The 86,994-nt window shown below is 36.2% G+C and carries 81 protein-coding genes, 2 tRNA genes and 1 pseudogene; 70 read left to right on the top strand and 14 right to left on the bottom strand.

Annotation, left to right across the window (positions count from 1 at the left end):
- Window positions 1-133: 133 nt before the first annotated feature.
- From HU235_RS04255 to HU235_RS04310, 12 genes are all read left to right on the top strand, one after another.
- Window positions 134-742 carry a succinate dehydrogenase cytochrome b558 subunit gene (locus HU235_RS04255; RefSeq protein ID WP_095300604.1) on the top strand — a complete coding sequence of 203 codons (609 nt, stop codon included), beginning with the start codon at window positions 134-136 and terminating at the stop codon, window positions 740-742.
- A gap of 42 nt (window positions 743-784) precedes the next feature.
- Entirely contained in the window at window positions 785-2,548 is a 1,764-nt protein-coding gene (gene sdhA, locus HU235_RS04260; RefSeq protein WP_095300603.1) for a succinate dehydrogenase flavoprotein subunit, read from the top strand.
- The gene (sdhB, locus tag HU235_RS04265; protein WP_174879426.1) at window positions 2,548-3,309 is read left to right on the top strand and encodes a succinate dehydrogenase iron-sulfur subunit; all 762 of its coding nucleotides are present in this window, start codon (window positions 2,548-2,550) and stop codon (window positions 3,307-3,309) included. Before sdhA ends, sdhB begins: the two co-directional genes overlap by 1 nt.
- Before the next feature lie 412 nt (window positions 3,310-3,721).
- Window positions 3,722-3,946 carry a spore germination transcription factor GerE gene (gene gerE / locus HU235_RS04270; protein WP_003184172.1) on the top strand — a complete coding sequence of 75 codons (225 nt, stop codon included), beginning with the start codon at window positions 3,722-3,724 and terminating at the stop codon, window positions 3,944-3,946.
- Between the two features lie 328 nt (window positions 3,947-4,274).
- A complete protein-coding gene (locus HU235_RS04275) occupies window positions 4,275-4,412 on the top strand; it encodes a hypothetical protein (protein ID WP_174879427.1) in 138 nt (45 codons plus the stop codon).
- A 45-nt stretch (window positions 4,413-4,457) separates the two neighbouring features.
- Entirely contained in the window at window positions 4,458-4,910 is a 453-nt protein-coding gene (locus HU235_RS04280) for a MarR family winged helix-turn-helix transcriptional regulator (protein WP_233452127.1), read from the top strand.
- Window positions 4,911-4,919: 9 nt separating this feature from the next.
- Entirely contained in the window at window positions 4,920-5,744 is an 825-nt protein-coding gene (gene racE / locus HU235_RS04285) for a glutamate racemase (protein WP_095300601.1), read from the top strand.
- A 228-nt stretch (window positions 5,745-5,972) separates the two neighbouring features.
- Window positions 5,973-7,040 carry a GerMN domain-containing protein gene (locus HU235_RS04290; protein ID WP_095300600.1) on the top strand — a complete coding sequence of 356 codons (1,068 nt, stop codon included), beginning with the start codon at window positions 5,973-5,975 and terminating at the stop codon, window positions 7,038-7,040.
- Between the two features lie 161 nt (window positions 7,041-7,201).
- Window positions 7,202-7,954: a ribonuclease PH gene (rph, locus tag HU235_RS04295; protein ID WP_145582188.1), complete on the top strand. Its 753-nt coding sequence runs from the start codon at window positions 7,202-7,204 to the stop codon at window positions 7,952-7,954.
- A gap of 9 nt (window positions 7,955-7,963) precedes the next feature.
- Window positions 7,964-8,551, top strand: a complete 588-nt coding sequence (locus HU235_RS04300; RefSeq protein ID WP_145582187.1) for an XTP/dITP diphosphatase — start codon at window positions 7,964-7,966, stop codon at window positions 8,549-8,551.
- Window positions 8,552-8,571: 20 nt separating this feature from the next.
- Window positions 8,572-9,081: a metallophosphoesterase family protein gene (locus tag HU235_RS04305; RefSeq protein WP_095300597.1), complete on the top strand. Its 510-nt coding sequence runs from the start codon at window positions 8,572-8,574 to the stop codon at window positions 9,079-9,081.
- 160 nt (window positions 9,082-9,241) lie between these two features.
- A tRNA-Arg gene (locus HU235_RS04310) sits at window positions 9,242-9,318 on the top strand.
- 473 nt (window positions 9,319-9,791) lie between these two features.
- Here the strand turns inward: HU235_RS04310 and HU235_RS04315 are convergent.
- Both HU235_RS04315 and HU235_RS04320 read right to left on the bottom strand, forming a co-directional pair.
- Window positions 9,792-10,769, bottom strand: a complete 978-nt coding sequence (locus tag HU235_RS04315; RefSeq protein ID WP_174879428.1) for an alpha/beta hydrolase — start codon at window positions 10,767-10,769, stop codon at window positions 9,792-9,794.
- 275 nt (window positions 10,770-11,044) lie between these two features.
- Window positions 11,045-11,626 carry an NAD(P)H-dependent oxidoreductase gene (locus HU235_RS04320; protein ID WP_174879429.1) on the bottom strand — a complete coding sequence of 194 codons (582 nt, stop codon included), beginning with the start codon at window positions 11,624-11,626 and terminating at the stop codon, window positions 11,045-11,047.
- Window positions 11,627-11,748: 122 nt separating this feature from the next.
- Here HU235_RS04320 and HU235_RS04325 point away from each other — a divergent pair, with 122 nt between their 5' ends.
- Window positions 11,749-12,123, top strand: coding sequence for a winged helix-turn-helix transcriptional regulator (locus tag HU235_RS04325; protein WP_174879430.1), 375 nt, complete (start codon window positions 11,749-11,751; stop codon window positions 12,121-12,123).
- Between the two features lie 122 nt (window positions 12,124-12,245).
- On the opposite strand, the pseudogene HU235_RS04330 reads toward HU235_RS04325, so the two are convergent.
- Both HU235_RS04330 and bacA read right to left on the bottom strand, forming a co-directional pair.
- Window positions 12,246-12,370 (bottom strand): annotated as a pseudogene (locus tag HU235_RS04330) (GNAT family N-acetyltransferase); the annotation flags it as partial.
- Window positions 12,371-12,708: 338 nt separating this feature from the next.
- Entirely contained in the window at window positions 12,709-13,506 is a 798-nt protein-coding gene (gene bacA / locus HU235_RS04335; RefSeq protein ID WP_174879432.1) for an undecaprenyl-diphosphate phosphatase, read from the bottom strand.
- Between the two features lie 641 nt (window positions 13,507-14,147).
- Here bacA and HU235_RS04340 point away from each other — a divergent pair.
- From HU235_RS04340 to HU235_RS04410, 15 genes are all read left to right on the top strand, one after another.
- Entirely contained in the window at window positions 14,148-15,107 is a 960-nt protein-coding gene (locus HU235_RS04340) for a LacI family DNA-binding transcriptional regulator (protein WP_174879433.1), read from the top strand.
- 96 nt (window positions 15,108-15,203) lie between these two features.
- The gene (locus HU235_RS04345) at window positions 15,204-15,983 is read left to right on the top strand and encodes a Cof-type HAD-IIB family hydrolase (protein ID WP_174879434.1); all 780 of its coding nucleotides are present in this window, start codon (window positions 15,204-15,206) and stop codon (window positions 15,981-15,983) included.
- 36 nt (window positions 15,984-16,019) lie between these two features.
- On the top strand, window positions 16,020-16,778 hold the full coding sequence (hisA, locus tag HU235_RS04350; protein WP_174879435.1) for a phosphoribosylformimino-5-aminoimidazole carboxamide ribotide isomerase: 759 nt from the start codon (window positions 16,020-16,022) through the stop codon (window positions 16,776-16,778).
- A 129-nt stretch (window positions 16,779-16,907) separates the two neighbouring features.
- Window positions 16,908-17,432, top strand: a complete 525-nt coding sequence (locus tag HU235_RS04355; RefSeq protein WP_174879468.1) for a DinB family protein — start codon at window positions 16,908-16,910, stop codon at window positions 17,430-17,432.
- Window positions 17,433-17,775: 343 nt separating this feature from the next.
- The gene (locus HU235_RS04360; protein ID WP_174879436.1) at window positions 17,776-18,192 is read left to right on the top strand and encodes a MarR family winged helix-turn-helix transcriptional regulator; all 417 of its coding nucleotides are present in this window, start codon (window positions 17,776-17,778) and stop codon (window positions 18,190-18,192) included.
- Window positions 18,179-19,360, top strand: coding sequence for an MFS transporter (locus HU235_RS04365; protein WP_174879469.1), 1,182 nt, complete (start codon window positions 18,179-18,181; stop codon window positions 19,358-19,360). Before HU235_RS04360 ends, HU235_RS04365 begins: the two co-directional genes overlap by 14 nt.
- Window positions 19,361-19,373: 13 nt before the next feature.
- Window positions 19,374-20,282, top strand: coding sequence for a 3-hydroxyacyl-CoA dehydrogenase (locus HU235_RS04370; RefSeq protein WP_174879437.1), 909 nt, complete (start codon window positions 19,374-19,376; stop codon window positions 20,280-20,282).
- Window positions 20,283-20,569: 287 nt separating this feature from the next.
- A complete protein-coding gene (locus HU235_RS04375) occupies window positions 20,570-21,139 on the top strand; it encodes a pyridoxamine 5'-phosphate oxidase family protein (protein WP_174879438.1) in 570 nt (189 codons plus the stop codon).
- Window positions 21,140-21,171: 32 nt separating this feature from the next.
- Window positions 21,172-21,576 (top strand): GyrI-like domain-containing protein, encoded by a 405-nt coding sequence (locus tag HU235_RS04380; RefSeq protein ID WP_174879439.1) that lies wholly within the window; start codon window positions 21,172-21,174, stop codon window positions 21,574-21,576.
- 511 nt (window positions 21,577-22,087) lie between these two features.
- Window positions 22,088-22,954, top strand: a complete 867-nt coding sequence (locus HU235_RS04385; RefSeq protein WP_174879470.1) for a carbohydrate ABC transporter permease — start codon at window positions 22,088-22,090, stop codon at window positions 22,952-22,954.
- The gene (locus tag HU235_RS04390; RefSeq protein ID WP_095301417.1) at window positions 22,954-23,781 is read left to right on the top strand and encodes a carbohydrate ABC transporter permease; all 828 of its coding nucleotides are present in this window, start codon (window positions 22,954-22,956) and stop codon (window positions 23,779-23,781) included. The genes HU235_RS04385 and HU235_RS04390 overlap by 1 nt, the downstream gene beginning before the upstream one ends.
- A 324-nt stretch (window positions 23,782-24,105) precedes the next feature.
- A complete protein-coding gene (locus HU235_RS04395; RefSeq protein ID WP_174879440.1) occupies window positions 24,106-25,410 on the top strand; it encodes an ABC transporter substrate-binding protein in 1,305 nt (434 codons plus the stop codon).
- 110 nt (window positions 25,411-25,520) lie between these two features.
- Window positions 25,521-27,338 (top strand): sensor histidine kinase, encoded by a 1,818-nt coding sequence (locus HU235_RS04400; RefSeq protein WP_174879441.1) that lies wholly within the window; start codon window positions 25,521-25,523, stop codon window positions 27,336-27,338.
- Entirely contained in the window at window positions 27,319-28,893 is a 1,575-nt protein-coding gene (locus tag HU235_RS04405) for a response regulator transcription factor (RefSeq protein ID WP_174879442.1), read from the top strand. The genes HU235_RS04400 and HU235_RS04405 overlap by 20 nt, the downstream gene beginning before the upstream one ends.
- 86 nt (window positions 28,894-28,979) lie before the next feature.
- Window positions 28,980-29,252, top strand: a complete 273-nt coding sequence (locus HU235_RS04410; RefSeq protein WP_174879443.1) for a hypothetical protein — start codon at window positions 28,980-28,982, stop codon at window positions 29,250-29,252.
- Window positions 29,253-29,298: 46 nt separating this feature from the next.
- Here HU235_RS04410 and manA read toward each other — a convergent pair whose 3' ends face one another.
- Entirely contained in the window at window positions 29,299-30,246 is a 948-nt protein-coding gene (gene manA, locus HU235_RS04415; protein ID WP_174879444.1) for a mannose-6-phosphate isomerase, class I, read from the bottom strand.
- Window positions 30,247-30,530: 284 nt separating this feature from the next.
- Between manA and HU235_RS04420 the strand changes: the two genes are divergently transcribed.
- Window positions 30,531-30,604: transfer RNA gene (locus HU235_RS04420), tRNA-Gly, on the top strand.
- Window positions 30,605-30,710: 106 nt separating this feature from the next.
- Here HU235_RS04420 and HU235_RS04425 read toward each other — a convergent pair.
- On the bottom strand, window positions 30,711-31,373 hold the full coding sequence (locus tag HU235_RS04425; RefSeq protein ID WP_174879445.1) for a B3/B4 domain-containing protein: 663 nt from the start codon (window positions 31,371-31,373) through the stop codon (window positions 30,711-30,713).
- 79 nt (window positions 31,374-31,452) lie between these two features.
- On the opposite strand from HU235_RS04425, the gene queG reads away from it, so the two are divergent.
- The 13 genes from queG to HU235_RS04490 all read left to right on the top strand — a co-directional run bounded on the left by queG (window position 31,453) and on the right by HU235_RS04490 (window position 49,753).
- Entirely contained in the window at window positions 31,453-32,589 is a 1,137-nt protein-coding gene (gene queG, locus HU235_RS04430) for a tRNA epoxyqueuosine(34) reductase QueG (RefSeq protein ID WP_174879446.1), read from the top strand.
- Between the two features lie 256 nt (window positions 32,590-32,845).
- Complete coding sequence (locus tag HU235_RS04435; protein ID WP_174879447.1) at window positions 32,846-33,739, top strand: amidase domain-containing protein; 894 nt, start codon at window positions 32,846-32,848, stop codon at window positions 33,737-33,739.
- Window positions 33,740-33,818: 79 nt separating this feature from the next.
- Entirely contained in the window at window positions 33,819-34,301 is a 483-nt protein-coding gene (gene trmL, locus HU235_RS04440) for a tRNA (uridine(34)/cytosine(34)/5-carboxymethylaminomethyluridine(34)-2'-O)-methyltransferase TrmL (protein WP_174879448.1), read from the top strand.
- Window positions 34,302-34,859: 558 nt separating this feature from the next.
- Window positions 34,860-36,755: a PrkA family serine protein kinase gene (locus tag HU235_RS04445; RefSeq protein WP_095301407.1), complete on the top strand. Its 1,896-nt coding sequence runs from the start codon at window positions 34,860-34,862 to the stop codon at window positions 36,753-36,755.
- 299 nt (window positions 36,756-37,054) lie between these two features.
- The gene (gene yhbH, locus HU235_RS04450; RefSeq protein WP_174879449.1) at window positions 37,055-38,224 is read left to right on the top strand and encodes a sporulation protein YhbH; all 1,170 of its coding nucleotides are present in this window, start codon (window positions 37,055-37,057) and stop codon (window positions 38,222-38,224) included.
- A 666-nt stretch (window positions 38,225-38,890) separates the two neighbouring features.
- Window positions 38,891-41,068 (top strand): NAD-dependent epimerase/dehydratase family protein, encoded by a 2,178-nt coding sequence (locus HU235_RS04455; protein WP_174879450.1) that lies wholly within the window; start codon window positions 38,891-38,893, stop codon window positions 41,066-41,068.
- Window positions 41,058-41,948 carry a hypothetical protein gene (locus tag HU235_RS04460; RefSeq protein WP_174879451.1) on the top strand — a complete coding sequence of 297 codons (891 nt, stop codon included), beginning with the start codon at window positions 41,058-41,060 and terminating at the stop codon, window positions 41,946-41,948. The genes HU235_RS04455 and HU235_RS04460 overlap by 11 nt, the downstream gene beginning before the upstream one ends.
- Window positions 41,938-43,650: a DUF2194 domain-containing protein gene (locus HU235_RS04465; protein WP_174879452.1), complete on the top strand. Its 1,713-nt coding sequence runs from the start codon at window positions 41,938-41,940 to the stop codon at window positions 43,648-43,650. The genes HU235_RS04460 and HU235_RS04465 overlap by 11 nt, the downstream gene beginning before the upstream one ends.
- Window position 43,651: 1 nt before the next feature.
- Complete coding sequence (gene pelF, locus HU235_RS04470; protein ID WP_174879453.1) at window positions 43,652-45,070, top strand: GT4 family glycosyltransferase PelF; 1,419 nt, start codon at window positions 43,652-43,654, stop codon at window positions 45,068-45,070.
- Entirely contained in the window at window positions 45,058-46,479 is a 1,422-nt protein-coding gene (gene pelG / locus HU235_RS04475) for an exopolysaccharide Pel transporter PelG (RefSeq protein ID WP_145582304.1), read from the top strand. The genes pelF and pelG overlap by 13 nt, the downstream gene beginning before the upstream one ends.
- A gap of 149 nt (window positions 46,480-46,628) precedes the next feature.
- Window positions 46,629-48,356 (top strand): CotH kinase family protein, encoded by a 1,728-nt coding sequence (locus tag HU235_RS04480; RefSeq protein WP_174879454.1) that lies wholly within the window; start codon window positions 46,629-46,631, stop codon window positions 48,354-48,356.
- Window positions 48,357-49,055, top strand: coding sequence for a polyphosphate polymerase domain-containing protein (locus HU235_RS04485; RefSeq protein ID WP_174879455.1), 699 nt, complete (start codon window positions 48,357-48,359; stop codon window positions 49,053-49,055).
- Window positions 49,056-49,069: 14 nt separating this feature from the next.
- Window positions 49,070-49,753 (top strand): DUF4956 domain-containing protein, encoded by a 684-nt coding sequence (locus HU235_RS04490; protein WP_095302972.1) that lies wholly within the window; start codon window positions 49,070-49,072, stop codon window positions 49,751-49,753.
- Between the two features lie 66 nt (window positions 49,754-49,819).
- Here the strand turns inward: HU235_RS04490 and HU235_RS04495 are convergent, their stop codons facing one another.
- Both HU235_RS04495 and HU235_RS04500 read right to left on the bottom strand, forming a co-directional pair.
- Window positions 49,820-50,644: an endo alpha-1,4 polygalactosaminidase gene (locus HU235_RS04495; RefSeq protein ID WP_145582301.1), complete on the bottom strand. Its 825-nt coding sequence runs from the start codon at window positions 50,642-50,644 to the stop codon at window positions 49,820-49,822.
- Window positions 50,645-50,707: 63 nt separating this feature from the next.
- On the bottom strand, window positions 50,708-51,838 hold the full coding sequence (locus tag HU235_RS04500) for a response regulator (RefSeq protein WP_174879456.1): 1,131 nt from the start codon (window positions 51,836-51,838) through the stop codon (window positions 50,708-50,710).
- 434 nt (window positions 51,839-52,272) lie between these two features.
- On the opposite strand from HU235_RS04500, the gene HU235_RS04505 reads away from it, so the two are divergent.
- The 25 genes from HU235_RS04505 (at window position 52,273) to ltrA (ending at window position 77,210) form a co-directional block, all read left to right on the top strand.
- On the top strand, window positions 52,273-53,604 hold the full coding sequence (locus tag HU235_RS04505; RefSeq protein WP_145582299.1) for a hemolysin family protein: 1,332 nt from the start codon (window positions 52,273-52,275) through the stop codon (window positions 53,602-53,604).
- A 101-nt stretch (window positions 53,605-53,705) separates the two neighbouring features.
- Complete coding sequence (gene mgrA, locus HU235_RS04510) at window positions 53,706-54,698, top strand: L-glyceraldehyde 3-phosphate reductase (protein WP_174879457.1); 993 nt, start codon at window positions 53,706-53,708, stop codon at window positions 54,696-54,698.
- A 158-nt stretch (window positions 54,699-54,856) separates the two neighbouring features.
- Window positions 54,857-55,246 (top strand): hypothetical protein, encoded by a 390-nt coding sequence (locus HU235_RS04515; protein ID WP_174879458.1) that lies wholly within the window; start codon window positions 54,857-54,859, stop codon window positions 55,244-55,246.
- 450 nt (window positions 55,247-55,696) lie between these two features.
- Window positions 55,697-56,650, top strand: coding sequence for an ABC transporter permease (locus HU235_RS04520; protein WP_174879459.1), 954 nt, complete (start codon window positions 55,697-55,699; stop codon window positions 56,648-56,650).
- Complete coding sequence (locus HU235_RS04525; RefSeq protein ID WP_174879460.1) at window positions 56,640-57,593, top strand: iron chelate uptake ABC transporter family permease subunit; 954 nt, start codon at window positions 56,640-56,642, stop codon at window positions 57,591-57,593. The genes HU235_RS04520 and HU235_RS04525 overlap by 11 nt, the downstream gene beginning before the upstream one ends.
- Window positions 57,590-58,357: an iron ABC transporter ATP-binding protein gene (locus tag HU235_RS04530; RefSeq protein ID WP_174879461.1), complete on the top strand. Its 768-nt coding sequence runs from the start codon at window positions 57,590-57,592 to the stop codon at window positions 58,355-58,357. Before HU235_RS04525 ends, HU235_RS04530 begins: the two co-directional genes overlap by 4 nt.
- A 140-nt stretch (window positions 58,358-58,497) precedes the next feature.
- Complete coding sequence (gene trpE / locus HU235_RS04535) at window positions 58,498-59,709, top strand: anthranilate synthase component I (RefSeq protein ID WP_267905705.1); 1,212 nt, start codon at window positions 58,498-58,500, stop codon at window positions 59,707-59,709.
- Window positions 59,681-60,697, top strand: coding sequence for an anthranilate phosphoribosyltransferase (gene trpD / locus HU235_RS04540; protein WP_095301134.1), 1,017 nt, complete (start codon window positions 59,681-59,683; stop codon window positions 60,695-60,697). The genes trpE and trpD overlap by 29 nt, the downstream gene beginning before the upstream one ends.
- Entirely contained in the window at window positions 60,690-61,454 is a 765-nt protein-coding gene (gene trpC / locus HU235_RS04545; RefSeq protein WP_095301135.1) for an indole-3-glycerol phosphate synthase TrpC, read from the top strand. The genes trpD and trpC overlap by 8 nt, the downstream gene beginning before the upstream one ends.
- Window positions 61,447-62,100 (top strand): phosphoribosylanthranilate isomerase, encoded by a 654-nt coding sequence (locus HU235_RS04550; protein WP_095301136.1) that lies wholly within the window; start codon window positions 61,447-61,449, stop codon window positions 62,098-62,100. Before trpC ends, HU235_RS04550 begins: the two co-directional genes overlap by 8 nt.
- Window positions 62,084-63,310: a tryptophan synthase subunit beta gene (trpB, locus tag HU235_RS04555; RefSeq protein WP_174879462.1), complete on the top strand. Its 1,227-nt coding sequence runs from the start codon at window positions 62,084-62,086 to the stop codon at window positions 63,308-63,310. The genes HU235_RS04550 and trpB overlap by 17 nt, the downstream gene beginning before the upstream one ends.
- Entirely contained in the window at window positions 63,276-64,067 is a 792-nt protein-coding gene (trpA, locus tag HU235_RS04560; protein WP_095301138.1) for a tryptophan synthase subunit alpha, read from the top strand. The genes trpB and trpA overlap by 35 nt, the downstream gene beginning before the upstream one ends.
- A 102-nt stretch (window positions 64,068-64,169) precedes the next feature.
- Window positions 64,170-65,255 carry a histidinol-phosphate transaminase gene (gene hisC, locus HU235_RS04565; protein ID WP_095301139.1) on the top strand — a complete coding sequence of 362 codons (1,086 nt, stop codon included), beginning with the start codon at window positions 64,170-64,172 and terminating at the stop codon, window positions 65,253-65,255.
- Window positions 65,256-65,365: 110 nt separating this feature from the next.
- Entirely contained in the window at window positions 65,366-66,469 is a 1,104-nt protein-coding gene (locus HU235_RS04570) for a prephenate dehydrogenase (protein WP_095301140.1), read from the top strand.
- A 37-nt stretch (window positions 66,470-66,506) separates the two neighbouring features.
- The gene (aroA, locus tag HU235_RS04575) at window positions 66,507-67,802 is read left to right on the top strand and encodes a 3-phosphoshikimate 1-carboxyvinyltransferase (RefSeq protein ID WP_095301141.1); all 1,296 of its coding nucleotides are present in this window, start codon (window positions 66,507-66,509) and stop codon (window positions 67,800-67,802) included.
- Window positions 67,803-67,954: 152 nt separating this feature from the next.
- Window positions 67,955-68,875, top strand: a complete 921-nt coding sequence (locus HU235_RS04580) for a hypothetical protein (protein ID WP_174879463.1) — start codon at window positions 67,955-67,957, stop codon at window positions 68,873-68,875.
- Window positions 68,876-69,067: 192 nt separating this feature from the next.
- On the top strand, window positions 69,068-70,357 hold the full coding sequence (locus HU235_RS04585) for a tetratricopeptide repeat protein (RefSeq protein WP_442407632.1): 1,290 nt from the start codon (window positions 69,068-69,070) through the stop codon (window positions 70,355-70,357).
- A gap of 78 nt (window positions 70,358-70,435) precedes the next feature.
- Window positions 70,436-70,993: a ReoY family proteolytic degradation factor gene (locus HU235_RS04590; RefSeq protein WP_095301144.1), complete on the top strand. Its 558-nt coding sequence runs from the start codon at window positions 70,436-70,438 to the stop codon at window positions 70,991-70,993.
- A 153-nt stretch (window positions 70,994-71,146) separates the two neighbouring features.
- Window positions 71,147-71,608: a YpiF family protein gene (locus HU235_RS04595; RefSeq protein WP_233452128.1), complete on the top strand. Its 462-nt coding sequence runs from the start codon at window positions 71,147-71,149 to the stop codon at window positions 71,606-71,608.
- A 145-nt stretch (window positions 71,609-71,753) separates the two neighbouring features.
- Window positions 71,754-72,260, top strand: coding sequence for a QcrA and Rieske domain-containing protein (locus tag HU235_RS04600; RefSeq protein ID WP_095301146.1), 507 nt, complete (start codon window positions 71,754-71,756; stop codon window positions 72,258-72,260).
- Window positions 72,261-72,264: 4 nt separating this feature from the next.
- Window positions 72,265-72,939, top strand: coding sequence for a menaquinol-cytochrome c reductase cytochrome b subunit (qcrB, locus tag HU235_RS04605; protein WP_095301147.1), 675 nt, complete (start codon window positions 72,265-72,267; stop codon window positions 72,937-72,939).
- A gap of 49 nt (window positions 72,940-72,988) precedes the next feature.
- A complete protein-coding gene (locus HU235_RS04610) occupies window positions 72,989-73,756 on the top strand; it encodes a menaquinol-cytochrome c reductase cytochrome b/c subunit (RefSeq protein ID WP_095301148.1) in 768 nt (255 codons plus the stop codon).
- Window positions 73,757-73,866: 110 nt separating this feature from the next.
- A complete protein-coding gene (lhaT, locus tag HU235_RS04615) occupies window positions 73,867-74,463 on the top strand; it encodes a lipoprotein heptaprenylglyceryl N-acetyltransferase LhaT (RefSeq protein ID WP_095301149.1) in 597 nt (198 codons plus the stop codon).
- A 110-nt stretch (window positions 74,464-74,573) separates the two neighbouring features.
- Window positions 74,574-75,365, top strand: a complete 792-nt coding sequence (gene ypjB, locus HU235_RS04620) for a sporulation protein YpjB (RefSeq protein WP_095301150.1) — start codon at window positions 74,574-74,576, stop codon at window positions 75,363-75,365.
- A gap of 585 nt (window positions 75,366-75,950) precedes the next feature.
- Window positions 75,951-77,210, top strand: a complete 1,260-nt coding sequence (gene ltrA, locus HU235_RS04625) for a group II intron reverse transcriptase/maturase (RefSeq protein ID WP_174879464.1) — start codon at window positions 75,951-75,953, stop codon at window positions 77,208-77,210.
- An 88-nt stretch (window positions 77,211-77,298) separates the two neighbouring features.
- Here the strand turns inward: ltrA and HU235_RS04630 are convergent, their stop codons facing one another.
- Window positions 77,299-78,171, bottom strand: a complete 873-nt coding sequence (locus HU235_RS04630; RefSeq protein ID WP_095302208.1) for a YitT family protein — start codon at window positions 78,169-78,171, stop codon at window positions 77,299-77,301.
- A gap of 144 nt (window positions 78,172-78,315) precedes the next feature.
- Between HU235_RS04630 and HU235_RS04635 the strand changes: the two genes are divergently transcribed.
- From HU235_RS04635 to mgsA, 3 genes are read left to right on the top strand one after another with little or no spacing between them, the layout of a single operon-like run.
- Window positions 78,316-78,645 carry a nucleotide pyrophosphohydrolase gene (locus tag HU235_RS04635; protein WP_095302207.1) on the top strand — a complete coding sequence of 110 codons (330 nt, stop codon included), beginning with the start codon at window positions 78,316-78,318 and terminating at the stop codon, window positions 78,643-78,645.
- Window positions 78,646-78,660: 15 nt separating this feature from the next.
- A complete protein-coding gene (gene dapB / locus HU235_RS04640) occupies window positions 78,661-79,458 on the top strand; it encodes a 4-hydroxy-tetrahydrodipicolinate reductase (RefSeq protein ID WP_095302206.1) in 798 nt (265 codons plus the stop codon).
- A gap of 15 nt (window positions 79,459-79,473) precedes the next feature.
- Window positions 79,474-79,878, top strand: a complete 405-nt coding sequence (mgsA, locus tag HU235_RS04645; RefSeq protein WP_095302205.1) for a methylglyoxal synthase — start codon at window positions 79,474-79,476, stop codon at window positions 79,876-79,878.
- Window positions 79,879-80,241: 363 nt separating this feature from the next.
- Here the strand turns inward: mgsA and HU235_RS04650 are convergent, their stop codons facing one another.
- The 5 genes from HU235_RS04650 to HU235_RS04670 form a co-directional block, all read right to left on the bottom strand.
- Entirely contained in the window at window positions 80,242-80,676 is a 435-nt protein-coding gene (locus HU235_RS04650) for a regulatory iron-sulfur-containing complex subunit RicA (RefSeq protein WP_095297653.1), read from the bottom strand.
- Window position 80,677: 1 nt separating this feature from the next.
- Window positions 80,678-82,225, bottom strand: coding sequence for a tRNA (N6-isopentenyl adenosine(37)-C2)-methylthiotransferase MiaB (gene miaB / locus HU235_RS04655; protein WP_095297655.1), 1,548 nt, complete (start codon window positions 82,223-82,225; stop codon window positions 80,678-80,680).
- A 239-nt stretch (window positions 82,226-82,464) separates the two neighbouring features.
- Complete coding sequence (locus tag HU235_RS04660; RefSeq protein ID WP_174879465.1) at window positions 82,465-83,736, bottom strand: type II restriction enzyme; 1,272 nt, start codon at window positions 83,734-83,736, stop codon at window positions 82,465-82,467.
- On the bottom strand, window positions 83,723-84,565 hold the full coding sequence (locus HU235_RS04665; protein WP_174879466.1) for a DNA adenine methylase: 843 nt from the start codon (window positions 84,563-84,565) through the stop codon (window positions 83,723-83,725). The genes HU235_RS04660 and HU235_RS04665 overlap by 14 nt, the downstream gene beginning before the upstream one ends.
- Before the next feature lie 183 nt (window positions 84,566-84,748).
- A complete protein-coding gene (locus HU235_RS04670) occupies window positions 84,749-86,917 on the bottom strand; it encodes a DNA topoisomerase III (protein WP_174879467.1) in 2,169 nt (722 codons plus the stop codon).
- Window positions 86,918-86,994: the final 77 nt, after the last annotated feature.

An 86,994-nucleotide genomic window follows, 5' to 3' on the forward strand; every position in this document is an offset into this window, starting at 1 on the left:
CTGTAAAACCCATTTATATTTCCATATATTCATAGAATAAAGTTTTAATTTTTATTTGGAAAAAATTTGGGCTAATAAAAGAAATTAGTGAATCAAAAAGCGGGTGTATTATTGAAACTAGGGGGTATGTTTAATGGCTGGAAACAAAGAGTTTGTAAATCGAAGACTGCACTCTTTATTAGGCGTCATTCCTGTAGGGCTGTTTTTAGTTCAGCATCTTGTTGTCAATCACTTTGCTACAAGAGGTGCTGAAGCATTTAACAAGGCAGCACATTTTATGGAAATGCTACCATTCAGGTATGCGTTGGAAATTTTCATTATTTTCCTTCCACTTTTATACCATGCAATTTATGGTGTTTATATTGCATTTACTGCAAAAAACAATGTAACGAACTATGGCTACTTAAGAAATTGGCTATTTTTGCTTCAACGTGTTACAGGAATTATCACTTTTATTTTTATTGCTTGGCACGTTTGGGAAACGAGAATAGCTGCAGCATTTGGACAAGAAGTGAACTATGATATGATGGCTTCAATTTTAAGTAGTCCTATTATGCTAGTATTCTATTTAGTTGGTGTTATATCTACAATTTTCCATTTTTCTAATGGATTATGGTCATTTGCAGTAAGCTGGGGAATTACAGTTACTCCTCGCTCACAACAGATTTCCACATATGTAACGCTTGCAATATTTTTAGCGCTTTCAATTGTAGGTGTTCGAGCAATCTTTGCATTCGTCTAATCGAGATCTTATCAATAGAAGCGATTAAAAGGAGTGGGGTTAATGAGTAAAAATAAAATTATTGTTGTCGGTGGCGGACTAGCTGGTTTAATGGCGACAATGAAAGCAGCAGAAGCTGGCGTTCAAGTAGATTTGTTTTCATTAGTACCAGTGAAACGTTCTCACTCTGTATGTGCACAGGGTGGAATAAATGGTGCTGTTAATACAAAAGGGGAAGGAGACTCTCCTTGGGAACATTTTGATGACACTGTTTATGGAGGAGACTTCCTAGCAAATCAGCCTCCTGTAAAGGCTTTAGCAGAGGCGGCACCATCTATCATACACTTATTTGACCGAATGGGTGTAATGTTTAACAGGACGCCTGAAGGATTATTAGACTTTAGACGTTTTGGAGGTACGCAATACCACAGAACAGCATTTGCAGGAGCTACGACTGGACAGCAGTTATTATATGCATTAGATGAACAAGTTCGTCGACATGAAGTTGCAGGACTTGTTACGAAATATGAAGGTTGGGAATTTTTAGGTGTAGTCCTAGATGACGATGGTGTCTGCCGCGGTATTACAGCACAAAACCTAACAACAATGCAGATTGAATCTTTCCGCTCAGATGCTGTTATTATGGCAACTGGTGGTCCTGGTATTATTTTTGGTAAATCAACAAACTCGATTATTAATACAGGTTCTGCTGCATCGATTGTCTATCAACAAGGTGTTACATATGCGAATGGTGAATTTATTCAAATTCATCCAACGGCAATCCCAGGTGATGATAAACTTCGTCTTATGAGTGAGTCTGCTCGTGGAGAAGGTGGACGAGTTTGGACATATAAGGACGGGAAACCATGGTATTTCCTTGAAGAAAAATATCCTGCTTACGGTAACCTTGTACCTCGTGACATTGCTACACGTGAAATCTTCGATGTTTGTGTCGAGCAAAAGCTAGGGATTAATGGGGAAAACATGGTATACCTTGATTTGTCACATAAGGATCCGAAAGAGCTTGATATAAAACTAGGTGGAATAATCGAAATCTATGAAAAATTCATGGGTGAGGATCCGCGTAAAGTACCTATGAAAATTTTCCCTGCTGTTCATTATTCAATGGGAGGACTTTGGATTGATTACGATCAAATGACAAATATCCCTGGATTGTTTGCTGCTGGTGAATGTGATTACTCAATGCACGGTGCGAATCGATTAGGAGCTAATTCGTTGTTATCAGCTGTTTACGGTGGTATGGTTGCAGGACCTAATGCTGTGAAATATATTAGTGGACTTGAAAAAAGTGCAGAGGATTTATCATCTACCTTATATGATGGATATGTGAAGAAAGAAGAAGAGAAATGGAATCATATTATGGGACTAGATGGTAATGAAAATGCTTATGTCCTTCACAAGGAATTAGGAGAATGGATGACTGACAATGTAACAGTTGTTCGATACAATGATAAGCTATTAAAAACAGATGATAAAATTCAAGAGCTGTTAGAAAGATATGAAAATATTAATATTAATGATACAGCTAAGTGGAGTAACCAAGGTGCTACATTTACACGTCAATTAAAAAATATGTTGCATTTAGCTCGGGTTATTACATTAGGAGCTTACAATCGTAATGAAAGCCGTGGAGCTCATTATAAACCTGAATTCCCAGAACGTAATGATGAGGACTTCTTAAAAACAACAATGGCTTCATTTACTGGTGAGGATTCTGCACCTAAGTTTGACTACGAAGATGTAGATGTATCATTAATTAAGCCACGTAAACGTGATTATTCAAAAAGCAAAAAGGGGGATAACTAATGAGCGAGAGAAAAGTAGTTCAATTTATTATTACCCGCCAAGATTCACCGGACGCTGCCCCTTACGAGGAAAAATTTGAAGTGCCGTATCGTCCTAATATGAATGTTATTTCTGCACTTATGGAAATTCGCCGAAATCCTGTAAATGCAGATGGCAAAAAAACGACACCTGTAAACTGGGATATGAATTGTTTAGAGGAAGTATGTGGCGCTTGTTCAATGGTCATCAATGGGAAGCCTCGTCAATCATGTTCAGCACTTGTTGATAAGCTTGAACAACCAATTAGACTTGAGCCAATGAGAACATTTCCAGTTGTACGTGATTTACAAGTAGACCGGAAGCGGATGTTCGATTCATTGAAAAAGGTTAAAGCATGGATTCCTGTAGATGGTACGTATGATTTAGGCCCTGGACCAAGAATGCCTGAGAAAAAACGTCAATGGGCATATGAATTATCAAAATGTATGACATGTGGTGTATGCTTAGAGGCTTGTCCGAATGTGAATAGTAAATCTAACTTTATTGGTCCAGCTCCATTATCACAGGTTCGTTTATTTAATGCCCATCCAACTGGAGCAATGAATAAATCAGAGCGTCTTGAAGCGATTATGGGTGATGGTGGATTAGCAAACTGTGGTAATTCCCAAAACTGCGTACAATCTTGTCCTAAAGGAATACCATTAACAATTTCGATTGCAGCATTAAATCGTGATACTGCGATTCAATCATTCCGGAATTTTTTTGGTAGTGACCAAGTCTAAAGGATTTTAAACCGACAAAATAATTGGTTCCTTATTAAGGTGAATTTTATTGCTTCAACTCTTTAACCACTCAATTATGGGTGGTTTTTTTTCGTTATTAAATGAACAATCTAAAAGGTTTTACATATTTTAAAAATAGGTTCAAAAGGTGAAAATATAGTTTTTTATCCATTGCTTAGTTTTCGTCTTTTGGTCAATATAACGTTTAAAATGAGAGAGTTTTAATTATTTGGGGATTAGCAAATATAGAATTATACATTCGTATTTTTAAACGATAAAAATGGACGTAGTAAATACACCTTTTCCAAAGCATTTCAGTCACAGTAAGCAATTGCAGCACATAATATATGTTGACTAAATATATACCCATCCGTTAGATCAGCTCTCACCTTAGCAAGGAGGGTTACAATACTTGAAAGAGAAAGAGTTTCAATCAAAGCCATTACTCACGAAAAGAGAGAGAGAAGTTTTCGAATTGTTAGTTCAAGATAAGACAACAAAGGAAATAGCTAGCGAGCTCTTCATTAGTGAAAAAACAGTTCGGAATCACATCTCGAATGCGATGCAAAAGCTTGGTGTAAAGGGACGTTCTCAAGCGGTTGTCGAGCTCCTTCGAATGGGTGAACTAGAGCTCTAACCTATACCGGCTAACCTTTTATAGGTTTGCCGGTTATTATTTTATTTGTAATCGATATTATTTATTTCTACTGAAATTTAAAGATGGTTGTCGTATAATTGTTGCTTGAGAATTTCTTATAAATAATCAGGTTGATTTTGTTGAGGGGGTTGTTCATACGATAGGGCCAGTTTACTTTCTACATGTTGCACTGAATACAAGCTTGAACTTCCACTTGATTTCAAAAGACGATGTTAATGTCTATCGTTCATAATTGTGTATTTGTTGTTTGGAAGATATGAGACTCCTGTTTAGAGAAGCGTGACAAAGGGAGACCCCACAGGCGTTTGTGCTTAAGCAGCACGGATCGCTTGAGGAAAGCAAATGGCTGCAAGAGGAAATTAACAACGGTTTTTATGGTCTTTCAATTAAAACAATCTTGCATTTTTTAATTAAAACATGGAAAATTGAAGTGATATGTACATAACCATTATGAGGATGCATATCAGTACTAAATTAGTGAGGGTAAAAAGTGAAAAGTAGACAAGAATTAATAAATGATAAGACAGTTGCGGATCTCGAAAAGGCACTCCGACATATTTCCAGTATACTAAGACAAAAGGGTCGTTGTATACTGAGTGATTATGGTATTACTCCTCCTCAATTTGTTGCGTTGCAATGGTTATGGGAATATGGTGACTTAACAATTGGTGAACTTTCGAATAAAATATATTTGGCATGCAGCACAACAACAGATTTAGTTGACAGAATGGAAAAAAATCAGTTAGTGATGCGAGTGAAAGACCCAAAAGATCGAAGAGTTGTACGAATTCATTTATTAAAAGAAGGCGAACGTATTATTGAAGAAGTTATCGAAAAACGCCAAAAATACTTACGAGATATGCTTGTTAATTTTGAAAAGGATGAATTAGAAGTCCTTGAAAAATCGTTAATCAAGTTACAACATGAAATGAGAGAAGAATGAGGCGATTATTTGAAAAGTCCAATCGGAGTTATTGATTCTGGTGTCGGCGGTTTAACTGTCGCAAAAGAGATCATGAGACAATTACCAAAAGAAGAAATTATATATTTAGGGGATACAGCACGTTGTCCATATGGCCCAAGACCTGCTGAAGAGGTTCGACGTTTTACATGGGAAATGACTAATTATTTGCTTGATAACCATCATATTAAAATGCTAGTCATTGCTTGTAATACTGCAACAGCTATCGCATTGCAGGAAATACAAGAAACAATAAATATCCCTGTAATCGGGGTGATTTTCCCTGGTGCTCGAACTGCTGTAAAAGTCACTAAAAATGACCAAATAGGTGTAATCGGGACAATCAATACAATAAAAAGTGCTGCATATGAAACGGCGCTTAAAACATTAAATAACACGCTGAAAATTGAAAGTTTAGCATGTCCAAAATTTGTCCCTCTAGTTGAAAGTGGAGATTACGAAGGTGAGCATGCAAGGCTAATTGTTGAGGATTCTTTGGCTCCATTTAAGAATTCCAATATTGACACGTTAATCTTAGGTTGTACACATTATCCTATTTTACAGCCGCAAATTGAGGAGTATATGGGACAAGCTGTTCAAATTATTTGTTCTGGTGATGAAACGGCAAGAGAGGTCAGCACGATTCTGTCCTTTAAAAAAGCGCTAAACCAAACACCTGGTGAAAAAAATCATTTATTTTTAACAACCGGTTCCAAACAGTTGTTTGAAAAAATTGCTTCAAAATGGTTTGAACACCCTATCGAAAACGTGAAGTCTATTTCACTTGAAAATGTTGAAAATATTCATTTATCATAAGGAACCATCTATGAAGGAGTCTATCTTCTTTATGCGATTTATAGAAAAATTCACTTTGATCTATAACGCGTATAAAGTAAGATAGACTTTTTTGTTCCTATCAGTTAGTTTCATTGTGTAAAAAAACATCCCTTTAAAGCTTTAGCAGAGAATTTGTACAAAAAAGCGGTCTAAAACAAATTATAGCTCGTATACATTATAGTACAAACTGCCTTTGGAGGGATTTGAATGTCAAAATACAACAAACAGATTGCAATCACTGTCATTGCATCATCTATGCTACTCTCAGGCTGTAGTTTATTTGATGCAGAAAAAGCTACAAAGGAAATCGATCCACCACAGGATGTAACAATTACAGAGGATGTAAATCAAAAAGGTGAAGGAAAGGTTGAAGACGTTGCTGGAGAAGAAGCAGAAAAAAATGTAACAAATCAATTATATTTAATTGATAAAAATGGATTTGTTGTTCCTTACACAATGAACCTGCCTGAAACAAAAAGTGTTGCAAAACAAGCTTTAGAATATTTAGTTGACGGTGGTCCAATTTCAAGCATGCTGCCGAATGGGTTTAGAGCCGTTCTTCCTGAAGGTACAGAAGTATTGGGTGTTGATATTAAAGACGGAGTAGCTGTTGCAGACTTCTCAAAAGAATTTAGTACGTATAATAAAGAAGATGAAGAGAAGATTTTACAGGCTATTACTTGGACATTAACACAGTTTGACTCTGTTGAAAAAGTGAAAATTTGGGTAAATGGACATGAACAGAAGGAAATGCCTGTAAATGGGACTCCAATCCAAGATGGAATTGGAAGGGAGTATGGAATTAACCATGATTCCTCTGATGTTGTCGATTTGACTAATACGCATCCTGTTACCGTTTATTACAGTGCTGAAACAGATGGACAAGAATATTTTGTTCCGGTTACAAAAAGGGTAAGTAACACAGAAACGGACAAAATTGTTTCAGCCGTTGAAGAGTTAGTAGAGGGTCCAGCGTTAGAGACAGGATTATTAAGTGAGTTTCAAAATGGTGTGGAGCTTATAAGCGCTCCTAAATATGAGGATGGAAAAGTTACCTTGGATTTCAATGAGGCAATTTACGGAAGCTTTGACGAAGAACAGAAAATCATTTCATCTCAAGTGTTACAATCACTTGTCTTAACCTTAACAGAGCAAGAAGGTATTGAAAGTGTAGCTATTACTGTAAATGGTAAAGCTGAGTTAATGGATGAAAATGGTGAAAAGCTAACAGAGGCTGTCACTAGACCTACAAATGTAAACACAGGTAGTTTTTAATATTTAATTTTTGTTATACTATATGATAGTTAGAGGTAAGCTTTTAAAGCTGCCTCTTTCTTCATTTAGTGTGGATTCGAAAATAATGTGGAAACCATACTAGCTGAAAAACTTTTTTGTTTACATATAGAGATGATGATAAATGGAGGACTGTAGAAATAATGAGACATGATGGGCGAAAAGCAAATGAATTAAGAAAAGTTGAGATTGTAACAGATTTTATCATACACCCTGAAGGCTCCGTATTTATCACAGTAGGAAATACGAAGGTTATTTGTAATGCAACGATTGAAGACAGAGTTCCACCTTTTATGCGTGGTGAAGGAAAAGGTTGGATTACAGCCGAATATTCGATGCTACCAAGAGCAACTGAACAGAGAACAATTAGAGAGTCTTCTAAAGGGAAAATAAGTGGTCGAACAATGGAAATTCAACGATTAATCGGCAGAGCGTTACGAGCAGTTGTTGATTTAAAGGCATTAGGAGAACGAACAATATGGATTGATTGTGATGTTATTCAAGCTGATGGCGGAACAAGAACGGCTTCGATAACAGGAGCGTTTGTAGCAATGACTTTGGCACTTGGAAAGTTATTGGAACAAGGAAAACTTAAAACTCTGCCGATAACAGATTTTCTTGCTGCGGTATCTGTTGGGGTTGACACAGAGCATAAAGAGATACTAGATTTAAATTATATAGAGGATTCTTCTGCACAAGTCGATATGAATGTCATAATGACATCAAAAGGTCAGCTTGTTGAACTTCAAGGAACAGGGGAAGAAGCAACGTTTTCAAGAACGCAATTAAATCAGCTTATTGATTTAGCGGAACAGGGAATATACTCCTTGATTGAATATCAAAGAGAAGCGCTTGGGGATTTATCTTTAATCGTAGATGAAAATTTAAAAAAGTAGGTTGATTTTGTGAAGGAAATTATTATAGCAACGAAGAATAAAGGGAAGGTTAAAGAATTTGAAGCATTGCTTACTCCTCTAGGGTATATCGTTCGTTCTTTATTGGATTATCCAAATGCGATCGATGTTGAGGAAACAGGTACTACATTTGAGGAAAATGCAATACTTAAAGCCGATGCGATTGCAAATACATATCAGAAATTAACGATTGCTGATGATTCAGGGCTAGCTGTTGATTATTTAGATGGAAAACCTGGAGTTTATTCTGCGAGATACGCAGGTCCAGAAAAGGATGATATTGCGAATATTAATAAAGTATTGAAGCAGTTAGAAAATGTTGAAAAATTAGAAGAACGTTCGGCAAGATTTGTATGTGCCCTTGCGCTATCTATACCAGGTGAAAAAACAAAAACTGTTGTTGGAACCTGTGAGGGATATATCTCAATGATGCCAATAGGTGAAAACGGCTTCGGCTATGATCCGATTTTTATTGTCAAAGGAAAAGAAAAAACAATGGCATGTTTAACAAGTGAAGAAAAAAATGAAATTAGTCATCGAGCGAAGGCTTTGGAGAAACTGAAAGAGCTTATTTATTAATTTATAGGGCGGCGCATAAGATGAAAGTACTTATCATGAGTGATAGTCATGGACTAACAAAAGAAATTGAAGAAATTAAAAATCGTCACAAAGATGAAGTTTCATTGATGCTACATTGTGGAGATTCTGAATTATCACATGAAAGTCTTGAGTTAGCATCATTAACAGTGGTAAAAGGGAACTGTGATTTCGGTGCAGATTTTCCGAATGATGTGATTTGTGATATTAATGGTTCAACATTATATTTAACACACGGTCATTTATATCAGGTGAAATCAACTTTATTAAATTTGAAGTATCGAGCATTAGAAGTTGGTGCACGATTCGTTTGCTATGGTCATTCACATATTGCGAATGCTGAAATGATCGATGGAATGATATTTATTAACCCTGGAAGTATTCGTTTACCAGTACTGCGCAGACAGAAAACTTATGCTATACTAGAAGTGGAAAATTCAATTGCAAATGTAACATTTTTTGAAGTGAATGGAACTATTGTTGAGGATTTATCACAACAATTTTCACTGTAAAGTTAATATGGAGGGGAGATTTCCCCTTTTTAAAAAAATGAAAAAAAGTTTTAAAAATAATGTTGACTTTTATTCTATAAGCAAATATAATAATAAATGTCGCTGGTGATACACAGTACATAAGGGAAAACACCTTAAGAACATTATTCATTATAAACATGTCCCAGTAGCTCAGCTGGATAGAGCAACGGCCTTCTAAGCCGTCGGTCGGGAGTTCGAATCTCTCCTGGGACGCCATAATAATACATATTCAAAACCTATCATATTAAATGTGATAGGTTTTTTTATTTTTAAGATATGTCAAAGCCTATCATTGATTTCTTAGCACTATGTTATTGAAGAATACGTGGGATTCTTGTTTAGAGAAGTTTGTTAGAGGATTTAACGCCATGGAGGAGCGTTCCAGACCTTCTACAGAAAAAGAACGCTACAAGAGGAAATAAACAACCAAGATTAACATCGCCACCTCTTCAAGAAATTTAAGGAAACTTTTGTAATGATAGTTGTTATGGTAAGAAACAATTAATTTTTAAGAATCTAAGTCGTCTAATGGAAATATTCCCTCTAAGAAATCTAAGTCTCTATGCAATTCTCCTTTCGTGACACCTGTACCGAGTATAATAAACTCTCAAATCGATTTTAGTTGAGTATAATGTGTCTATCCAAGCCTTCTATATAACTACTATAAAAATGCGTCTACAGTGTATAAATTAGTCTTCTTTGGACTTAAATTTATTTTCTATCTCATTTAAAAAATTTAATACAGCTATTTTCATTTGCTCGACACCTGGTTGTTCTATCGGGAAATGTCCAGCTCCTTCTAAAATTACACATCTTTTCTTACATTGTAATCGCTTATAAAAGGATTCACTTAAATTAAACGGTGTCATTGGATCTACTTCAGGATGGATAAGTAATATAGGACAAATGTCAAAATATTCAGGTTCAATCATTAATTTCATATTTAAGAAGGTTCTCAGAAATCGCAAAGGTATTCTTGTCCCTGCCGAGCGTGGATCGTTCATAATTAGATTGGTCAAATCAAAGTTATTTGTAATTAACTTCATTCTCGATACTTTAGAAACAGGAATCCGAAACGAATCCAATACAAAGGGGAAACTATCCATCGTGAATTTACCCAAGCGACTAATTACCTTATTTGGAGCAATTTGATCACGAACTTTTTGATTACTTGTATCCACGAAGGTCGTTACAATCAACCCTTTAACTTGTTTGCTCATACTTGCCGCATGATATGCAAGCATGCCTCCAATGCTGGCTCTTAATAAAATAATTGGTTTACCGTCTCGCTTGAATTCCTGTTCGATGAACTCCGTAATTATTTTTATCCAATCACGGTAATCTATAGATTTTAATGACTCAGTATAACTGAGACCATAAGGAGGGAGGTCTGGAGATACAACATCATATCCATGTATTTGTAACATCCTTGCATAGGGTGCCAATAGTCTACCGTTTCCACCTGCACCATGTATTAAAATAACTTTAATTTTCGATCCCGAAACAGACATTCGATCCAGATGGATATGATAATCGTTCCAACCCCACCATTCCTCAGATGGTAGGTTATTGTCATTTATTCGCAATTCTTCAGGGAAAAATCTCTGATATTTCTTCCAATAAACTTCGGTTTCATTGTATGTAAAATTTTTAGTGTTAGGATTCACTCACTCTTCCCCCAAACCGTATTGTAATGGCATTTGCTAACCTTACTAAAACGTAATAGTGGGAACACACACTAGTAAGGTACCGATCTAATAAGCCTTTGCCGTTGTTATTACATATATTAACTTATTCTAGATGGTTTCAAAAAAGCCTTCTTATTGAGCTTAACCTGCCCCTTTAGTGCAATAAGTAAATGCGATACCTCTTTATTGAAGTACCGCACCCATTTGTTTAAGTACATTTCTTCACAAACATCGTCTTTTCAGTTCATTCTACTTTAAATTTCTTGGGTTATTTCTCTTAAAAATTGTTTCCTCTTCTCATCTGTTGTTAAGTTAACTCCAGAAAAATGAATCCATTTAGTGTATTCGTTTTTAATTCCCAGGTCAGCTAAAGTTCGGTTAATGAAGACTCCTTGAATAGCATTTCCTCCTTCAGATTCAATATAATCTTTATCCGTTGTAGAAGTTGAAATCACAGTTGTTTTTTCTATATTTGTCAATAACCCTTTCAGAGAACCTGTTGTTTTATCCTCTAGGAAAGCGAAGCCACTCAACATCACTTTATCAATAAATCCTTTTAAAATAGCAGGTAAGTCCCACCACCAGACAGGAAATATAAAAATCAACTCAGTTGCCTGGCTTAATTTTTTTTGATATTCCTTAACTAATTCGTAAGGTGTTTCTCCTCTATTAAATTGCTCCAATTCTTCTGCTGTAAATACGGGATTAAACCCATCTTTATAAAGATCGATCACTTGAAATGTTTCTTCCTTAGCTTCTAAGTCTTTCGTGATAGAAGTTAAGATTGCATGATTATAGCTTCCTTCCCATGGATGTGCATAGACAATTGTTTTCATTACTAGTTCACCCTTCTCCCTAATTTGCATCATATTTTGATGTACATTCATCTTATTGTATGCTATAACATTCTACAAGTACGGTAATTTAAGTATGATACTAACCTAAAGGAGAGTGTTGAATGGAAAATGAATCTTATGTATTTAAAGATAATTTGAAGGATACTGGTTTTGGCTATACTTTGTCATTAATTGGTGGAAAATACAAAATGACAGTTTTATATGCTTTATATTTAAACAATAACCCTATTCGCTATAACCAGCTGAAACGGATGCTTGGCAATATTTCTTTTAAAACATTAACCAATACACTAAAGGAACTTGAGGGTGATCAACTAATTAATCGAAAAGAATATCCTCAAGTGCCTCCAAAAGTAGAATATAGTTTATCGGAAAAGGGTTTATCATTGATTCCTGTATTAGATGCAATTTGCTATTGGGGAGAAGAACAATTGGATAAAAGAAAGGAAGTGACGAATAAAGTGAACAATAACTAAAGAAGGCTGCCTGGTCAGCAGCTGTAGATTCCTTTTCATAGTATTAATCAATAAACCTGCACCGTTAGTCAAAAAGCGAATGCACTTAATGAACACTCGCACCAGTTACTTGAAGAACAATATTAATCAAAAGGAAAATAATACCTACAATGTTAAATACATTAGAAAAGCCTATATTTTCCGCTATTGCAATAGAAGGCTTGTTGTCTTCCATACAATCCCAATAAGGAATTTTATTCTTTTCCAAACTTTGTAATTCACACTAAACATCCTAATTTCACCATATTCATTTTGCTATTAGCATTTTTTTATTCAACTAACCAGCCCCCATTGTTGAAGAAGAAAAACTAAAACTCTAGAGAGGACGATACAATCCTTTCTTGTTTTTGGAAAACTTCTATAACCTGAGTATATCAATGGTTTCCATAATTGGGATTAAATTTCCTTATACTGTAGTAGCTGTTTATCCTCTAATTACAAAAAATGGTGTGTCAATACTGTTGTCAGTTTACACACCATTTACTTTGTCTATTTAAAATTTGTACTCCAAAACGAAAGCCTTTGAGACGATCCCCATGCCTCTTTTTATAAAATAAAAATCCAAAACACAATCGCTAGTAAAAAGCGATAAATAGCAAAAGGAATGAGCTTAATTTTATTAATTAGGCTAAGGAAGAATTTAATTGCGATTAAAGCAACTACAAAAGCTGTGACAAAGCCTGTAATAAACAATGGCAAATCACTGCTGTTTAAATGACTCCAGCTTTCGAGTAAATCCTTTCCAGAGGCGGCAAACATAATCGGAATCGCCATAATAAACGTAAATTCTGAAGCGGTCCGGTGATTCATGCCGACGAGAAGACCGCCTGATAACGTTGCTCCTGACCTTGAGAAGCCAGGCATTAAGGCTAAGCATTGAAAGAGCCCGACAGCAAATGCTTGCTTATAGGAAATTTGGTCAAGTGTATTTGCAACAGGTGCGGGTTTAAATTTTTCAGCAATAATCATTAGCACACCACCAGCAACTAATGTCATAACAACCGTTTGTGGTGAAAACAACACATCCTTGATCGTATCATAAAATAGGACGCCACCAATTCCGAACGGAAGCATACCAATCGCAATATGGAACACGTTTAGCTTGCCTATACTATTCTTCTCTTCACTTTTATGTAAGCCGAAAATCGTAAGAATTCTCCTCCAAAATAGAACAACAACTGCTAGAATCGAGCCTAACTGAATGACAATTTCAAAGGTTGAGGCACGTTCCCCATGAAAATTTAGAAGATGGCCAGTAAGGATTAAGTGACCAGTTGAAGACACTGGTGCAAATTCTGTTAACCCTTCGACAATCCCCATGATGATGCCAATAATAATATCCATTCGATTTCTCCTTTATCAAATACTCTTTTAAACAATATCAAAAAACCAGTAAATGTAAATAGGGTGGTTTTAAGTAGATTTTAAATTTTCGTTACGATATTTTCCTGTTATTCTCCGAACAAATCGGAAGTAGAGGTGACATTTTTGTCACTTTGAAGTGAAGGATGGCAGACAATTTCAACAGCTGCTTTTACTCGTCGTTATTGAATGATTTTTCGAGTTTAAATAGAGCATTTTTAGTTTGTATGAACAATTTGAAAAAACATTAAAATAACTGTTTGACATGGAACGCGTTTCATCAATTAGACTTAAGCCAAATAATAGGAAATGAGGAGAGTCTATGATTTCAATAATCATCCTTTGCTTTGTGATATATTTGGCATCATACTTCTGTTTAAAGTCATCAGGACAATCAATGGATGTTAAGTCAATGAAGGACTTTGACGATTATTTTATTTAAAAGTAACGCTTCATTTAGGTTTTTAGATATTAGCATTGTTTTGCACTTCTCTCTTTAGGAAATGGTATGATGAACGGGGATAGGCTTTTATCCTTTGAGTATGGGCTTATAAATTGAAACCTATCAGGCTTTACTGAAGATTAAACGTGATAAGATGACATGTTTGAAAAAAGGTGAGCATATGACAAATATTAAAGATTTAGCGAAGTTGGCTGGAGTTTCTGTGACGACTGTATCTCGTGTGTTAAATGATCATCCATATGTAAGCAAGGAAAAACGGGATGCGGTTTTAAAGGCGATCGAGGCAACGAATTATTATAAAAATATTAATGCTGTGCATTTAAGTAAAGGGAAAACAAATATGATGGGGGTTGTCGTTCCCTTTATTGATCATACGTATTTTGCCTTTTTAATAAAGGGAATTGCAAAACAGGCTTTGAAAAATAATTACAAATTAGTGTTGTTTCAAACGGAGTACCAGAAGGAGCGGGAACTTGAAGCATTGGAAATGTTAAAGCTAAAGCAAATTGATTCGTTAATTTTTTGCTCGAGAGCCTGTGATTTTGCCATTATTGAAGAGCATATGTCATTTGGTCCGATCGTTCTTTGTGAGCATATTGAAGGGAAGCGGATTTCTTCAAGCTATGTCAATCAATACAACGTTTTTTTTGAAGCGTTAGAATATTTGTTTGAGAAGGGACACCACCGGATTGGCTATAGTATTGGGAGAAGGACAGGGACAAATAGCTATGAGCGGGAAATGGCCTATCGTGATTTTCTCACTAAATATCAGCTTCCGTTACATCAAGAGTATATTATTGATGGCTGTCTCTATTTTGAGGATAGTGAGAAAGTAATGAAGCGAATCAAACAGATGGCAAAGCCTCCCACTGCATTGCTCATTACAAGTGATCAAGTTGCGGCAGGGATTGTTACCTATTGTCAAGCAAATGGGATAGCGATACCAGAGGAGCTTTCGATTATCGGCTTTGATAACCAGCCGATTGCGAAAATGATGAATATTACAACGATTGATATCCCGCTGTTTGAAATGGGTGAAAATCTTTTTCTGCAAGCAGTTGCCGAGGAGATTTCAAATAAGGAAATGTCCGTGAAACTCATTGAAAGAGGTACGGCTTAACGCTGTTTTCTGATAGAATATTTATAGAGAGAAAAAATAAAATGTAACATTCTTTGTATGGGGACAAAACACTAACGAAAGAAAGTTGGAATGCACATGACAAATCAGAGCGTAATCTTCTTTGATATTGATGGGACGTTATTGACTCATGAGAAGGAGTTACCAGCATCGACAAAGGAAGCGATTTTCAAGCTAAAAGAGCTAGGACATGAGGTAGCCATTGCGACAGGGCGAGCTCCGTTTATGTTTGAGGACATCCGTGAGGAATTAGATATTCGCACATTTGTTAGCTATAACGGTCAATATGTCGTTTTAAACGGTGAGGTCATTTATGCGAATCCATTAAATATTCCAGCTCTTGAACGATTAACTGAAAAAGCATTATTAAATCGACATCCGGTTGTGTTTATGGACCATGAGGATATGAAGGCAAATGTTCCAGAGCATGCTTATATTCGGGAAAGCATTGAAACGTTAAAAATTAACCATTTCCCAACACATGATCCGAATTATTATAAAGGTCGCGACCTCTATCAATCATTGCTTTTCTGTCCAGAAGGTGAAGAAAAACAATATGAGCAGGAATTTGCTGAATTTGATTTTGTTAGATGGCATCCTGTTTCTGTTGATATCCTGCCAAAGGGTGGTTCAAAAGCGATCGGAATTGAAAAAATTGTGGAAAGATTAGGATTCCCGAAAGAAAGACAATACGCCTTTGGTGATGGGCTTAACGATTTGGAGATGCTGTCTGCGATTGAAAATAGTGTTGCGATGGGGAATGCAGAGGATAGAGTGAAAAAAGCTGCCAAGCATGTAACGAAATCTGTTGAAGACAATGGAATTCTCCATGGCCTTCAAATGGTTGGTCTTCTGTAAGTAGGAGAAAAAGAAACAGAGAGGTTCGTGAATGAGATGAAGTTTAGACCATGCATCGATATTCATCAAGGTAAGGTGAAGCAAATTGTTGGGGATACACTTACTTTGGATAATCGTAAGGTTGTAGAAAATTTTGTATCAGAGCATGATTCTGATTATTATGCAGCGATGTTTAAGGAAGACAATCTAACTGGTGGACATGTTATCATGCTCGGAGATGGGAATCATGATACAGCTATCCGTGCATTAAAGGAATATCCAAATGGGCTGCAAATTGGCGGTGGGATCACTGCTGAAAATGCAGGCGAATATTTGGAAAATGGCGCTTCACATGTGATTGTTACCTCCTACATATTCAATAACGGGGAGCTCAATAAGGAGCGATTAGAAGCGCTAGTCAAGGAAGTTGGCAAGGAACGACTCGTCATTGATTTAAGCTGTAAGGAGAAGGATGGGAAATGGTTTGTCGTAACGAATAAATGGACGACATTTACCAATTTTGAAATCAATGCAGCGTCCATAAAGGAAATTGAAGGCTACTGTGATGAATTGCTCATCCATGCGGTTGATGTTGAAGGAAAGCGGACGGGAATCCAAGAAACACTTGCTAAGCAATTAGCTAGCTGGGTCTCAATTCCGACAACCTATGCAGGCGGTGTCCGCTCAATCTCTGATTTAGAAGCATTTCGTCAGTTAACAGATGGTAAGCTTGATCTTACAATTGGCAGTGCATTAGATATATTCGGCGGGAATCTTCCTTACAAGCAAGTTGTTGACTATTGCCGTAAGCTTTAATGAGAATTTTACATCATCGAGGGTGACTCAAAAGGGTCAGAACCTTTCATTTGTTTGAGGGGTCTGAACCATTCGTTTTGAGCCACCCTTATTTTTATTAATAAAGTTTTTCATAGGGGGCTGTTAATGGTGAATTTTCGCTTAGATGAGGCGATTGAAGTTTTGGAGCGTACACCAATTTTATTAAAAAGCTTTTTGACTGGATTATCAAATGGATGGCTGCAAGGCAATGAAGGTGAGGGCACATGGAATGCTACGGAAGTGGTTGACCACCTTATTGAAGCTGAAAAAACTAATTGGCTACCAAGATTACAATTTATTCTTAATGAAGGAACGGCAAAGCCATTTCCCGCATTTGATCGGAACGCGCATTTACTTCCAGGACGTGAGCAATCGATGGAAGAAAAGCTAGATGAGTTTGCGAGGATTCGAAACGAAAATATCACGAAGCTAAAGGAGCTAGTGACAAATGAAGAGCTTCTTGAGCTATCTGGCATCCATCCTGAGTTTGGCGAGGCAAAGATAAGAGAACTGATTTCGACGTGGGCAGTTCATGATTTCACACATATTGCACAAATCGTCCGCGTCATGGCGAAAAGATACAGTGCAGATGTTGGACCGTGGAAGGAATATTTAGGGATACTGAGGAAGTAGGTTTGCTTTTGTGTAGAAAACATAGACTCATTGTGGCGTTGATTCCTTAAGGAGTGAACGTTTTTTTATTTGGCTGTTGATTTTTAAGCACTTTGTTGATTGGAGTGGAGGGCATGAGACTCCTGCGGGAGAAGCGTGTCAAAGGGAGACTCCACAGGAGCTTGCTCCGAGGAGGCTCCCGGACCGCCCGCGGAAAGCGAATGCCCAGTAGCGGAAATCAACAACAAAGTTTAACAAAGCCTTTTATTTAAGAGTGGAGTTTATAGCTGTACAAATAAAAACAACTATTATATAATTAGTTAGTAAGGAATACTAACTAATTTATTTAAAAAAGGGGGCTTCTATGGATCTGTTTACAATGATTTACCGGTTTAATAAATTGTATGTTTTACGGCTTCAGGAAATTTGTTCGTCCTATGGAGTCACAGCTGTTCAATGGCTTGTTCTGCACCATGTCTACAATCATGAGGGATGTACGAGCATCGATATTGTCAAGGAATGGTCTGTTGAAAAGCCGACCGTATCTTCTTTAGTACGGAAGCTAAATGAACAAGGCTTATTGCAGTTTACAAGTGGTCAAGATAAACGGCAGAAGAATTTGTCTTTGACAGATGAAGGGAAAACCCTTTGCGAAAAGATAACAAAGCAAGTGATCGAACTCCAATTATTTGTCGCAGATCCGCTATCAGAGGATAAAGTGAAGGAATGGATGGAAGAGCTAAAAATATTGGAGGAACGTATGAAGGATTATGAAAGATAAAATCTGGTCAAAAAATTTTATAGTCATCTCATTAATTAATTTTTTATCCATTTTAATGTTCTACTTATTAATTGTGACGATTGCAAGCTATGCGATTGAGACCTATCATGTTTCAACGAGTATTGCCGGCTTAGTTTCAAGTATTTATGTAATCGGTGCGTTGATCGGGAGGCTTTTAACGGGCCGATTAATCGGGAAATTGGGTCCGGCAAAAATATTGCGAATAGGTGTTATTTTATTTTTTATTAGCGCGTGTTTTTATTTTATTGAAATTCATATCGGCTTTTTGTTAGTGAATCGGTTTATTCAAGGCGTATTTGTTGGAATTATTGGAACAGCTGCTGGTACGATTGTCGCGCATATTCTTCCTGCTACTCGTAAAGGGGAAGGGATTGGCTATTATAGCTTAAGCGTTATTCTAGCAACAGCAATTGGGCCGTTTATTGGGATTTTCTTAATGAAGTTTGAAAATGGCAATGACTATATTTTTGGATTAAATGTCTTGCTTTCGCTTATCATGATCGGTGCTTTAGCTTTTATTCGTTTAGAGAGAGAGCAGTTTCATGCAAATCAGCAGGAACAAAAGGAAGAGTCGTTTCTTGCAAAGTTTATGGAGCCTAAATCGATCCCGATTTCGTTTATTGCGTTATTAATGGGGTTTGCTTACTCAGGCGTCATGTCGTTTTTATCTTTTTATGCTGAAGAGGTCAACTTGGTTGAAGCAGCAAGTGTGTTTTTCATCGTTTATGCACTTGCAACGATTTTTACCCGGCCATTTTGTGGTCGATTAATGGATGCGAAGGGGCCTAATTTAATCGTTTATCCTTGTTTAGTCATTTTTGCAGCTGGGATGTATTTATTTAGTCAGGCAAGCAGCGGCTGGATGTTATTACTTTCAGCAGCTTTGATCGGGCTTGGCTTTGGGAACTTTAATTCGATTGCCCAAACGATTGCTGTGAAGGTAACTGAACCACATCGCTTTGGTTTTGCGACATCGACGTATTATATTTTTTATGATCTTGGACTTGGCTTTGGTCCGTACTTATTAGGGTTATTTGTCCCATTTGCAGGATATCGTTCCATCTTTTTATGGATGGTTCCAATCATCATTATAAGTATTCCGCTTTATTCCGTTTTACATGGACGAAAAGCGAAATTATATATCTAAGGAGGAAGAAATGATGAATTTTAAACATATTACAATTGCCGGAAGCGGAGTATTAGGAAGTCAAATTGCTTTTCAAACAGCATTTAAAGGATTTAACGTAACGATTTATGATATTAATGATGCAGCGATTGAGAAGGCGAAAGAACGAATTGCCAATTTAGAAGCTACATATTTTGATTATTTTAAAGAAGAGCAGGACGCGGTTAAAACAGCGCAATCTCGAATTCAATATGCAACAAATTTAGCAGAAGCTGTTGCTGAAGCAGATCTTGTCATTGAAGCAATTCCTGAATTAAAGGAAATTAAAGAAAGCTTTTATACAGAGCTTGGAAAAGTTGCACCAGCTCATACGATTTTTGCATCAAATTCTTCTACATTGCTACCAAGTCAATTTGCAGAATTTACTGGTCGTCCTGAGAAATTTTTAGCTCTTCATTTTGCGAACCGCATTTGGATGAATAATACAGGAGAAGTGATGGAGCATCCGGGAACAAGCCAAGAGGTTGTTAAGGATGTATTACAATTTGCAGCGGCGATTGGAATGGTCCCACTTCATATTAAAAAAGAGCAGCCAGGCTATATCTTAAATAGTTTATTAGTTCCATTACTTGATGCAGCACAGCTTTTATGGGGAAATGAGGTTGCGGATCCATATACAATCGATAAAACATGGATGATTGCAACAGGTGCACCAATGGGTCCGTTCGCGATTATGGACGTCGTTGGATTAGAAACAGTATACAATATCGTCAGCACAAAGGCAGCGAAACATCCAAACCCTGAACAAAATGAATTCAAGCAAATTGCTGATCTCGTAAAAAATGAATATATTGATAAAGGGAAAATGGGAATGCAATCAGGTGAGGGATTCTATCAATATCCTAATCCAGCTTATAATGAGAAGGGATTTTTACAGCCTTAAGCTTTATTGTAAGGAAACTAGTGAAATAAATAATGGGAGCCTTTCGTTTATTTGGAAGGCTCTTTGTTTTGCTCCTTTAACATATTAACGCAATGGGGGACTGTCCCCAAAAAATTGTCCCCTAAAAAATAGATTGACGGAACATCTATTTCCATAATAGAATAAAGGAAATTTTAACAAAATTTACCTTCGCGAAAACGTTTGTTTATCTGCCTCTTAGATTACTGCCTATTGTCTTAAAGTGACAATAGGCATTTATTTTCTGAAATTTGTAAGGGGGAAGGGTTATGGGAAAGGTTTTTACGTCTATCCAAGCAAACCATGAGGAGTTTATTCGTAAGCAGCGGATTTTTTTCGTTGGTTCTGCACCGTTATTAGAGGATGGTCATGTTAATATTTCGCCTAAAGGTCATGATGTTCTTAGGATTTTGTCGGCAAATGAGGTTGCTTATTTAGATTTAACAGGGAGCGGCAATGAAACAAGTGCACATCTCATTGATAATGGGAGAATTACTTTTATGTTTCTTGCATTTGAGGGTCCACCATTGATTTTACGCTTATATGGTAAAGGCGAGGTTATCTTACCAGATACACCAAGGTGGGAGGAGCTCATCCCCCATTTCAACCTTCTTCCTGGGGCACGGCAAATTATTTATGCAAAAATCGATACTGTCAAAACGTCCTGTGGATTTAGCGTCCCATTTTATACCTACAATGGTGAACGCGATACGCTGCAGCAATGGGCTTTAAATAAAAGCGACGAACAATTAGAAGAGTATCATAAAAAGAAAAATTCAATCAGCATGGATGGAATTGTCACACCTATTGGCGAACAGTTTGTAAACGCAAAAAGTTAAGTACACAAATTAGTAGATAAGGAAGTATACCTATGAAACTACATTTACTTACTAGCATTCGAACGAATAATTTTACTGATGATGAAATGATGGCGAAAATCAAGACGATGTGGGAGGAAGCTTCTAGCAAACTAGAAAATAATGAAGAGTGTGTTTATGGAGTTTATTATGATTATGAAAATAATTATAAAGGAGATTACTCATTAAGTGTTGCCGTTGAAAGAGATGGCAATCATGGAGCAGCCTCCATTGAAATACCGGATAACAAGAAATATGAGGTCTTTAAAGTCGATATGAATGATGAACAAGGCATCTTAAAAGCATGGAGTACTATCTGGAAGCAAGAAGAGACAGGTGTATTAAAGAGAGATTACTCTTATGACTTTGAAAAGTATTATCCTAATGGTGAAATTGAGATTTATATTGCAGTAAAGTGAGAAGAAATGAACTATATATAAGAGGTAAAAGGGAAATAAGAATAAGACCAGCTCTTTTAGGGGTGGTTTTCTTTGTGTTTAGCAAAAAAAGGAAACTGCTTTGAAATCTAATAGAGAAAATGAATTTTGTATAAATAAGGAGAAAAGCTAATTGCATTTATAAAGGAATAGCGGAAAAGAAATACGAATAAGACCAGCTCTTTTGGGGTGGTTTTCTTTATGTTTGAAAAAGAAAGTAAACTACACGTAAAAACCTGATATGTCACAAAAAGCTCCCACTTGTTGAAGTCCATTTTCATCATCCTGAAAAAAGGAGGTCAACATTGTGCACCTTTTTAGTCAATATCGTTTATCGTCTTGAAGCTAGATGCCCTTTATAATTGAATTCAAGTAAGCGTTTACAAAATATTCGTCAGGTGGTGGGAATAAGGTGAATACAAGGATAAATTCGAACCAACTGGAAACAAGCTCAGATGTAAATCTTAAACTGAAAACAAAACGTAAGCTATCGATGAAAAAGTTTCTATCGTATATGGCCTTTGTTGGTCCAGCACTACTATTTTTTATCTTGATTCAAATTATTCCTTTCTTTATGGGAATTTACTATTCCTTTACATCATGGAATGGGGTAAGCTCAACGATTGAATGGGTTGGCTTGGACAATTATGTGAAAATATTTACGGGAGACGAGAAATTTTTCAATTCCTTTTTATTTACAACAAAGTTTATGTTTGCGGCTGTCATTATAAGTAATTTAATTGGTTTTACATTAGCTCTGCTATTAAATGCCGCATTAAAAACGAAAAATATTTTAAGAACCGTCTTTTTTATTCCAAATGTTATTGGTGGACTATTACTAGGGTTTATATGGCAGTTTATCTTTGTTAAAGGCTTTGCATCAATTGGTAACTTGACGGATATCGGTTTCTTCAAGCTTCCGTGGCTTGGTGATGAAGCAACTGCATTTTGGGGAATTGTTATCGTTTTTGCATGGCAAATTAGTGGATATATGATGGTCATTTATATTGCTGCCTTACAAGGGGTGGATACGTCTTTATTAGAAGCAGCAAAAATTGATGGAGCTTCTAACTGGTCCGTTTTAACGAAAATCATCGTCCCGCTCATTATACCTGCATTTACGATTTGCTTTTTCTTAACGATTTCAATGGCATTTAAAATTTTCGATTTGAATCTTTCGCTGACAGGAGGCGGACCGTTTAATTCAACGGAATCGGTTGCGATTAATATTTACCAAGAGGCGTTTATGAATAATCGATATGGCTTAGGTACGGCAAAGTCGATTTTATTCTTTTTAATCGTCGCAGTCTTTACGACCTTCCAAGTGTTGTATACGAAGAAAAAGGAGGTTGAGGCATAATGTTAAGAAGGTATACATTTCAAACATTTATATTAGAGATTGTTGCCATTATCCTCGCTCTGATTTTTCTCGTACCATTTTATTTTGTCTTTATTAATTCAGTAAAAAGCTTTTCAGAGATCTTATTAGATGCAGCTGCGTGGCCAAAGGAAATTTTATTTAGCAATTACGCGAAGGTATGGGAAATTATTAGCTTTGAGCATGCTTTCTTTAATTCCCTTATTATTACGGTAATAAGCATTGCTGGAATTGTCGTCATTAGCTCAATGGCTGCGTGGAAAATGGTGCGAACACCAGGAAAGGTAAGCAAATTTCTCTTTGTATTCTTTGTTTCTGCGATGGTCATTCCCTTTCAAACCGTGATGATCCCGCTTATGAAGCTTGGGGGCATGATGGGGATTATGAACAGCATTCCGGGAATTGTCATTATGTATTTTGGCTTTGGGGTTTCTTTATCGCTTTTCCTGTTTCACGGTTTTGTTAAAACAATTCCACAGGAAATTGAAGAATCTGCTAGAGTAGATGGGTGTAGCCAATTCGGAGTTTTTTGGAGAATTGTCTTCCCGCTATTAAAGCCGATTACCGTAACGGTTATCATTTTAAATACGCTGTGGATTTGGAATGATTACCTGCTTCCATTACTCGTGCTCCAGGATGCTGAACTGCGGACAATTCCATTAGCGACAAGCTCGTTCTTCGCTCAATATACGAAGCAATGGGATATGGGTCTAGCGGCATTAGTACTAGGGATTGCACCAATTATCGTTTTCTTTCTGTTCTTGCAAAAGCATATTATTAAAGGTATTGCTGCTGGTTCGATTAAGTGAGAGGGAGAGGAGGGGGACAGTCCCCACAATTGTTGTGGGGACTGTCCCCAAAAAGACGAATTTCTAGCGCGACAACCTCACTTTTCGCTTAAGAATAGGATGCAATTTGGCAGTTTAGTATTAGTAAAAGCACGAATTATCATTGGTTACTCCACTAGCAGTTTATGAAAGGGAAGCAGCCTGTTTAAATGAAGTCATGGCCGTATGTAAAGTGGCTGTTTTAATTAATGGGGGACAGTCCCCACTACCATCGTGGGGACTGTCCCCCAAAAAAGGGTCACTTTTATATAAAAGATAGATAACATAACAAGGAGGTCAATGGGGATGAAGAAGCTCTTGCTCGTATGTTTATCGATGTTATTTTTGGTAGGGATGATTGTTGGGTGTAGTTCAGGGGGGAAGCTAGAAACAGGTGGGCAGTCTAATTCTAATTCTGATACGAATACAGATTCTGGTGATAATGGGGATGTTGTGACACTTAATTTATTTCAATTTAAAGTAGAGATTGCTGACCAACTACAAGAAATGATTAATGAGTTTGAAAAGGAGCATCCGAATATAAAGGTAAAGCTTGAAAGTGTTGGTGGTGGCGCAGATTACGGTGCAGCGTTAAAGGCGAAATTTGCATCAGGTGAAGAGCCAGATATCTTTAACAATGGTGGCTTTAAAGAGCTTGAATTGTGGAAGGAGCATTTAGCGGATTTATCAAATGAGCCATGGGTTGAGCATGTTCTTCCAATTGGGAAGGTTCCGATGACGGGTGAGGATGGAAAGCTATACGGGATGCCTGTAAACCTTGAAGGATATGGCTTCGCCTATAACAAGGACTTATTCAAAAAGGCAGGAATTACAGAAACGCCGAAAACACTTAGTGAATTAAAAGAGGCAGCTCAAAAGCTTGAGGATGCAGGAATAAAAGCATTTTCTGCAGGATATGGGGAATGGTGGGTTATTGGACAGCATTTATTAAACATTCCATTTGCCCAACAGGAAGACCCTTCAGCATTTATTGATGGATTATATGATGGTTCAGTGAAATTTGCCGATAATGAGAAGTTTAAGCAATTCAAGGAAGTCATTGATACAGAAATAAAATATGCAACAGGAAATCCGCTCACAACCGATTATAATACACAAGTAACACTGTTTGCTTCAGGTGAAACAGCAATGCTTCAACAAGGTAACTGGACAGAAAATATGATTTATGAAGTGAACCCTGAGATGAATATGGGCTTTATTCCAATCCCGCTTAACGATGATGCAAATCAAGATGTCTTACCAGTCGGTGTACCGAACAACTGGGTATTAAACAAAAACTCAGAGCATTTAGAGGAAGCGAAAACATTCCTAAACTGGATGGTATCCTCTGAAACAGGAAAACGCTATATTACTGAGGAGTTTGCCTTTATCCCAGCGTTTGATAATATTGAAGCATCTGGTTTAGGTGACTTAGGTAAAGAGGTATTAGAATATTCAAAAGCTGAAAAGACGATTCCATGGACTTGGTTTACATGGCCAGATGGAGCAAACAAGGAATTTGCCGCTGCGATTCAGGAATATGCAGCAGGAAAAATCGATTATGATACATTGCTAGAAAAATTCCAAGCGACTTGGGACAATTTAAAGTAAAATAGAGAAAAAAGCATGCCATGACAGTCGGCATGCTTTTTATCTATACGAATGTTTTAAAGACAGCATGAATAATCATGATAAATGTCGGTAAGGAGGTTCTTTTAGGAATGTTCCGAACGAGTATACGAAATAAACTAATTGTTTTACTGCTCCTTATCACGATCGTTCCATTTGGGACCTCGATAGTGACAACTTATTTATATACGAAAGAGTCTTTAAAGGATAAATTTGTTGACGAAAACGTAAACCTGCTATATCAAGGGAAGTTGAATGTTGAAGGATATATTGATGAGTTAAAAAATCTATCGCTATCGTTTTATACAAATATCGATTTTATGGCGTATTTACGAAATCCTGAGCTAGATGATGATTATCTTGCAAAGGAAACAGTGAAAAATGTCATTTTAACGATTCTTCACGCTGAGGAAAATATTAATCGCGTCAATATTGTATTTATAAAAGATGATCTAAATGTTTCCGTATCCAAACGCTCAAGTGTTGTATTTTCACCATTCATTCAAGAGCTTGAAGCGGAAAATTACGAAAAAGCATTAAAAAATAAGTACTATGTGTACCTTGAGCCGATGCATGTTGTTCAAGGTGAAAAAGCAGCAAATGATAAACGGAACAAACGCGATATCTTTACGTTACACAGAGTGTTGCTTGATATTCCGTCAAACGATTTATTAGGTTATATTTCATTAGATATTGCCCCGTCTCAAATTATTAATATAAGTGAGAAGCTTTATGTGAAGGACAAGGAAGAGTTTTATATTATTAGCTCAGAAGGAGAAATGATTTTTCAATCAAATAATAAGGTTTCTGAGGATGAGGCTTGGATTAAGAAATTAACCGCGTCGAAAAAACAAAGTGGGACGATGGAGCTTGAGACAGATTCCTTTCAAGGGTTAATGATTTATGACAGAACGTCTGAAGCTTCTGGAGGCTGGATATTAGCTAAACGTATTCCGTATACATCTGTTTTTGAAAGTGCCTTAAGTGTGGCGAAAATCAATATTCTTTTTGGGATTATTGGCTTATGTCTTGTTATTTTAGGTTCCTTTTTTGTTTCGTTTAAAATCACTTCCCCAATTCGAATATTGCTGCAGCATATTAACAAGGTTGAAAAAGGCGATATGAATGTCGAATTTGTTCCGCTAGGAAAGGATGAAATCGGTGTATTAGGTAATCGTTTTCAGGAAATGATCGGAAAAATTAATCAATTAATTAATCGTGAATACAAGCTTGAGCTTGAAAACAAAACGAATCAATTAAAGGTTTTGCAATCACAATTAAATCCTCATTTTTTATATAATGCTTTGCAGTCAATTGGAACGGTTGCCCTTAAAAATAAAGTGCCACAAATCTATACGCTTGTGACCCATCTTTCGAAAATCATGAGGTATGGCATGAATATTGATGAGGATTTAGTTCCATTGGCAAAGGAGATTGATTACACAAAGGCCTATTTATTATTGCAAAGAGAACGATTTGGGGAGCAATTTACGTATTCGTTAAATTTTAAGGAAACGGATTTATCGATAACCGTTCCAAAAATGATTCTTCAGCCAATTATCGAAAATTATTTTAAACATGGCTTTGACAGTCGAGCTGATTCAATTGGACAGCTGGCAGTTGAAGGAAAACGACAGGATGACATGTTCGTCATTACCATTCGGGATAATGGAATTGGGATGAGTGAGAGTCGACTCGTTCAAATCAAACAAACATTAACAGATACACAGCAAGAAAGACCAACTAAAGGAACGAATATTGGATTGAAGAACGTCTATCTTCGGTTAAAGCTCTATTATGGTCAAAAAGGGACGCTTCATCTTGATAATCAAAAAGGTGGGGGAATTTACGTCTCAATTACATTTCCAATCGAAGCAAGGGGGATTTTGGATGAAGGCAATCATTATTGATGATGAACAGCATGTGAGAGAGGGATTGCTCTTATTAGCGGATTGGGAACAATTTGGCATTACCGAAGTTTATGAGGCAAAGGATGGTGCAGAAGCGAAGGAGGAAATTACAAAGCATCGACCGGAAATTATTTTTACAGATATGAATATGCCGAAAGTAGATGGAATTGATTTATTAAAATGGCTCCATGAAAAGAACCTGCAAAGCAAGATTATCGTTGTCAGCGGGTATGATGATTACCACTATATGCGGAATGCCCTTTGCTACGGAAGCTTTGACTATATATTAAAACCGATTGACCCAGTTATTTTACATGATACGTTAGCACGTGCAACAAGTGAATGGAAAAAACAACAGGTTGCACGTGCCTCAACCTTGGAGGCGACAAGAGTCATAAATGAGGTGAAGCCGTTATATTGGGATCATCTTTTGACAAATTTACTTACTCATTCAGTCATTTCTCAAGAAACGGTCAACAAAATCCAAGCTGAATTTGCAATTAATCTAAAGCAGGTCAAATGCACAGTAGCTGTTTTAACCCTTGTTCCGATCATTCAAAAGGCATTTGGTGAGGATAAAAATTTAGCGTTTTTTACAATTTTAAATATTTGCAATGAAATCATTCAAGGGAAAAACAAACATGGAATTTGTTTTCGCAACGAGACAAAGGATAACGAAATTGTTATGTTCATGTGGGAAAAAAGTGACTATTTCATCTCGCAAATTCATGAATGTATTTATAGATGCTATCAAATGAAGCTACCAATTGCCGTTGGTAAAGAATCACATTCATTGCAAGAATCATATCAATCTGCGCTTCTAGCATTGAAAAAGCATAACCTATTAGGGAAGAGCAATAATATCGCCTATTATCATGATATGGCAAAAAGCTCTCTCCTCCATTTATTTGATTATTCACAGGAGCTTATGTGGGCATTGCGCAGCGGAAGCATGGAAAAGGTAGATGAGATTTTACAAGGGTTATTTAACCGCTTGCAAATGAATAATGAGCTTTCGATGGAGCAAATTCAAGCTTGGGAAACACAATTTGAACAAATGCGTACGAACTGGCTAAAGGAATATAGCATTGATGAAGCAACCGTCTTATACAATGGTGTGAACTATTGGGAGGAGGATGGATTGTTTTCCTTTCAAAAATTTAAAGAGGAGAAACGAAAGGAATTTCATCAATTGCTAGAATTATTATCAAAAGTAAAATACCAAAAGGATAAAAATAGTATCCAAGAAATTGAAGCATATCTTCGAAATCATTATGATAAGGAAATTACTTTACAAGAGATCGCGGATCGCTTCTACTTAAGCAGAGAATATATCTCACGGAGATTTAGGCAGGAATATGCTGATACCATTACAAATTACTTAACAAATATTCGGGTGATGAAAGCAAAGGAATTACTAGAAAACCCGCATCTGAAAATCTACGAGATTGCATTTATGGTAGGTTATCAAAACGAAAAATATTTTAGTAAGGTGTTTAAAAAATCGACAGGATTCACACCAAATGAATACCGTGCTCAGGTTGTTTCGAAATAGAAGGAACACACAATTAAGAGAAAAGCCAACATCTTTCCTCAGAAAATGAATAATATATAGAAACTTTATTTTCGAGGAGGGATTATGTGAAGGATGTGAATGTGCAAATAAAGGAGCTTGAATTAAAAATAAAAGACCTAGAACATCAAATAGACCGCCTTGAGGATAGATATTCTAACCAGCTTGATGAAAATGATATACGTGCTGTCATTGACAAAGTGCTATCAGAAAAAGAATTTGCAACACCAAAGCAAGTAGAATCCTCAGTGAATGAAAGTCATCTTCAGCTAGTGAAATGGATTATTGGAACAGGCATTAGTGTCGCAGCAGTTGTTGTGAGTATTTATCAATTCATATAAAGAAAAGAAGAGGCTGCTTTTACCTTGAGCAGCCTCTTTCCTATTATTATAGATAAGAAGCAATTAAATCAGCATGTCCATTAAGTGTATATTGTCCAAACTCATATGGAAGCAGGAAGTGATCACCTTTTCTAAAGCTGTAGGTTGTCCCATTATGTGTAAGCTCACCATCACCATCTATTACACTGACTAATGTGAACGGCTTTTCCTGTGTTAATGTTGTCGTGCCTGAAAGCGTCCATTTTTGTACAGTAAAATATGGACACTCTACATATGTAGTAATTTCAGCACCATCGATTTGTTCTGTTGTTGGTGTTACCTCTGTATGAGAAGACGGTGTTTGCGTTACTTCAATGCTTTTTTCGATATGTAGTTCACGTAAATTTCCTTCTGCATCCTTGCGGTTAAAGTCAAATACACGGTAAGTTGTATCAGAATTTTGCTGTGTTTCAAGGATGATTGTCCCAGCACCAATGGCATGAATTGTACCACTTGGAACAAAGAAGAAATCGCCAGGCTTAATTTTTACTCTGCGTAATAATTTGTCCCATTCCCCATCTTCAATCATGCTCACTAATTCTTCCTTCGTTTTTGCATGATGGCCATAGATGATTTCAGCGCCCTCTTCACAATCAATGATATACCAGCATTCGGTTTTTCCTAGCTCACCGTTTTCGTGCTCGTTTGCATATTCATCATTAGGATGAACCTGAACAGATAGATCTTGATTTGCATCAAGAATTTTCGTTAATAATGGGAAGCGATCACCTTCGATATGACCAAATAGCTCACGATGCTTTTCCCATAGCTCACCAAGGGTTACACCTTCATACTCACCATTTTTTACAACGCTTTGACCATTTGGATGTGCGGAAAATGCCCAGCACTCACCTGTTGTTTCAGTAGGGATCGTATAATGGAAGGAAGTTAATTTCGTTCCACCCCAGATTCTATCTTTAAATATTGGATTAAAAAATAATGGCTCTTTACTCATTCTCCAATACCTCCTTTATCATTTTACTTTATCTATTAGTTTATTTGTTACTTTATCTATTTTAGTAAATAATGTGGATTTGGACAATTTATTTTCGAAACATAAGAGTTATTTTAGTCGAATTTTAAGATGTTCGCAAAAAAACCTTGCGAAGCAGCATTTCTAGTTATATACTATTAAAGTATCTTTTTTGACGATTATCGACAAAAATCATTGGGATTTTTAAAAAATATGTTGATTCTAGTAAAGATAACTGCTATAATATTATACATGTCACATCACATGCGGGTGTAGTTTAGTGGTAAAACCTCAGCCTTCCAAGCTGATGATGAGGGTTCGATTCCCTTCACCCGCTCCATACATAATACTGGTTGCAACGCAGTGTTTCGTTTCTTAGATAAACGAGGCATTGCGTTTTTTAATGTGAAAAAGAGGTGAAGGCTTAATGCCAATCACCTTAAAGCTTAATAAATATCGAATGTAGCCTCGCCGCCATGTATTTGGGTAAACATTTTCGCCAATGCTTGTAACAACTGAGCAGCATCCTCTTTTGCTTGGGAAGGCTGCAAATAGACGAGATGTAACGCATCGGTCGTGCTTGTTGAGACGGCTGTTCGCTTTGAATCAACATAAGGGCTGCCAAATGGTCCGTCTTCATCAACAGATACAAGCTTTTTTGCCATTGAAACGTCACGACCATTGATGGCAAGATATGTCGCTTGATCTGTTCCAATTTCAATGCTAACATTACCTTTTATTTGCTTAACATCATATATTCCTAGAGGAATTTGATATTGAAGTGATAGAAAATTATTTAAATCAACTGCAGAGTTCACATAGTCTAAATATTGCTGCTTTTGGACACGGCGATATAACGCTTCACTTGATGGACGATATCTCGACGGATCTGTTCCGATCGTTTTAAATAATTTTCGCCATTCATTAATTGCAGGTACTTCAGTGATCTTTTTGTCAGCATAATCAAAGTATAATGATTCTTGAAATAAACGTAATCGTCCCTTTAGCATTTGCGGTGATTCGGAGACTTGAATATTTTGATAATGAACGACACCTAGCTGAAAATCATTGACTAGCTGTTTAATCTTTTGGCTAATTTGAATTTCCATTTATTATTACCTCCACAATGTTCGTACCTTTATTTTATCATAGATGAAGCAAAGTCTTTAAAAGGAAGGGGGAGAAGTGATGAATATTGAGCAGTTTAAAGAAGAGGTCATTGCCTATAGTAAGGAGATTGGTATTGATAAAATTGGCTTTACGAGTGCCAATACATTTGAAGAGCTCAGACAGCGTTTGATCAAACAGCAGGAATTAGGCTATCAATCCGGCTTTGAAGAGCCTGATATTGAAAAGCGAGTAACACCTGTTGCGTTACTGCCGAAAGCGAGCTCGATCATTTCCATTGCTCTTGCCTATCCTTCGAAAATGAAAAACGCACCGAGAAGTACGAAGGAAGAACGACGCGGGATTTTCTGTCGTGCTTCATGGGGACAAGACTACCATACGATCTTACGTGACAGGCTTGGGAAGCTTGAGACGTTTTTAAAGGAAAAGGTACCAGACATTCAAGTGAAGTCAATGGTAGATACAGGTGAGCTTTCCGATCGGGCAGTTGCTGAACGTGCTGGCATTGGCTGGAGCGGAAAAAACTGTGCCATTATTACACCTGAATTTGGCTCCTACGTATATTTAGGTGAAATGATTACGAATTTCCCGTTTCCTCCTGATACGCCAATGGAGGACCAATGCGGCAGCTGTACAAAGTGCTTGGATGTTTGTCCGACAGGAGCACTCGTCCAGGGAGGACAGCTTGATTCAACAAAATGTATTGCCTTTTTAACGCAAACAAAGGGCTTTTTACCTGATGAATATCGAACAAAAATCGGCAATCGGATCTATGGCTGTGATACGTGTCAAACGATATGTCCAGTAAACAAAGGGAAGGATTTTCATTTTCATGAAGAGATGGAGCCAGACCCGGAAATTGCGAAGCCAAAGCTAAAGCCGCTGCTTACGATAAGCAATAAAGAGTTTAAAGAAAAGTATGGCCATATTTCAGGCTCTTGGAGAGGGAAAAAACCGATCCAGCGAAACGCCATTTTAGCACTTGCTCATTTTAAGGATACAACCGCACTACCGGATTTAATCCAATTGATGCATAAGGACCCAAGACCAGTTATCCGCGGAACAGCTGCATGGGCAATCGGAAAAATTGGTGGCGAGCACGTTGCAGAAGAGCTTCATAAAGCATACGAAAAAGAAAACGATGAAGAAGTAAAAGCAGAAATAAAAAAAGGATTGGCTTTTTTAGAAAAAAATTAGGTGGTTGCTTACAAACTATCATGTAAGCAGCCACTTTTTTCTTTTATATTAAGTAACTCGGTAGGAAATCAACCAACTTTAACGGGAATTCTGTCAACTTTGGCGAAAAATTTGTCAACTTTCTGAAGAAATCAACCAACTTTCCGAAAAAATCTGTCATTCGACAAAAAACGTCATAGCTTCCCGCCTGATAAAAGACATTTCTTCCTAACTATGACCATACCTTTTAATATAATACAGGTGGTGGTGAGGAGAAATGAAGCAACTACTATTAGACTTCAATAAAAAGAAGCTCGACATGCTTATAAATAAGAAGCTATTCACGCAATATCGCGATGACGACCGAGAGTTTCAAGCGTTGGAACGGAGAGTACGCTTATGTGAACAGCGTGGAATTGAAATCATCAAAGGGATAACGGAAATTAAAATAACAAATGTTGCTGAACGGTCGCAAAAAATAAATGATGTCCAGTATACATGCCATCATAAATGGTTAACAAAACAAGATGACTCGATGTATTTAGAGGAACGATTTGAAGAGCGAAGTGCAAGAATTTTTCAGGATGAGCTTGTTGAGGATATGCTTATAGAAAAGCACGAGCCAGCGGTTGAACATCATGTAAGCAATGTCGAGCAGTTAATGAGAGAGCCATTTATTTATGACCGACTTGCAGCTGTCCAGTATGCGGAGCTGTGGTGGAATAGTACAAATCCAGCTTATAAAAATTTTGAGGTCAATTGTACGAACTTTATTTCGCAATGCATGCATGCAGGCGGTGCAAAAATGAGGGGCTACCCGAATCGCTCCAGCGGTTGGTGGATGCAAAACAATAATTGGAGCTATAGTTGGTCTGTAGCCAATTCAATGCGGATTTTTTTAGCGAATTCTAAAACCGGTCTAAGAGCTAAAATCGTAGGTGAGCCTGAACAATTAATGCCAGGGGATGTCATTTGCTATGATTTTCAAGGTGACGGCAGATTTGATCATACGACATTTGTTGTGGCGAAGGATAAAAAGAATATGCCGCTAGTGAATGCGCAAACTTATAATAGTCGGATGCGCTATTGGTCATATGAAGATTCTACAGCCTATACCCCTAACATTAAATATACATTTTTTCGAATTATCGATGATACGAGTTCAAAGTAAAAAGTGGTATAATGTCCTTTTGAAGGGTAATGAGGGGCTCGAATGTCTAAAGGCTATCCTTCTTTAGTAAATAGTTGGGGTGGAAACAATGGCATTACACGTCGTATTATATCAACCAGAAATTCCTGCAAACACAGGAAATATTGCTCGTTCATGTGCGGCTACGAATACAACGCTACATTTAATTCGTCCACTTGGATTTTCGACAGATGATAAAATGTTAAAACGTGCGGGACTTGATTATTGGGAATTTGTGAATGTTGCTTTTCATGATTCATTAGATGAGCTTTCTGAAAAATACCCAGATGGTGAATTCTTTTATTTAACAAAATTCGGTGAGCAGCCACATACGGCATTTGATTACAGTGACGCTGAAAAGGATTATTTCTTTATTTTTGGCCGTGAAACAACAGGCTTACCAAAGGATGTCATTAAGGCAAACATGGACCGCTGCTTACGAATTCCAATGACAGATGATGTACGTTCATTAAATCTATCAAATACTGCAGCCATTCTCATTTATGAAGTATTAAGACAGCAAAATTATCCGAGCTTAGGCTAGGTAAATCCTTGCTAAGACGAGAAAATGACTGATTCGATAATGAATCAGTCATTTTTCGTGTACCCTTATTTTTTTACGCCTGGCTTGCTATCATATCCAGCAGTAAAGATAGCTGTTAGAAATGCTAAGCTAACACCAAGTATTAATAAAAATCCCATCGTGTTTGTCCCTCCCAAAATTCTTTACGAAATTAGAGCAAATCCACAGGGTATGTAATAAAGCATACTTTGAATCTTCCATTAAATCAACATGTACTAAAACGAAAAGATAACGATTACATCTTTTCCTATTAGGTTCCCCATGTATCGCGTGTTTTATCCTTTTTCCTAGTGAGCAAATTCTCATTTCCACGAAAATTTGGACACCTGCAGGTAAACCCCTAAGTCTTCCTAATTATAACGTAATCAGCACTTGATGTGAATGTAAAAGAAGATTTTTACATTAAAATTTATCAGAATTAATCAAAAGCTTTTTAGAATGTTAAAGGACATCCTCGCATAAAGTGTATTAATCCGCACAAGGTTTTTACATCTACGACCAATGATGAAGGAGGTCCTTATGGATATCTTAAAAAAAATTGAAAAGTACAGAGAAGATGAGCAGCGTTTAAAATGGGAAGGAACCTTCGTAGAGTATTTGGATATTGTCAAGGAAAAACCGTGGGTTGCTCAATCGGCTCATTCGCGAGTATACAATATGATTAAAGATGCAGGTATTGAAGAGGTAGATGGAAAACGGAGATATAAGTTTTTTGACCACCAGCTATATGGCTTAGAGGATGCGCTGGAACGCCTTGTCGAAGAGTATTTCCATCCTGCCGCAAAACGGTTAGATGTCCGAAAGCGGATTTTGCTTTTAATGGGACCAGTCAGTGGTGGGAAATCGACACTTGTCACAATGCTTAAACGTGGATTAGAGGCTTATTCTTTAACAGATCGCGGTGCAGTTTATGCAATTAAGGGCTGCCCGATGCATGAGGATCCTTTACATTTAATTCCGCATCATCTTCGTGATGATTTTTATCAGGAGTATGGCATTCGTATCGAAGGAAATTTATCACCGCTTAATGTGATGAGATTAGAGGAAGAATATGGTGGACGTATTGAGGATGTAAGGGTAGAAAGAGTGTTTTTATCTGAGGATAAGCGGACAGGGATTGGAACGTTTAGTCCATCGGATCCGAAATCACAGGATATTGCCGATTTAACGGGAAGCATTGACTTTTCAACGATTGCTGAATATGGTTCAGAGTCAGACCCGCGTGCATACCGCTTTGATGGTGAGTTGAACAAAGCCAACCGCGGGATGATGGAGTTCCAGGAAATGCTGAAATGTGATGAAAAATTCCTCTGGCATTTGCTCTCATTAACACAGGAAGGAAATTTCAAGGCAGGTCGCTTTGCCTTAATTTCCGCGGATGAATTAATTGTTGCACATACAAATGAAACAGAGTATCGTTCATTTATTTCAAACAAAAAGAACGAAGCGCTCCATTCGCGAATTATCGTCATGCCTGTTCCTTACAATTTAAAGGTGAGTGAAGAGGAAAGAATTTATGAAAAAATGATTCAAGAAAGTGATGTTTCAGATGTTCATATTGCGCCACATACATTAAAGGTTGCGGCGATGTTTACAATTCTCACGCGCTTAAAGGAACCAAAGCGCGGTGACATTGACTTAGTGAAGAAAATGAGATTGTATGATGGCGAAAGTGTGGAAGGCTTTAATTCAGTTGACCTTGCAGAGCTGCAAAAGGAATACAATGATGAGGGAATGTCAGGGATTGACCCGCGTTATGTGATCAATCGAATTTCCTCAACGATTATTCGCAAAGATGTTCCATCAATTAATGCGTTAGATGTGTTACGCGCGCTTAAGGAAGGTCTTGACCAGCATGCGTCGATTTCAAATGAAGATAGAGAAAAATATTTAAATTTCATTTCTGTAGCTCGTAAGCTCTATGACGATATGGCGAAGAAAGAAGTACAAAAGGCGTTTGTTTACTCATATGAAGAGTCTGCGAAAACATTAATGGATAATTATTTAGATAATGTTGAGGCATATTGTAATAAAAATAAACTGCGCGACCCGTTAACTGGTGAGGAAATGAATCCAGACGAAAAGCTCATGCGTTCGATTGAAGAACAAATTGGCATTTCCGAAAATGCGAAAAAAGCGTTCCGTGAAGAAATATTAATTCGAATTTCAGCATATGCTCGCAAAGGGAAACGCTTTGATTACAATTCACATGAACGGTTACGTGAAGCGATTCAAAAGAAGCTTTTTGCAGATTTGAAGGATGTTGTGAAGATTACGACATCGTCGAAAACACCTGATGAGCAGCAGCTTAAGAAAATTAATGAGGTTGTCGCACGTCTCATTGATGAGCATGGCTACAACTCCACATCGGCAAACGAATTGCTCCGTTATGTAGGAAGCTTATTAAATAGATAAAAAATAATGAGAAAAGACTGACGAATAGAAGCATCCTGTCAGTCTTTTTTTATCCCATTCTAAACGATAATGGTTGTCCGATATGTAACTGGGGACTTGTCTCATTTTCAATGAAACTCTGTTCGTTTTCGAAATTATTTGTCAATAAATCAAATCTTGCGCATAGGATAGAGTAATCCAATGAAAAAACAAACTGGCAATAGGTAAATAAATTTATTCATCCACGTTAGTGTATGCATGTTAAGTGAAAAATGTGACTCTTTTTTTAAAAAAATTTAATTTTTGGAGGGGGAATTAAGATGTCAGGTCAGGACCAAAATTTTGTTATTTCACAAGAAGATTGGACCCTCCATCGTAAAGGCCACGATGATCAAACACGCCATCAAGAAAAAGTACAGGAAGCGATTCGGAACAACCTTCCAGATTTAATCACTGAAGAAAGCATCATCATGTCAAATGGGAAGGATGTTGTGAAAATCCCAATTCGTTCTCTTGACGAATACAAAATCCGCTATAACTATGACAAAAATAAACATGTAGGCCAAGGAGATGGAGAGAGTCAGGTAGGAGATGTCGTTGCCCGTGATGGTTCTCAGGCAGATGCAAAAGGCCCGGGCAAAGGTCAAGGGGCAGGAGATCAAGCAGGTGAAGATTACTATGAAGCAGAAGTATCGATCATTGAGCTTGAGGCAGCTTTATTTAAAGAGCTGGAGCTACCGAATTTAAAGCAAAAGGAACGGGACAATATTGTTGTAGAGAATATTGAATTCAACGATATTCGAAGAACAGGTTTAATGGGAAATATCGATAAAAAACGGACGATGCTAGCGGCCTATAAACGGAATGCAATGGCCGGAAAATCAAACTTCCATCCAATATTTCCGGAAGACTTGAAATACAAAACCTGGAATGAAGTCGTTAAGCCAGAATCGAAGGCAGTCGTCATTGCGATGATGGATACAAGTGGGTCAATGGGACTTTGGGAAAAATATATGGCAAGAAGCTTTTTCTTCTGGATGACAAGATTTTTACGAACAAAATATGAGAAGGTTGATATTGAATTTATCGCCCATCATACAGAGGCAAAGGTCGTCACAGAGGAAGACTTCTTCTCAAAAGGGGAAAGCGGTGGAACGATCTGTTCATCCGCATACCGTAAAGCACTTGAGATTATCGAAGAAAAATATAACCCATCACGCTATAATATTTATCCATTCCATTTTTCAGATGGTGATAATTTAACGTCAGATAATGCAAGATGTGTCAAACTTGTAGGAGAATTAATGAAGGTTTCCAATATATTCGGCTATGGTGAAGTAAATCAATATAATCGTCACTCAACATTAATGTCCGCATATAAAAATATCAATGATGAGAAATTCCGCTATTATATCCTCAAGCAAAAGGCAGATGTTTTCCAGGCAATGAAAAGCTTCTTTCGTAAAGAAGACAATCAACTATATGCATAGCAAAAGAGCCCTTACTCATTCATATGAGTAGGGTTTTTATTTTTCGTTATCTTTAGAGAAGGGGAACAGAAGTCCTATGATATGTAAGCTGTTACAAAAAATGATGATAAAGGTTTAATTTTTTATCGCTTCATAGGTAAGCTAAGACAAGATAAGGATGAAATGACTACGTAAAAGCGTGATTTAAGGGCATGAAAGAGCAAAATATGACATATTTCACCGAAATCATGGACGTAAACACGTTAAACGATGAATCTTAGGTATGAAATTTTATCTGTAAGAGTTTTGTAAGAGGGAGTACATATAATGAGCTTTAGTCTAAAAATACCAATTCGTTTATTGTGTACACATTCGAATGAGCGTGATGAAAAAAAGATTAGAAAATAATTCTTATTGTATTAGTAATAAAGTAATATATACTGATTTTAAAGATATACAGATTGTAGTACTTTTTGAATGGCTCTTGTTAAATGCTGTTGTCGATTTCAGCATGAGGCATTCGCTTTCCGCGGGCGGTCCCGGGCGCATTTTCTTAAGATGTGCCCTGTTGGGTCTCCCTTTGCTGCGCTTCTCTATGTAGGAGTCTTATGTACCTGCTCAAATCAACAATCAGCAATTATCTTTAACATCGCCTTTTCTAATAAAAATGTAACCGGGGAGATCAATGTGAATATTTTAATTACTGGTGGATATGGATTTATCGGATCCTTTATTGCCGAGAGATTTTATAAAGAGAATCACTCTATTTATATTATTGATAATCTCTCAACTGGAAAAAAAGAGAACATTAAATTTAAGCATAAATTTTTAATTGCTAATATTGAAGATGAGCGTTGTGAGGCATTTTTCAAATCACATAATATTGATGTCGTTATCCATTGTGCTGCGCAAACTTATGTGAAGAGATCGATTGAAGAACCGATGAAGGATACGTCGTCAAACGTTATGGGGCTTATGAATATTTTACACTTGTCGAAACAGTATAATGTGAAAAAGTTTGTTTTTTGTTCTTCAGCCGCTATTTATGGAGATAATCAATCGTTACCATTAACAGAGGACCTAGAAGGAGATCCGATTTCTCCATACGGTATAAATAAGTGGACAGGGGAGCTTTATTGTAATAAATGGGACGAGCTTTACGGTGTTTCCACACTTATTTTCCGTTTTTCTAACGTATATGGCCCAAGGCAGCATGTTAGTGAAGAAAGCAGTGTGATTACGTATTTTACGAAGCAAATCCTTGCAGGACAACCAATTACCGTTCATGGCGATGGGGAACAAACAAGAGATTTTATTTACGTAGGAGATGTTGCAGAGGCCATTTATCGAGGGGTAATCAGCGAATTATCTGGTGTATATAATTTGTCTACTGGATTAGAGGTTACGATTAATCAATTAATTGAAGAATTTAGTCAACATAGTGAGATTAAAGGGATTGAACATATTGATGCTCGTTCAGGTGATATTAGAAGATCAACGCTTGATAATTCCAAACTAAAAAAAGACCTCGATTGGGTTCCGAAATATTATCTTGCAGACGGGCTCGCAAAAGTAATTGATTTTTATCAAGCTCAGCCTGCTCAATCTATCGAAGCTACTAAAGGAAAAGAGAAAAAGAAAGCGAATCAAAAGATTCCTTTCCTATCATTTATAGAAAATCTCATTTTGTTTGCAATTTTCTGTGCTGCTTCCTACTTTATAACTCCTTATGTCGATACGGTTGATTTATGGTTAATTTATATTTTGCTTTCCGCAATTCTTTTTGAAAAAACACAAATCATTTTTTCCGTCGTTTTTGCTATCGCGGTCCACGTTTATTTGATGGCTTCTCAAGGTAAAATATGGACTTCGATTTTTGTTGATAATTCTCTTCTTGCAACCTTTACGATTTACTTATTAGTTGGCTTAATTGTTAGCTACAAGCTTGAAAGAGGAAGAATTGAATTCGAATTTACAAAAGATGAATTAGCTTCAACACAAAATAAGTATGAATTTTTATCGACGATCCATAAGGATACTCTTCAAGTAAAGGAAGAGCTAAAGGAACAAATTTTAAGAACCGAAGATAGTATCGGGACGATATTTCAAGCAATTAAGGAGCTTGATAAATTAGAGCCTGAGGCATTATTTAATGGGGCTATTCACGTATTAGAGAAAACACTTAAATCGAAGCGATTTGCGATTTATTTTGTCAATTCAAATGGTTATATGAGGCTAGCGGTAAAATCTTCTGATCCGTCCTTTCAACCGAGTGCTTCATTAAAAAGAGAAAAAAATGACTTGATTGATAAGGCCATTCTTCATCAAGAAATTTATTATAACCGAAGCCTAGAAATCGATGCGCCACTATTTGTTTCACCAATTGTTCAAAACGAACAAACGATTGCTGTCATCATTTGTTATGAAGTAGAGTTTCACCGATTAAATCTCTCCTATCAAAATTTAGTAGAGGTCGTTAGTCGTCTTATTACTTCATCATTAGCGCGGGCAAATGAATATATTCACGAGATTAATAATGAACGTTATATGGAAGGGACAAATGCGCTTAAGCCTGTTTATTTCCAAAGAATTCTTGAAAATAAGGTTGAAACGATGGATGAGCTTGGAATACCATTCGTTATGCTAGAGGTTCAAACGAGCGATTATTCAGCAGAAAATCTCCAAAAGATAAGCGCACTGCTTCGCATCAATGATCACTTAGGATTTAGTGAGCAAGATAAATTGTTTATTTTACTTTCAAATACAGATGTACAGGATGCGAAATTTGTTATTGAGAGATTTAAATTACAAGGAATAAAAGTGATCGTCCATGATAAGGAGGAACAAATCCTCCATGTTAACTAACGCTTTACTGATTTATTATTTGTTATCAATTATCTATATTTGTTTGCTCGTTATTTTTAAAAGGGAAAATTTCCTTATTCAAGCATTTATTCTCCTTTCATGCCCTTTTATAAGTCTATTATTCATTTACGCTATGTCAAAAAAGAAGTATTCTAAAAATCTTCTTCCTGATTGGCTTTTGAGCCGTGAGCAATATGACGACCTTGTGTTTAAGTCTCCGAATATTGAAGTGGAAACGAACATTATTCCATTTAATGATGCGCTTGTTTTGAATGATAATAAAACAAAGCGGAGAATGTTAATTGACTTATTAAAAGGGGAATTTTCAACAAATATTGACGCCCTTGAGCTTGCACTGAAAAGCGATGATTCTGAAACGTCTCATTATGCCGCAACAGCTGTGCAGCAGGCGAAAAGTGATTTAATGAAAACGATGAGAAAATTAGAAGAGGAAATCGACAATGCCGAGACAGATAGTAGATTGCTAGAGGATTATCGAGATATCTTAAAGCAGTACATTCGGATTGAATTTTTAGATAAACAAACGCGTAAAAGATATATGTATACGTATCTTGCGACCTTAAGTAAATTAATTATACTCTCACCGGATAGTAGTAAGCTAAATTATATGGAGAAAATAGACGTAGCCATTTCCCTTCATGAATATCGAGAGGCATTAGAAGCAGCGAATCAATTTTTGGCTGTATTCCCAGACAAAGAGGAAGCTTATTTTGCCGCTATGAATATTCACTATGTCATGAAAAATAGAGAGGGATTTAACGAAATTGTTGGTAGACTACGAGGATCCGAAATTAGGCTTTCACCGGATAAGTTGAATCAATTAAGATTCTGGATACAAGGTGATGGAAATGAACTATAGCTTTAAAATTGAAAAAAGTCTGTACATGATGATCGCATTAGTCGCAATAATTGGCTTTCTCTTCATCATTATCCGGTCTGATTTGATATTAAGCCATGGGTATATGAAAGAGGAGAAGATGCTGAGCGCACCTATCGAGAATAAGGAGGATTTGAGTGGTTATAAGCGCTCGTCCTTCTTACTTCTTGAAGGTGATGATCAGCCTGAGCTTGCGAAAACGTTAAAAAACAACTTAGAAAAGATCGGTAAGAATGTGACACAGCAGCAAATTGGTGAAGGCTCAATCGTAACCGATCATACAGATGGAATTATTATTGCAACTGAGAAGATTGATGAGCTAAAAGACATTCAAGCTTTATTAGACTATGTAAAATCTGGAGGTAGTCTGTTCTTTGCCATTAGGCCATCTCCAGGCACTGCTCTATCGGCTTTATATCAGCAGGTAGGTATTGTCGAAGTTGGTGGCTTTATTGAGACGACAGGGATAGAATTGACAGAACCAATGATAGGTCAGGCAACTTCCATGTCGTTTGAATCAGAGGATATCCGTAATTCATCATTAGCACTTAGAGTTGGGAAACAAGCAACTGTTTATGCGAAATCAACAGATGATTTACCGCTTTTATGGTCAACAAACTATGGAGAGGGCATGTTTGTTTTCTTTAATGGAACGATGTTTACCGATCCATCCCAAGGTGGTCTTTTTATAAAGGGAATTCAGCTAATGGTTCCTGAATTTATTTATCCTGTTATTAATGCCAAAGTAACCGCTTTGGAGGGGTTCCCGTTTCCAGTTCCAAATGGTCAACATGAAGGGATGACAAATGAGGAAATGCTGCGAAATATCATATGGGCGGATTTACAACGGGTAGAGGCTAAATATGATCTGAACTATACAGCATCTTATGTTTCGGCATTCGATAAGTTAACGAAAAAACCTGGACGAGATGAATTAGCAAAAATGCAAGAAAATACCGTTCTCTATGGAAGAGAACTATTGCGAATGGGCGGAGAAATAGGTGTTCAAGGATATCATCATGCTCCGTTAACTGAAGTGAGTAAGTCTGATACAAGAGAGCAAATGGAGATAACAGCAGAACAACTCGAAGGAGCACTACCCGGCTATCGTGTAAGCACGTATATACCAGTTGACCAAAATGAACCATTAACACATTTACCATTCATTCATGAAGTGTTTCCTGAGTTAAAAGCTGTCTTAGCAAATGTGGAGCAGCCATCTATGAACGATGGTGTTGCTGTTCTACCAAAGCAGCTAAATGGCTTTGTTGATGATCCGTCGTTAAAATGGGAGGCATTTAATGGGTTGCTAATGTCTGGTTTTATGTCTGAATCCTTACATTTACAATCCCTTCTTCTAGAGGATGAGGATATAGATCGCTCGCTATTACAATTTGAAACTCAGCAAAAAGAATTAAAAAATAATTTTCCGTGGTTACGAAATCAAACAATTTCTGACGTAGCAAAGGGCGTCGAAAACCATGTGAATACCGTTGTATATGAGGAACATACAAAGAATGGAATCACATTCCACTTAAATCAAATTCAGGAGCCTGCTTACTTCTACTTTTCTTCTAATAGAAAAGTAGAATCAACAGAGAATTGTGTCGTAACAACCATTGGACCTAATCTATATTTGGTTGAAACGAATCACTTAACTTTTCATATAAGATTGGGTGAATAAAATGAAGATTTGTTTACTAACCGAAGGATCCTATCCTTATGTAACAGGAGGGGTTTCGAGTTGGATACAATCAATGATGACAAATATGCCGCAACATGAATTTATTATCGTATCAATTTCGGCAAAAAAGGAGCAAGAGATGGTATCTCGTTATGAAGCTCCGAAAAACTTAGTTAAAATTTATGATATTTATCTTGATTCATTTCTTGAAGAAAATATCGAATCCGGCAAACGTTATGACATTTTAGACGAAGAAAAGGAGGCATTCCGTTCTTTAATCGGAGGGAAGGAAATCAATTGGCCTGTTTTGTTTAATTTGCTTGTAAGCGATCGGATCGATTCCATTTTGAATTTTCTAGCTAGTAAGGACTTTTTTGATATTGTCTATGACCTATGCAAAAAGGAATTTGTTCATGTCCCTTTCACAGATATGTTTTGGGCGCTTCGCTCAATGGTTCTGCCATTATTTATTTGCATTCAACAAAAAATACCTGAGGCAGATTTATATCACAGTGTTTCGACTGGCTACGCAGGTGTGCTAGGGGCGTTAGCAAAGCATCAATATCACAAGCCGTTTCTATTAACGGAGCATGGGATCTATACTCGTGAAAGAGAAGAGGAAATCATTAAAGCGGAATGGATTAAAGGGTATTTTAAGGATATTTGGATCAATTATTTTTATAATTTATCAAACTGTGCCTATGAATATGCAAATGAAGTAACATCATTGTTTGAAAAAAATCGGGAAATTCAAATAGAGCTTGGCTGTCCGCGGGAAAAAACAAGGGTGATTCCAAATGGTATTGATGTAGCTCGCTACAATGTAAAGAATCGCGAGAAAAAGGATGGAATTCATATCGGTGCCGTTATCCGTGTTGTTCCAATTAAGGATATTAAAACAATGCTGCAAAGCTTTTCGATTGTTCAACAAGAGCTGCCAAACGCAACCTTTTATATCATTGGACCAACTGATGAAGATCTAGAATACTATCATGAGTGTCTCGATTTAGCTGAACGATTAGAGCTGAAAAACGTTATTTTTACTGGTGAAGCAAATGTAAGTGACTATTTAAAATTCCTCGATATCCTTGTTTTATCCAGCATTAGTGAAGGGCAGCCTCTTGTGATTCTTGAAGGATTTGCGATGGGCATCCCATATGTAACAACAGATGTTGGCGGATGTTCAGAGTTGATATTAGGGACAAATGACGCTTTTGGCCGTGCTGGTACTGTTGTCCCTGTGATGCACTTTCATTTAATGGCAGAGGAAATCATTGAAATCGTAAGCAATCAGGAAAAGCGAAAAGAATATGGGAAAAATGGATTAAATAGAGTGCGAGAATTGTATACAATCGAACAAATGATTAGTAGGTATGATTCATGTTATGAAAGGTGGAGCAATACGACATGGCCGGAATAGGATTTCAACTGAAAGCATTATATGAACAATCCTCTTTTATAGGAAAGCTTCGAGCTTATGGGTATTCAACTATTACTGCCGTCGGGCCGATGCTCCTTTCGATCATCCTTATCACGTGCTCTAAGGAATGGCTCATGCATTTGCATGTACCTTCGGGTGATGTAAATTTGTTTATGGCTGCTATCCAATATGCATTTGTCTTTTCACAGCTTTTAACAGGTGGATTTGTTTTCATCATATCCCGATATGTAGCCGATCAAACATTTATGAAAAAAGAGGAAAATGTGCTTTCTTCGATGTATGGCACAATTGGAATTGTTGTATTTTTAGGGTTGATTGCTTCAGTCTTATTTTATTGGACATCCCCTCTACCATTGTTATTTAAGCTCCTTTCTTATCTCTTTTTTACTGAGCTAAATATCATTTGGATCCTTTCAATGTATGTTTCTGCATTAAAGGACTATAAAAAAATTGTAAAGAGCTATTTGATTGGAGTTATCATTGCTGGAATTAGTATTTGGGTGATGACTGAGGTTTTTCATTATACGAATGTCAATGCAATGCTTTTCTGTCTTGTGCTAGGATTTTTTTGCATTATGATGCTGTTAATGCATGATATTGCGAAATATTTCCAAGTGAACAATAAACGTTATTTTCAATTTCTCGTTTATCTTGAAAAACATCCAGCTTTGTTTTTAATAGGTGTATTTTATTACTTCGGGCTGTATGGTCATAATTTAGCGGTATGGCTTGGAGAAAGAAAAATCATTGTGGGAGATACATTTGTCATGGCGCCATCCTATGATACGCCGGTGTTCTATGCCTATTTGAGTATCATGCCTGCACTAATCCTGTTTATGGTAACTGTTGAAACAACATTTTATGACTCGTATAAAAAATACTATGGCCGGATCTTAAATGGCTACCCTTTAGAAGATATAGAAAATGCTAAGCATGAAATGTTTCGAGTGTTGAAGCATGAGATTTTATTTTTGTCACAAGTACAACTGTTAGTTACATTTATCTTTTTATTTATTGGTGTCCGCTTTCTTCCTTTCTTAGGTATGACACAGGAACAAATTGATATTTTTATGATTGTCGTACTAGGCAGTTGGTTCTTAAGTTTAGTCATTACTCTTTTCTTAATTCTTCTTTATTTTGATGAAAAAAGGGCGGCATGCTGGCTAATTGGCACATATGCGATTTTAAGCTTTTTGCTAACGTTTATTTCGATGAAGATCTTTCATCATTATGGAGCAGGTATGTTTGTTGCATCCTTGGTGGCATTGATTATCGGCTGCCGGATCTTCATGAATCGATTAAATGAAATTGATTATACAACATTTTGCTCACAGCCTATTGTTTATCGTGAATCTGTAACAAAAATGGAGAGATTTTTTAAGGTTTAAGAAAGTATTGCTTTTTTGAGGTCACAAGTCAAATCAGAATTAAGGTAAAGAACACCTTTTATTCTGATTCGCCTTGTTTGCCCGAAGCTGAACAAGGCGCTTGCGCATTTCTAAAGAGTCGGCGGCATGTAGGAAAAGGAGAGAGGTATGTGAAGAAAATACCATACTTGAAAACATCGTTAGTTTTCATTGTCATTTTTATTATGCTATTGATGATAAAAACCTTTGCTTCTGAACAAGGAGAGGTCGTTCAAGAAAAAACAGCGTCAGTTGACAAGGTTGAAAAAATCGATGAAACACTTGTGGAAGATAAGCGTGTTTATGAAGACCATAATGGAAATGAATTAAAGCATGTATATATAACAATTTTTGATCAAGAAACAGTTCCAGAAAATGATATTACCTTCTATGAATTAAATGAATCATATAAAGAATATAGCAATCTCGATGATGGCCCAAAGCTGGATATTTTATTTCAAACAGGTACGTCTGAAGGACCGGAAAAAAGTGGGTTTATCGAGTCAGGCAAAAGTGCACCAAATGCTACCATTGAACTGCGGGGACGATCAAGTAGACTTGAGGCACAAAAGTCATATAAAATTCGCTTAGGTGATAATGGTGGCTTATGGTACGGACAGTCTGTGCTGAATTTGAATAAGCATGCCGATGATAAAACACGTGTCCGAAATAAGCTAGCCTTTGATTATTTTAAGGAAATTCCTGATTTAATTAGTTTACGAACAGATTTTGTTCAGCTTCATGTAAAGGATTTAACGAATCCTAATTCAACGGGCAGTTTTGAGGACTATGGTCTATACACACATATCGAACAGCTAAACGAAGATGCTCTTGCGGCTAGAGGTCTTAACCCGGATGGCCATTTATATAAGGCGGAAAACTTTGAATTTTATCGATACCCGGATAAGCTGAAGCTTTCAACAGATCCTGAATATGATAAAAAGGCATTCGAATCTGTTTTAAAAATAAGCGGCAATGAGCAGCATGATGAATTACTTAAAATGCTTGATGATGTAAATGATCTTTCGAAGCCATTTGACGAAGTATTTGCTAAATATTTTAATGAGGATAACTATTTAACATGGTTAGCTGTCAATATTTTATTCGGTAACTATGACACGATGTCGACAAATTATTATTTGTACAGCCCTCTTAATTCTGATAAGTGGTACTTTATCCCTTGGGATTTTGATAAAGCTTTAGGGCGAGATGCAGAAAGAACCGATAATTTTCCAGATTGGCAAATGGGGATCCAACGTTATTGGGGTACTGTGATTCATAAGCGATACCTTAGTGATCCTGAAAATGTGGAAAAACTAACGGCAAAAATAACTGAGCTTTCGTCAATCATTAATGAAGAGTCAACGAAAAGCAAAATAGATTCCTATTATCCAACGATTAAACCATTTGTTGTGAAAAACCCTGATCTGAAATATTTAAACATTGAAGCATCTGCATTTGACAGTCATTATCAAGAGCTTAAAGGTGTCACAACCCGTTATGAAAAATTATATAAAGAATCGTTAGAGCATCCAATGCCGATTTTCTTAAATTATCAAAGAGAAAACAATAAGGATCGTTTTACATGGGAGCATTCACATGATTTACAAGGTGATTTGCTAACATATGAATTTCAATTAAGCAAAGATCCATCTTTTCAGTCGACCATCGTTGATATAAAAGATGCGAAAAACTTTACTTATGAAATGGACCCACTATCTCCAGGGCGTTACTATTGGCGTGTCCACATTAAAGACGAAAAGGGAAATACGCAAATCCCATTTGATTACTTTAAGGATAATTCAAGGGTTGTTCATTGGGGTATACAAGAAATTATCGTGAAAAAGGGAGAAAGTTAAGTGAAGAAATTTCGTCATGAGTTAAAATACTATATCAATGAACATGATTACTTAACACTTCGTCGTAAAATTGGGGTTGTTCTTAAGCAGGATAACAATTCAATTAACCAGCAAGGATATTTAATAAGAAGTCTTTATTTTGATAATATCCATGATCATGATTTATTTCATAAAAACAATGGAATTCTTCGTCGGAAAAAATTTAGAATCCGTATTTATAATCACTCTGATAAAGTAATTAAGCTAGAAAAAAAGAGTCGACAAGGTGAATATATTTTAAAAACATCTGCTGAAATTACAAAGGATGAGTACTTTAAAATTCTTGATTGGGACTATGAATTTCTGAAAGAAAAGGAACAGCCGATTTATAAGGAGTTTTATCATTATCTTAATAGTGAGTATATGCGCCCACGAGTTATCGTTGATTATGTTCGCGAGGCATATATCGGTCATATAAGTAATGTTCGAATTACCTTTGACAAGGAATTAAGTGTTGTAACAGATTCGATTGATCTTTTTAATCCGAATCATACTACACAAGAAGTGTTAGTCCATCCACAAATGATTTTAGAAGTGAAATATGATGAATTTTTACCAGATTATATTCGGAAGCTGCTTCAGCTTGATGCCCATAACCGATCAGCTATTTCAAAGTATGTGTTATGCCGCATGAAATCAATCGAATATCATGGTAGTTAAAGAGAGGAAAAACTATGGGGAATGAAGTTACGAATTTCAATGATATTTTAAAAAATAGCTTTTTGAATGAGAGTATGTTTGGGAACTTATCTGCGATAGATATTTTGCTAGGGCTATTAACAGCCTTTATGACAGGTGCGTTTATTTACTTTATCTATAAGATTACGTACAAGGGTGTTTTATATAGCCCTAGCTTTAATCTGACTCTCCTTATTATGACAATGATTACTGCTCTTGTTATTATGACAATCAGTACAAATGTTGTGCTTTCACTTGGTATGGTTGGTGCACTGAGTATCGTTCGTTTTCGTACAGCCATTAAGGATCCGCTTGATGTTGTCTTTATGTTTTGGGCAATTGCGGCAGGTATATCGAGCGGGGCTGGGCTATATCTCCTTACGTTTATCGGAGCTATTGTGATCGGGATTGTCATCTTCGTATTATCACGGAAAAAGCATACCGATATTGTCTATCTTCTAGTCATTCATTATACAGAGGAAGCGAATGATGAGGTGAAGCGGGAGCTACAAAAATTAAACTACACATTAAAATCCAAAGTTGTCCGTAAGAAGCATATTGAATTAACAGCCGAAATCGGTTTGAAAATTGACAATACATCCTTTATGGACAAATTAGGCGAGCTAAATGGTGTACAAGATGTCTCCTTAGTGCAATATAATGGGGATTATGCGGTATAAATTGTGTAGTAAGAACAACAACCTTGGGAAAGTCCCCAAGGTTGTTGTTTGTTTTACTTAACATTTTTATTGATAGGTATCATCCTTACGAAGGAATGCAGGGAATTTATGCTTCTTGCTAGCCTTTAAACTGTCTTCATCGGTAACGACGGTTAGGACTCGAACCTTTCCAGCGCGCTGCTCCTTTATTAAATAGGCTAACCATTTTTTTGCCCATTCACTTTCCTCGATATCATGTGCTTTAAAGCTCTCCCATAATATCCCCTCGACATATGGATGTGAAGTCGATTCATAGGTTTCAAAGCCGCGATTTTGAATAATGTCAAGTTCAGGGTATTGCTTTTCGATCTCTTTAAGCAAAGCGGCATAGCCAACTTTCATGTCACGATATACCTTGTCATCCTCATGAAAATAGTATGCAAGATCATCGACAGTATCGAAAAAAATGCCGTCTAATTGATTATCTGCAATATAGGTTTTTATTTTCCAAAGCAAAATCTCGCGATAATGAGGTTGGCGCAAATCCATCACATACGTATCCCACTCATTTACATAGATTCGCTCTCCATTTAAACGGGCATAATCAGTAGGTAAAAGTCGTTCTTTTAGCTCCTGATTCCAATTTTCCAGCTGCATCAAACTGACATAACCGAATAATTTGACGTCAGATTCCTTTAAATGGTTGATATCTTTCTTGGAAAAAGCTGTAGGTTCGAAGATTAATGCATCCTGATCTTGTAATTCCGTTAATTTTTGTTTATCAGGCTCTCCATAATAAATGGAAAAGCTATGAACACCCCGTAATGGCCCAGACCAAAACATATCAATGAGCCCTTTCGTAAGTAATAAAATGATTAAACTTAAGAAAAACCATATCAAGTACCTCTTCATTTTCCCACCATTTTCAATGTGATTATTTTAGCGCAAATCTTATATGAATAATTTTATGAATAATTACTTAGATACCTCGGAGCTTTGAAATGATAGGGTATGATACATTTCAGTAATTGATTTGTCAGGCTTAATACCTAAATCCTGCTGAAGGACTCTTTTATACTCATTAAATAGTTTAATGGCTTCAGGCTTATTGCCTTGCTTTATATAGAGATTAATTGATTTTTGAATGTTCTCATCTAAGTACGGGTTAATTTTTCTTTGAACCTCTAAATAGTAGAGAGCTTTATTTGCATCTAAATTCTCATAATATTCGATAACTCTGTTAAGCAGCAGCATAACCTTTCGATGGTACTCCTGTGATTTGTCATATGTCCATTCATATGCATTTAACTCCATATACGCACCAGTGTATAATTGGAGAATTTTTTCTGTATGATGAATGTTTGATCTATTAATCACATTTAAGGTTTGGTATACATGATCAAATTCAAATACATCACAGCTTACAGGATCCAATGAAAGACAATAGGATTGATTCGAGAACGTTAGGCATTTTGAATATCCTATGCTTTCTAGTGTTTTTCGAATAAACGAAAGATTTGTATGAAGATTAATTTTTGCCTTTTTATAATCAGTTCCAGGCCATATTTTTTCTATTAATAGATCCCGGTTGATATAAGTATCCATATGTGAAAAAAGGTAGGCAAATAATTCCTTCCCTTTGGCAGTTCTAAAATTTATTAATTCTCCTTTATGTAACACTTGAAATTCATTGAAAAATTTTACAGTTAAAGGCACCTTTGCTTCTTGTGCTTCAATTTTAGTTGCAATTGCTTCAGTCAGCCTTTTTATCGTGATTTCGAGTCTTTCCGAAGTAACAGGCTTAAGTAAATAATCAACGGAATTCAGTTCAAATGCTTTAACAGCATATTCAGAATGAGCAGTGACGAATACGATATGGATTGATGGTTGAAGCGAAAGAATTTCTTCTGCCAAGTCAATGCCATTTATGCCAGGCATTTCAATGTCTAAGAAAACGACATCTACTTTATCCTTGCGTAAGTCAGCTAAAATGTGTTCTTCATTCATGTATGTTTTCTTTATACATATATTTGGATAGTTCTGTAACATATGTTTTAAATAAATAGAAGAAAGTTCTTCATCATCAATAATGATTGCTTGAATCAACATATTTCCTCCTTACTCAAGTTTCTTTTCCGCTCGAACGTATCTACAATTATTATACACAAATAAAATTTACCAAGGCTCTTTTTTACAATATTATGTTTTTATAAACAATGTAAAGGTTGATTGGAGCGAAAGTGCGAGACTCCTGCGGGATGCGTGGGAGAGGTAAGACCCCGCAGGTGTTTACACCGAGGAGGCTTACCACCCACCCCGCGGAAAGCGAGTACTGTAGCGGAAATCAACCAAAACTACTACTAATAAAAAGCAACAAAGTTTACGAACCAGCCTTTACCAAAAAAGGGTTGTAAATCTAAGTATGATAGAAAATTCACGAAAAAATTGAGAAATTATTAGGTGAAAATGTGAAATTTGGGAATGATAACGATATTAATTTTAATGAAATTAGAGCACACACTTGCTCGGAGGTCGGTATCATGATAACTGAACTTATAATTTTAGCGATTCTTATTTTATGTAATGCCTTTTTTGCAGCTTCTGAAATCGCGCTAATTTCTTTAAATGATGTTAAAGTGAAGCAAACAGCTGAAAGTGGAGATAAAAAGGCAAAAAAGCTGTTCCAATTACTATCAGAGCCGAGTCGCTTTCTTGCAACAATTCAAATTGGGATTACACTTGCTGGCTTTCTAGCGAGTGCCTTTGCGGCTGAAAGCTTTGCTGGGCATTTAACTCAAGGATTAATTAATATAGGGGTACCTCTTTCAAAAGAATTATTAGGGACCATATCCGTTATTGTCATTACGCTTGTCCTGTCCTATTTTACATTAGTCGTTGGGGAGCTTGTTCCAAAGCGATTAGCCTTACAAAAGGCAGACGAAATAGCAAATATAGCTGTAACCCCGTTAACTTTTCTATCAAAGGTAACGTCACCGTTCGTAAAACTACTGACAATGTCAACGAACTTTCTTGTTCGCCTGTTTGGAGTTGACCCAGATGCAGAAGATGAAAATGTGACGGAAGAAGAAATACGGATGATGATCGACGTCGGGAAGGAAAGGGGAACAATTCAGGAAAACGAAAAAATGATGATTCATAATATATTTGAGCTAGATAATAAATCCGTTTCAGAAATTATGACTCATCGTACGGACATCGTGGCAATTCCCTTAGAGTATTCGTTGCTAGAAACAGTCAGGCTTGTAAATGTTGAAAAATATACGAGATTTCCCGTCTATGAGGAAGGGATTGACCGAATAGTTGGCATTCTTCATGTGAAGGATTTAATTCAATTTATTGAAACGTGTGATGATAATCAATTCAACCTCAAGGAATTGCTGAGAGACCCATATTTTGTTCTTGAGTCAAAGCCGATTGATGAATTATTTAAAGAGATGCAAATGCATAATATTCATATGGCAATTGCTATCGATGAATATGGAGGAACAGATGGAGTTGTCACCATTGAAGATGTGATTGAAGAAATTGTAGGGAATATATTTGATGAATATGATGATCGCGAATTAGATGACGAGGAGATTATGAAAGTCGATGAACAAACATACCTCATACCAGGGAAAACAAATCTCTATGTCGTTGAAGAGCGATTAAATATTCAATTTCCTACAGATGACTATGATACAATAAGTGGATTTGTTATTGGGAGATTAGGTTATATCCCTAGTGAGGATGAAAAGCCTGAAGTGAAATTTGAAAATATTTTATTTACTGTAGAGGAAATGGATGAAAAACGGATTATGCTAATAAAGGCCTCTATTCAGGAAAGTTCAGCAGATTATATGGATGAGTAGAAGAAGATAAAAAATTAGTTCATATTATGAGCTAGATATTAGGCAAAGGAAGGGGAGGTAATGTAGAATGAGGAGGACGTGAAAAATGAAAGGGGATACATATGAGCTATATGGCAAGCAGTGAGAGATATGGAGAAATGAAATATAATCGAGTTGGCAATTCGGGGTTATTATTACCTGCCATTTCATTAGGCTTATGGCATAACTTTGGTGGCGTGGATACATACGAAAACGGTCGGGCAATGCTTCGTCGTGCCTTTGACTTAGGAATTACACATTTTGATTTAGCAAATAACTACGGTCCACCACCAGGCAGTGCGGAAGAAATGTTTGGGAAAATGCTAAAAACAGATTTTTTGCCATATCGCGATGAGATGGTTATTTCAACAAAGGCAGGATACCGGATGTGGGATGGTCCTTACGGAGAATGGGGATCAAGAAAGTATTTAATTTCAAGCCTTGACCAAAGCTTAAAACGGATGGGATTAGATTATGTTGATATTTTTTATTCTCACCGTCCAGATCCTCATACACCTTTAGAAGAAACGATGGGGGCATTAGATCAAATCGTCCGTCAAGGTAAAGCGTTATATGTCGGTATTTCAAGCTATGATGCAGAACAAACAGCAAAAGCAATAGAAATATTAAACGATCTTGGGACACCGTTGTTAATTCATCAGCCAAGCTATTCGATGTTTAATCGTTGGGTTGAGGATGGTTTTTTGGATGTGCTCACAAATAGCGGGGTAGGCTCTATTGCATTTTGTCCATTAGAGCAAGGGCTGTTAACGAATAAATATCTCTCAGGTATTCCTTCTGATTCACGAGCTGCTAAAGAGAATACGTACTTGAGTGAAGAAAGAATAACGTTCGATGTCATCCGCCGTGTGAAACAATTAAATGAACTAGCAGTTGAAAGAGGGCAAAATCTTGCTCAAATGGCTCTAGCATGGGTTCTACGTGAAGGTCGAATTACATCTGCTTTAATTGGTGCGAGCAAGGTAAGTCAAATTGAAGACAATGTTGCAGCATTAAATAATCTTGACTTTACCTCAGAAGAATTGGCAAAAATTGAACAAATTTTAAAGAAATAAATAGAATGGAAAAGGCTGATTAAACGAATTGCTCTACTTAGCTGTAGATCTTAGTTTTTTCCGCCTTTTTATGTTGAGTTTCTGCAAAAAAAGATTTACTATTTTTGTAGATTAATGGAAATGCAATTTTTCCTAACAAGTTGGTCAGGAGAGAGGAAATGAAGGAATTAACGTTTACATCATATGAACAATATTTGCAATATATGGAGCATAAAGCGATGGAAAAAGCAGTTATGAAAGGGCTTCAGGATGAGGAGTTAGCTACGTATAAAAAGCAATTCAAAGAAAATGTGATGAAGGTTTGGAATGATTATGATTGTGATTATTGGCTTGAAAAGCACGGCTATGTCGTAATCTCGGTTTGGAAGGATGGAATAGGTGGAAGAAAGCTAATGAGGGGACGTCCTAAAAAGCTGGATTCGGAAAAATTTAAGCACACGCTCCATGTCAGACTTGATGATGAAACATATAATAAATTTTGCAACTACTGCCAAGAAAACAATTTGGAAAAGTCTGAAGCGATAAGAGAAATGATTAAAAGACTTTAAAAATGTATAAGAGAAGTACTAGAAATTTAGGAATAGAGTAGATGAAATAGCTCAGGTTCACAGTCAATGTTATTTGTGAGAAAGAAATACATATTGGTTGTGAAAATTCTGTGAATACACTTATATAATAAAATATTTAATAAATAGTGCTTTTCACTATTTATTTTTTGTGATACATTAAATACTATAGTTGATAATCAATCTCATTAAAATAGATGTATGAAAAACTAGAGTTTACTTGCTATTTAACTGCTTATGATAATGATTATCATATCTGAAATCCATTCATCGGAAGGTCTTTTTAAACGTTCGATGTCGTATTACATAAGCATTAGAGAGATGTTTGATTATTTTTCTAGCATTTTCGTTTTATACTTTTTGTTGTAGCTTTTCATGATAATGATTTTCAATTGTCATGGTAAAAATAAACATGTTATGAGGGTTTTTTCAATGAGATTATGGATGTTAGGAATTGTAGCTATCGTCCTGTCTTTTATTTCGCTATTTATCGGAGCAATTGATATCACACCGAGTGACTTGCTAAATTGGAAATCAGATGAGACACAAATTTTCCTTATTAGCCGCCTCCCACGGTTAATTGCGATTATATTAGCAGGGGCAGGAATGAGTATTGCCGGCTTAATCATGCAGTCATTGAGCCGAAATAAGTTTGTTTCACCAACAACTGCTGGAACATTAGATGCAGCAAAGCTAGGTATTTTAATTTCAATGCTATTTTTTACGAATGTCACATATACGCAGCAGGTAATATTTAGTTTTGCGTTTGCATTAGCGGGTACATTCGTTTTTATGCAAATATTGGATCGGATCAAATTTAAAGATGCCATTTTCGTCCCATTAATTGGTATTATGTATGGGAATATTTTAGGATCGATTACAACCTTCTTAGGATATGAAGCCGATTTGCTGCAAAATATCTCTTCATGGCTTATGGGGAGCTTCACATTGGTCATTGCAGGCCGTTATGAGCTTTTATATGTTAGTATTCCAGCTGTGATTATCGCGTATCTTTATGCGAATAAATTTACAGTTGCAGGAATGGGAGAAGATTTTGCGAGGAATCTTGGCTTAAGCTATAAGGTAGTACTAAATATTGGGCTTGTCCTGGTTGCGATTATTTCGACAACAGTTGTCTTAACGGTTGGAGTTATTCCCTTTTTAGGGCTTATAGTGCCAAATATTGTCTCTCTTTATTTAGGTGATAACCTACGTAAAACGATTCCACATACAGCGATGTTAGGTGTTGTTTTCCTATTAGTATGTGACATTCTCGGACGGATCATCATTCATCCTTATGAGATTCCAGTGAATGTAACAGTGGCAGTGATAGGCAGTGCGATCTTCTTAACGATGCTACTTAGGGGGAGAGCATATGCGAAATAGTACAAAACTGATTATATTAGGTGCAATTGCGCTTGCATGTATAGTGCTTTATGGGTTTTATGATATAAAAGGCGGCTTTGATTATGCCTTTCCAAAGCGGATGATCCGCGTAACAGCAATGGTTGTTACAGGAGTTGCGATCGCATATTCGACCGTTGTATTCCAAACCATTACACATAATCGAATTTTAACACCTTCCGTTATGGGGCTTGATTCTATGTATCAAGTCGTTCAAACATTAATCTACTTTTTTGCTGGCTCCATGTCAGTTTGGGTCTTAAATAAATATTTAAACTTTGGTGCGGCAATTGCGGCAATGGTCATCTTTGCAATGCTTTTATATCGATTTTTGTTTAGAGCAGATAAGCACCCGATTTATTTTCTTTTACTAATCGGGATGATTATTGGAACACTTCTAGGAAGCTTAGTCACATTCCTGCAAGTATTGATTGATCCTGTTGAATATTTAAGTCTCCAAAGTAGACTGTTTGCTACCTTCACGAACGTAAAAGCGGAATTATTATTTATTTCAATTGGTATTTTATTTTTTGCCTTTCTTTATGGCTTCCTTATCATGGATAAGCTTGATGTGATGTCACTAGGTCGTGATAATGCGATGAATCTTGGGATTAACTATGACGGTATGGTGATGAGAATTTTAATTTTATCGTCAGTTTTAATTGCGACATCAACAGCGCTTGTCGGACCAATTACATTTTTTGGGTTGATTGTGGCGAATCTTTCCTATCAGTATTTGGTGACATATAAACACTCTATCCACATATTAGGAGCAAGCCTAATTAGTATCATTGCGTTAGTCGGCGGGAATTTCCTTGTTGAGCATATCTTTGAATTACGGACAACATTAAGTGTTATTATTAACTTTATCGGTGGTATTTACTTTATTTATCTATTACTAAAAGAAAGTAGGGCAGCAGGATGATTGAAATTAAAGGATTAACAAAGCAATTTGGGAAAAAGCCTGTTGTAGAGGATGTTACAGTTACAATCGAGCCGGGTACCATTACATCGTTTATCGGGCCGAACGGTGCTGGAAAGTCAACACTTCTTTCTATGGTGAGCCGTTTATTAGAAGCAGATACAGGTGAAGTATTGCTTGATAATAATAACGTGAAAAAGTGGAAGTCTTCTGAATTTGCGAAGCGAGTATCGATTTTAAAACAATCAAACTACCTTAATGTACGTTTAACGGTGCGTGAGCTTGTCGCATTCGGTCGCTATCCGTATTCACGGGGACGTTTAACTGCTGAAGACAAAACGTTTATTGATCAAGCCCTTGAATATATGAATTTAACGGAGATGCAAGATAAGTTCCTAGATGAATTATCAGGTGGTCAAAAGCAACGAGCATTTATTGCGATGGTCATTGCTCAGGATACCGATTATGTCCTGTTGGATGAGCCTTTAAATAACCTTGATATGAAGCACTCTGTTCAAATTATGAAAATTTTACGTAAACTAGTCGATGAGCTCGGAAAAACGGTTGTCATTGTCTTGCATGACATTAACTTTGCGTCTGTTTATTCAGATCGAATTGTTGCATTGAAAAATGGCAAGCTTATGAAAAACGGGCCAACCCATGAAATCATTAACTCTGATGCATTACGTGAAATTTATGATATGGATATTCCAATTCAGGAGCAAAATGGATGCAGAATTTGTGTCTATTTCAATTCACATACGTAAGTTGGTTACGTCAGCCTAGAGAAATCTATTAATTTCATCATGGTTTTCTCTAGGTATAATTCCTTAAATAGTGTCAGTTTTTTGATATTTTCGAAGAAACGTAAAAAAATATAAAAAAAGCAATTGACTTAAAATGTTTAATAGAGCATAATTTTGTAGGTGGAGCAGTTGGTTATATCGGATATGATACCGTTTCAATTATCGAAAAAGTAAATAAGCATGAAAAAGATGACTTAAACCAACCAAACTGTTTGTTTTTTGTATGTGAAACAATTATCGCCTTTGATCATCACGAAAAACAGTTATATTTTATCCATTATGAGCGCGTAAACGGTGATGATGCTCCAGAACACCTCAAAGCAATCTATCAATTTGCGGAAGCTAAATTAAATAAATATGTTAGCAAACTAAATCAACAAGTACAACCAGACAATTTATCAATTGATGGAATAAATGAATTTCAAGTTGATTTTACAAAGATTCGTTCAAACTACGAAAAAAGTAAATTTCTCAGTGATGTTGAAAGGGTTAAGGAATATATTCGAGCTGGTGATATTTTTCAAGGGGTATTATCACAGCGATTTGAAATTCCTATTAAGACAGATGGATTTTCATTATATCGAATTTTGCGAATGGTAAACCCATCACCGTATATGTTTTATATTCGCTTTAATGATACGGAATTGGTTGGCAGCTCTCCTGAGAGATTAATATATATCCAAAATAAGCATTTAGAAATTCATCCAATTGCCGGAACGAGAAGACGTGGAAAGACAGTTCAAGAAGATCTGTTCTTTGAAGAAGAATTGAAAAATGATGAAAAAGAGAAGGCAGAACATTATATGCTAGTGGATTTAGCCCGTAATGACTTAGGAAGAGTTGCTGAGTATGGTTCAGTAACAACTCCTACATTAATGGAAGTTGGACGTTTTTCACACGTTATGCATCTTATTTCAAAAGTTACTGCTAGGCTTAAGGATGATGTTCATCCTATGGATGCGCTACTATCTTCTTTTCCTGCCGGGACTGTGTCAGGTGCTCCAAAAATACGTGCAATGCAAATAATTCAAGAGCTTGAACCTACTGCTAGAGGAAGCTATGCAGGATGTGTCGCATATGTAGGATTTGACGGGAATATAGACTCATGTATAACAATTCGAACAATTACTGTAAAGAATAATATCGCTTATGTGCAAGCAGGGGCTGGTATTGTTGTGGATAGTGTTCCAGAGCTAGAGTGGAAGGAAACTTGTAATAAAGCGAGTGCGCTATTAAAAACAATCCAATTAGCTGAAATGGTATTTACTAAAGGAGGTTTACAAGATGAAAAAGTTGTTAGCTCATTGCATTGAAGGGAAAACATTATCAGAGGAACAAGCAGAACAAGTCATGAACTTAATTATGACGGGTAATGCGACACCTAGTCAAATTGCAAGCCTTGTATCAATTATGAGACTGCGGGGAGAAACGGTCGATGAATTGGTTGGTTTTGCTAAATCGATGAAAAAGCATATGACATCAATAGATTACGAGCATGATGTAGTCGATACTTGTGGTACTGGTGGCGATGGAGCATCAACTTTTAATATATCAACAGCCGCTGCAATTGTTACCTCATCGTTTAAAGTGAAGGTAGCAAAGCATGGTAATCGAGCGTTTACTTCAAAGAGCGGCAGTGCTGATGTTATCGAAACTTTAGGAATAGCAATACAAACAACTCAAGAGGAAGCAATCGCTAATCTTAACAAACAAAATATGAGTTTTTTATTTGCACCAATGTTTCATTCTTCAATGAAACATGCTGTAAATCCACGAAAGGAAATTGGGTTTCGAACGGTTTTTAACTTATTGGGTCCACTGGCTAATCCTGCAAATGCAAAACGACAAGTAATAGGGGTTTACTCAACAGATTATGCGGAAAAAATGGCTGAGGCACTGAAGCGATTAGGTGCAGAGCATGTTTTACTCGTAACTGGACGTGACGGTCTTGATGAAATTTCAATTTCGACTGAAACAGACATCGTCGAATTAAAAAATGGAAACATCACTAGATACGTATTTCATCCTTCAGATGTTGGATTAAAAGAAGGTAATCTTAAAGATTTAAAAGTGTCGAATCCAAAGGAGAGTGCGGAATTAATCGAGCGGATATTTAAAGGATTAGCTCCAGAAAGCGCTGAAAATATAGTTGCGATTAATGCAGCTGCAGCATTATATGTTGCAGGATATATTTCTTCACTTTCAGATGGAGTTATTCTTGCAAAAGAAGCGATTAGAAATGGTGCTGCTATTAAGCAGTTAATGGTCTTACGTAATCAGGTGGAGGAATCTTATGCTTAATAAAATTATTGAATCAAAAAAAGACGAGATTAAACAGTTAGTATTACCTGAGGATTTAAAATTACCTCATAATTCGTTTTATGAAGCGCTCTTAAATCCGAATAGAGATTTAGCATTAATCGCGGAGGTGAAAAAGGCTTCACCGTCAAAAGGTTTGATTAAAGAAAATTTTCATCCTGTGGAGATTGCATTAGCATATGAAAAAGGTGGAGCTGACTGTTTATCAGTACTAACAGATGAGCCGTTTTTTCAAGGCAAAAGAGAATACTTAACAAATGTTAAAAGGTCGGTAAATTTACCGATTTTAAGAAAAGACTTTATTATTGACCACATTCAAATAGAAGAGGCAAGACGGATAGGTGCTGATGCAATATTATTAATTGGAGAAGCACTTGAGCCATCTATGTTAAAGGAACTATATGATCATGCCATAGAAAAAAAATTGGATGTTCTAGTAGAAGTTCATGACCAAACCATTTTAGAACAGGTTTTAAAAATGTTTACACCGAAAATATTAGGTGTTAATAATCGTAATTTAAAAACATTTGAAGTAAATATTAACCAATTGGAAGAGATGGTCCGGATTATTCCTAATGAAACATTGCTTGTAAGTGAAAGTGGACTTTATACGTACGAGGATTTACAATTTGTCAAACAGTTTGGGGCAAAAGCAGTGTTAATTGGGGAATCCCTTATGAGAAAGGAAAACCAAACAATAGCAATTAAACAGTTGTTTGGGGAGGAAATTCATGCATAAACCTTTACTTAAGTATTGTGGTATACGCTCAGAAGCTGATTTGGAAATAGTTGCCGAATCAGCAGCAGATTTTATCGGGTTTATTTTTGCTAATAGTAAGCGAAGAGTAGAACCGGGTAAAGTAAGAGAATGGTTAAAAATAGTTGATGCCTCGTCAAAAAAACTAGTTGCAGTATTTGTTAATCCATCTCAAGCTGAATTACATGATGTGTTGTCCGTTTTACCAATTGATGTTATTCAATTTCATGGAAATGAAAGAATTGAAGATATAATGAGAGTAAAAGAAAAGTTTTCAGGAACGATTTGGAAAGCACTTCATCATCATCCAGAAACTATAGATGAAATGAACGATTATAAGGATGTGGTTGATGGATATGTTATTGACTCACGAATGAAGAATCAGTGGGGTGGAACTGGTATTAGCTTTGATTGGAATGCTGTACCGAATTATCTAGAAATTGCAACAACTTATGAGAAAGTATGTTTTATTGCTGGTGGAGTAAATGAACAAAATATTGATAGATTATTAACTTTAAAACCTCATGGAATTGACTTATCTAGTGGAATTGAAATGAACGATAAAAAAAGCAAAAAAAAGATAAAGTTAATAGAAGAAAGGATGTTACAGCATGTCAACTTATCCTGACAAAAATGGACGATACGGAGAATTTGGTGGTAGATTTGTTCCGGAAACATTAATGAGTCCTTTAGCAGAAATTGAAAAAGCACATAATGAAGCTATGAAAGACCCATCTTTTATGGAAGAATATCATTATTTATTAAAAGAATATTCTGGTAGGCCAACGACAGTAACCTATGCAGAAAATGTTACGAAAAAACTCGGTGGAGCAAAAATTTACTTAAAACGCGAGGATTTAAATCATACAGGTGCCCATAAAATTAACAATGCGATAGGTCAAGCTTTGTTGGCAAAAAGAATGGGGAAAACGAAAGTTATTGCAGAAACAGGTGCGGGTCAGCATGGTGTAGCAACAGCAACTGTCGCAGCAAAGTTCGGAATGGAATGCAAGGTGTTTATGGGGGAGGAAGATGTAAAACGCCAACAATTAAATGTATTTCGGATGCAGCTTTTAGGTGCAGAAGTAATCCCTGTTACGAGTGGAAATAAAACATTAAAAGATGCAACAAATGAAGCGATGCGGTACTGGGTACAGCATTGTGAGGATCATTTTTATATTATTGGCTCTGTCGTTGGTCCACATCCATATCCACACATTGTTCGAGAATTCCAGCGAGTCATTGGTGATGAGGCAAAACGCCAATTTCAAGAAATTGAAGGTACGTTACCTACTAAAGTAATGGCATGTGTAGGTGGTGGAAGCAATGCAATTGGAATGTTTGCAGCTTTTATTAATGAGGATGTAGACTTGGTTGCAGTTGAAGCAGCCGGTTTGGGCGTAGATACTGATATGCATGCAGCAACGATTACAAAAGGAACAAAAGGTGTCTTACATGGATCGATGACATATTTATTACAAGATGAATATGGTCAAGTTATTGAACCTTACTCAATTTCAGCAGGGCTTGATTATCCTGGAATTGGTCCAGAGCATGCTCATTTATCTTCGATCGGAAGAGTGAAATATGAATATGCTACTGATAAACAAGCGTTGAATGCCCTTGAATTATTAGCTAAAGAAGAAGGGATATTAGCAGCTATTGAGTCTGCACATGCATTATCGTCCGCTTTCGAACATGCAAAACATATGTCTAGTGAAGAAAGCATCTTAATCTGCCTTTCAGGTCGAGGGGATAAAGATGTTCATACTTTAATGTCTCATTTTACGGAGGAAGAACAAAATGAAAACACTCTTCAAACAACCGTTACAAAATAAATTATTTATTCCATTTATTACAGCTGGTGATCCGGATTCAGAAACGACGATTAGTTTGGCAGTTGCCTTACAAGATGCTGGTGCCTCTGCAATAGAGCTTGGTATTCCATACTCTGATCCAGTAGCAGACGGGCCAGTAATACAAAAGGCATCTAGCCGTGCATTGAAAAATGGGATGAATATTGTAAAAGCGATGAAACTTGTCCCTGAAATGAGGAAAAAAGGCTTAAATATTCCGATTATTCTATTTACGTATTACAATCCTGTGTTACAATTAGAAGAGGAATCCTTTTTCGCTTTACTGCGAGAAAATACAATCGATGGATTACTGATCCCGGATATTCCTTTTGAAGAAAGCGCTGAGTTACGAGCAAAATGTAAGGAGCATTCCATATCCTTTATTTCATTAGTTGCTCCGACTTCCTCAAGTCGTATTAAAATGATCGCAGAAAATGCTGAAGGATTTATTTATTGTGTTTCTTCTTTAGGTGTAACTGGTGTTCGCAATACGTTTGATAGCTCTATTACTGATTTTTTAGAAGAAGTTAAGAGGTATAGCAACGTACCGGTCGTTGTTGGGTTTGGAGTATCAACAAAAGAACAAGTTGAACAATTTGGAAGTATATGTGATGGTGTTGTTGTTGGTAGTGCATTAGTTCGTGAAATTGAAAGGCTCCAACCTTCGTTATTAAATGAGAGTTATCAAGAAGAGGCACTTTCGGAATTTACCTCATTTGCTCGAACATTTAGTGCTTAAAGAACAGATGATGTATACTTGATTTAAAAAATAGTAATGAGCAAAATGATTTCAGAGGGTATTCCCTCTGATTATGTTTTTTAGTAAGGAGAGGTGTTTGTTTTGCATGTAAAAGAGCAGTTACTAACATTAAAACCATATCAACCTGGTAAACCAATTGAAGAAGTAAAAAAAGAATTTAATCTATCAAAAGTTGTTAAGCTAGCTTCAAACGAGAATCCATATGGATGTTCGGAAAAAGCAAAGCAGGCAATTTTATCAGAAATGGAACAATTAGCTATATACCCTGATGGTTATAGTGCACTTCTTCGGACAAAACTAGCAAATCATTTAGGGGTTAGGGAAGAAGAATTAATATTTGGAAATGGCTCAGATGAAGTAGTCCAAATCATTTGTCGAGCATTATTAAGTCCTGAGACTAATACTGTCATGGCTACTCCAACGTTCCCTCAATATAAGCATAATGCAATAATTGAAGGTACAGAAATTCGTGAAGTTCCACTCGTGAATGGGGATCATGACCTTGATGCAATGCTTAATCAAGTTGACGAGAAAACAACGGTTATGTGGGTATGTACACCAAATAACCCAACAGGAACTTATATAAAAGAGAATGTATTGCTAGAATTTTTGCAGAAGGTTCCAAAGCATGTTCTCGTTGTATTAGACGAAGCATACTACGAATATGTGGTAGCTGAGGATTACCCACAAACTATTGAACTACTTAAAGATTATCCTAATATTATTATTTTACGTACGTTTTCTAAAGCATATGGGTTGGCAGCACTTCGTGTAGGGTATGGTATTGCAAATGCAGACTTAATTCGTAAAATTGAACCAGCAAGAGAACCTTTTAACACAAGTAGAATTGGACAAGCAGCTGCAATTGCTGCACTTGATGATGTAGATTTTGTTTTAGAATGCAGAGAAAAAAATCAAAAAGGTCTCCAACAGTTTTATCAATTTTGTGAAGAACAGAAATTAGACTATTACCGCTCTGAAGGTAATTTTATCTTGATAGATTTTAATAGAGATTCAGATGAAGTGTTCGGTGCTTTACTTAAAAAAGGTTACATTGTTCGTTCAGGTAATGCTCTTGGATTTCCAACTCACTTGAGAATTACAATTGGAACAGAGCAGCAAAATGCAGAAATTATTGAGGTATTAAAGGAATTTGTTAATCATTGATACCTAAGTCCTCTTTTCATTGGAAGAGAGGACTGCTCTTTATTTTAAATAGTCCAGTTTTCAACCCTTTTATAAAGGCAATCTAAGATAGGCTGAAAAAGGTGATATTGTTGGTTAAAAAGATTTATTTAATCGGATTAGGTTTAATTGGAGGATCAATTGCTCTTTCAATAAAAAAACACGATCCAGCGATCCATATTCTTGGATTTGATATAAACAAGGATCAAGCAAATCTTGCGAAAAAAATTGGGGCAATAGATGAAATTTCCTTTACTCTATTTCCAGATCTTACTGATGTGGATATGATTTTTATTTCGACACCTGTACAACAAACAATTCATATCATTGAACAACTCGAAAACGTTGAGTTAAAAAAAGATGTTATTATAACAGATGTTGGCAGTACGAAAGTGAAAATAGTGGAATGTGCGAATTATTATTTAAATAGTAGAATTAAATTCATAGGCGGACATCCGATGGCTGGGTCGCACAAATCAGGGATTTTAGCAGCTAAACCTCACTTATTTGAAAATGCATTTTACATATTAACTCCTTCTAAATATGTAACCTCGGAGGATCTAAACCAATTAAAGTCTATTTTGTCGGGAACAAAAGCAAATATCATTGAAATGACACCTGAAGAGCATGACAAAGTAACAGGAGTGATAAGTCATTTTCCCCATATTGTTGCTGCAAGTTTAGTGTACCAGGCTGAAAGTTATGAGGAAAATTATCCAATTGTGAAAAGACTTGCTGCAGGAGGATTCCGTGATATTACAAGAATTGCTTCAAGCAATCCTTCGATGTGGCGAGACATTCTTCTCCATAATAAAGGCCCCTTGTTAGAGCTTTTTGATGAATGGATAACTGAAATGGAACGGATCAAACAATATGTGAAGGATGAAGATGCAAATCAGTTGTTTGCTTATTTTGCTCATGCTAAGCAATATCGAGATGAACTTCCCGAAAAGCAGAAGGGAGCAATCCCATCCTTTTATGATTTGTTTGTCGATGTCCCGGATTATCCCGGTATTATATCTGAAATAACAGGATATTTGGCAAAAGAGGAAATCAGTCTAACGAATATACGCATAATCGAAACAAGGGAAGAGATTTATGGTGTATTAAGATTGAGCTTTCAAACAGAACAGGATCGTGAATTAGCGATTAAATGTATTGGCAAATATTCAGACTATGATACATTTATTATTTAACTACTGAGTAGGATAATTGAGGTTTGAGGTGAAAACAATGACAACATCTAAAAAATTATCAAATGTTCAACGGCTTACTGGCACAATTGAGGTTCCAGGTGACAAATCAATCTCCCATAGAGCGGTAATGTTTGGTTCAATAGCAACTGGTAAAACTGAAATATCAAATTTCTTAATGGGAGCGGATTGTTTAAGCACTGTTTCCTGTTTTCGGAAAATGGGTGTTTCAATTGATATTAATGATGGGAAAGTAATTGTTGAGGGAAATGGTATGGATGGGTTACGAGAACCGTCTGATATTTTAGATGTCGGTAATTCTGGCACTACAACTAGATTGATGTTAGGTATTCTTTCTGGTGCACCTTTTCATGCATGTATCATTGGTGATGAATCAATCGCTAGAAGACCGATGTCACGGGTAACAAAACCATTACGATTAATGGGTGCTTCCATTGATGGCCGCGAAAATGGCCAATATACACCTCTTTCAATCCGTGGTGGAAACTTGAAGGGGATTACGTATGAATCACCAGTAGCTAGTGCACAAGTTAAATCTGCAATTTTATTAGCTGGATTACGTACTGATAAAGAGGAAACAACGGTAATTGAACCACATAAATCAAGAGATCATACGGAAAGAATGCTAAGAGCTTTTGGTGTAGAGGTGAAGGAAGATTCTACATCTGCAACTGTTATTGGCGGGAAAGAACTTGAAGCAACTAATATTTTTGTCCCAGGTGATATTTCATCAGCTGCATTTTTCCTTGTTGCAGGAGCTATTGTACCTAATAGTGAAATCATATTAAAAAATGTAGGAATTAATCCTACAAGAACTGGAATAATAGAAGTTTTGCAGATGATGGGTGCTTCAATTGAAATTATTCAGCATGATCAATATTCATTTGAGCCTATTGCTGATATCATCATAAAAACTTCTACATTAAAGGGAATAACAATCGGCGGAGATTTAATCCCTAAACTAATTGATGAAATTCCTGTTATCGCATTATTGGCTACTCAAGCAGAAGGAAAAACAGTAATAAAAGATGCAAGTGAACTTAAAGTAAAGGAAACAAATCGTATCGATACTGTTGTTGGGGAATTATCAAAGCTTGGAGCATCGATTGATGCAACTGACGATGGTATGATTATTACTGGGAAAACGGGTTTATCTGGCAATGTATCAGTATCGAGCCATGGAGATCACCGAATTGGTATGATGCTAGCGATTGCTGCATGTATTACAGATGGAACGCTTGATTTACATGATGTTGATGCAATTGCGGTATCTTATCCAAACTTTTTTGAACATTTATCATTACTATCTAAATAAAAATAAATGATGCTAAAACGGACCTAATATTACTTAATGTAAAGTTATTGTAATATTAAGTTCGTTTTTTTTTGAAAGATTGCTTATTCGATCATAATTCATACCTGACCTACATAGCTTGTCTTAAAGAGGATAAAAAGGTGGGGAGTGTCATGAGTTATATTTTGGACAGTGCTAGACTACTTAAATCAGATAGGATTCAAAAAACGTCCTTACTAATTAATCAAAACCGTATTGAGTTTATGCGTCAAACAATGGAGAATATTCGTTATATGCGAATGGATTTGAGCCCATATTTATTAACACCAGGACATGTAATGGTTGATTTTTCTCTACATTCATCTCTTCAATTTCATGGATTCAAACATTTAATAACACATCGGTATATAAAAAAAGGGTGTACAACAGTCGTTACCGTTGCAAATGTCAATAATGAAAATGATCTCCTTTCAAGCGTTAAAGAAAAAAGGCAACTAATGATTAACTCACCGATTGATTATTATATTGGCATTAAACTACCGTTTAAATCATTAACCCCTTCTCTAATAAGAAAATGTAAACGATATAATATAAGCGTTATCTTTGTTGATATCGAGGAACACGATAACCTTTTAAGTAAATCTTGGGGATGGATAAGAGATGCGATGTTTTCAAATCCGATAACTTTAGTTCCATATGTAAATGAAGAAACATATTCATTAATTAAAAAACAAAAAACACTTCAAATCTGGGATAAAATAATGAATGAGCATCGATTATCATCGATTCCAATGATATTAAAAGAGGGTGAACCAATATCTCGAGATGTATTAATGAGACTTGGAATTTACCCAATTAAAGGTGATTTACATGTAGGTGGTCAAGTAAACTATAACCTTTATCAATATGATGAAGTTCATAATCTTTCTGATGGAAGGCCGATCATTGATTTTGACAAAACATATCCAGTCATTACTACACATCAAGGGAAGCTTATCCAAGTAAACGGAATGGTGTCATTTATTCCTGGAATTGGTGAAGAATGTTTTATTTCTATTTCAGGGCGTTTTATACCACATTCTGTGACGATTTGATGTAAAATATTAATGAAATGCTACTGAATAATACTACTATATTTAATCATGAAGGTACTTATTAGTAGATTTTTTCGTAAAGATATGGCATAGTAATAGTCCACGTAATGAAACGTAATTTATGATAAAAGATTGAGTCATGTGTGCTTTTTTCAATATTGTTTTCATAGCTAAAAAATAATCAAGCATCACATAGAGAGAAAGGAACAAAATATGCTAAATTCAGTTCTTAATGAAGCAATTGATCTTGTTAATAAAGGAAAAACCGAACAGGGCTTAGAACTTTTAGAAAATATTCTACCTACTCTTCATGATGAAGAAAAGCTTCAGCTTGCTGATCAATATTTTCAATGGGGGATTGTAGATAAAGCTCATACTATCGTTGAAGAACTCCATTTCCTTTATCCGGAAGAAATCCAAATTACTCTGTTTTTAGCCGAGATATTTATTGATTTAGAAAAAGAAGAGCAAGCAATTGAATTATTAAATACGATTCCAGTTGAACATGAATTTTATCCACAAGCACTTCTGTTATTGGCAGATTTATATCAAATGCAAGGATTAGCGGAAGTTAGTGAACATAAACTATTAGAAGCTAAGCAGTTGTTACCAGAGGAATTCATTATCGATTTTGCTCTTGGAGAATTGTATTTCCATCAGGGGCAATATAAACATGCAATCCCGTATTATGAGCAAGTTGTAAGCGAGCATCCAGAAATTTCAGGTGTACAATTAGCTCAAAGGCTTGGAGAATGCCTAAGCGCAAATGGGCAATTTGAAGAGGCATTAGATTACTATCAACATGCAGTAGATGCTCATGAAGATTTGAATACTCTTCTTGGCTATGGAATGACTGCCTTTCAGGGCGGTTTTTATAAAACAGCTATTCAACAATTATCAAAGCTAAAAGAAATTGACCCTCAGTATTCTTCTCTATACTTATATTTGGCTAAAGCATATGAACATGAAGGGTATTTGGATGAAAGTCTTGAAACTGTTCAGCAAGGAATTAAAATTGATGAATTTAATAAAGAATTATTTCTCTTTGGAGGAAAAATTGCAATTAAATTAGGGAGAATTGATGAGGCGGAAAGACTCCTTCGCGAGACGATAGCGATAGACCCAAGTCATCTCGAGGCAATTATTACTTTAAGCCACGTGTTTTTACAGGACGAAAGATATGATGAAGTCATTGATTTAATAAATGAAAGTAAACGTTATGGTGAAGAGGATCCACAATTCGAATGGAATTTAGCCCGAGCTTATCATCAAAAAGAAGAGTTTTCACAGGCATTAAATCATTATCAACTTGCATATAATTTTTTCAAGGATCAACGAGAATTTTTACATGAATACGCCTACTTTCTATTAGAAGATGGGCAACGTAGTGAAGCAAAAAAAATCTTTAAACAATTGCTTAAAAATGATCCTTCAAATGTCGAAATCGGTGAGATTTTGCTACAATTAGAGGATGACTTTTAAGTGATAAAAGCAGGATATTATTTTAATTTTGTGGAATTAACATAGTAAGATAACAGAATTTGCAGAGGAGGGAATTGCATGGTGGCCCCTGTATCTGTCCATGAAAAGAAAGATTTTATCAGGTGGTTTTTGAATCATTATCAGTTGAAGAGAAGAGAATGCGTTTGGATTTTAAACTATTTAATGAGTCATGATACATTAATGGAAAAAGTACACTTTGTTGAACAGGCACAGTATTGTCCAAGAGGAATCATTATGTCAACGCATTGTGTAGAAGAAGTACCATTTCGCTTTTATAAAGAAAATGTTATGACTACTGATGCAGAGAAATCATTTCATGATATCCGGTTAAATAAAGATGAAGAATTGTTTATTCAGCTTAATTTCCGTTCTGCATATCAATCTCCACAATATGCTGCAGTTTTGGAAGCAAATCCATTTATGCCTGACCATTTATTTGGAAATGAGAAGGACCGAGAAGTTGCCGAAAAGCTATTAGAGCATTCGATTGAAACGTTTCAAAAGGAAAAATTGTATCAACTAATTGATGAAGCACTTGATCAACAAAATAAAGAGGAATTTGACAGGCTTACAACTCAATTAATTCAACTTAACAATCAATCAAAAAACAAATAAATTTTGTCTAATATAATGACTCATCTTTACTGAGTTATTATATTAGACATTTTTTTTGCATAATAAGCGTTATGCACTAAGGGAAAATGAGCTTTTTTTAATTTAACAATTTAAAGTGCAAGATATATAATAGACTTATTATTAGGAATGGAAGTGAATGAATTGAAGTGGGTTTTAGAAGATGTTGATGTTTACAATCAATCAAAGGAGTATGTTGATACGGCTGTTATTCCGCTTATTCCAGTTTCGGTCCAATCTGACTTTAAAAGTGTTGTTTCAAAAGGGGAATTTATTACACATGTAACAGCTGAGCTTGAAAGACAATTAAAAGGAAGGGTGTATTTATTTCCACCGTTTACATATTTGAAAAATACAAAAAATGTGTTTGAAATTTTGCTAGAATGGAAAACTGAGATACAAAGGGAATTTAAGCATGTATTTTTTCTAACTAGTGATGAGATGTTAAAAGATAATAAACCTCAATCCTTATCAAAGAATCTCATTTGGTTAGGGGCAGTTCCTATAGAACATATGGATGATAATTTAAAAAGAAAGCTCTTACAAGATCAAGTCGAACAAATTTTGAACATTTTATTACAATCTTGGAATAATTAAAAAAAATTTTTTTATTTGCAAAATTACAAAACATGATTTTATTGACCTCATGGAAAGATTGATATATCATGAGTATGTCCTAGTTTTATATATCATTTCCGTATGTCCTATATGGACTTTAGCTTACAATAGAGGGGGGAAAATGATGAGCGAGAAAAAACATCGGGTTTCAAGACGTCAATTTTTGAATTATACGCTTACTGGTGTAGGCGGTTTCATGGCTGCAGGTATGCTTATGCCAATGGTACGCTTTGCACTTGACCCTGTGCTCCGACCAGCAGAAGAATCAGAATTAGTTCAAGTAGTAAGTGTAGACGAAATAACTGAAGAACCACAACGCTTTGACTTTAAAATCAAACAAAAAGATGCTTGGCATGAATCTGAAGAAACAAAATCAGCTTGGGTATTTAAAGAAGGGGATAAGATCACTGCGTTATCACCTGTTTGTAAGCACTTAGGCTGTACGGTTGGATGGAATAATGACCCATCAAACAAGAACAGATTTTTCTGTCCTTGTCACTATGGACTTTACGAAAAAGATGGTACGAACGTTAAAGGTACACCACCTTTAGCACCGCTTGATGTTTACGAGCATGCAGTAAAGGACGGGTTTTTATTCTTAGGTAAAGCAAAACCACGAGGGGAGGCGTAATCGATTGCTTAATAAGATCTATGATTGGGTTGACGAACGTTTGGATATTACGCCAATGTGGCGCGATATTGCTGACCATGAAGTACCTGAACACGTAAACCCTGCACACCATTTTTCTGCCTTTGTTTATTGCTTTGGTGGATTAACATTCTTTGTTACTGTAATTCAAGTTTTATCAGGTATGTTTTTAACGATGTACTATGTTCCCGATATTAAAAATGCTTGGGAATCCGTATTTTATTTGCAAAATGAAGTTGCATTTGGGCAAATCGTACGTGGTATGCATCACTGGGGAGCAAGTCTCGTTATTGTTATGATGTTCCTACATACTTTACGTGTATTTTTCCAAGGTGCTTATAAGAAACCCCGTGAATTAAACTGGATCGTTGGGGTACTAATTTTCTTTGTAATGCTCGGATTAGGTTTAACGGGTTATTTGTTGCCTTGGGATATGAAAGCGTTATTCGCAACAAAAGTTACGTTGCAAATTGCTGAATCGGTACCGCTTATTGGGCCAACTATTAAAACCTTGTTATCAGGACATCCTGAAATTGTAGGTGCGCAAACACTTACTCGTTTCTTTGCAATCCATGTATTCTTCTTACCAGCTGCATTATTCGGTTTAATGGCAGCACACTTTGTGATGATTCGAAAACAAGGAATATCCGGACCTCTATAATATAAATGAAATGAATTTAAAGACAACAACTTAGTAAGGAGGGGAAATCATGCATCGCGGAAAAGGTATGAAATTTGTAGGTGACTCTCGTATTTCTGCTGAGAGGAAACCTAATATTCCGAAAGATTATTCGGAGTATCCTGGAAAGACAGAGGCGTTCTGGCCGAACTTCCTCTTAAAGGAATGGTTAGTTGGTGCTGTGTTCTTAGTCGGCTTTTTATGTCTAACAGTAGCGCACCCATCACCTCTTGAGCGTGTGGCTGATCCTACTGATGCTGGGTATATTCCATTACCTGACTGGTACTTCCTATTTTTATACCAGTTATTAAAATATTCCTATGCCTCTGGACCTTTTACTGTAATTGGAGCAATAATCATTCCTGGTCTTGCATTCGGTGGATTAATGTTAGCGCCGTTTCTTGATCGCGGTCCACATCGTCGTCCAGCAAAGCGTCCTGTTGCTGTAGGGATGATGCTTTTAGGGGTTGCAGCTGTATTCTATCTAACATGGGAATCTGTCGTAACTCATGACTGGGAAGCTGCTGCAGAGCAAGGGAAGATTCAAGCTGAAGCTGAGATTGATAAAGAATCTGACGGTTATAAAATTTATGAGGCACAGGGCTGTATTCAATGTCATGGTGAAAATCTAGAGGGTGGTCCAGCAGGAAAAGCACTTGTCGATAATGGATTAGAACCAGATAAAATCGCTGATGTTGCAAAAAACGGTCAGGGAGCAATGCCTCCTGGTGTCTTTAAAGGTACAGATGAAGAATTAAAAGTATTATCAGAATTTATTTCTGGTGTTACTTCAAAATAAAGCTGACTTTTGTCAGCTTTTTTTTTGGAAACGTCTATAAAATGTGTTTAAGTTAAATTTAAATAAATAGTGTTTTTTCTTTGGAATTTAAATAAGTATGGTGATTAAACTTGAAAATGATTCATTATCTGCTAGGTAATAAACCTATGCTGTTACTTGTTTTTGTAATTAATTTTTTTGGAACTCTTTACGGCTATTTCTGGTATAAGGATCAGCTAGCTGTAACACCTCCACAATTCCTTTTATTTGTACCAGATAGTCCAACTGCTAGCTTATTTTTTACAATTGTAATTGTCGCTTTTCTCTTTAGGAAAAATCTCCCTACGATAGAGGCACTAGCTATTGTGACATTATTTAAATATGGAATTTGGGCTGTAATTATGAATCTGCTCGTATTAATGATAAATGGTCATTTAGTATGGCAGGGCTATATGCTGATTGCATCTCATTTTGCTATGGCAGTACAGGGAATACTTTATGCACCATATTACCGATTTAAGCTTAAGCATTTATTAATTGCAGCTGTATGGACATTACATAATGATGTTATTGATTATGTTTTTGGAATGATGCCACGTTATGGAACATTAAACGATTATATGAGTCAAATAGGTTACTTTACTTTTTGGCTAAGTATGCTCTCTTTATTTATCGCATATATATTTGTTATTCATAAAAAATCGACAAAGCTTTCAATACCTGAATAAAAAATTCGATTAGGTTTTCTTCATTGTTCTATTCTTTTTTCAAAAGTTGTTGGTCTATCCTTGTCCAATTCCTCATACGATTTTTAAGAGAAGTTCTAGGGGGGACAAGGATGAGAAAATGGCTAATTGCACTTATTATCGGCATAGTGTTAGTCCAAACGAAACCAATAAATGCCGAGGAAACATATGATTGGGAATTTCTTAATAAGATTTCTAACACTGCACTCCAACTTGCAAAACAAGAGCGTTATAGTGAGTCTGCCCAACTACTTGATTATTTTTCTATGAAATTTGAAGATATACCGATTAACCGGGATTCAATTTCACTTGATCATTTTCGAATGATCTCAAGTACTCATAAGGATGCAAAATCAATTATTCTAGATGAAAAGAAGACAAATGAGGAAAAGGTTCGAACTTTAACAAAATTTAGGCTTGTTGTAGACGCTATGGTTTCGGAACATCAACCTCTTTGGGGTTCAATGGAATCGTCAATTATGGAGACATTTTCTCAAATTAAGACTGATGTGCAATCCGGTGATATTCAGTCATTTCAACACGACTGGAATGAATTTTTAAGTTTATACGAAATTATCTATCCGAGTATTCAAGTTGATATCGATGATAGGCGAGTAAAGCAAATGGATGAACATATATCAGTAATAGGCGACAAGTTCTTTCAAGATGTACCTGAAACAAGTCGTGTGAAACAATTATCATTGATGGAAGAGGAATTAAAAGCAATTTTTGAAAGAGTTAAAGAAGATGAAGCTGACCCATCTTTAGTTTGGGTGATGATAACAACAGGTAGCATCATTTTATTATCATTATCTTATTCCGGTTGGAGAAAATATCGTGGAGAAAAGGAAAAATTAGAAAAAAGGGAACAAAATAAAGAGTAAAAAGCTTGAGGATTTCTCAAGCTTTTTTGATGTGCGCCCGGCATGGGTACAGTCTATAGGGTGCAAGTCCCGAGCCACGAAGACAGTAGTAGTGGTTAGTTTAACGCAAGGGTGTCCGTGGTGACGCGGAATCTGAAGGAAGCGGGCGGCAAACCTCCGGTCTGAGGAACACGAACTTCATATTAGGCTAGGTACCATTGGATGAGTTTGCATTACAAAACAAAGTCCTTACTGCCGAAGGTGGTACAGAGTAAATGAAGCAGATAGGTGGAGGGAAAGACTGTACTCTTACCCGGGGAGGTCTGATTGGTATGTCAAGTACACTTGGTAACCTATCCAGCAATGGATAGCTGAACAATCAGAAGTCAGCAGAGGTCATAGTACCAGTCTAACTCGAGATAGAATGGGAAGGACTGAACTATTAAGAGAGAATGAAATCTGCCCATTCGGCGATTGCACTTGAACACAGACAATCCGAAAGGACTTACCAAAAGGAGGAAGTGGTGAATCCGCAGGGGACTTTAGGAGGGTGGAGCAAGAACCGGCATAAACAGAAATTTCATTCACGTAGAAAGGAGTAACATCATGTTAATGGAACGAATCTTGTCACGGGGAAATCTCTTAACTGCCCTAAAACGGGTAGAGCAGAACAAAGGAAGTCACGGCATAGATGGAATGTCCGTAAAATTCCTACTAAGACATCTCTATGAAAACTGGGATTCCCTTCGGGAAGCTTTGAGTACAGGTAACTATCAACCTTCCCCTGTTCGCCGTGTCGAAATCCCGAAACCAAGTGGAGGGGTACGGCTTTTAGGCATACCAACTGTTACAGACCGTTTCATCCAACAGGCAATTGCCCAAGTATTAACCCAAATCTTTGACCCAACCTTTTCTGAAAACAGCTATGGATTCCGACTTAACAGGAGTGCCCATGATGCGGTAAGAAAGGCAAAGGGATATATCAAAGAAGGGTTCCGTTGGGTAATTGATATAGACTTAGAGAAATTCTTTGATAGGGTTAATCATGACAAATTGATGGGAATACTCGCTAAAAGAATTGAAGACCACATTCTTCTCAAACTAATCCGGAAATATCTTCAATCAGGTGTAATGCTTAATGGGGTTGTTAAATCAACGGAGGAAGGTACTCCGCAAGGAGGTCCTCTCAGTCCTCTACTTTCAAACATAATTCTTGATAAATTAGATAAAGAATTGGAAGCAAGAGGGCATAAGTTTGTCCGTTATGCTGACGACTGCAACATTTATGTTAAGTCATTAAAAGCAGGGGAACGTGTAATGGAATCCATTACGGCGTTTATTGAGCAGAAACTAAAATTGAAGGTAAACAGGGATAAGTCGGCAGTAGACCGTCCGTGGAAACGGAAATTTCTTGGCTTTAGCTTTACTTGGAATAAAGAACCGAAGGTGCGAATTGCTAAAGAAAGCATCAAACGCTTTAAGAAGAAGATTCGAGAAATTACCTCACGGTCAAAACCTTTTCCATTAGAAGTAAGAATTGAAATGTTAAACCGTTATCTAACAGGATGGTGTGGATACTTCGCTTTAGCTGACACTCCAAGCAAATTCAAAGAATTCGATGAATGGATAAGAAGAAGGCTCAGAATGTGCGAATGGAAACAGTGGAAGAAACCTAAAACCAGAGTTAGGAAACTTATTGGTTTAGGCGTCCCTGATTACAAAGCATATGAATGGGGCAACTCCAGAAAGAAATACTGGAGAGTTGCATGTAGTCCAATATTACACAAAACCCTCGATAACTCTTACTGGAGTCAACGAGGGTTGAGAAGTCTATATAATCGTTATGAAATTTTACGTCAATCTTAATAGAACCGCCGTATACCGAACGGTATGTACGATGGTGTGAGAGGTCGGGGGTTAGTCACTCCCTCCTACTCGATTAAGTATGTAATGACTATCGCTGTAATGGGTTTTTGTTTTCATCAAGTGTAAATCCCTCGCCTAAAACATCATGTACATCACTTACTGCAACAAATGCATGTGGATCTACAGAATTGATAACATTTTTTAAACGGACAATTTCATTTTTACCTACTACACAATATAACACATCTAGGTTTTGCTTCGAAAATGAACCTTGACCTTTTAAAATGGTGACACCACGTTCCATTTCTTTCATAATTCTCTCTGCTATTTTATCAGGGTATTGTGAAATAATAGTTGCTCCTTTGGCAGCATAAGCTCCTTCTTGCATAAAATCAATGACTCTTGCACCAACAAATACAGCAACAAGTGTATACATGGCTTCTCTGTAAGAAAGGTAAGTAATTAATGATAAAACAATGACACATAAATCAAACATAAACATGGTTTTCCCCATACTCCAGCCAAAGTAGCGATGACATAAACGTGCAATAATATCAACGCCACCTGTTGTTCCGCCATAGCGGAAAATTGTACCTAAACCGATACCAAGAAATACCCCAGCAAATAAAGCGGCAAGTGTCAGGTCTTCATTTAGTGGCATATTAATTTGATATTTTTGAAATATCCATAGGTAGAAGGAGAGGCTTACTGTACCAATCATTGTGTAAATAAATGAGGTTCTCCCAAGTACCCGCCAACCAATAAAAAATAACGGAATATTTAATACTAAATTACTAATAGAGGGATCAATATGAAAAAGGAAAAAGAGCATTAGTGTAATACCTGTAAAACCACCTTCAGCTAGGTTGTTTTGCATATTAAAGTGAACTAAGCCGAAACCAAAGATGGCAGATCCGATTAAAATGAAAAGAATATTTTTTACACGTAAATGACCGTTCATGTAGCACCTCCAAAAAATTCATGGCGATTTACATTATAGTTGATAGAATGTCAAGGTGCAAATTTTCAAAAAATGATTACGAAATAATTGTAAATCTTTATCGTATTAGCTAACATTGAATAGAAAGTAGATGAGGTGATACAAATGGAGCAAAAGAAAATGAAAGACCTTCAACGTGAAGTGGATGAGTACATAAGCGGATTTAAAGAAGGATACTTCTCTCCATTAGCTATGATGGCTCGTATAACAGAGGAAGTTGGAGAGTTAGCAAGAGAAATTAATCACTACTATGGAGAAAAACCAAAAAAAGCCAGTGAAACAGAAAAAGCCATTGAAGAAGAACTGGGAGATGTATTATTTGTTTTAATTTGTCTAGCCAATTCTTTAAACATAGATTTAGAAACGGCACATGACATTGTAATGAAAAAGTTTAAAACAAGAGATAAAGACAGATGGACGAAAATTGAGGAATGAAGGAGTTATGAAACAATGGAACAAATCAAAATAGTTATAGCAGGTCCTCGTGGACGAATGGGAAGTGAAGCTGTAAAGCTTGTTGAGCAAACAACAAACTTTACTCTTGCTGCTGTCGTAGATCATAAGTATGAGGGGAAAAGTTTAAAAGATTTAGATGGATTTGATGTGGATGTACCAATTTATACAGATATTGATAAATGTTTTTTTGAGACGAATCCACATGTTCTTATCGATTTGACCACACCAGAAATTGGAAAGATACATACGAAGAAGGCGCTACTAAATGGGGTTAGACCTGTTGTGGGCACAACTGGCTTTTCTGAAGAGGATTTAAAAGAGCTACAGGAATTAACAGTAGAAAAAGGGATAGGTGCAATTATTGCTCCGAATTTTGCGATTGGGGCAATATTAATGATGAAATTTTCGCAAATGGCCGCTAAATATTTCCAAGATGTCGAGATTATTGAACAGCATCACGATCAAAAGCTAGATGCACCATCTGGTACGGGTCTAAAAACGGCGGAAATGATATCTGCTGTAAGAGAAACGAAACAGCAAGGTCATCCGAACGAAAAAGAAATTCTCGCTGGTGCGCGAGGGGCGGAATATAATGGAATTCGACTTCATAGTGTACGTCTACCAGGTTTAATTGCACATCAAGAAGTTTTATTTGGTGGGGATGGACAAACATTAAAAATCCGGCATGATTCATACAACCGGGCTTCATTCATGTCAGGAGTAAAGCTTGCTGTTGAGAGCGTTATGAAGGTCGATTTACTAGTATATGGATTAGAGAATATTATCGAATAAAAGGGGGAGTTTACAATGAAAATTGCATTAATTGCACATGATAAAAAGAAAACAGACCTTGTTCAGTTTGTATTAGCATACAAGCCGATATTTGAGGAGCATGAACTTTTTGCAACAGGGACAACGGGGTTACGTATTCAGGAGGCAAGTGGTTTGAATGTCCATCGTTTTCAATCAGGTCCCCTTGGAGGAGATCAAGAAATCGGAGCACTTATTGCAAAGAATGATATGGATATGGTTATCTTTTTCCGTGATCCGTTAACTGCACAACCACACGAACCAGATATTTCAGCATTACTTCGTCTTTGTGACGTATATTCTATTCCACTTGCAACAAATATGGGGACAGCTGAAATGTTAGTGCGTGGTCTTGAACGTGGTGACTTAAATTGGCGGGAAGTCATTCAAACGAATGATTGATAATTGAAACGGAAGTGAACCAAGGATCAAGTTTATTTTTTATGGTCTATATTAAATTATATTGTTGATTTTTAAGATAGATGTTGATTGAAGCGAATACCTTAAGCGAAAATCAATAATAATGTTTAACAGAACCATTTTAGAACCATGATTATTTTTAAAATGGCCAAGATTAATTTCATACTTACTTACGGGCGGCATAAAAAATATGAATAATAGGCAATTTACACTTATTTTTAAGATAGATTCTAAGAAGAAAATCAAAAATTAAAAAGGCATTTGGGAAAGAAAGCTTTCCCAAATGCCTTTTGTCTTCAATCTGAAACGAAGAGATTTTTAATATCTCTTCGTTTTTTCTATTTCTTATGAACAGCTTCCACCTGTTGAAGAACGGACCTTTGAACCTGTTTCACCTGATAATAAGTCTCCACCTGTTGACGTGATGATTTCATTTGTCACCTTATTTGAAATCGTATGTGAAACGAGCTGTAATAAATCATTAACTTCCATTTGAGACTCTTGGAATTCTTGAATAATCGGAATTTCATCTAATTCATTTTGAATTTTTTCAATTTTTGCCTCAACTTGCTTTAATGCTTCATGTTTGCCATAATGTTGAAAATTGACAGCTTGCTTTTGTAAGCTTTTAATACTTGCAATCATTTCACGAACTTTTTGATTTTCGTTTAACTGCGCTTCGGCACGTTTAAAAAAATCAACTTCTTTTGATTCGGAAATCATTTTTGCAAGCTCACGAGCCTTTGCAACGATCTCATCTTTTGTATAAATTGTCGACATATTATATCACCTCAACTGCTTCTTCAACCATTTCACCATCAAGTGTCCATGTTTTTGCTTTTACAATTTTAACTTTTACAATTTGTCCAATAGCAGATTTCGGTCCTCTAAAGTTTACTAGCTTGCTCTTTTCCGTATAACCTGATAATACATCTGGATTATTTTTACTTTCACCCTCAACTAGTACATTGACAATTTTACCTTCATATTCCTTAAGCTTTTTCGCAGAAATTTCGTTAACAAGCGCATTTAACCGTTGAAGGCGTTCCTTTTTCACTTCCATCGGAACATTATCCTTCATTTTAGCAGCTGGTGTACCTTCTCGTGGAGAGTAAATAAATGTATATGCACTATCAAATTCTACTTCGCGATATAAAGATAAGGTTTCTTCAAATTGCTCTTCTGTTTCATTTGGGAAACCGACAATAATATCTGTTGTTAAAGATGCGTTAGGCATTGCTTCTTTTATTTTTCGAACTAGCTCTAAGTAACGCTCACGAGTATATTTACGAGCCATAATTTTAAGAACTTCTGAGCTTCCTGATTGTACTGGCAAGTGAATATGATCTAAAAGGTTGCCACCTTTAGCTAGAACCTCGATTAAACGGTCATCAAAATCGCGCGGATGACTTGTTGTAAAACGAATTCTTGGGATGTCGATTTTATGAATTTCATCCATTAAATCCCCTAAACCATATTCCATATCTTCAAAGTCTTTTCCATATGCGTTTACGTTTTGACCAAGTAGGGTAACTTCCTTATATCCTTGTGCTGCAAGCTGGCGAACTTCCTGAATAATTTCTTCAGGGCGTCGACTTCTCTCTTTACCACGTGTATATGGAACGATACAATACGTACAGAATTTATCACATCCGTACATAATGTTTACCCATGCTTTTATATTCCCTTTTCGAATTTTCGGAAGGTTTTCAATAACGTCCCCTTCTTTTGACCAAACTTCAATGACCATTTCTTTAGAAAGATATGCTTCATTTAAAATATTTGGTAAGCGGTGAATATTATGTGTTCCGAAAATCATATCCACAAATGGGTGAACCTTTAAAATACGATTTACTACTGATTCCTCTTGTGACATACAGCCACATACACCAAGTAATAAATCCGGCTTCTCTTTTTTAAGCGTCTTCAAGTGGCCTAACTCACCAAAAACCTTATTCTCAGCATTTTCACGGATCGCACATGTATTTAATAAAATGACATTTGCATCCTCAACACTGTCAGTTGGCTCATATCCTAATGTCATAAAGATACCTGCCATAACCTCAGTATCATGTTCATTCATTTGACAGCCATACGTACGGATGAAAAACTTCCGACCTTGTCCCATTCCTTTAAATTCTTCAGGGATTTTAAAATCATTGTATTGCACATCTTCTTTTCCACGTTTTTTAGCATCTTTTAATGATGGTGGTTGATAAGTCTTTTCAAAATATTTCGCAAAGTCTGCTGACGTTTTTTCCGAAACGGATTTTTTGTCCGCTGAAATAGCAGCTACTTTCTGTCCTTCTTTACGTTGTTGTTCGTTCATGTTCTTTCTCCTTCCATTGAAAGAATGATTGATTGCGTTTAAATTCATTGTTGACGTACAACTAACCATTATAAACCTTATAAAACAATCTAACAATAAAATATACGATTTAAGCGAATGTTGACAAGATTAATTTAATGGTAAAAACAATTGGAAAGCTTTCATGAGATTCTATTAAACTTTGAAAAAAATCTTTATATCGATAAAGTCTTTTCAAACTAGATGAGGAATTTCCAATTTTAGTTTTGTTGCTCAATTATCCATTCAACCCATCTTATAACTGTACTAGATCTTCTAAAGTAAGTTGATTCCTTCTCAACATTATACAAGCTTGACTTTTTCATCATCTCGATAATTTTTTGCTTACTAGGTAATTTGCCATTTGCAAAGTATTCTCTTACTACTTCATTAAATACTTTGTGTTCTAAGATGCACTTTATTAATGCTATATACTTTTGTTTGTACGGCAATCTCATCAGCTGTCTTCCCTTAGCTGTTAAGGTATATTTTATATTTGAGTCTTTTTTATATTTATCAATCAGTCCTAAATACATCGCAGCAGAAGTATAATAATTGGTTTGTCGTTCATCAAAATTATAATTAGTCGTGATGAAGTCCTTTGTTAAATCTTTTTCCATTAATAAACCAAGTAAATCAATAATTCTAATAAAGGAATCTGCCTGTGGAAAAGGAATTTCTGGTTCTTCAATCACCTTTGTTTGTTGCAATAGATGATAAATATCCGCTAATGCAATTGTCTCATGTGCAATCATATATTTTTTTTGTTCAATTAGCCGTAAAGAATTGTATCTCAACGGATCCTCAAATTCATAGACAAAAAAATGAAATACATCTGCTGAATGAGTAAAGAAAATTGGTCTTACTTTCTTTTGAATTTTCCCTTGCCATAAACGGAACGGATAATACATCTGGCGAACAAGAAAATCCTCGACAGTCTCCTTCTTCGCCTCGATTAGAGCAAATGCTTCTTCCCCTTCATAGCCTCCATCAATTTCAACCTGTGCGTTTTTAATCGCAATCTGATGATCCTTCCCTGAATTCGTGCGAATCATAAAGTCAAATGCTTGTGAGGACATTCGACCAGAAACGGTAGGCGTGCACTCTTCACCGAGTAAATCTGCGATCATACCAGATACATATGCACAATGAAGTGCAGAGCTTTCAGAATACAAATTAGAAGGGTCAATCGTCATAACAGTTGGAGGAATACGTAGTTTAATTGGCCGCAAGCTTTCATCATAAGAAACCTTTTCATATGCATCAAATTGTCCTAAAACATATCGAGACCTTGAGATTGGAAGGATGCTAATACCATATTTTTTAAAGATTTTAGGTAAGTTACTTTTATGATCAAACTTAGCCATTAAACGAGGCTCACGAACGGTTTTAATTATTTTCGCGTCAATTTCATAAAACCCATGGCGATTCACTTCATCTAGTATTTGATATCGTTCAAAAAGCACTTCCCATGCTTTATCATTTAGGCTCATAATTCATCACCAGCACCTCATCAATTTTCCCGCGTTTTGATGCTACTGAATTGATGCTTCTCGTTGCTCCGACAATTTCAATCTGAAAATTTTTATATAAATCTTTAATGTATTTAGTTGCTGAGTTACTAAGCAGTACTTTACAGCCACGTCCGTCCAAGTCTACAACTAAATCTCTTAATCGCTCCTGTTCATCTCTACCAAAACCATCAAGGCTATAGCTGGTAAACGAAGAGGTTGTTGAAACAGGATCATATGGAGGATCGATGTAAACAAAATCTCCTTTTTTAGCAGTTGCTACTGCATCAGCAAAATCACCATTTAAAATCGTCACATCATTATTTGCCAAATAATCATGTACGGCTCGTACGACATCTTCATTCACGATATTTGGATTTTTGTATTTTCCAAATGGAACATTAAACTGTCCCTTTTTGTTAACGCGAAAAAGACCGTTGAAACACGTTTTATTAAGAAAGATAAGTCTTGATGCTCTTTCTACATCTGATAGCTCTTGATAAATAGGCTTTCGATCTAAATCTCGTATTTCATAAAAATAGTCACTATTATTTTCATGTTTCCGTAAATCTGATAGTAATTCTTCTATATGGTCTCGAATTGTTAAATATGTATTAACCAATTCGGAGTTGATATCATTAATTACAGCTTTGCTTGGCTGAACATCAAATAATACAGCCCCAGCACCAATGAAAGGCTCATAATATGTTCCAGTCATTTCTTCTGGTAAGTATTTTCGTATTTCAGGTAGTAGCTGTCTCTTTCCACCAGCCCATTTTAAAAATGGCTGAGCTACTTTATTTGTCACCATCTATGTTCCCCTCTCATACCTAGTAAATCTAGTATAAATCTTATCGGTTTAGCTAAAGAAAATCAAATTAATTTCATTCTCTGCAGTTTTTTATCGACATATAAAAAAAGACATCATTTCTTTCGATACTCCCTTAGTTAAAGAAAGATGTCTCTTACTAGTACGTTACTTATGAAACACAATTTAAGGTGTTGGTTGTTGTTTCGTTCCTTGGGTAAATAAAAAGTTTATTTTTCCATCTTTTAACTCCAGCTTTGCATCAAAAGTTTTTTCACCTTTTTTAAATCCTTTGATCAAATTAGTCGTTCCCTCTGATAAAAGCTTCTGTACATTCGTTTTTGTTATATTTTTCCCAAGAATTTTCTTTGAAATCGTGAACTTGCAGTTATTTACTTTATAATTTGTACAGCCATAAAACTCGCCTTTATCGACAACATCTCCGTTACACAGTTTACATTTCCCTACTTTTTTTCCAATGGTGAACTTAGAATTTGAGCGCTGAATCGATTCTACTTTTAATCCATCGAAGTTCCAGTTCGGTGCAAATTGAATTGCGTCAGCGACAATTTTCGCAGAGAGCTTTTTAGTTTGCTCCATAAATAATGCTGCAGATGCTTGTCCCTCTCCAATTTCTGAAAGACGCTGCTCCCATTTAGCCGTCATCTCTGGAGAGGCTAAAATATGATTACCGATCGCTTCGATTAAAACCTTGCCCTTATCTGTTGCATATACTTGGTTTTTTTTCACTTCAATATATTTCCGATCCTTTAGCATCGTAATAATCCCTGCTCTTGTCGCTTCTGTTCCTAAGCCTTCCACTTTATTTAAAACCTTTTCTAATTCATCGTTGTCTAAATATTTTCCTGCTGTTTTCATTAATGTGATTAATTGACCTTCTGTATATCGTTTTGGCGGTTGAGTTTTCCCCTCTTTTGTTTCTACTTTATGGACATGTCCTGTCTCTCCCTTTTGAACTTGTGGGAGCAATTCATCCTTTTCTTTATCATTTTGAAAAATCACTTTCCGCCAACCTTCTTGAATTTGCTGTTTTCCTTTAGTAATAAATTCAGCTCGACCATCTACAAGTGTAGTCAATGTTGAATAGTCATATATTGCTTTATCGTAATGGGCAGCAATTAACCTTCTCACAATTAAATCATACATTTTTTGTTCATCAGCATTTAATCTGCTAGGATCTGTTACTTGTTCAGTTGGAATAATCGCATAGTGATCTGTTACCTTTTTTTCATTAACATAACGAGAATTATTAAGTATTGATGTCTTTGGTAAAGGAAATAAATCTTTATATTCTTCAAACCTGCTTAATTTCTCTAATATAGCAGGAAAAAGTTCCGCTTCACCCTTTGTGACATATGTTGAATCAGACCTTGGGTAGGACACAATCCCTTTTTGATATAGTGATTGAACAACATCTAATGTTTTTTTCGGTGAAAATTTATACGTTTTATTTGCTGTCGCTTGGAGAGCTGATAAATTAAAAAGCAGCGGTGGTTGGTATTCCTTCCTTTCCTTTACAATATCTTTAATCTCTGCTCGTTTTTCTTTACAAAACTCAGCGATTTTTAGTGCCATCTGTTCATCTGTTACTCTCGTTTGCTGGTCCTTTTGCCACGTTCCCTTATATTTTTTCTTATTAATTTGAAAGGTAGCAATAATTTCCCAGAATGGTTCTGACTTAAAATTTTCTATTTCCTTTTCTCTTTTTACAATTAATGCAAGTGTTGGTGTTTGAACTCGTCCAGCAGAGAAAACATCATTCATTCCCTTTTCCTTAAGTAAAAGTGTATAAACCCTTGATGCATTCATTCCTACTAACCAATCTGCACATGCTCGTGAATATGCTTCAAAATAAAGATTTTTCGTATCCTCATCATTTAATAATCGACGAAATCCTTCATTAATTGATGCTTGTGTTAAAGAAGATATCCATAATCTTTTCAATGGCTTTTTCACACCAGAAAGTTGAATAATATTCCGAATGATCAGCTCACCTTCTCGCCCAGCATCACCTGCATGAATAATTTCGGTTACATTCGGATCCAATAATAGTTTCTTAATAATTTGAAATTGCTTTGCCTTTGATTTAGATACTTCGTATTTAAACTTATCTGGAATGAGTGGCAACATCGATATAGACCACTTTTTCCATTCCTGTTGATAAGACTCTGGTGCACATAGTTGTGTTAAATGGCCAATTGCCCAAGTACAATATGCCCCTTTTGGAAAAAGCTCATTTGGCTTAACCTCAATATAGCCATCTCTTTTTACTCTTTGAAAACCTGAACATAGCGTTTGCGCTTGATCTGGTTTTTCTGCAATTATTAATTTCATTCGAAAAATCACCTAACTATTTCTAGGAAACTAGAAATCTTTTATATCACTGATTAAGTTTACTGTATTTTTCATTG

The organism is Metabacillus niabensis (assembly GCF_902829255.1).
GTDB lineage: Bacteria > Bacillota > Bacilli > Bacillales > Bacillaceae > Metabacillus > Metabacillus niabensis.

Bases quoted from the DNA above. Each gene is read 5' to 3' on its own strand.
- HU235_RS04255 (WP_095300604.1), top strand. From the start codon at position 134: ATGGCTGGAAACAAAGAGTTTGTAAATCGAAGACTGCACTCTTTATTA.
- sdhA (WP_095300603.1), top strand. From the start codon at position 785: ATGAGTAAAAATAAAATTATTGTTGTCGGTGGCGGACTAGCTGGTTTA.
- sdhB (WP_174879426.1), top strand. From the start codon at position 2,548: ATGAGCGAGAGAAAAGTAGTTCAATTTATTATTACCCGCCAAGATTCA.
- HU235_RS04290 (WP_095300600.1), top strand. From the start codon at position 5,973: ATGTCAAAATACAACAAACAGATTGCAATCACTGTCATTGCATCATCT.
- rph (WP_145582188.1), top strand. From the start codon at position 7,202: ATGAGACATGATGGGCGAAAAGCAAATGAATTAAGAAAAGTTGAGATT.
- HU235_RS04305 (WP_095300597.1), top strand. From the start codon at position 8,572: ATGAAAGTACTTATCATGAGTGATAGTCATGGACTAACAAAAGAAATT.
- HU235_RS04320 (WP_174879429.1), bottom strand. From the start codon at position 11,626: ATGAAAACAATTGTCTATGCACATCCATGGGAAGGAAGCTATAATCAT.
- HU235_RS04325 (WP_174879430.1), top strand. From the start codon at position 11,749: ATGGAAAATGAATCTTATGTATTTAAAGATAATTTGAAGGATACTGGT.
- bacA (WP_174879432.1), bottom strand. From the start codon at position 13,506: ATGGATATTATTATTGGCATCATCATGGGGATTGTCGAAGGGTTAACA.
- HU235_RS04340 (WP_174879433.1), top strand. From the start codon at position 14,148: ATGACAAATATTAAAGATTTAGCGAAGTTGGCTGGAGTTTCTGTGACG.
- HU235_RS04345 (WP_174879434.1), top strand. From the start codon at position 15,204: ATGACAAATCAGAGCGTAATCTTCTTTGATATTGATGGGACGTTATTG.
- hisA (WP_174879435.1), top strand. From the start codon at position 16,020: ATGAAGTTTAGACCATGCATCGATATTCATCAAGGTAAGGTGAAGCAA.
- HU235_RS04360 (WP_174879436.1), top strand. From the start codon at position 17,776: ATGGATCTGTTTACAATGATTTACCGGTTTAATAAATTGTATGTTTTA.
- HU235_RS04370 (WP_174879437.1), top strand. From the start codon at position 19,374: ATGAATTTTAAACATATTACAATTGCCGGAAGCGGAGTATTAGGAAGT.
- HU235_RS04375 (WP_174879438.1), top strand. From the start codon at position 20,570: ATGGGAAAGGTTTTTACGTCTATCCAAGCAAACCATGAGGAGTTTATT.
- HU235_RS04380 (WP_174879439.1), top strand. From the start codon at position 21,172: ATGAAACTACATTTACTTACTAGCATTCGAACGAATAATTTTACTGAT.
- HU235_RS04385 (WP_174879470.1), top strand. From the start codon at position 22,088: ATGAAAAAGTTTCTATCGTATATGGCCTTTGTTGGTCCAGCACTACTA.
- HU235_RS04390 (WP_095301417.1), top strand. From the start codon at position 22,954: ATGTTAAGAAGGTATACATTTCAAACATTTATATTAGAGATTGTTGCC.
- HU235_RS04395 (WP_174879440.1), top strand. From the start codon at position 24,106: ATGAAGAAGCTCTTGCTCGTATGTTTATCGATGTTATTTTTGGTAGGG.
- HU235_RS04400 (WP_174879441.1), top strand. From the start codon at position 25,521: ATGTTCCGAACGAGTATACGAAATAAACTAATTGTTTTACTGCTCCTT.
- HU235_RS04405 (WP_174879442.1), top strand. From the start codon at position 27,319: ATGAAGGCAATCATTATTGATGATGAACAGCATGTGAGAGAGGGATTG.
- manA (WP_174879444.1), bottom strand. From the start codon at position 30,246: ATGAGTAAAGAGCCATTATTTTTTAATCCAATATTTAAAGATAGAATC.
- HU235_RS04425 (WP_174879445.1), bottom strand. From the start codon at position 31,373: ATGGAAATTCAAATTAGCCAAAAGATTAAACAGCTAGTCAATGATTTT.
- queG (WP_174879446.1), top strand. From the start codon at position 31,453: ATGAATATTGAGCAGTTTAAAGAAGAGGTCATTGCCTATAGTAAGGAG.
- HU235_RS04435 (WP_174879447.1), top strand. From the start codon at position 32,846: ATGAAGCAACTACTATTAGACTTCAATAAAAAGAAGCTCGACATGCTT.
- HU235_RS04445 (WP_095301407.1), top strand. From the start codon at position 34,860: ATGGATATCTTAAAAAAAATTGAAAAGTACAGAGAAGATGAGCAGCGT.
- yhbH (WP_174879449.1), top strand. From the start codon at position 37,055: ATGTCAGGTCAGGACCAAAATTTTGTTATTTCACAAGAAGATTGGACC.
- HU235_RS04460 (WP_174879451.1), top strand. From the start codon at position 41,058: ATGTTAACTAACGCTTTACTGATTTATTATTTGTTATCAATTATCTAT.
- HU235_RS04465 (WP_174879452.1), top strand. From the start codon at position 41,938: ATGAACTATAGCTTTAAAATTGAAAAAAGTCTGTACATGATGATCGCA.
- pelF (WP_174879453.1), top strand. From the start codon at position 43,652: ATGAAGATTTGTTTACTAACCGAAGGATCCTATCCTTATGTAACAGGA.
- pelG (WP_145582304.1), top strand. From the start codon at position 45,058: ATGGCCGGAATAGGATTTCAACTGAAAGCATTATATGAACAATCCTCT.
- HU235_RS04490 (WP_095302972.1), top strand. From the start codon at position 49,070: ATGGGGAATGAAGTTACGAATTTCAATGATATTTTAAAAAATAGCTTT.
- HU235_RS04495 (WP_145582301.1), bottom strand. From the start codon at position 50,644: ATGAAGAGGTACTTGATATGGTTTTTCTTAAGTTTAATCATTTTATTA.
- HU235_RS04505 (WP_145582299.1), top strand. From the start codon at position 52,273: ATGATAACTGAACTTATAATTTTAGCGATTCTTATTTTATGTAATGCC.
- mgrA (WP_174879457.1), top strand. From the start codon at position 53,706: ATGAGCTATATGGCAAGCAGTGAGAGATATGGAGAAATGAAATATAAT.
- HU235_RS04515 (WP_174879458.1), top strand. From the start codon at position 54,857: ATGAAGGAATTAACGTTTACATCATATGAACAATATTTGCAATATATG.
- HU235_RS04520 (WP_174879459.1), top strand. From the start codon at position 55,697: ATGAGATTATGGATGTTAGGAATTGTAGCTATCGTCCTGTCTTTTATT.
- HU235_RS04525 (WP_174879460.1), top strand. From the start codon at position 56,640: ATGCGAAATAGTACAAAACTGATTATATTAGGTGCAATTGCGCTTGCA.
- HU235_RS04530 (WP_174879461.1), top strand. From the start codon at position 57,590: ATGATTGAAATTAAAGGATTAACAAAGCAATTTGGGAAAAAGCCTGTT.
- trpD (WP_095301134.1), top strand. From the start codon at position 59,681: ATGAAAAAGTTGTTAGCTCATTGCATTGAAGGGAAAACATTATCAGAG.
- trpC (WP_095301135.1), top strand. From the start codon at position 60,690: ATGCTTAATAAAATTATTGAATCAAAAAAAGACGAGATTAAACAGTTA.
- HU235_RS04550 (WP_095301136.1), top strand. From the start codon at position 61,447: ATGCATAAACCTTTACTTAAGTATTGTGGTATACGCTCAGAAGCTGAT.
- trpB (WP_174879462.1), top strand. From the start codon at position 62,084: ATGTCAACTTATCCTGACAAAAATGGACGATACGGAGAATTTGGTGGT.
- trpA (WP_095301138.1), top strand. From the start codon at position 63,276: ATGAAAACACTCTTCAAACAACCGTTACAAAATAAATTATTTATTCCA.
- aroA (WP_095301141.1), top strand. From the start codon at position 66,507: ATGACAACATCTAAAAAATTATCAAATGTTCAACGGCTTACTGGCACA.
- HU235_RS04580 (WP_174879463.1), top strand. From the start codon at position 67,955: ATGAGTTATATTTTGGACAGTGCTAGACTACTTAAATCAGATAGGATT.
- HU235_RS04590 (WP_095301144.1), top strand. From the start codon at position 70,436: ATGGTGGCCCCTGTATCTGTCCATGAAAAGAAAGATTTTATCAGGTGG.
- HU235_RS04600 (WP_095301146.1), top strand. From the start codon at position 71,754: ATGAGCGAGAAAAAACATCGGGTTTCAAGACGTCAATTTTTGAATTAT.
- HU235_RS04610 (WP_095301148.1), top strand. From the start codon at position 72,989: ATGCATCGCGGAAAAGGTATGAAATTTGTAGGTGACTCTCGTATTTCT.
- ypjB (WP_095301150.1), top strand. From the start codon at position 74,574: ATGAGAAAATGGCTAATTGCACTTATTATCGGCATAGTGTTAGTCCAA.
- ltrA (WP_174879464.1), top strand. From the start codon at position 75,951: ATGTTAATGGAACGAATCTTGTCACGGGGAAATCTCTTAACTGCCCTA.
- HU235_RS04630 (WP_095302208.1), bottom strand. From the start codon at position 78,171: ATGAACGGTCATTTACGTGTAAAAAATATTCTTTTCATTTTAATCGGA.
- HU235_RS04635 (WP_095302207.1), top strand. From the start codon at position 78,316: ATGGAGCAAAAGAAAATGAAAGACCTTCAACGTGAAGTGGATGAGTAC.
- dapB (WP_095302206.1), top strand. From the start codon at position 78,661: ATGGAACAAATCAAAATAGTTATAGCAGGTCCTCGTGGACGAATGGGA.
- mgsA (WP_095302205.1), top strand. From the start codon at position 79,474: ATGAAAATTGCATTAATTGCACATGATAAAAAGAAAACAGACCTTGTT.
- HU235_RS04650 (WP_095297653.1), bottom strand. From the start codon at position 80,676: ATGTCGACAATTTATACAAAAGATGAGATCGTTGCAAAGGCTCGTGAG.
- miaB (WP_095297655.1), bottom strand. From the start codon at position 82,225: ATGAACGAACAACAACGTAAAGAAGGACAGAAAGTAGCTGCTATTTCA.
- HU235_RS04660 (WP_174879465.1), bottom strand. From the start codon at position 83,736: ATGAGCCTAAATGATAAAGCATGGGAAGTGCTTTTTGAACGATATCAA.
- HU235_RS04665 (WP_174879466.1), bottom strand. From the start codon at position 84,565: ATGGTGACAAATAAAGTAGCTCAGCCATTTTTAAAATGGGCTGGTGGA.
- HU235_RS04670 (WP_174879467.1), bottom strand. From the start codon at position 86,917: ATGAAATTAATAATTGCAGAAAAACCAGATCAAGCGCAAACGCTATGT.